Source organism: Paenibacillus sp. KS-LC4 (assembly GCF_036894955.1).
GTDB lineage: Bacteria > Bacillota > Bacilli > Paenibacillales > Paenibacillaceae > Pristimantibacillus.
Map to the genome: position 1 here is coordinate 182,672 of NZ_CP145905.1, position 115,343 is coordinate 298,014.

The following is a 115,343-nucleotide window of genomic DNA, read 5'->3' on the forward strand; positions in this document are numbered from 1 at the left end:
TACTCCAAGAGGTGCATTTCACACAAGCAGTTGGCTAGCTAGATTAGTCTTCTAGTCCTTGTGTTGTATTTTTGTTCGTTTCTTCTCTAGCTGCTCTTCAACCTCAGCCCAAACCAAATAAATAATACCTAAGATTAGTGCATATTTACTCCATTTTAAAGGCTCAGGACCAATATAGCTGAGCATATTGTGAAAGAGTTCTTCATTCCAAGAATTTACATTTGATCCAAATATCGAAGCGCTAATATAGCGCGTCCCATATAGAAATGCTGAGATGGACATTAAGATGACGGCGGTTTTCCTTTTATTCACTGTTATCCCCTGTTCTTTAGTTGTAGTATTATCAAACAAAAGTGTAATCTATTTACTTTTTAAGTATATCTTTTATTACAGGTGAATGCCAGCAGATACATAGCTTAGTAACCATAAATTAAATTTTAGTTGTAAATGAGAATAGACAAGCTTTGTACAGTTGGTAACAGCTATTAGTAGAGCTGGTGAAATCTTTTCTAAAATGCCTGGTATTTATTCCAGAATTAAAACTATTGAATCCATACTACGAAATCCATGTCGTTGCTAGTCGATCTCCACGAAGAGCCTGAACCAACTTTTGTAGTCGAAAACAGACCTTTATCCCAAACTTCGAATCCAGTAATCTCGATTCTTGGGTAAGCATCTAAAATTAAAAATTTACCTTTTGCTACTGCTCTGTACTCTGATCCGCTGATGCTCACTGATTTTGAAACACCGATGGTGTAACCTACACCTGCGCCTACAATATCATTACCAACTGAAACGTTCGCGCTAAACTCGGAATATACGGAGTCAGTTGTATTAATTTCAACTTTCAAATTAGAGCATCCACCATCAATACTGCATAATATTCTACCCCTCGCAATACGGTTGGGGGAAGTGCCAGTACTGACTGTGGTCTTCTTCACGAAGAGACCAAGACCAAAAGCTCTGCTTGATGTATCACTAGGTATATTAATATCGGAGTTGTTCTCACCATCGGTTACGGAAACACGTTTAATGCTTACCAACTGCGCATTTGGGCTAGGTTTTTCAAGACCTGCTTGTTGAATGTAAGATTCCGGGTCAAAAGGTATAATCTCTAAACTACCATCTTCGTTTTCAATGACCGTTGCAGCATCTTCTAAATTTTGAATCGGTGCTGGGAGCTGCGGTGTACTTACATCTGTGGCAAAAGCTGAGGCAATGACAGAGAGTGATAACACAGCAATTAATATGGTTCGTAAAGCAAGTTTAAACAAATAAGAACCTCCTAATTTTTTATAGACTTAAAATATCATATATTTACCAATAAATCAATTATTTATATAAAACAGAAAAAGGGAGTAAGCTTTAGGTGAGCGGAAATAAGGGGAACCAAAACAAGATTTCTCCCTATTTATGATAAGGCTCTCTGCTCCTCAAACTCTTCGTGACTGCCTTCGCGATATTTCCTCATCCAAACCTCCATCCGATCCGTCCTTCTTCGGTATACAGACGGATAGCTTCTTCTTTCGATGACTTCGGGTAGTGTTTAAACTTCTGTCCTTTTGTGATGGCATAAAAATACACCCCCTAGAATTTCATTGAATAGACCAGAGGTTTATTCGTTAAAATTCTAGGGGGTGCACTTCACTACATCGTATACGGATGATCTCTTAATTTAGGCCAATAGCTACAGAACCTCTTCGATACCTGCACGCATGCTCTCCATGGAAGACACGGGCTCGAAGCGCTTGACGACACGACCTTCAGCATCAATCAGGAATTTAGTGAAATTCCATTTGATCGCATTGCCATGCAGCCACTCTGGCGCCTTGTCGGTCACCATCAGCTTCAGCAGCTTTGCATTGATGTCATCTTCATCGAAGCCCTCAAAGGCAATGGCTTTGCGCAAATAATCGTACAACGGATGGGCATCCTCCCCATTCACATCAATCTTGGAGAACATCGGGAATTTAACGCCATAGTTAATCTGGCAAAAAGCTTCTGCATCTTGGCTGCTGCCAGGCTCCTGCTCGGCAAACTGATTGCATGGAAAGCCAATCACCTGTAAGCCACGATCCCGGTATTCATCGAAAAGCTTCTGCATATCGTCAAATTGTGGTGTATATTTACACTTACTCGCCGTATTCACAATAAGCACAGGTCTGCCCTCATATTGGTACAGCGGAAAGCGCTCACCATTCGTTTTTGTTACATTAAAATCATAAATAGTCGCCATTGTAGTCCACTACTCCTCGCTCAGGGCGTTTTTCGACAAAGTATCCGCACTTGAATCCTGCAGGATTGATCCTATTATACCTGATTTCATTGCTTAGTGGACCAGTTCGCGCAGCGACTCTATAGCGGTTGCAAATTGAAAGCTTATTCGGGAAAGAAAGACCGTGAGATCTAACAAATGTATGTAGGTAATAGAGAGGTTGTAGCCCTGCTCTGGAGTAGATCATCCATTGTGTTCTTTGAAATATGTAAGAAATTCCTAAAATACTAACTGCGGAGAGCTTAATCGTAACCTTTGCTTAATATATGCTGGAACTGGATTCATACTCTAAGTATCGTGTTAGATTGAAAATATTACGCTCACTTCAATTAAAGCTTGAATGTATTATTTTTCCAATTCATTAAAATCTATTGCGATTTATGATAATCTATTGTTACAAAAAAGAAAATACTGCTTGCTAAGTGAGGAGATAACAGATGAAGACGTGGAAGGGTTTAGCTTTAGGTGTACTCATGCTCTTGCTTCTTTTTAGCGAAAATACCATTTCCGCACAACAATTGGGGTTTACTGCGGAGCAGAAGGACGCTATGGCGCAAACATTGGCTGATGCTAACGAAAATAATTTGATTGGAGTTTCAGAAACTGGATGGATTTATTACAGTGATGCAGATGGGACATCGCGCAAACGTTATTTAGACGGATCGCAGGATCAATTGGCTTCTTCAGAGAGGCTGCTATTTTTTGCTCCTCCGACAGGATACTTTACTCGTGCCAATCGAAATATGAACGTCTTATCTATTCGTGAAAATCAACCCTTTTTAAACAAGCTGTATGATAAACCAGAGTATTACTTCTTCTTTAAATCGGGTAACTCTATTGTTTATTGGGAGGGAACGGAGAAAAAAAAGGTTAAATGGGCTGATGAATGGATTTTTGAGTATACGAAAGGAAATGTGAAAATTGCGGGTCTTGACGGCAGCGGAGCGAAAACGCTCTTCAAAGATAATGGTAATCTCGATTATTACTCAATGTATATTAATAATGGATATTTATATTATGTACTTCTTAACGAGGATCGCTACGGAGGTGAATTGTTCCGAATCGGTCTTGACGGGCAAGGACGAGATGAAAATACTGATGACTATCTTTCGGGTATTGCGTCGAATGCCGGGAACGTTCCTGGAGGTCTGCGTTTCGATGCGAAGCTTGGAAAGAGTTATGACCCTGGTCTTGTCATTAATAACACGGTTTTCTATCAATCTACCGACCACAAATTCTATCGTATAAATATGGATGGCTCTAAAAAGATCAAGCTTTCCGATAATACGTTTGGAAATATAATTGATGGTGACTCGATGTATTACGTAACACCGATAGTAAATAATACAGGGAAAATAAGCTTCAATGGTCCGATCTATAAAATAAAGCTCGGGGGCGGGAAGCCCATCCAGCTAACCGAGAGAAGGACTATTTTTTTAACCGCTAAAGATGGTTGGATTTATTACACGTATGAAAACAATAATGGAAAAACTATACTGGAGCGGAAGAAGGCGGATGGCTCAGGGATTAAGCAGCACGTCATGTCGGAACAGTTAGACGACTATTATATTTTTAAACTTGTCGATAACTGGTTGGTTTACTCTGGCGAGAACGGTCTTGCTCGGGTGAATCTTGATGGAGGTCATAAAGCTGTAGTTAAGCTTTATCCAGAGAAAGAATGGTGGTAACTAGGTTTTTAGGGCTCTCAGAAAAATAATAAATCATTCATATTCGGACATTTCAGAAAACTCGTCACTGAGTCAATTTGAAAATGAGGGCCACGTATACAAACGACAAGAATGACTTTGCTAGCTTGTCATAACGTATAGCCACTCGGCAGAAATGTTTAATTTTATTGAATAAACTGAACTAAGTGGCGTTCATTATATAAACACCCCTTAAAGCATCATCGGTTTCCATAAGGGTTTTCCGATATCTACTCTAAGGGGCACATTTCACTCAGGCAGCCAGTTGCTTTCGCTGGTTCCTGTCTTTCCTATCCTTCCTCACACCAGCTTCTTACGCACATAGCCGGAGATCAGATCAATAACGGTAATCATTACAACGATGCCGAGCAAAATAATGCCGACCCGCGGCCAGCTGCGGGTACTCAGCGCGAAGATCAGCGGCGTGCCGATGCCGCCAGCGCCAATGACGCCGAGTATCGTAGCCGAGCGGACGTTGATTTCAAAGCGATACAGCGTATAGTTCAGAAAGCCCGGCAGCACTTGAGGCAGCACGGCGAACCAAAGCTGCTGCATACGCGTTGCCCCGGAGGCGAGCAGCGCCTCGGAAGGGCCGAAATCAATATTTTCGATATCATCCGCAAATAGCTTGCCTAGCATTCCTATCGAATGCAGCCCGAGCGCAAGAACACCGGCGAAGGAGCCTGGGCCAACGGCTTTAATGAACAAAATCGCCATAATAATTTCCGGAAATGTCCGGATAAAGCTGAGCATGATTTTGCCCGAACCGGAAATCGTCCGATATTTGCTCATATTGCGCGCGGACCAGAAAGCGAATGGAATGCACAGCACAGCCGAGATCACCGTACCGAGTATGGAGATAGCCAGCGTGTCCATTAGTCCCCGCAGCAGATCCTCGCCCTCCGGCAAATAGACATAATCCCAATCGGGAGAAAAAATGCCCGCCATAATCGACTTCATGATCTGGCCTGCCGTCTCTTTCAAGCCGGTAAACGGAACGCCAGAGAACGCCCAAATGTAAACGAGTGCCAAAGCCATGATTATTGGCCAGCGCAGCGGATTTTTCCGCGGTTTTTGGAAGGGATAGCTCCCATTTTTCGTCGTCATAATAGTTTCTCCCGCAGCTTCGTGCTTGCAAAATCAATAAGTAAAACAATGACCAGCGTGAATAAAATAATAACGGCGGTTTTGTCATATTCGAGAAAGCCGAGCGTCGCTTCATAAAATAAACCGATGCCGCCAGCCCCAACAAGGCCAAGAATGGCCGCTGCCCGTACATTAATTTCGAAGGTATACAGTACATACGACATAAAGGCGGCTGATATTTGCGGAACGACGCCAAATACGATGCGTTGAATCGCGTTTGCGCCAACCGCTGTCATCGCTTCAAGCGGTCCCTGATCAATGGTCTCCAGCGTTTCATAGGTCAGCTTGGCGATTAAGCCGACCGAAAATACAGCCAGCGCGAGAATGCCCGGCACTGGCCCAAGTCCGAAAACTGCGACGAACAGGGCAGCGAGCAGCAGATCGGGCAGCGTCCGCACCAAATTAAGCATAAAGCGTGCCGGGTAATACACCCAGCGATGCGGCATTAAATTACCTGCGCACAGCAGGGCAACCGGAATAGCAATAATTGCGCCAATCGTTGTGCCGACGAGCGCCATACGTATCGTCTCCAGCATGCCGCCCACGATATTATCAAAGTAGGTCCAGCGGGGAGGAAACATTTCGCGCAGCAGATCGAGCATGTTCGGGAAGCCCTCAATTAGCTCCTTAAAGCTCACCTCTGTCTGCACGGCACTGCCCCAAAGCAGCAGCAAAATAAGCAGCGTAGTCAGCACATGCTTCGTACGTGTTGGCGGCAGGGGACGGACAGTCTGCCTCGTGCCAGGCTCAAGCGGGTTGTTCATGCCGATACCTCTCCCAGCAGCTCGCCTTCAAGCAGCGGCCTGCCATAAATTTCGGCAAAACGCTCATCCGTTGCTTCAGCAACAGGACCGTCAAATACGACCTCGCCTGCACGCAGCCCGACAATTCGCGTCGCATATTGCCTAGCCAAATCGACAAAATGAAGATTAACGATCGTCGTAATGCCCAGCTCCTGATTAATCCGCTTCAAATCATCCATGACTTGCTTCGTCGTGAGCGGGTCTAGGGAAGCGACAGGCTCGTCCGCCAAAATGATTTTAGCCTCCTGCGCAAGCACGCGAGCAATGGCGACACGCTGCTGCTGGCCGCCGGAGAGCTGGTCGGCACGGGAATAAGCCTTTTCCAAAATATTAACCCGCTCCAGCGCCTGAAACGCCAAATCCACATCCTCCTTGGGGAAACGGCCGAGTATCGTACGGAGCGTGGAGTGGTAGCCGACGCGTCCCGCCAGCACATTACGCAGCACAGTGGAACGCTTGACGAGATTGAAGCTTTGAAAAATCATGCCAATGTCGCGGCGAATCATCCGCAGCTCATGTCCCTCGGCACTCGTAATCGAGTTGCCGTTAACGAGGATATCTCCCTCGCTAATGTCATGCAGCCGATTGATCGAGCGCAAAAGCGTAGATTTGCCGGCGCCAGATAATCCGACAACCGCCACAAACTCGCCTTGCTCGAAGGTGAGATTAATATTATTTAGACCCTTGGTTTGATTGGGATACACTTTGGTTACTTGACGAAGCTCAATCATGCCGTCATTCCTTTCGGTTCAAGTTTGGTTCATTTACCATTCAATTGCGATTCAATTGCGATTCAAGTTCGATTTAAGCTTGGTTCGAGCATATCGGGCAGTAATGCAACAAGCCAGCACAGCGCACGCTTGCGCTGAACTGGCTTGCCTAGTCCTGTGCCACACGGTGCAGGACGACAAATCGTACTACTCGGTTTTTACTTTTTCATTGTATTGGCGGACGATATCGAACTTGCTGTCATCGGATTTTACATAGCCCTCATGGGAATAAATTTCTTTAATGATGGCGTGTCCTTCTGTATCTTTACCGATATCAATGAACGCTTGCGAAATTTTAGCGGACCATTCTGCACTCATGTCGGAACGAACCGAAATCGTATCGTTAGGAATCGCTTCTGTAAACGAAAGCACGCGCGTGTCTTCAAATACGGTAGGGTAATCCTTCTTTACTGTGTTGCGGGCATCCTGGAAAATCGCCGCAGCATCCACATCGCCGTTAAGCACGGCGATAACGCCTTGGTCATGGCCTTTAACCGTTACAGGCTGTACATCGCTAAGCGGGTTCAGGCCCTTGTCCATCAGGAGCGCAGCCGGCCATACAAAACCAGCAGAGGACGTCACGTTCTGGTAAGCGATTTTTTTACCTTTAAGCTCTTCAACCGATTGAATCGGCGAGTCTTTTTTGACAACAATCATGGACTTGTAGAAGTCAACGAGCTGGTCGGTAGGAGCGCCAGTCTCATCATTTACACCAAAGCGCTGTGCCTGCAAAATAACTTCAGCTGCGCCTTTTTCTTTAGCCAGCACATAAGCCGTTGGAGGCAGGAAGCCTACATCTACCTTTTTGGAGGCCATCGCTTCAATAATCGTGTTGTAGTCGGTCGAGACACTTACTTTTACTGGAATACCGAGCTTGTCGCCCAGAAGCTTCTCAAGCGGCTTGGCTTTTGCTTCAAGGGTGTCTGCATTTTGTGAAGGAACGAATTGGACAGTCAATGTTGTAGGCACATAGCCTGTGTCGGCACTTGTTGTTGGTGCTGGCTCAGTTGAGGCTGCTGCGGATGGGCTGGAACTTGGACTAGCAGACTCGCTGCCAGCCGAACCCGCTGTATTGTTCGTTCCGCAAGCTCCAAGCAAGAGCGAGGTCAGTAACAGTGGAAGCATAAAGGCATACATCTTTTTCAATCAAAAACCCTCCAAGAGATTGTATTTTTTGACACTTGCTTACTATAGTTAAATTATATTTGCGGAGTATCAACGATAAATAAATGATTTGTAAAATAGGCTTTTGCACTGCTAAGTTGAAAACGATTTTGCTAGAATAATGACATTGGCAAAATTGATGCTGCAACGAAGGAGAGGCTCATAATGACGCAAGCAAGCCACTATACCTGCGATATTATAATGACGAGTGATCTGCACGGAGCGATCCGTCCCATTCATTATCCGAGCAATGCCTACAGCCATAACGGACTGGCTTTATTGGCGGCACGAATAAAGCGGGAGCGTGAACGGGCTCCTGAGCTGCTGCTGGTGGACAATGGCGATTTGCTGCAAGGCTCGCCGCTGGCTGCCTATGCTGCGGCCTTCCAAGAAAGCTATGAGACGCATCCCTTTATCGAGGTGCTCAGCGAGCTTGGCTATGATGCTGCCGTTATGGGCAATCATGAGTTTAATTACGGCTTGGATACGCTGAACCGTGCGGTAGAGGCTTCAAGGTTTCCATGGCTGTCGGCTAATATTGTCGATGCTCAGAGCGGGGAGCCAGCTTTTGGCCCGCCGTACATCATCAAGCAAATGGCCTCGGGCGTAAAGGTCGCCCTGCTGGGGGCTACGACCCACTATATTCCCAACTGGGAGCAGCCTCAGTATATACAAGGGCTGCGCTTTCTTGATGCGTTAGAGACCATTCGGACATGGGTGCAGCACATACGCGACAAGGAGCAGCCGGATCTCGTTGTTGTCAGCTATCATGGGGGCTTCGAAAATGATCTGGCAACAGGTCAACCAGCCGAACCGCATACGGGTGAAAATCAAGCCTATGCCATTTGCCGTGACGTGGAGGGCATTGATGTGTTGCTCACCGGTCATCAGCACCGGTCATTGGCAGAGGAGCTGCACGGCGTTACGATTGTGCAGACGGGCTATCACGGATCGTCAGCGGCTCATGTTGAGGTACAGTTAGAGCGGCAGCCCGAAGGACGCTGGGAAGTTAAGAGCAAGCGAGCTGAGCTGCTGTATCCAGAGGAGTCTGCCTTGCCGGATGCCGCTGTGCTAGCGCTAACCGATGAGCTGGAGAAGCGTACGCAAGCTTGGCTGGATCAGCCGATTGGCGAAATCATCGGCGATTTGTCCATTCAAAATGCGGCTGAGCTGAGGCTGGCTGCCCATCCGTTTCTTGCTTTTGTCCATCAGGTTCAAATGGAGGCTACGGGCGCGCAGCTGTCTAACGCGGCTTTGCTAAGCGAGGAGGCGCGCGGCTTTGGAAGCAAGGTGACGATGCGGGATGTATTGTCGAATTTCATCTATCCTAATACGCTGACGGTATTGGAGTTGAGCGGGCAGGATATATGGGCTGCGTTGGAGCAGACCGCGTGTTATTTTTCACTGGACGATCAGGGGGGGATTATAGTTAATCCCTTGTATATGGAGCCGAAGGCGCAGCATTATAACTATGACATGTGGGCAGGCATTGACTATGAGCTGGATATATCGCGGGCAGAGGGTAGCAGGGTCATTAAGCTTGAGCGCGATGGAGAGCCTTTAAAGATGGATGCTTCGTATTCGGTTGTCATGAACAGCTATCGTGCGGCTGGCGGTGGAAATTATGCGATGTATGCAGGCAAGCCGGTACTCTTTGCCGGTGATACGGATATGGCGATGCTCGCTGAACATTATATTCGCAAGCATCAGCCGCTGGCTGCGCCTCGTGCGGGGAATTGGAGGGTTACGGCAGGGCAACGGATTATGCCGAGCATATAACGCTGTTGAATAAAAAAAGCTCTCGTGCTTCCTTGAAAGAAGGCGCGAGAGCTAAATTTTTGAGCAAATACGGCTGACTGTTGGTATTGCTGATGACCGATACTGCTGACCGCCGATACGGGCGACTGGCCGCCAGCTTGGGCGAAGCTATTTTGTTACTTGAACCGTAATCGTTTCACTCGTGGTCACTCCCGCTGCATTCACAAGCTCAGCCCGATATTCGTAAACACCAGGCTGCCGGCCGGTCAGCGCTGTTACAGCACTTTGAGCGGCAGGTGAAGCGGCCTTCAGGGCTTGCGTGTCGATGAGCTCATTATTTTCATATAGACGGTATTCCGTCGCGTTCGTTCCCCACCATAGATTCATTGTAAGGCTGTATTGACCATCGCCATCCCAATTGTTTTGCGACAGGACGGGCTTTCCTGGAGCTGCATCTATAACGCGTACCGTTAAGACGTCGCTGCGAGTAGTACCCTTCGCATTAGTAAGCTCAGCGGTGTACGTGTACGTTCCGTTAGCCCTACCACTTACATGCGTCTGCGCCATTTGGGCGGAGGGAGAGGCATCGGTTAGCGTCTGAGTATCAATGAGCTCACCGTTCTCATACAGCCTATAGCTGGTGCCATTGTGGCCCCACCACATATTCAGCGATATTGTAAAATCGCCGTCCTGCAAGCCCGTGTCATAGCCGTTGTTGCTCGAAAGCACAGGCTTGCCGGGAGCGCCAGCTGCAAGCGGCTTGTTAGCAATGCTGAAAGTAGCTTGCTGGAAGGCTTCATTTCCGGCAAAATCCTTTACAGAATAAGCAATTGTATGAGTGCCCAAGCCAAGCTCAGCGCCTGTTGTAGAATAAGTGCTGTTAATAAGGCGGTCATCGAGCAGCAACTGCTCGCTAGCGATGCCGGACAAGGAATCTGAGCTGTTTAGTTCAAAAATAAGCGTATCCGTGTCGAAAGCATCCGCTATTGCGCCTCCAGACTGCGTCAAAATAACGCTGGGTACCGATTTATCGAGCTTGAGCGTTAGCGACTGAACGGCCTCAGTATGACCAGCTGCGTCTGTCGAGAAGAAGGAAAGCGTTGTGCTTCCTTCTTCACTGATCAAAATGGGCGCTTCATAGGCTTGATTGGCGTTCCCGTTAATCGCGTATTCTGTACGCACAGGAGCGGAGCCGCCTGCATCATCGGTTGCCGTCAAGGTAACCGTAACGTCTTCGTTCAGCCACCCTGCTTCATTCGGCGAAGCGGAAAGGGAAGCCGTTGTCTGTGGAGCGGTCGTATCGCCTTGCAGGGCGAAATCGCTAAGCCCGCGTGGCTTTAATTGAAAGACATCTCTGAAAATAGCAGCAACACCCGTAATACTAATCTGCTGGCCCTCGGTATAAGGGAATGAAGACAGCGACAGGCCTGTGCGCGTGTCTACGCGGACATGATTGCTAATTCCAGCAGCATCAACGGCATCAAATTCGAAAGAACCAGCAGGCGTTGCGCTTGCCAAATTTTGAATCGTCACATCGGATAGCTGTACAAGCTGCCCTTGGTTAACAGCCGAGATGCGGTCTGTTGCAAGGGGGGCTGGCAGCGGCGCTGTGCCGGTTTTTTCGATGGCAATCATATCGGTCAATTCAAGCTCTGTATTGTACAGAGCTGTAGCGGCAGTCACGTTAATACGGTCGCCTTGATGGAAGCCGCTTGCGCTTTGGAACACATAGATACCGCCTGAAGCATCCTGCAAATAAAAGGCTTGTCCGCCAAAAGCGCCCGGCTCCGTCGTTACGATGCCTTCAACCGTTACGGTTGAGCCGACCGACTTCGTGCGAGCTTCGGCAATAGGGATCAGAGCGGGAATCGGGCCTTCCTCTTCAGGCAGCGGCTCTGCTGGTACATTGCCTACACTCACTGCATTCGTCAGCAGATTGCTTCCGTTCAAGCGCAGACGCAGATTGGCTGCACCAGACGTTCCGGGTTTAATTCGGACGGTCAAATCCTTAAAGGCATGTCCCTTGCTGTCGGATGTGACGCTGAAGGTCGAGCTGTAGCCGTAGGCTGTCGGCCAGGTGCCGTTTTCATTTTGCACCATGGCGACCTGCGTGCCTCCGCTCAAATAAATGCCGGCGCTAAAGCCCGATACGGTCGTATTGGCAGGCAAATTGTCAGCGACAACACGAATTTGAAAATCCTGTGCATTCGGCAGCGTCGCTTGCTTGACGAAGCTGTAAGCGGCGTTGGCACTCGTTGTCGGGCCGCCGTATGAGCCAGGCTTGAACGTAGAGCGGTCATACCATTTGTAGCCTGCGCTTGGCGCGGACCATGGCTCCGGCTGCGGCTCAGTCGAAGCAGCAGGGTCCTCGAAAGGATGCAATGCCGTAACGCTGTCCAATTGCAGTCCGTCAACCTCGGTTAGACTCGTGTAGCTTTCTTGCTCAGCGAGCCAATTGACCAAATTGACAAGCAACACACCGTCATCCTGCTCTTTAAAGCCGTCGTAGGTCGTTTTGCGTGCTCCGGTTTCCTCGCGCAAATATTTTGGTGTAGCGTCCTCAACTGGAGAAGAGTCCCCGATAAAAGCAGCCTTGCCCGCTCCCAGCTTGGACACGGCAACGTAAGGACCCTCGGCGATTCCGCCGCCGTTGTATACGCCTTGATCGACAGCACTGCCCCAAGCCTGATTCGTTTGCGGCAAGTATACGATGCCTTTAGCTTTAGTCGGATCGGTAATCGCAAGCGTGGAGCCTGCGTGCATCGCAACCGTGGATACGCCAGCGGTGATGCCAAAGGCTTGCTCCTGAGGTACAATCTGATTAGCGGTTAAATCGCCAAGCGCATTGTAGCGGAAGCGAACGCCGAAATGGTCGGATAGCCAGTCTGAGCTGGTTACGCCCTGCATGGCCTCCGAGCTGCGCTCATCAGCGCTCATGCCTTGCGTGGGGTCTGTCCAGGCGCCCCGGCGGTAGCCGTTCATCGCTTCGGAGCCGTCCCAGCGGTTTTTGTTGCGATCGGCATTGTAGTGGTCGCCAACGAAGAAAATGCTGCCGCCGCCCTCTACATACTGCGTCATAGCGGCTTGTTCGGTTGCTTTAAATGGAATGTTAGGCTCTGCGATGACGAACACGCTATAATCTTTCAGATCATTGTAGGTAAACGGGGTTGTTTTGCGAAGCTCTTGAACATAATAGCCATCATTAGCGAGTGCGTCGCCGAAATCAGAAAAGCCGCCGTCAATGACCCAATCTGCGGCTCCAGCTGTCTGAGCGTGAGTATTGTCGAACAAAATCTTCTTCCCAGCGTTTTCATTGACGACTTTAGGCTGGATGAAAGGGGCCGGGTCGGTTGGGCCTTCAGCGTGAACGGCTGTCGCGGAGCCCCATAAACCAGCTTGCAGCGGAATAGCGACAGATAGAGCGATAAGCGATTTGATCCATTTGTGTGACAAGGATGACTTTCGTTGTGTGAGCTTCATCAATTCCATACCTCCCATGAATCATTAATCTTGGCATTCGTCCATATTCTAGCATGTGAACATCTGTTATAGTGATATGAATTTGTAAAAAATAGTGAAATATTACTATTTGGGATGTGAATTGGGGACAATGAACTAGCCGTTTAAGAAGAGCGTACATATGTTGCATTCGTGCCCTACTCTAAAGCGGCATAATTTGAGATAATTGAGATGAAGAGCTTGTATACGATGAAACGAGTGATATAACGTACAAGCTTATCGGGCTAATTAGAATTTTTAGATTTAGGCATGGTGACCTATAGGAGGAATTAAGATGAGTAATCAAATGCTAAATAGGCTGCAAACGGACAAGGGACAGGAGCTGCTTGCCCAAATGTATGGAAAGCAGCAGCTCATAGAGCAAACAGGCCGCTATCAATCGCTTGTTGAGCAATTTCAAGCGCATTTTGGAGAGCAGGAGGTGGGACTGTTTAGCTCCCCAGGGAGATGCGAGGTTGGAGGCAATCATACCGATCACAATCATGGAAAAGTTCTGGCGGGAAGCATTACGCTCGATACGATTGGGGCGGCAGTGAAGGTAGACGAGCCTGTTATTACCTTTTTCTCTGAAGGCTATGCAACGAAATATGTGATTAATCTTGAAGATATACAGCCCCAATCTGGAGATGATGGCACGACGTCGCTAGTTCGCGGCATTGCAGCCGGATTCAGGGATGCGGGCTTTCAAGTAGGAGGCTTCAATGCTTACATATCGAGCAATGTGTTTGCTGCATCGGGGTTAAGCTCGTCGGCGTCTTTCGAAATGCTGATCGGCACGATTTTAAATCATTATTATAATGATGGAAAGCTTGATGCTGTATCGCTCTCTAAAATCGGGCAATTTGCTGAAAATCACTATTGGAATAAGCCGTCCGGCCTGCTGGACCAAATGGCCTGCGCTTATGGCGGTTTGATTGCGATTGATTTTGAGACGCCTAAGGAGCCTGTGATCAAGCCTGTGCAATGGGATTTTCAGAAAAATGGCTATTCGCTGGTCATTGTAAATACAGGCGGGAATCATGCAGATTTAACAGAGGATTACGCGGCGGTGCCTAATGAGATGTATGCGGTAGCCAAATCGTTAGGAGCTTCGGTTTGTCGTGATTTAACGCCAGAGGACATTTACGCTAATTTAAAGGCGGTTAGAGCAGCGGCGGGAGATAGGGCTGTGCTGCGCGCCTTGCATTTTTTTGAGGAAAATGGGCGCGTCGATGATCAGGTGCTTGCACTTGAAGAGGGAAGGTTCAATGACTTCTTGCAGCTCATTACGGCTTCGGGGAATTCCTCGTGGAAATGGCTTCAGAACGTTTATCAAAGCGGTGCTACTCAAAATCAAGAAATTGCAATTGCGCTGTCCCTCACCGAAAATTATTTGAAGAAAATCGGCGATGGCGCCTGCCGTATTCATGGTGGAGGCTTCGCAGGAGTCATTTTGACCATTATTCCTAACGAGCACGCGGAAGCCTACATGTCATGGATTGGCGGCATGCTGGACACTCCGGTGCTGGTGGTGAATGTGAGGGAGCATGGGGCTGTCTATATTAATAAACTGCTGGATAACGAAGTTTAAAGTAAGCTTGAAAATTGACTAAGAGGTTATGCAGGATATGCAAGATATGCAGGACATGGAGTAGCACAGCCCATTTTTAGTAGTAAGACAGCGGAGAATGTTATGTTATCACGGGCCTAACGCTAGAAATTAGCGTTAGGCTTATTCTGTTTTCAAGCTCCTTTTAGCAAGAGCATGGAGATAGATACACGCAAGTTCACTGATCAGATTCCTTGCACGATAAAATTGACCAGAAATAACGCTGAGATTAAATACAGCGGGAGTGAAATCTTTTTTCTGTTACTAGTGGCAGCGTTAAGAACAATGTAAATGATGAACCCGAACGCCATGCCGTCTACAATACTGTAGGTTAGTGGAATCAGCGCGATGATAAGAAAGGATGGAAAGCCTTCAGTAAATTCCTTGAAATTGATATGTTGAACACTTGAAATCATCAAGCCTCCAACAATGATCAGGATCGGAGAAACAGCGCTGTCCGGAATGAGTATAATTAAAGGAATAAAGAACAAGGAAATCAAAAACAATAGGCCGGTTACGATGGATGTTCGTCCAGTTCTGCCTCCTACCGTAATCCCTGCGGCGCTCTCCACCGTTGCTACGGTCGGGCTGGTGCCGAAAAAGCCAGCCAAAACAGCCGAAACCGCGTTCGCCTGTAAAGAACGTTCAAATTTTTCTGATTTTCCAATTATACGCAAATGTCCGTGTACCAAGCCGATATTCTCGAATACAATCACAAGTGTTAGCGTAAAAGTTGCGATCCAAAACGTTATTGAACCGATCTTATTAAACGACATACCACCTATTACACTAAGGTAGGGCTGCAGGGAAAATGTGCCGGCTTCATCAAAATTCACATCAACCTGACGAAATACGATGGCGAGCAAAGTACCAGCAGCGATGGTGAAGAGAAAGCTGCCGGGTACTTTTCGAATAAACAGAAGCAGCGCTATAATCAATGTTGCTAGCGTAAGAAGTACATGCGGATTGCTGAAATCGCCAAGCTCAACGAATGTTTTTGAGCTGGCTACGACAATGCCGCCTTTCTGCAGACCGATAAAGGTAAGAAGCAGGCCAATCCCGACCGTTGTAGCTTCCTTCAATGAATCGGGAATGGAGACGGTTAGCCATCTTGCCAGCGGAGTAAACGCAACAAGAGCGAATAACAGACCAGAGACGAAGACGGCACCCAGCGCCTCCTGCCAAGAAAGCCCCATTGTATGAACGATTGTATAAGTAAAAAGAGCATTAATCCCCATACCTGGCACAAGTATAATTGGAGTTTTTGCCCATAACCCCATAATCAGGCAGCCGGTAAATGAAGTGAGTACGGTGGCGATAATCCCTGCTTCCAAAGGGATTCCGGCGTCCTGCAATATCGAGGCATTGACGGCAATGATGTATACAATGGTGAAAAACGATACGCACCCGGCGAGTATTTCCTTCCTTAGCGATACCACTTCTTTTTTTTGCTTAGTGTGGTTCTCAAACATTTAACATTACCCTTCTTTTTTGTATAGCTCCCGCTAATCAATAGGATGAGACTGAATCTTTGATGTTGAAGCGTCCTTCAATAGCAGGTTTGATGTGGCCCATCTTGCGAATATGATCAATGACGAGATCACGCATAATCATCGAAGTATCACGTACGTTGGAGCCCTTGAGAAAAGCTGTAAACCCGTCTCCGCCTTTGCATGTAAAATCGTCGGAAGCAATTTTGTAGACATGGTCTTCTTGAAGCGCTTCGCCTTTAATAGTAGCTTCCAGCACCTGATGTCCGGGATCGGCGGTAAGGTCGACAAGCATCTGGATTCCTGAGTGCTCCAGTACGCCGGCAGTCCTCCTTGCGCTCTGCTCCAGCACCTCTTTAAGCTCGCGGCCGGTCATCTCCATCACAAGGATGTTATTATTGAATGGTACCGCATTAATGACATGTCCTACTGTAATCTCTCCCTGCTCGATATCCGCACGCAATCCCCCCGGAGCCGTGAATACAGCGTCAGCCCCTGTATATAGACGAACAGCATCCGTAACAAGGTTTCCGAGTAGCGATTCGCCAAAATAATTGCGAGACAAATGCTGTTCGGTATACCCGATTTTTTCATCAATCAGTTCCTTCAGGCGATTGTCCCAATACTGCACTCGTTTCGAAACGGCAGGGTCTGGCTCGATTTGGTCGGTATAAATCGGTTCTAAGTGGCCTTCATAGGACATGATTTTTTTATGTGTTCGATCCACCTGAAGCTTCAAATAGCCTACAAAGGTGCCTAAACCGCGTGTGGAGCAAAGAAGTGTTCCCGTCTCGGAAGCAACATAAGGCTTGAGTATGGCTTTGTGCGCGTGTCCCGTTATCATCAGGTCGATGCCTGTGACATTGTTGCACATATGCACATCTTCTTCAAAATCCTTTTCTACATCAACCTCGCGATCCGTTGTCGATTGCTCAGCTGGAACTCCTTCGTGAGCAAGCACGATAACCAAATCGACGTGCGGTCTGAGAAGATGGACGTACTCTTGTAGAAGTGACTCTTGTTCACGAAATTCAAGGTCCTTCACAAGATCCACTTGAATGGTTTCATAGCCTGCTTTTTTGCCATGAATGCCGATGATTCCTATCTTCAATCCGCCTTTTTCAATGATTTCATATGGCTTGGCAAACAGAATGTTCGTTCCTTTGTAGAAGATGCTCCCCGACAAAAAAGGAAATTGCGCTTGAGAGATCAATTTTCTTGCATTCGGCACACCGTGATCGAACTCATGGTTGCCTATGCATGATGCATCAAAGCCGATGGCGTTATATAAATCGACAGGTGCTTCGCCATTGGTTAAAAAACTAATTGGTGGTCCGGTAATAATATCGCCTGCATCCAGTACTAGAACGTTAGGCTCCGAATTGCGGATTTTGTTGATATAGGCTGCCATATAAGCGGCCCCGCCCATCATCGGGCTCCCCTCGATCCACGTCGCCCGCACAGGCTTGTCCTGCGCATGGAAGTCATTGGTATATACAATTGTCAATGTGTTTATATCTGTCATATGGATTTTCCTCCATCCAATAAAAGTTTTATCGCAAACTATTATAAAAAGAAGTTCCGTGGCCTGTCGTCGGAGTCCCGAAGTTTTCGGCAAGCGTTGCGGCCAGATCGGAGAATGTCTCTCGGACACCGACAGTACACGTCTTGTTTAAGCCAGGACTATACAAGAGCAAAGGGACATATTCGCGTGTATGGTCAGTCCCCGGATACGTCGGATCATTGCCGTGATCGGCTGTAATAATCAGTAGATCATCCGTATAAATATTTTCCATAATGGACGGCAGATGAGCGTCGAATTCTTCGAGTGCACGTGCGTAGCCTTCGGGATCGCGCCGATGCCCGAAAAGGGAATCGAAATCAACTAAATTTGTAAACACGAGGCCTTTAAATTCTTTTTTTAGCGTTGCGATCGTTTTCTGGATACCATCAAGATTACTTTTTGTTGGTAATGCTTCCGTTACGCCTTCTCCTGAAAAAATATCATTAATTTTGCCGATAGCGATGACATCAAGCCCAGTATCCTGTATGGCATTCAACAAGGTAGGAGCCGGAGGGGACACGGCGTAATCGTGACGGTTTGGGGTACGCACGAAAGCTCCAGGCACTCCGGTATAGGGACGGGCAATGATACGGCCTACGCCGAACTCGCTATGCAACGTCAACTCGCGGGCAGCTTCACACGCTTCATACAGCTCTTTCAGTGGAATTGTCTCCTCATGGGCTGCGATCTGAAACACGCTGTCTGCCGACGTATAGACAATCCATGCTCCTGTCTGCATTTGTTCCTCGCCCAACTGGTCTAAAATTTCCGTGCCAGAAGCAGCCTTATTACCGATTACTTTACGTCCTGTCCGTTGCTCAAAGCGTTCAATTAACTCCTTCGGAAATCCGTTTGGGTAGACATTGAACGGTGTCGTCACCTTCAGGCCCATAAGCTCCCAATGTCCAGTCATTGTATCCTTTCCAACCGAAACCTCGGCCATTTTACCATAGCAGGCGCCAGGATTTTCGACCGGTTCAACCCCTCTTATATTTACGATATTGCCAAGACCCATCTTCTGCAAATTCGGCAGCGAGAAGCCCGGTACACTCTCGGCGATATGTCCTAACGTATGAGAGCCTCCATCCCCGAAGCTTCCTGCATCCGGCAGTTCTCCTACCCCAACGCTATCCAGCACAATTAAACAAATGCGTTTGAATTTCATGAGAGCCTCCTGCGGTTAGATTAAAGTTCCTCAATGATTCCGAGCACAAGCTTCAGGAATTTCGGCTTGACTTGCTCAGCGGCTTCCATCACTTCCTCGTGAGAGAGCGCTTGCTCTAATATTCCTGCTGCTTTATTTGTAATACATGAAATGCCGAGCACTTCCATGCCCGCATGTCTGGCAACGATGACTTCCGGAATCGTGGACATCCCTACGGCATCCGCCCCTAGGATACGCGCCATTCGTACCTCCGCGGGAGTTTCATATGTCGGTCCCAGATTCCCCATGTAAATGCCTTCTCTAAAGGTAAAATGCTGCCTGTCCGCTACACGGTAAGCTACTTGAATGAGGCGTTTGCTATATGCTTCACTCATATCCGGGAATCGGACGCCCAATTCCTTATCGTTCGGTCCGATAAGCGGGTTTTTCCCCATATTGTTAATGTGGTCGGAAATGAGCATCAGATCTCCAACCTCAAAGGCTGTATTGACCCCTCCCGCAGCATTGGTCACGATTAATTGATTCACGCCAATTGCTTTCAAAACGCGGACTGGAAACGTTACCGCTTGCGCTTCATATCCTTCATATAAATGAAAGCGCCCTTTCATCATGACGACTCGTTTGCCGTTAATCAGTCCCGAGACCAGCTCCCCTGCATGACCTTCTACAGTGGACACCGGGAAGTGCGGAATCGTTTCATAAGGAATGACTGTTGCATCCTCAATTAAATCCGCTAATATCCCCAGACCAGAGCCAAGAATCAAACCGATTTCTGGATAACAGCCAATCTCCTTCTGAATAAATAATGCCGCTTCTTGAATTTGTTGCTTGATATCTTTCATCTCACAGCACCCTCTTAATGTTTGAATTGTAAGGCTTAAAGCTAAGGTTTATACAGTCATCATAAACCATATCCTTAACTTTGTAAACGCTATTAAAATCAAAATGATAAAAATTAAAGGGAATATCGCTCTATTATTAAATTTAAAACAGATGAAAAGGGTGTTTAATAAGATCATATTGTTTTTTTGAGCTTATTATTTCTCATTTTTGATTTTATATTGTGTTTCGGATAGGCTTCGTATTCTGAACTTTTTAATCGACTGATTTCGGTCTGGGAGCGATACTAACAATAGTGTAGAATAGATTTGTAAAAAAGAATCGATTAATGGAGGACTTTCATGTTACAGGAATTTATAGGTTTAATGTCTCCTAAGACGAAAAGTTTAAAAGTTCTTTATTCTTTGGTTCGCAAGCATGGAGGTATCCGCATAAATGAATTAGTAGATCTAAGCGGCTATAAACATTCCACATGCTCGCGGCTTGTGGAAGAACTGGTACAGACAGGCCTCATTTATGATAGCGGTTTAGGAGAGACCAAAGTCGGCCGGAGGCCCGCATTGTATATGATTAAGCCTGATTCCCATTATCTAATAGGCGTTGAAATTTCAAGCTTATTTATAGTGGTTCTGCTCCTTGATTTGAATTTACAGGTTTTGGATGAAGTCAAATTTAAGGTTAACTCGAACTCCACGCCTGAAATGACTCTAAGCATGGTTAGCGATATTATTGAGCAGATGCTGCTTCGGCATCACGTGCCGCAAGGAAAGCTGCTGGGCATTGGTGTAGGCGCTATAAGTCCGTTAGATTGGGAACAAGGCGTCATTTTATTGAATGATTTCCTTTCAGAAGGTTTGAATAAATTGAATATTATTGAAGCGTTAGAGCAACGATTTCATACGGTCGTCCTCCTGGATAATGGAGCGAATCTGGCTGCCCTTGGGGAATATCGAAGCAAATACTGGAGAGAAACAGATAATCTTGTGTATACATCCTCCGGAATTGGAGTTCGAAGCGGCATCATTTTGCAGGGACAGGTCGTCGGCAGCAGACTTGATATGGACGAATCTTTCGGACACATAACTGTAGATGTTCATGGAAGGAAATGCTCTTGTGGAGCTTACGGTTGCCTTGAAGCCTACAGCAGCTTTCCTGCTGTACGGGAAGAATTGATTCGAAGGATTAAGCGAGGTAAAAGCTCCGCTCTTCAAACGATGTCCCTGCAAGCAGACGACATTCAATTCCATCATATATTAGATGCCTTGACGCTGGGAGATCCTTTGTGTACTGATGTTGTAAGGGACGCCGCCTATTATTACGGAATCGGCCTTGCTAATTTGATTCACCTGATTCGTCCGGATATTGTCATTGTTGGAGGAGGATTAGGGGGGAATATCACCTTCTATGAAATGGCTTCGGAAACAGTGCAAGAGCGCATTAAACATTATAAGAACTATCAGGTTCAAATCATCAGAGCATCCTCAGGATATAATGCGGTCGCTGTAGGCGCAGGCTGCATGGTATTTGACTATTTTCTGGAAGAAAGAACCATTCATGCGACTTTAGAGACGAATGACCATACTGAGGATATAAAGCAGTAAATCCTCCCGAATCGGGAGGATTTACATGGAGCTCATCAAATGCACTCTTGTCGTTCAGACCGAACATTTACAAAATCTTGCTATTCGGGACTGCTTGTCTGTTCGATGCGGTTGAGTTTTTTGTCAAATACCCTGGTGAAAATGAAGGTTGCAGCAGCAATCATAACCATAAGCACTAAGGCTACATTGCTATACATCGCAGTTTTCGGATTGGATGAGAAATCCAGGATTTTGTTCATCATGTACGGCTGACCGTAAAGCATGGCAATAAACGCTCCGCCAAGCGAGCTGCCAACGTTGAGTACAAGCCTCTCGATGCCTACTCCTGAACCGCGCTGGTGCTCAGGAAGCAACTGTGTATAATTTGTAAGATATCCTGAGAAAAATAAAGCATAGCCGATATTGAATAAGCCCATGCCAACGAATACAAAAGCTACTGAATACCCGACCAAAAAAGCAACCATGGTCAAACCAGAAAATATAAACAAGCCGCCAAGCAGTGCAATATTGCGGTAGCCAACCGCTTTAATAATACGGCCGGAATACATTCCGGCAATGAAAGCGGCAATGTTTGTTAACGAATAAAACACACCGATGGTGCTGACCGGCAGCCCGTAAGCATTACTAACAATAAAGGGAAAAATAAAGCCGAACCCTACCTGTGTTCCATAAAACAAACCACAGACTATAAGAGACCATATAATTCCTTTGACTTTAAATAATTCTGGCTTAATGAACGGATTTTTGCTCTTAATTGTATATAATGCGAAAATTGCAATAAATACAATGGCGGAAATTAACAGCATAGGATACTGCATCTTAAATGTCATAAATGTGATCAGCAATGTTGAAATAAAGGTCACTAAAATCATGCCAATGAAATCGAAAGAACCTTTTTTGCTTTCATCTTTAGGTAAATTTTTGATAAGGGTTGGTACGCCAATCAGAGTGAGAAGCGGGAAAAGAAATATATAATTCCAGTGCAAATTCTCTGTTATATAGCCTCCAAAAAAATGGCCGGCCGCAGAGGCGAGCTGGAAAATGGCTGCATTATAGCCGAAATATTTTGCAGCTGTTAATCTGTCAAAATATTTAAGGGCAATAACGACTTGCAGTGCAAGAGGAATCGCAATCGTTAGCGCAAATAGTACCCTCGCAGTAATCAATAATGTGAAGCTATGTGGCGAAAAGAAGCCGATCATAGTCACAACAGGGAGAACAAAGCATGAAGCTAACATTAATTTTCGGGTACTGACGATATCTGATAAAGCCGAGAATACAATTGAAGCGATACCCAAAAATAATTTACCCAGCGTAACGATTAAGCTGACAGTTGATGGGGTTATCCCAAACTCCTGAGACAGGTTGGGTGTAATTAAATTGAATACGTTTTCATTAAAAACCTGAAAAAATTCGTAGAGCAAAATCCATGGCATACACTTGATGACTCTTCTCTTTACATCTTCGCTCTGCAAGTTAATCATTTTTTAACCTCCTAGTGCTACGAAACTTGACTCCATTTTATGAAAAGTTCTGTATTTGGACTTTCAATGCCTCTACCAATCCTCCTTAGTGCTGTATGGATATCATCTTGATGATTGTTATCTTAACGAAATAGTTCCTCTTTGTAAATCTATTTATTTTCGTTTTGAGAAAAAAGGCCTCCGTAATAGCGATTATCAAGCTAAAATTAAAATTTTCTTTCTAAAATAGCTAAAAATCAGTTATTTCTTTATATTTATTCTCAATTTGAAAATATAAACCGAAGCAATTGCCTTCATACCTAGGGGACGAAAAGGTTCAAGATATATAATCTTAACGAAAACACCATCTGGCGTGCACAGCCACAAAATAAAAAAAGAACCGCACTATTGTGCGGTTCTTGATCATTTAAGTATGGCGCGCCCGATACGATTCGAACGTACGACCTGCAGTTTAGGAAACTGTCGCTCTATCCTGCTGAGCTACGGGCGCGCAGCATTGATTATTTTACCATGGAAGGCGAGATCAAGCAACAATGCTTGCCAGTTTAACTGCTTGATTAGTCTATCCAACTAAGGGAATCGTCAGTCTGCTCCACCTTTTTGCTTTACTAACACATTGTTGCACGATTTGCACCATGCTCTTTAAATCCTCATCTTATTGCGTACAGTTAGCGCTGCGCCAGTTACGACAGCATCCTCTTTAAGCTGGCCTGTGGAAAACCTCGGTTCGTAGGCGGGAGAATAGTAGGTGTTTTTCTTTGCAGTATCTGTAGCGGTCTGAAAGTACATCGGCTTGGAATTGATTAAAGCGCCGCCCAGAATCACAAGCTCCGGGTGGAAAATATTAATCAAATTCGCCAGGCCAACGCCGAAATAGACGGCGGACTGCTGGAACAGCTCCTGCACATACGGATCATCTGCCGACAGGGCTTGCAGCAGCACTTCATAATTCAGCTGCTCGGGAGTGACGGAATAGGCTTTGAGCAGCGAGTCCTGCCCCATCTTCGCATGGGAGCGTGCCTGATGCTCCAGTGCCTGAATCGAAGCATACGCCTCCAGCGCGCCGTAATTACCTGCCAGAGACAGACGTGGCCCATCCGTGTGAATAATCATTTGTCCAATTGAGCCTTCCATATCCATCGTGCCATGGACGATACGGCCATAGGACATCATCGCGGAGCGCAGGCTGACACCAGCATGCACGTACAGCGCATGCTTAATATCTTCATGGCGCAACGCCCAACGCTCGCCGAGCAGCGCGGTGTTGGCGCCATTTTCAAGAAAAGCGGTAAATCCGGTTGCTTCCTCAAACATTTGGCAAATCGGCACCTGCGTCCAGCCGCGGGCGGCAAAATACAGCGGGTCCAAAATCATTCCGCTGCTCCGATCAAGCGGTCCAACGGCTCCAATGCCAATACCGAGCACTTGCTCCCGCTCAATCCGGTGATCCCGAAGCAACGTACGCATAAGCTGTGACGCATAGTCGACCAGCGTCTGTGGCGTCATCGCCTCATCCATCCGCCAGCGCACGAGTGATTTCTGATTCAGCTGCATATCAAATAAGCCTAGCGTCGAGGAAAAACGCGAAATTTCCAGTCCGAAAATGTACCGGTAACCCGCATGAATTTGGTATAAAATCGGCCGTCGGCCGCCGCTGGAGGGACCAAGGCCCGTTTCCTGAATCAGCCCCTCCGTCACCAGTTCCTCCAGCACACGCGTGAGCGTACTGCTCGTCAGCTTGTGTCGATCCAGGAGCTCCGCCTTCGATACGGTGCCTTGCTCAGCGATTTGTGTATAAATAAGCTCTTTATGAGAGGGAACGTCCCGTTCCGCTTTGTACATAGCTAATCCCTGCTTACTATAGATAGGATGAAAAAACGAAAGTACCACTCCTCATTATATCGTAATTCATGGACAGTCGCTATGCTCAAGGGCACCCCAAACATTATTCCAAAAAGAAATTAATTCGATTGAAATCACTCGTTAATTAAGCGTTGAACAACGTTAAAATGAAATTTTGAGTCTTTTTTTAATAAGTTAATACCAAAATGGAATAAAGGTGGTATAATAGAGAGAAAGCATCACCCCATCAATGGAGGGAACCTCATGGCAAATGGACAAAATAAAAAGCTGGGCATGCTGCTGCAGCTGTTTTGGATATTTTTTCGAATTGGGCCTACAACGTTTGGCGGCGGCTATGCAATGATGCCGATGATCGAGCGGGAGACGGTACAGAGGCGGCAGTGGATGGATGAAAAGGAATGGACGCAGCTCATTTCACTCGCAGGGTCCGCACCCGGCGGAGTGGGCGTCAATGCGGCAGCGATGGTTGGCTATCGACAGGCTGGCGCAGCAGGGGCGATTATTGCTATTGTTGGCATTACGCTTCCTACGCTTCTGCTCGTTTTGCTGCTTGGTTTATTTATGCGTGTCGTTGGCGATCATCCGAAGCTGGTTGCGGCGCTTAAAGGGATACATGGAGCGGTCATTGCCTTAATGGTGATGGCAGCATATCGCATGGCGCGTGCGGCGCTGTTTGATATGACTACGATATTCGTAGCGATTGTGACGCTGGCCGTGCTGCTGTTTACTGCAATTAATCCGATATTCGTTGTTCTGGCGGGGCTGCTTGGAGGCATCGTATTCACGAAAGGAAAGGAGCTGCTGGGGATGAAGGTGCTGACGGAGAAAGCTTCTGTCCGCAGAACTAGCAGCGAAATTGAATATTACATTTAAAATTGGAGAGGGGGCACGGAGTATGCTCGGAGAGCTGTTCATTGTTTTTTTGAAAATAGGTTGTGTCTCGTTTGGAGGGGGCTATGCGGTTATTCCGATTATTCAATATGAGGCTTTATCCCGAGGGTGGATGACGCAGGGGGAATTTCAGCAGGCCGTCTCCCTTGCCGGGATGGCGCCAGGCTCAATTGCAACAAATGCGGCGACGCTGCTCGGTTATCAGTCCGCCGGCATCACAGGCGCGATCATAGCGACTGCCGGCATGGTGCTGCCGTCGCTTGTGCTCATGATTGTAGTGTCAGCATTCATCCTCCGCCTTCAAAATAATAAATGGCTGTCGGCCTCCTTTTACGGATTAAAGCCGATGATTACTGGCTTAATGGTCTATGCGGCCATTCATTTCGGATATCCGAATGATGGTATGCTGCTGAGCTGGCCGTTCGCGGGAATGCTGCTTATCGTTGCAGGCAGCTTGTATTTACTGATGCGCTACAAATTGCCTCCGTTTATCATCATTGCCGGAGCAGGAGTGGTTGGCATTATTTTATTTTAAAATATAATCATTTATAAATATCATCCTTATAAGGGGCTCATATTTCACCCATGAAACAGCAGCTTTTCCGCCAGAGGACGGCACCAGCCGTTTCACCTTGAAATATAGGAAAGGCCGTAACGTTATCCATTCACTATATTTCTCGGAATGAAACGCGCTGCGCCGCCAATGGACAGCACCAGCCGTTTCACCTTGGCGCGCACTGTCGAAGGCTGCGCAACGAAAAGGCCGTTCATTTACTTGCCAAAAGAACATTATATGCTAGCTTAAAGCTGTATGAAGTCGATTAAAACCGCTTGTTTCGGGTGCTTGCTGTAAGCAGCAATTTTCCGAAACAAGCGGCTTTTGGTTTTCTTTGGAATCGTCGATTCAACAGCATTCGAGAAAGGATAATGTTCCATGTGGAACATATTGTCGAACTTCTATAAAAATTTCACTGAAAAATGAAAAAATATTAATTCGAAAGACCTACAAATTCACCTGTTTTTTACCGAAATATAACTAAACAACTTGAATAGACGGTGAGGGATACAAATATGAATACAGTTCAAGCTATGCTTCATGTGATGCCTTACATCCAGAAAATGATGCGGGAGAGTGCAAGTCTGACTCTATATGACCGTACTCATATGCTTTATTATTTACCTATGCCGGATGTGGATATGGGGTTCAAATCAGGCGATCTGTTAGTGGATGGTTTTAAAGACTTCGTTGCGCTTAAGAACGGCAGGGAGGAGAGCATTACCCATATACCCGAGGAAGCGTTTGGAACGGCTATGGATGCAGTAAACATTCCGATTAAAAATGAAAAGGGCGAGGTAGAGGCTGTTTTTTGCGTAGCTTATAATTTAACGAACCAAAATCAACTGGAGCATCTTGTACGGGAAAGCAATGCTGTAGCGGAGCATCTGGTGCAGATGGTTCAGCAAATGGCAGCCCATTCCGAGGAGCTGCATGCGGCGAGCGAGCAGATTGCGGAAAATTCAAAAACCACAACGGAAAACTCAAAGCAAATCACCAAGGTAGCAGGCTTTATTAAAGAGGTATCCGAGCAGACAAATATGCTAGGGCTTAATGCGGCAATTGAGGCAGCGCGTGCAGGAGAAGCGGGAGCAGGCTTTGGTGTAGTGGCGACCGAGGTGCGTAAGCTGTCCGTTGACTCCAAAAAAGCGACAGTAGAAATTGAGAAGGCGCTTGGCGACATCCAAACGTCGATCAAAGGCATGGAGCGCGAAATTTCGCAAATCATGGCGTCATCCAAGGAGCAGGCTTCCATGGTTGATGCTTTTACGAAAGTTATTGAGCGCCTGCAGAGCTCAAGTCAAGCAATGAAAGACATTGCAGATCAGATGGTTTCCTACAATCTTACGAAATCCTGAGCTAAACGCCAGACATAGATGTGAGATAACTGCGCACAGCATCTTGAAAGCGTGAGAAGCCTTGCCCCATGACGATAATCGTCAAGGGGTAAGGCTTTTTTTAGAAAAATATACGTGTTGGACATAGGATTCACCTATAGGCTAGCCTCTATACTATGCGAATCGCATAAAAAAGCCATACCGATAGCCGCGGTCCTCCTACTAATGTCAGGTTTCATTTACAAAAAAAGATGTAATGCGACAAAATCGCGGTGGATAAATCGACATCGCTTGTCGGAAAAATAAAAGGGTCTTTCCCAAATGAAGAAATGAACAGCAGCAACCCTTTATGAATATCGCCATACCAATATGTTACCGATTTTGTTAATCATTAAAATCCTTAAAAATAGGAATTTAGAACTACTATTTTGGAAGGTGATCCTGATTTTGTCGAAAGTTGCCTGAAAATTATAGGTGATTGTCGACACGTTTTTACAAACAGCCCACTAGAATAAGCGTATAATAAAATAAAAATGCCACACAAGCGCTGTATTTAAGGAGTGGGCCACGAAGCGAGCTATGGACAAAATAATTCTACTCGATCAATTGCAATCGCTAAGGCTAAAGCTCCATGAGATAGCCGAAGCACGAGGTAGTCTGACAGACCCTGACGTTCTTGCGATTAGCGAGGAGGCAGATCAATTAATCGTTGCACTTCAACAGATGCAGCGTGATGAGATGATTGGTTCTCCCATGCGTCGTAAACACGACTAGTCAATTATATATTTTTCCGTCGCAGCTTCCTGAAGAATTGGGTAAGCATTGTGGCGCATTCTTGTTGCAATATGCCGCTAGTCAGTTCCGTTTCGTGGTTGAAACGCGGCTCCTGCAGCAAATTCATTAGTGTGCCTGCGCATCCTGCTTTGGGATCGCCGGTTCCATATACGACGCGCTTTACTCTTGCTTGCACGATAGCCCCAGCACACATTGGACAAGGCTCCAATGTTACATATAAGGTACAGTCGAGCAGCCGCCAAGCGTCCAGCTCCTTGCAGGCATCGCGAATGGCGACCATTTCAGCGTGGGCAGTAGGGTCGTGCTGAGTTTCCCGCAGATTGTAGCCTCTCCCAATAATTTCACGATCCTTAACAACAATAGCTCCTATGGGAACCTCACCAATTCGCTCGGCTTTTCTGGCTTCCTCAATAGCCTGTTGCATCCAATACTCATCTTCCTTTTCTCTCAGCATGATGAAAACCCTCCTATATCTGTAAAATCAATAGCGTTTATTCAGCGAACAAATATTCTGTTGTTAACATGTAGTGGATAACAATGGGGATAACTTTTTAGTTATACACCTTTTTATGCACAAAATATTCGACCTGTATGTGCATAAGTAGGCCTTAATGTTTATAAAATGTGGATAAGTCGTTCGAATTTACGACGATAAAGGTGGTCTTCATAGTGCCATTCAAACTCAAGCTCTGCTTACTTATTGCGATAGCATTCTTCTCCATGTTTGTCACCCTACTCATTGTGGACCAATATTCAATGTTTCGCAATATGCACAATAATCTTAGCAGCATGCTGGGCAAAGCATCCTTACAGCTCGCCGAAAGGCTGGCTCTATCAGATAGCCAGTTAGCCGAGGGGGCAGCTCTTGATGCGGAGACAGAGGAGCAATTTAACAGCATGATTGAAAACTGGAAGCAGTGGGACTCGCGCATTTTGGATATTACGATATTACGGCCGAAGGTTCATGATGAGCAGGTTTTGAGCGTAGCTAGCTATGATCTTATTTATGGCGAGCAGGGCTTATATGAGGCCGAGCTTGAGCAGGAGCTGATTAATCAGACAGCCAGGGATCACCTTTTTCGGGTCAATGAGTTTGAAATGGACGGGGTAGCTTATCTCAAGAGCTACTACACCAATGAAAATATGCAGCCTGCCGTTATTCGCATCGTCTATAGCTACGAATACTTTCATGATCGGGCTGCGAGCAAGGTGAGGGATTGGCTGAAGTATGCCGGCATTTTTATGTTATTTATTCTTTTGGGCAGCTATTTGCTGTCTGGCATACTGCTCCGTCCGCTTAAATCCATTTTATGGAAGGTTAATGAAGTATCTCACGGCCGTTTTGAATCATTCATTAAAGTGAGAAGCAGGGATGAATTTGGTCTGCTTGCAGTGAAAATAAACGCAATGTCGCAAAACCTCAGCATTTATATGGATAAGCTTCGCAAGGCGTTTGAGGAAAACCGACGGATGAAGCATTATTTGCAATCCTTCATTAATCATACGAGTGATGCGATCCATGTGGTTGATTTGCAGGGAAACATTATTCAGGTAAATCAGGCCTTCGAGCAGCTGTATGGGTATACAGCGGAAGAGGCGCTTGGTCGCTCGCTCGTGCTCACGCCGGAAAGCCAGCGGGGAGAAATGAAGCTGATCATCGCCTCGCTCCTTGCAGGCAAGGTGCTTCCTGCTCAGGAGACGAAGCGTTTAACGAAACAGGGTGAAGTCATTCCTGTAAGCGTTACGATATCTCCGATTCGGGACAGCGCAGGCGATGTGAAGGCCTTCGCGAGCATTACCCGCGACATGAGGAGTCGCAACAAGATGGAGGAGCTGCTGCGCCGCTCCGAGAAGCTGACGACGGTCGGGCAGCTTGCGGCTGGCGTTGCCCATGAAATTCGTAATCCGCTGACGACGCTACGGGGCTTTCTCCAGCTTCAGCTGAAAAATCAAACGGGAAATGCTCAGCATACAAGCCTGATGCTGTCGGAGCTGGACCGCATTAACCTGATTGTCAGCGAATTTTTGATTTTGGCAAAGCCTCAGGCAACACAGTTCACCATAAAGGATGTGAAGCAGGTGCTGCGCGATGTGCTGCTGTTTCTGGACAGCGAGGCACATCTGCATAATGCGGAGTTTCTGACCGTTTTCACCGAAGAGTCCTGCGAGATTTCCTGTGAGGAAAATCAGCTCAAGCAAGTATTCATTAATGTGCTGAAAAATGCGATCGAAGCGATGCCAAGCGGCGGTCCGATATACATACGCTTGAAGCGCAATATAAGCCACATTACCATAGAGATAGCTGATGAAGGCATCGGTATTCCGGAGGAAATGATTCCGCGAATCGGAAGTCCATTCCTCACAGGCAAGGAAAGCGGCACCGGGCTTGGCATGATGGTCAGCCAGCGCATTATCCAGAGCCATCAAGGCATGATTGATATTCAAAGCCAAGTGAATGCCGGAACAACGGTGACCATTACGCTTCCCACTTTGAAAGAAGGGGGCGACGGAGGTATACTAGTAGAAAAAGCAGGCTCTGCAAGTTTATATGGATAGCAGATTGAGCGGCATACTTGGATGAGGTGAGTGCAGTTGAGGATTAATAAATTTATTAGTGAAACCGGTTATTGCTCGCGTCGGGAAGCAGACAAGCTGGTTGAAGGCGGACGGGTGACGATTAATGGCAGCCTAGCGCTTCTGGGCAGCCAAGCGGAGCATGGCGATGATGTGCGTATTGACGGGAACCGAATTGGAGAGCATAAGGGCCATGTGTATATTGCCCTAAACAAGCCTGCGGGCATTACTTGTACGACAGAGCTGCATATTGAGGGCAACATTGTTGATTATGTGCGCCATCAGGAGCGGATTTTTCCTATTGGCAGACTCGATAAAGATTCTGAAGGGCTTATTCTCATGACGAATGACGGAGATGTTGTGAATCCGATTTTGCGTTCGGAGGGCAAGCATGAGAAGGAATATATTGTGACGGTGGATCGTCCGATTAGTGAATCGTTTGTCATTGGCATGTCCGAGGGTGTCAAAATTTTGGGCAGTATGACGCTGCCCTGTAAAGTGACGCGCAGTGCGGAGCGCGTGTTCCGCATCGTATTAACGGAGGGGCGCAACCGTCAAATTCGCAGAATGTGCGAAGCCTTCGGCTACCATGTGCGGAAGCTTCAGCGCGTCCGAATTATGAACATTCAACTGGGGGAGCTTCCTATTGGCGAATGGAGAGACTTGACGGAGCTGGAGAAAGCGCAGCTGTTTGACCTGCTGGATTATACGCCATCAGCACCGACAAGCTGAGCAGTCACTGAAAGAAGCGGAGGGGCTTAAGCTCGCAGCTCTCATGCTCTATAGAATATTGATAGGCGAATGACTGTATTTTATAGAAAAGCCGTCACTTCCATGCGAATGCATCGGAAGTGACGGCTTTTTCATCTTGCCCACTCGTTTATTTTTTTGAGTTGACCTTGAGCTCCTGCGCTTTCTCCAAATCTACATAGTTGCGGATAATGGATACTTCAACGCGGCGATTTTGCGCTCGGCCTTCCTCGGTGTCATTGCTGGCAAGCGGGCGATATTCGCCGTAGCCGCTGGCAGTGAACCTAGCTGGCGAGAGCTCCTTATTTTCAAGCAAAATATCCATAAATCGTACAGCGCGGGAGGAGCTTAAATCCCAGTTCGATTTGAAGAGATACGTATTGATCGGTTTGTTGTCCGTATGTCCCGAAACGATAATTTCATAGTCCGGATACTGCTGGAGCATCTTGCCGATGGAGATGGCCAGCTCGCGTGAGTCTTCCTTCACTTCGGAGCTGCCGGATGCGAACAGCGCCTCATCGCTAATCGTAATCATGAGCTGAGACTGGTTGAGCTTCGTCTCCAGGTCGGAGGTGAGACCATTTTTCTTAATGTAGTCATCAATCTGCTTCTTAAGCTTCTCCAGATCCTCTTGCTCCTGTTTCATCAGCTCTTCGCGGCGTTTCTGCGCATCGTCCTCCTCGTCATCGCCAGAAGCTGGCTTTTGCGACGAATCTTCAGGAGACGGCTCTTGTACCTCTCTTTGATCGCCCGTAGTAATCGCAGCCGGATCAGTAAGCAGACCCGTACCGCCCGTGAAGGCGATATTGAAGGCATTGCTCATTTCCTGGAATTTTTTTACGTCGACCGAGTTCATGGAATACAATACGATAAACAGTGCCAGCAGCAGAGTGAGCAGGTCGGCATAAGGAATGAGCCAGGATTCGTCGACATGCTCCTCATGTTCTTCGTGCCTATGCTTTTTGCTCACTTGCCCCTTCCTCCTTCTCCCTCATCTTCTCACGCTCGGTCGGAGTCAGGAATACCGACAGCTTTTGGTTGATTGCAATGGTGGATACGCCGGATTGGATAGAGAGCAAGCCTTCTACCATCATTAAACGGATTTGAACCTCTGCCTTCGACAGTCGTTTCAGCTTATTGGCGAATGGATGCCATAATACATAACCAGTGAAAATACCTAGCAGCGTTGCGATAAACGCACCAGCGATGGCGTGGGACAGCTTCTCAATGTCACTCATATCCGACAAGGCGGCAATTAGACCAACCACGGCACCGAGTACGCCGAGTGTAGGCGCATAGGTACCCGCTTGGGTGAATATAAGCGCACCGACTTTATGGCGGTCTTCCGTAGCGGCAATGTCCTCAAGCAGAACGTCGCGAACGAATTCCTGATCGTTGCCGTCAATAATCATCCGCATGCCGTTTCGCAGGAAGCTATCTTCGATTTCATCTACCTTTGCTTCAAGAGCGAGCAGGCCTTCGCGGCGGGTAATGCTGGCCCATTCCATAAATTGAGTAATAAGTTGTTCACGTGAAGTTAGATTCTGAGTGCCGAATACCATTTTAAACAGCTTGCCGGTTTTTGTTAGCTCTGACATGGGGAAAGCGATCATAACAGCTGCGACGGTACCCAAGATGATAATCATGTAGGCAGCAGGATTCAAGAGACTGGAGATTGGAGCTCCCTTTACCACCATCCCGCCAAAGATACCTATAATAGCTAGAATAATACCGATAATAGTTGAATTTTTCATTATACACCCCGTCCAATACAAATTCGAAAGTTCTCTATCTTTATTATCGACAGAAGGGGGCAAGGAGATTAGACCTGAAAAGGATTTAAACAGAAAGGCATTAAAAATTGCGGAAATGCGGTAAAATGAATAATACAAATCAATGAAAAGGTGGAACCTTATTATGGGCGTAAAGCATGCAAGGGAATATGCGGATATATTGAAGGAGCTTACAACGGCGGTCAGTGCGATTGAGGGCAGCTATTCCTTTTTTGAAATGGAGAAGGAGGAGTGGGAGGCGCTGGGAGAAGACGAGAAGCAAGAGGTGATGGAGGCATTGGCCGACGATGTGTTTTTCGGGCTAGGCGAGCAAACGATGATCGAGGTGGGCGCAGGCAAAGTTTCCTACCACGCGAAGCATCATGTCATTGAGGTGGCACAGGGCGATAATATCACGCACATGGTACGTTTGATTTAGAGCATAGGTCAAGCAAGGCATTCAAGGTATTCAAGACCCGGTCTTCTGGAGGAAAATCGGACTTTGCGAACGCTGTCGCTTCTTTACAACGAATGTCGATTCCGCTACAATAGGGTCTAACTTTAACAATGGAAGAATATATGACATCGTTTTTATGTAGAGGAGCACGCGATGAAGGACCGACAAACGATGCGAAAGATACCGGAATCGCTAGGCCTTAAGGGTGAGCGGCTGGCTGCCTTCTATCAGCCTATCTTGGCCATGGACACCAGAACAATAATAGGATATGAGGTGCTGGGCAGGGCCTGTGAAGGCGAGCGCGTACGCAGCTTGGGTAAGTTTTTTGGAGACGTCTCCATTTCGGTAGAGGATCATATTGCGGTCGATCGGATTTTGCGAGAGCAGGCGATGCGCAAGCTGGGTGCAGAAAATATAGAGTCGCTGCTGTTTATTAATTTAAAGCCGAACTGGATTCATCGTTATGGGCAATCTGGCGAGCTGTTTACGCTACAGTTGATTGATAAATACGGGATTGATCCACGCCGCATCGTCATCGAAATTACCGAGGAAAGCTTTAATGGCCCGATGGATGAGCTGCGCTCCATTGTGGATCTATACCGTTCGAGAGGCTGCCTCATTGCGATTGATGATGTGGGAAGCGGCTTCAGCAGTACGGATCGCATTGCCCATATTCAGCCTAATATATTGAAGATCGACATTCATATGATCAAAAAGAGCGCGACGCACAATGGTTATTTAGGTGCCCTTCGCTCCTTCTCGGCGCTAGCCGAGCAGATCGGAGCGTCACTGCTGGCTGAAGGTGTAGAGACGCGCCAGGATTTGGTGCGTGCGATTGAAGCGGGAGCCCGCTATGTGCAGGGCTTCTTCTTCTCCAAGGCGGAGCCGGAATTTCAGCAGGCGGATCGTTTCGCCGGAGCACTGGAAGCTGAGCTTGCCGAATACGTTCAGCAGCGCTTGCGCTCCGAGACGACTTGGCAGAAGGAAGCGGCCCAGCTTGCAGCCCTCATTGATAAAGGTTGTATTTGCAGACAGGAGAGCGAGCTAGGCAGAGCAGAGGAATTTAATGGATGGATTACCGGTTTGCTGGAGCAGCTGCCGCTGGGCTGCGTTCGTATCTATTTGTGCCGGGAAGATGGCATTCAGCTATCTGCCAATTATTGCAGGGTGGAGGCTGGCGAATGGGAGCGGCAGGAGGAATATTACGGGGCGAACTGGAGCTGGCGTCCTTACTTCATTCCTACCATTGCGCAGCTGAGCGAGATGCAGCGTACTCTTGTATCGCGTGCTTACGTCGATTTGGATACATGTGAATGGATTCGGACGATATCTATTCTTGCTGGTCCCGGACTTATTTTATTTGCAGATATGAAGGATTATGAACAGCAGACGGATCGGGAGCGGGAGGACGCTGCTTGCAGAACCACGACAGGATGATAAATCCGTAGTCGTGGTTCTTTTGTTCATTTAGAGGAAAGGATATGATGATTTCATCCCTTTTCTCTATTTTTTCGCGAAACGTACAGCTTGGCTGGGTGCATACGCCAAGATAAAGGAGAGGTAATGAGAAGTGTATCATGATTTCAAGCTCATAGAAGGCCGTCCAGTATCCATTCAAGTGAAAGATTATATGAAGCGTTTGATGATAAAAGGCGCGCTGCAGCCGCATCAGAAGCTGCCGTCGACACGAGAGCTGGGCATATTGCTCGGTGTTAGCCGCAATACGGTCATCGCCGCTTATTCGGAGCTGGCTGATGAGGGCCGTGTATATGTCCTGAAAGGCAAAGGCAACTATGTGTCAGAGGATTCGGCGGGCAGCATTGCCCCGCCATCCTTGTTCTGGAAATTGCCGTGGAAGGAGCGGCTGAGCAGGCAGGCTTTGCTTGCTGAGGAGCTGGATCTCATGAAGCGCGGCATTCGCGCTGGGAAGAATACGATTTCTTTTACGAGTATTGCCCCGGATGAGAAGCTGTTTGATCTGGATCATGTGAAGCAGGCGTTTCTGGGCCGTATGTCAGTGGAAGGCCATGTACTGCTGAACTACGGCTACGCCAAAGGCTATAAGCCACTGATCGCGTATCTGATGACGTATATGGAAAATAAGGGCGTGGATGTGCAAGGCAAGGATATGCTCATTACGGCCGGCTTTACAGAAGGCTTTGATCTTGTGCTGGCAGCGCTCCGGCCCGAGCACGGCGCAGTGATCTGCGAAAATCCTACCCATCATACGGCGATTAAAAACCTCAAGCTGCATGGCTTTGACATTAAGGGCGTTACAATGGAGCCTGATGGCATTCATTTGGGAGAGCTTGAACAGGCTTTGGAGGAGCGAGCGTTCGACTGTGCTTATTTCGTACCCTCCTACCATAATCCGACAGGCATTGTGATGTCGATGGAGAAGCGACTGGCGCTGATGCAGCTCATGAGCCGATACAAAATTCCCGTCATTGAGGACGGATTTAATGAGGAGCTGCGTTACTCCGGAGCGCATATGCCGCCGCTCATCGCTTCGGCGGGCAGCGGCAACAGCGTTATTTATATTGGAAGCTTCTCGAAGGTGCTGTTTCCCGGCCTGCGGGTCGGGTGGGTGCTTGCGGACCGTGAGCTGATTGATTATTTGGAAAGCATGAAGCGGGCCCGCAACATTCATACCTCAACGCTTGACCAATCGCTGCTCTATCAATATTTGCATAATGGAAATTTGCATAAATATTTGAAGCGTGCGCGAGCGGAATACAAGCGGAAATACGAGCTGACGCTGCAAACGTGCAAAGCTTTTGTACCCTATCAGACGCTTTCGGGGGATGGCGGGCTGCATTTGTTTGTGACATTTCCAGAAGCCTGCAGCGTGCGTGAGCTGCTGGAGGCGTGCGCGCGGCAAGGCGTAATTTTTACCCTAGGCCATTCTTTTTTTACGGATGGACGGGGCAGCAATACGCTGCGACTAGGATTTTCCCGCGTGACGGATGAGGATATTGTGCGCGGTATTCGGATTATTGGCGATACGGCAAAGCAGCTATGGGGCTTTGCATAAGCAGTAAAAGAGTTAGAGCAGAGCGAAGCAGGTACATTTTATTATTTTGAAAAGGGGATGCAGGCATTATGGTGCAGTATAACGTTTCACCGCTTGTAAAGAGCTTGCCCGCTTCGGGCATTCGCAAGTTTTTCGATATGGCCGGGCAGGATGAAAATATGATTTCGCTGGGCGTAGGCGAACCGGATTTTGCAACACCGGAGCGTGTTCGCGCTGCGTGCATACGAGCGCTGGAAAGCGGTCAGACGATGTACACGCCAAATGCCGGTCTGATGGATCTGCGCGAGGAAATCGCCGCCTATTTGGAGAGCAGCTTTCGATTAAATTACGAGCCGAACGATGAGATTCTGGTGACGGTGGGCAGCAGCGAGGCGCTTGATCTAGCCATACGCACACTGATCTGCCCGGGCGACGAGGTGCTGATTCCCGTTCCCAGCTATATCGCCTATTCACCTATTGTAGCGCTGCAAGGCGGCAGTATCGTAAACGTCGAGACGCATGAGCATGAGCAATTCAAGCTAACGGCACAATCGCTGCGGGAAAAAATTACCCCGCGCTCCAAAGTGCTGCTGATTAACTATCCGAACAACCCGACGGGTGCGGTCATGTCCTATGAGGATTGGCTCCCCATTGCCGAGCTGGTGAAGGCGCATAATCTGATCGTCGTTTCCGATGAGGTTTATGCGGAGCTGACTTACGAGAGCCAGCATGTAAGCATCGCATCGCTGCCTGGCATGCAGGAGCGGACGATCGTCATCAGCGGCTTCTCGAAAGCTTTTGCCATGACAGGCTGGCGCATGGGCTATGCCTGCGGCCCTGTAGAAATCATTTCGCAAATGCTGAAAATCCATCAATACACAGCGATGTGCGCACCTATAATGGGACAGATAGCTGCTCTGGAATCACTGCGCAGTGGATTGGCCGACAAGGATCTAATGAAGGAGGCCTATAAGCAGCGCAGGGCGATGTTCGTGGGCGGCTTGCAGAGGCTGGGGCTTTCCTGTCATATGCCGCAAGGGGCGTTTTATGCCTTTCCCTCCATTGCCCATACGGGGCTGAGCTCAGAGCAGTTCGCCTTCCGGCTTATGCAGGAAGCAGGAGTTGCTGTTGTGCCAGGGCATGTATTCGGCCCGGGCGGCGAAGGACGCATTCGCTGCTCCTATTCGGTATCGCCAGCGAAGCTGTCTGAAGCTTTGGAGCGAATAGGCAGTTATATGAGCCGACTGGGGCAGGATGAACCCCTGCAACAGATGCAGCAGTTGGAGCGGATTGGCGGTTAATTGGAGTAGTGGGGCAGGGGTTAGGCAGCAAGAGGAGGGGAAGAGGCACTACGTCTCTGCCTCTCCTCCGTAGACCATGCAATGGAATTCCGCCGCGCCTTGCGGTGTTGGGCGGATATACGTATCGGTAATGCGGAAGCCTGCCTTCTCGTATACGCGAATAGCGCGTGCATTCCAGGTCAGTACCTCCAAATCCAGCTCGCTGTGTGGAGCACGTCGGCGTGCTTCCTCTATCAGCAGTTCAACAAAGGCGGTGCCCGAGCCTCTGCTGCAAAGCTGTGGATGCCGGCCGAGGCCAAGCCGCAGCACGTCATCCCCGAGCGGGAAAAACTGTGCAAAACCAACGAGCTCCCCTTGGTCATCTAAAATAGCAGCGTATTGCTTCTGGCGAAGCTCGGGATCAGCGAACTCCATTTCTGCCTTCTCCATGGCATCCCATGCTGGCCATTGATAGATGCCATAAGGCGGCTCGTATTGCCAATCGCACAGCTGGCGGGCATGGGAGGCATCCATTGCGCCAACCCTCCAGCCGAATGACCGCTTCGCTCTGCCAGAAGCTGCACTCGCTTTTGTCATAATTACACAATCTCCTTATAGACCTCAATCGCGCGAGCGCGTGAAGCCTTCAAATCTACAATGGCATGCGGCTGCGGCAGGTGGACTTGCTTATCGGACAGATGGGCAAGCTCAGGCAGCCAGCGTCTAATGTAAGTACCGCTCGGATCATGAGCTTTGGACTGTGTGGCCGGATTCATAATACGAAAGTACGGCGCGGCATCGTAGCCGAGGGACGAGCTCCACAGCCAGCCGCCCCGGTTGAGCGTATGATCATAATCAGCCAGCTGGCGACGGAAATGCTGCTCGCCCAGCGTAAACGGGCACAGCAGGTTTTTCGTCAAAAACATGGCGGTCACCATCCGCAGCCGATTCGGCATTTCGCCGGTTTCATTAAGCTGCTTCATAGCGGCATCTATGATAGGAATGCCCGTTTTTCCTCGGCTCCAGGCCTCGAAATGCTGATCGTTCAGCGCGGATAAATCAAACTTCTGCTCATAGCGGTAAAAGTCCTCATTATATTTTCCCTGATAGAGAAAAAAATCCCGCCATGCCAGCTGCCTAATCCAAGGCTCGGCTCCAAACTGCTGCTGTGCTGCTTCATAGGCTTGCCTTGCCGATAGTGCTCCCGTATTCAAATAACGCGCCAGCTGGCTTGTTTGGTTTTCCGCAAACTGGTCGCGGCTGCCTTCATAGCCCGCCAAGCGGAGGCTTAGAAATTGCTCCAGCGCATCGGCTGCGCTCAGCGTTCCCGAGTCAGTCGGCGCGATTGAAGCATCCGTGGTATCGAACACAGCAAAGGAATCAGCCGATGTGCGGTCCGCCGCTTCTGTCGCGTCCGCTGCTCCCGCTGCCCGCAAAAAGGCTGACGCAGCCGGATGCTCCCGAGGAAGACGGAAGCGCTCTGCTATGCTGGCATCTATATTTTTCAGCGTTTTCAGCTGCTTCAGTGTTGTTTCGCCCGCAGGGGAATAATGGCTTTGCATAAAGGACTGCCACATGCGGTAAAAGGGCGTAAATACCTTGTAAGGCTCACTGCGTCTGGAAAACGAATGAAGCTCCTCCAAATCGGCGAGCGGTGCATCGTCGAGCGGCAGCCAGCGACGCCCCGCTGCGTGCACAACCTGCTGGATCGCTTGGTCTCGCATCCGGGCATACGGTGTATAGTCCATGTGGACGAGAACCTCTTCAATGGGATGGGCTTGCAGCAGCGCTTCGGTAATGGCGGCGGGATCGCCGTAAAGCACATGCAGCTGCTCGCCTGCCGCCTTGTATTGCTCTACTAGGGAGGCGGCCTGCGACAAGAAGGTTCTGCCGCTGTGGCACAAGAGCCGGTCACCATCCGCCAGTGACGGGTCTATGATAAGCAGATGAATGCCGTGCTGCCCAGAGCGGCGCACGTAATCAAAGCAGCGTAAATCGTTTGAACGCAGGTCTTTGCGGTGAATATATAAATACATGGAAACGAGCCCCCTTGTGTCCGTGCTAGAAAACAGAAAAGCCGCAGGCTATTTGTCCAAGGACAAACAACTGCGGCTTTACTGATTGAGACAGCAGCTTTTCGTTATGTAAGCGAAAAAAGCATGGTCTGGCTCTATTGCTCGCTTGCGTACTTGTCGTAAGCGTCTTGGCTCATAATGCGTGTAGCTGTCACGTAACGATCAGCGTAATAAGACTCGCTAAGTTTGCTAATAATAACGCCTCTACTTGAGGAGGAATGTGCAAACTTTCCATCCCCTACATAAATACCAACGTGGGAGATGCCTTTGCCATTCGTGTTGAAGAATACAAGATCGCCAGCGATCAGGTCACTCTTCTTCACTTCGCTGCCATCATTCGATTGCGCTTGGGAAGTACGGGAAAGATCGATGCCCATTTTATCGAAAACATATTTCGTAAAACCGGAGCAGTCGAAGCCTTTCGTAGTTGTTCCGCCGCTTTGGTACGGTGTGCCGATCAGATCAGCGATAACACCGTCCATCTTCGAATCCGCGAACACGCTGCCTGCTTGGAAAGCAAGCATTAATACAAGACCAACGAGTAGTGCAGTAACCTTCTTCAAAATTTGAAACTCCTTCCGGTGCCGACGAGGTTAGCTGTGGGGTTCGGTTGTGAAGGTTCCCTATGATTTCCAAGACACTTGAATCAAGCCGTCCAAGCATCGAAATCAATTCACCCAAAGTGGTTCCCCCGTATTTCTATACCTTTGCGGTATAAAAAATTAGGCTGGTTTAATTTTGCTCTGCGCTAATAATTCGTTTTTTTCACGTGATTTCCTCCTATATGAATGAATTTCTAATAATTCTCATGTAACCTTTTGGCTCAATTTTGCGTTAAAACAAGTTTCTTGCCTAATAAATGCTCGTTCTAACACCGTTCGCAAGCAAAAAATCATTTTGTCAGTTTATATGAGAAATAGGCGGCCAATATGCTAAGAATCGTACATTTAGGCTAGAATTATAGCGTAAAATGAAGAATTAGAGAGTTTAGTCAGCATCAGTCTAGGGGGTTGGTAAATAAATAGAAGCGTGGCCTACAGATGTTAAATAACTGAAAAACCCCGATTGCGGTCTCTTGTCCGCAATCGGGGTTTTTATGAAAAGGACTTTAGAAAAATGAGAATACTAAATGAGAATTAGGGAGGACTACCCTCATTTTTCTAAGTGTAATTTCCTATTTATGGGTGAAAAAGGTCTCATAAAAGGGCCAAAAAGGAGCCTGAAACGATCTTAAAATGATCTTAAAACACGCTCAGCGCTGCTTCGATTGCAGGCAATCGTATTGGGCAGCGAGCGTCCATACCTTCAACAAGGTACGGAGGAAATGGTAGGCTTGATGCATGATGAGTGCCAGCATTCCCGCCCAAGCATAGGAAAGGCCGGATACCAAAAGCGAGGCGGCGACAGCCAGCAGCCACATCATAAGAGAGAGGCCGGCATAAGGAAAAAGATTTCGGAGCGCCATACTGAGCGAGCGCATGGCGCCCGTGCCGGAGGCGGCGCCGAGCTGCATGGCGAGCAGCAGCAGGTGAACGAGAAAGCTCCACAGCAGCCAACCGCCAAAGCCTGGCAGCGTGCTTTGCAGTAGCTCGCCCAGCGAATGGCCCTCCAAAAGCAGCTTGAAGGCGCGAGGCAGAAGGAACCAGCCAGGTGCGAAAATAAGCAGCGCGCGCAGCCAATAGAGCAGCGTCACAGGCTTCCAAGCCTTGCGAATGCCTTGAAGAAACTGCGTTCCGCCTTTTTCGTCCATATGATGCAGCGAGTAGAGCAGCCCCGCATGGAACAGCGGGCTCAGCAGCATGCGGGCGGCGAATAGGCCGCCCAGCAGCCATAGATAGGGGGTAATCATATCTGTTTTTGTCAATTGAAACTGGGCCTCGCTGAGGAACAGCGAAACGGCCGAATCCGACGGATGCTGGTGAGGAAAGCGCCGCAGCAGCGGCAGTACAGTCATATCAATAAAGCGGTAAAGGAAAAGTCCCCATAATAGCTGGTACAGGAACAACGCAATGACGATATTGAAATGGCGGATGGCGAGCCGCCAGCCTTGCTTCATATGCTGCTTCATTTGTTAACCTCCTCTCTACCAGCCTACGGATGCGAGCAGGCCTTCAATAAGCTTCGTCAGGCCGAGGCTCCACCGAATGCGCGATTGCTCTGGCACTTCTGCACGCATAAAATTGTTAATATGCCGATTGTCCAGCACATTGCTGTTTTTCGGATCGACTGCTACCCATGCGAGCGGAGCGGCATGCATCACCTTGTACTCCATATGAGACTCGGCTGCGTCCCATATTTTAGAAATGGTTTCGCCGTCGGTAAAGGAGAAAACGAGCGGTATGGGTCCGTTTTGTCCGCCATTGCGCTTGATCAGCACGGTAGACTCATAAGCCGTTTGGCCATCCTTCTGCACTTCATTCACTCGAATAGCCTCCACTGAAAAATCCGCCATCAGGCTGCCATACACATACTGGTGAAAATAATCCTGCCATTTTTCCTTCGTAACCTGCTCGACGACTCGCTGGAAATCGGACGTCGTTGGATGCTTGAATTTGTATTTTTGAAAATATGTGCGCATAATTTTTTGCATCGTCTTTGCTCCGACCTGCTTCTCAATGCCGACCAGCACAAGCTTGGCGCGCATGTATACATTTTCCGCATACTCATCGCTGTTGTGATAGGCCCATGAAGGCTGCTTAAGCGGGGCAGGAGCTGTAATATAGCTGGCCTCCATAGCTAAATTGGGTTCAACGCCATAGGCGTTCTCCATCACTTTATCCTCTGCATACGATGTAAAGCCTTCGTCGAGCCAAGCTTCTTCGAACTCGTTCGATGCGACCATTCCGTACCAATACTGATGACCAATCTCATGTACAACGGTTCGCTCCAAGCTGTAGCCAGGGTTGTCGGAGTCAGCAGCTAAAGCGGTTACGAGCGTTGGATATTCCATGCCGCCGGCGCCATTCGCCCCTTTTGGCGGAACGACGATGGACAGCGTTGAATACGGATATTCACCGTACCACTCCGCGTATTTGGACAGCGACGATTTTGCTGCATGCATATAGCGGTCCTTTAGTCCCTCGTGGGCAGGGTCCATATAAAGCTTAATGCGTACGCCCGGAATGCCCGTTCCGGATAAGGTGTCCTCCGCGTATATGAAGTCGGGCGAGGCGGACCAAGCAAAGTCATGCACATCCTCGGCATAAAACGGATAGACGCTTTTGCCATTTTGCGTCACAGCCTCCTTCGTCTGAATGCCGGTTGAGGCTACCTTAAAGTTTTCTGGTACAGTAATCTGGGCGCTGTATAAGCCGAAATCACTATAAAACTCCGAATCGCCATGATACTGATGGACGTTCCAGCCTTCATTCGTTCGGCCGCGCGTGCCAGCCGTCTCATAAACGGCAAGCTTCGGAAACCACTGACCCGCCATGACGAAGCTGCCGGAATAGCCCATGCGCGCGAATACTTCAGGCAGTTTAACCTCGTAGGTCATGGAGAGCGTTACCGATTTGCCCGGTGCGACTGGAACGGGAAGTTTAAGCTTCGTCAGTGTGTAATCGTCTGTATTTCCGTCATCGGGCTGGACATAATGCAGGCGGGGAAGCAGGCTCTCGCCCTCCAACGTCTGCAAGGTGAGCAGCTTCATATAGCCTTGGCCGTCAACCGTAGCCTTGTCGCCTCTGAGCTGGCCGCCAGACTCGCGCATGAACGTCGATTTTTCGGATTGAAAGGCATTGGGATACAGATGAAAATACAGCTCGGACACCGTTTTTTTACCTGGATTCGTCCAAGTTACGGTCTGGGAGCCGTCCAAATACCTAATATCCTCTCGAAGTGCAACATGCATATTGTATTGGACGACTCTTTTGCTGAGCGTCTGCTCAGCATCAGGCTGGACAGAGTCGGGCTGCACCGGTGCTGCCGGGGCAGGCGGCTTGGCTGTTTGCGGTGCAGCCTGGATGCCTGCTGGTATACCGGCCGCACCGCTTGGCGGGGCAGTAGTTGTGTGGGCTGCGGCGCTATTTGCCAAACCAGCAAGTGGCGGGTCTGAGGTGCCGGAGGCGTACGTATACTGGGATAGCCAAGCGTTGCCGAAGCCATGATGCAGCGACAGTCCGAGCAGGACAGCCGATAGCAAAATGAGCGCGATTCGTTTGAAAGGTCCTGGAGTCATTGAACGTTTCCCTCCCGTTGACAAGCATCTACAGCATATATATGTCGGCTTGTACAGGAATAGTCTTATGGATTTGGTAAGAGAGGGGGAAGAGGCTGAAAATTACTTTTCTGAGGCCCAAAGATTTTATGCAACGATAGTGGTCCTAACTAAAAAAGATCTAAAATATTCAAACTAAAAGCTATACTTTATACACTACCAATTTCAAAAAGATGAACATACACTTAAGTTTGGGAGGAGTTGGACGAATAGGTCTATTACTCTAGAACCTGACTCGATTTCAGCTTGGATTAAAGGCAGGAGATTTTGCTCGTTCATAAATGTTAGCGCTTTCGTTTTTTCTAAAGGCGATAAATGCTGAATTTCCGGCTTGAAGCAGCCCCAAGCCCATTTTAAGACAGCGCAGCACATAGCATTCCAAATTTCAAAAATATTGAGGGTCGATAGAGCGTGGAAAACCAATTTTGAAGAGCGAGGTATTGCTATGGCACTATATATTGAATTTTTCAAGAAGGCCTTTCAAGAACGTTATGCGTTTCGTTTCAACTTTTACATCACAATTCTTGCAAGCATTCTGCTGCTTGTGATTCAAATTAATGTGTGGACGGCACTTTACAACAATAAAGAGAATATTGACAATATCCATCTTAATGAAATGGTTTGCTACATAATAATCTCAGCAATCGTCGTGACATTAACGCGATCGAATGCAGGAAGGAAAATTGCAGAGAGAGTTGAGAATGGAAGTATCATATTGGATTTAATGAAACCCGTTAATTTTAAGAGATATTTATTATCCGAGGACTTAGGAACGAATGTATTCCAAACCTTATTTGTCACGATTCCTGCTATAGCGGCTACCTTTTTGTTTTTCGACATCTCCCTATCGGTGGATATGAGGAATACATTACTGTTCCTACCGAGTCTTGTGTTAGGGATAATTATGGCTTTCCATATTCATTATATTTTTGGCCTTTTCTCGTTTTGGCTTGAAACCTCATGGTATATTCCGTTCTTTATAGGTGCCTTATTCGAACTCTTCTCAGGTTCTGTTGTTCCATTATGGTTTTACCCGCAATGGTTGTTCAATATCTGTCAGGCATTACCGTTCCGCTTCATTTTTTTTGAACCGATTGCTATTTTTTTAGGGAAGTACGGAATGCAACAATCGGTAACCGTTCTTCTCATGCAATCTGGATGGTTGGCGGTTATTATACTCGTTGAAAAATATGTATGGTCTAGAGTGCAAACCAAATTAGTAATACACGGGGGATGACGTATGCATTACGCTCAACTGTATTTGGAATTTATCAAATTAAGGATCATGGGGGTGGCCGAATACCGTAAAGCCTTTTTTATGGGAGGGTTAGCTCAGTTTGCTTCTTACGGGGCTGAATTTCTGATTTTATGGATTTTGGTAGATAAGTTTCAATCCATCAATGGTTGGGGAGCATATGAGGTGTTATTTTTGTTCTCTTTAAATCTATGTTCTTACGCACTAGCGGGATTTTTCGTTTTCACACCTACGACTCAACTAAGCAATATGGTGAAAAATGGTTCTTTCGACGAAGTGTTAACAAAGCCTCTTAATAGCTTCTTTTACCTGGTTTGCCGGGAATTCAATAGCGCGTACATAAGCCATTTTTGCCTCTCCATCGGGGTGATTGTCATCTGCCTAACTGGTATGGAAATGACCTTTACGTTTAAGGATATCGTTTTCCTGATCGTAGTGATAATTAGTGGGGCATTAATTCAAGGGGCAGGGTTAATTTTCACTTCAGTACCTTCATTTTGGATCATCGAAACGCAAGGTTTGCGAGAAGTTCTTTTCTTTCAAATTAAAAATTTTATTCGTTACCCAATCACCATTTACAACAAGGCGGTTCAAGTGATTCTGACCTTTATTCTGCCTTATGCGTTTATTAATTTTTATCCCGCGCAATATTTTATGACGAAAGATGATTTTGTTTTTTTTAATCATAACGTTCAATATTTCTCTCCGGTGGTTGGAGTTGTATGTTTTGTACTCGCTTATAGGTTTTGGTTATTTGGCGTCAATCATTACAAAAGTACGGGATCATAGGGGGGAACTATCGTGATAGAGGTCAGTAATGTAACAAGGGAGTTCAGAGTATTTAGACGCGAAAAAGGGTTTGCTTCGTCTATAAAGTCAATTCTGAACAGGAACTACGAAGTGAAGAAGGCTGTTAACAATATTAATTTTCATATCCAAGAAGGAGAACTTGTCGGATATATTGGGTCGAACGGAGCTGGTAAATCTACGACGATAAAAATGCTTGCCGGTATTCTTGTACCTACATCTGGGATTGTCCGGGTGAACGGTAAAGAACCGCACCGAAATAGGAAGGAAAACGCAATGAATATCGGGGTCGTCTTTGGTCAGAGGTCTCAATTATATTGGAATCTCCCGATGGAGGAAACCTTTGATCTATTCGCAAAAATATATAAAATTAACCCAACGGTTTTCCGTAACAATGTTGATTATTACGTAGATTTGCTCGAAATGGAAGAATTCATAAGGGTTCCGGTGCGTCAGCTGAGTCTTGGTCAAAGAATGCGTGCAGAGTTAGCGGTGGCCTTGCTCCATGAGCCAAAAGTACTTTATTTGGACGAGCCTACGATCGGTTTAGATGTAGCCGTAAAGGCCAAGATTAGAACCTTTATACGACAAATAAACAAATCAAAGAAAACAACCGTAATTCTAACTACTCACGATATGAAGGACATCGAGGAAGTATGCGACCGAATTATTACAATTAACAAAGGCGAAGTATTATTTGACGGTACTGTAGCCGGATTCAAGGACAATTTCAATCCGGGTCATGTGCTTACAGTCGATTTGGATGATCAGCGCAATAAAATAACAGATGGCAGGCTCAAGCTTCTTGTCGACGAAGGATTGAGGAAAAGCTTCTTAATTGACAAGAATGAACTCTCGGTCGCCCATGCGATATCCATCATTTCGAATAGCTACGAAATAAAGGACATGCAGTTGAAAGAGCCGGATATTGAGGAAGCGGTGAAGTTTTTATATGCTGCGGCAGCGAGAGAAAAATAGAGTATGTCGACTAGGGAGAAAGGCACACCGCATTTCCGGTAAAATTCTGAAGCAAATAATGGAAGGGTAAGCAGCCTTCAAACTGGAAATGGAGCGCTTCGGCATTCAGATGATATTAGCGGGCGGGGGAGGCGCTGCTGTCACCAACACGAACTTACCTGCCAATCGTTAAAGAATTGCTTGAGCAGCTTTCTTCTCAGATCACTGGTATTATCCATTGTACGGGTGGTGGGCAAGGGAAGTGCAAAGGTTTTGGTACAGGTGTTCATTATGTAAAAGACAATATGTTCCCAATACCACCTATATTCCAGGTCATTCAAGAGCAGGGCTCCGTTCCGCTCAAGGAAATGTATCAAATTTTCAATATGGGCCATCGAATGGAAATTTATTGCAAGCCAGAGGCTGCAAATGAGCTTATTGCCACTTCACAAAAATATGGGGTAGAAGCAAGAGTGATTGGGAAAGTCGAAGCAAGCGACAGCGATGTTAATCAAGTAACTATTTTCACCGAAGGCACGACGCTGGAGCTGTAAAGGATTTATTTAAAGCAAGAAATAAACATTTTACCGGATGGCGAGCTTTTTTTGGTATGATACCAAGAGAGGCCCGCCTGCTTTTATGAAATGAACTTTTGATTATAAAAGGCGTGTGCTTGTTTTATTGAAGCAAAACATTCAAAATGGAGTTATAGATGTGTTTCTGTAGGCTTAACAAATATGAGGGCAGGAAATGTGACGAGAGGACGTGTACGAACGAATGGAACAGCAAGGACAACCGGAGAAAAAAGAAAAGAAATCACTCGCGCTTAACGTCGTGAGCAATAAACAGCATAAAGGCTTTGGTGCAGGCACCATTGATCTAAGCCAAGTATCCTGCGTTATTATTGATGCGGGCGTCGCTTATATCGACGACGGCGCGATGCATGCGAAGAGCAAAGTGGAGCGCGGCATCAAGTTTTCCCCTAATAAAGAGGATACGCCGAATGGCCGCCAATGCTGGATTGTATGGGTTGCGGTAGAACGCGGAGAGAATGGCACGAACTACGCTGGCGCAACAGCTTGCGAAATGTGGATTGACACGGAAGCCCGCCGCGGGTGGAAAATCCTCCCTGATCATGTCAACAAGCTTGATCATGCGATAAAGCGCCGCTTCAACTTGGGCGAGCTGGGCGCAGAAGAAAAGGCTGCGTTCCGCAAGCTGTTAATTGAGCATAATGAAGAATGGTGGACCAATTCTTCCGATGAGCTGAAGCAGGCTTTGGAGGCGTAGGCTTACGTCTGCTTAACTAACTGAACGGTTACTGAAGTAATGTTATAAGTCATTAGGGCAGAGGCGTTCGTAACTTGAACGTCTTCTTTGTCATGGTTGTACGTAAATACAAAACATATTTATCGTATATTTTAATAAGGACGCTGATTTACTTGTTCTTAATTATAGATGCTTATTAAGGAGATACAACTTAGGAAGTTATCTTGACTAATCTAATTTATATGTGTATAATGAGGTGTATACACCTCATTATAATAATATAATACATATTTAAATACCCTGTGGATATTGATTTTTTCTTTCGCTTATGGTATCATCTAGTGTATACACTAGATGATATTTAATGAGTGAAGAAATGAGGTCTAAAATGGCACGCCCTAATCGGTATCAGATTATGGATCTCTACAAGTCAGAAATTGAATTTGTACTTCAAGAATTGAACAAAAATATTTTTAGCGTTGCTGATATAAATTCTGTTCTTTTTTCCAATCAATACAAATGGAAATTGCCTGCTTCAACAACAACTGAAGAGTTTTTAGAGTTTCTTGTTGAGCGAAGAAAAATCTTACGACAAGTCGCAATTATTTTAGGTGGTAGAGAAATAATTAGATATGTATTTAATAACAGCCAACTGGATCACGCCGAGTTTGCTGTTTCTTTATTTTCCAATCTGTATTTAAGCCATTATTCCGCAGTTACTTTACATGATTTGACTGATGAAATTGTAAAATCTATTTATGTAAACCGGGAACAGTCAGAAAAAAAAGGGGCGCCTTCCGTGGTGCTGCTACAGCAGAATATTGATCAGGCATTTTTAAAGCCTATGCGACAAACAAATAATTTTTTTGATTTTGAAAATCGCCGTATATATGTCCTGAATGGTCGCTACACAAATCAGTTAGGAATTATAAAGAAAAATGGACTGCAAGTGACAGATTTAGAGAGAACTTTGATTGACATTGCAGTACGACCAGATTATGCAGGTGGCGTTAATGAAGTATTGAATATTTATAGGCGTGCTAAGGGCTTAATTTCTGTAAACAAAATGCGGATGTACATTCAGAAATTAAAATATATTTACCCATATCATCAGGCAATTGGGTTTTATTTAGAGTTAGCAGGATACAATGATACTGCGCTTAAATTAATGTCAAATATACCAGTGGAACATGATTTTTATTTAACCTATAATATTATTGAAAAAGCGTATTCTAGTCGTTGGAGGCTATACTACCCTCAAAATTTATCATGATCATTTTGAAGAACCGCTTGAATTTTTCAAGCGGTTCTTCATTTATGCAGCAAGTATATGCAAATTGTTTCTAAGCAACAGATCTACTACATAGTTGAAGTAAAAATCAAAGCCTTTGAATTCTGAGCCTACAACACTATCCCTTAGTTTGATTTCATCTTGCTTATGAAACTCAAGTGTATCTGGAATTTTGGCTATTAGTTCAATGGGGACATTTTTAGCTTGGAAGCATGCTTTTAAATGGCGTATAGTATCCGGATGGTTAAAATCGATATGTACTAATGAACTTTCCAATACCGTGTAGATATCAAAAAAATCTCTAGGTCGTGCCTTTCCGAAATTCGCTTCTTTTCCAATACTAACATTATATTCGGCCATCTGTTGGCACACTGCTCTTAATTTTTCTAAAACAATAAGGGTGGGTGTATAAATGGGGACGATATATCCATCAAGTTCGGCCGTTGTTATATCCCCAAGATACTCATGCATTCCAAAATCTATTGATATATTTTTCTTTGTATCACTCACTGCAATTGATTTATTTGTCAACCAAACAGGCTCATTCTTATGCGCTTCGAATTTATCATTTTCAATGACTTTGAAATTGGCTCCATATCCTGCCCAGAAATAGGGTGTTTTTGGAGTTCTCGTTTTTGGCTTGGAAATCATTTTAACGTCGAATACTTTGAAACCATTATCAAAAAAAGTCCTGGAAAGTACAAATTCAAGGCGTTGGCGTACTTCTTCTAGGTTTGTAAGGCCAATGTTTTCAAAATCCTGAGACATGGAGAAATCTAAATCAATTGAAGCGCGGGAGTTCATGCCATATCCAATATCTAAGGCATTTCCACCCTTTAAGACTAGAGTATCAAGGAGATCATCATCTGAGAAAAGAGCGATAATAGTCAAAGTCCTAAAACGTCGTAATTCTTCCAAAGATAAGGCCACTAGCAAATCCCTCAACTTTCTGATATTCGACATATATCTACATTTTCTCACATATAATAGTACTTTGTGAAGTCTCTTCTAGTGTTTTTTCTAATGAACATTCCAGTGATAATTGCACCAGTAGCACAATAATCTTTTTTTAGTAAGGTGCAGGGGATAGCTAAGGCTCCAGCGTCTATTATAACGGGAAGGGGGAGAGCAAGATTCAAGATGAAGCATGGTTAATAGCGCTCCGCGAAGGCGGGCCTGCGGAATTCCAGTTATTCGTGCAGGAATATGGCGCTCATATTTATAGAACGGTTTATGCTGTGCTGCATTCGCCGCATGATGCGGAGGATGTTACCCAGGAAGTGCTGCTGCAAATTCACCGCTCTCTCCCCGAGTGCAGGCTGGAAGGCTTTAAAACCTGGGTGACCCGCATTGCTGTAAACCGTGCGATTGATTGGAAGAGGAGCAAGGCACGCAAGCCGGAAGAGCTGAGCGAATATGTGGACAATCTGGGACCGGACACTGATGGGCAAGGAACCGCGATGCCCGCGGAGCGCGCTGCGATCGAGCGGGAGGAACAACGCTACATACGAGAACAGGTTGAGCAGCTCCCGGAAAATTATCGCGAAGTCGTAAACGCCTATTATATAGAACAGAAATCATATGAGGAAATTTCGTCCTCAACCGGACTGGAGCGTAAAAGTGTAGAATCGCGCCTGTACCGGGCAAGAAACTGGATCAAGCGGCACTGGAGAAGGGAGGACTTTGAATGAGTCAACATGAGGAGCACAAGCATGGCGAGAGTTCGAGGACGAAACAGCAGGGCAAGCATGTGAATCATGTGGAGGCCTCCCTCCTGGAGCAATATGTGGCGAACTTGCTATCCGAGCCGGAGCGCGAGCAGATCGAGCGGCAGCTTGCTGGCTGTGACGAATGCTTAGAGCGATTTATGTATGTATTGGAGGCGGACATGGCTGGGGCGGAATTTACATCGAAGCTTCATGCAGAAGGAGCTAGCCCGCTCAATCTGGCGATTGAGCTCCCGGATTTTGAACAGATGGGCAGCAAGCTCAGCAGGCAGCTGTTTGGACCATCTGAATCTGAAAAACAGCAGCTGTCCATGCCGGGTCCGTTCCTTCAGGAGAAATCATTCCGCCGCAGGTCATGGCTTCAGCATCCAGCCACTCATTATACCGCTGCGGCGGTCATTACTCTGCTGCTGCTCGGTACAGGCGTACTGAACAACATTTCACAGGAGCTGGAAAAAATAGACCACAGCAGACTGCAGCATAAAGAGGAGCAGTTCATTCGAGACAAGGAGCAGCGCGAGTCCTCCTGGTCGCAGCAAATGATGAATCGCACTTCCCTCTGGCTGGATGGCATCGCCTCCAAACGGTTTAAATAATGAAGGATGAAGGAGAGATTAAGGAATGAATAGGGAGAAAAAGTCCATTGTTGCGCTGCTGCTGTCCATGTTTCCGGGATTCGGCCATGCCTACCTAGGGCGTCCGATCAGATTTATTATATACGCAGCAGGAGGATTTGGCCCGCTCGCGATTCTGCTTTTAATAGCAATCGTCAACTATATTGAAGATGACACAGCTTTTATTTTGTGCTTCATTTCATTTCTATTTTGGGGCGTTAATATGCTTGATATGATTGTAACGCTCATTGGAAGAAACAATGTAAATCATCGTCAGAATGGATATGCAGTCACAGGAGCAGGCGCTGGTGCAGGAGTACCGCCAAGTCCAGATCAGATATACAACGGCATGCCGCCGGGAGCGATGCACGCACAAGAAGACCTCTTAACCTACAGCGAGCAGAAAGAGCGCACGAATACGCTGCTGCTGTCCATCATTCCTGGCTTGGGTCATATGGCGCTTGGGCTTATGCAGCGGGGCATTGCGTTCCTCATTGCATCCATCGGCTTGTTCGCAGTTGTTATTTTTATATCGTTGGTGACGGGGACGGAAGAGTTTCTTATTTTCCTGCTAGGTGTGCCGGTCATTTGGATTTACAGTATGTTTGATGCGTCACAGCAGCTGCATCGCAAGAAACGGGGCGAGCCCTTGGAGGATCGGCCGTTTTTTGAAGAGATGGAGGAGTACATGAACAAGGGGCGCAAAAATAAAGCACTCGCTGCAACGCTGTCGCTCTTTCCCGGCGCAGGGCATCTCTATCTCGGGCTTCAAACACGCGGCCTGCAAATTATGGCTGGCTTTCTCGCCTCCGTGTACTTAATGGATGCGCTGAGGCTATCGATGTTTTTGTTTTTGCTCCCGCTGTTTTGGTTTTTTGCTTTTTTCGATGTCATGCGGCAGCTGTCTACCGAACCACAGGAAGGCTTAAAGGATCAAGCGATCATTACGCAGTTTGCTCCTTATCAGCGCTGGATTGGCATTGGTCTGCTGCTGATCGGGCTGTATTTTATGGGTGATCGTGTTCTGGCCGATTACGCTGCGCATTATTTTCCAAGATGGTATACCCAGTATCAAAATATAAAATATAATTTGCCGACCGCGCTGGTAGCCTTTGTTATGATTGCTGCTGGTCTGCGTATGGCATTTGGCAGAGGGTTTCAACGAAACAAAGGGCTTCCCCCTAGAGATTGGGAACAGGCGGAACCGCTGCGGAAGGGGAAAAACGAATGAAGCAGTGGCGTGTAGGCACGCTTTCGATGGGCGTTACGTTATTATTGATGGGGGTCGCTGTAGCGGTCTCCATCTGGAGCGGGACAGGGGCATACAATATGCTGCTATGGGTGGCGCCGCTTGTTTTTATTTTGCTCGGTGCGGAAATATTATTGTACATTTGGTTTGCGGGAAGCGAGCGGACGATGCTGCGTTACGATTGGATCAGCCTATTTATCGTTGGAATGATTGGATGCTTCAGCATTGCGATGGCGGGTCTGATTTCAACAGGGATTTTGGATGAGTTCCGCGGGGCGGTGCGTCAAATGGAACGGACGGCACTTATTGAGACGGCGCCCATCTCCGTGCCGGAGAAGGTCGATAAAATCGTCGTACAAGCGCTCCGTCCGGTAAGTTTAGATCAAGTGGATGGCGGAAAGGTGCAACTGCTGGGACAGGTGCAATATTGGGCTGCAGAGCCGATTGACACTTCAGAGCAGCTCGTTAGCACAAGCGTAGTGGGAACGGTCATGTATGTCATGGTTGGTGAATTTGAGCGGCATAACGGCCCGCTTCAGTCGAATATGTATAACGCACAAATGACGTTAGTGTTGCCGAAGTCTATTGAAATCGAGCAGCGCGGGTTTTAGGCACTTATCGAATATATAAAAAAAGAACCTTAAAGCGCTTGCTCCGATTGTTATCGGGAGCAGGCGCTTTTAAGGTTCTAACGGGAAAGCGGCAGCCAGTCAAGGACGCGCTGGATATTGCGATCCCAGAAGCCCCATTCATGCATACCCGGTTCCTCATCATAGGTTAGAGTCAGCCCAGAGTCCTCCATTGCTGCCTTAAAGCGAAGATTATCCTCATACAGAAAATCTTCTGTCCCGCAGCATTGATAAAACTTTGGCTGTTGTTCAGGGGCAAGCGCAGCTGTAGAGGCCAAAAGATTAAATAGATGGCTAGGCCCCGCTTCGAGCTTCTCTATACTTCCGTACAATCGTCCAAACTCGCCTTCATCCGTATAAGAGAAGTCCGGATGCTGGAGACGACTCACAACATCAAGCGCGCCAGAAAGACTTGCCGCAGCGGCAAAGCGCTCAGGATGATGCAGTCCCAGCTTGAATGCGCCGTAGCCGCCCATCGAGAGACCAGCGACAAAGTTGTCTTCCCTGCGGGCTGACAGCGGGAAGAAGGAGCGGGCCACTAGCGGTAGCTCCTCGCTCACAAAGCTCCAGTAACGCCCGCCCTGCTCCATATCGGCATAGAAGCTGCGATGCACGCCAGGCATGACGACAGCGATTCCTTTGCTGGACGCATAACGTTCAATGGACGTATAGCGTGTCCAAGCGGTATGGTCATCGGACAGCCCATGCAGTAAATACAGCACCGGATATTTGTAATCCGCGCCTTCCTTGCGGGAAGACAGGTCAGCTAAGGACGGCTGGGGCAAAATAACCGACATGCCAGTCGAGAAGCCGAGCTTTTCCGAGAAAAAATCACATTGAAACAAGGCCATTACTAGGGAGCCTCCTTGTAACATTCTTTTGGATGAATGATCGTGCGAAACTGTGCTTATTTAATGCCGGAAATCGAATAATTCTCAATAATTTGTTTTTGGAAGAAAATAAAGACGATGACGACCGGCAGCACCATGAACGTGGAGCCTGCCATTTGCAATGCATAGTTGCCGCCATGCTCGCCTTTGAGCAAGGCCAAGCCGACAGACAAGCTGTACAGCTTCTCGTCATTGGCGATAATGAGCGGCCACAGGAAGCTGTTCCAGCCGCCAATAAAGGTCAGAATGCCTTGAATCGCCAAAATAGCTTTAGAGATCGGAAGCACAATTTGAAAGAAGGTGCGAATTTCACTTGCTCCATCCAAGCGAGTTGCTTCCAGCAGCTCGTCGGGAATCGTGGACATAAATTGGCGGAATAGAAAAATACCAAAAGCGCCGACAAAGCCTGGAAGCACAATACCAACCATCGTATTGGTTAAATGCATTTCATTAAGCAGCAGGTAAACAGGAATCATGGTCACCTGGCCGGGAATCATCATCGTTGCGAGCACGAGATAGAACAGCTTATCCTTGCCTTTGAACTTGAACTTGGCGAAAGCATAACCAGCCATCGCATTCAGGAACAAGCCAATAAAGGAGAAGAAGACGATCAGCAGCGTATTGCCCAAATACGTGCCAAAATGCATATTGACGAACAAGTCGCTGAAGTTTTCGAACGTAATATTTTTTGGCCATAAAGTTGGAGGCAGCTGCTTGACCTCGCTCTCTGTTTTGAACGCCGACATAATCATCCATGCGAACGGAAGCATCATGACTACTCCGCCGCCAGTCAGCAGGATGCCGAGCAGCCATTGCAGCGCTGTACCTTTTTTTGTTTTCAGTGCCATCTGAATTCCCCTCTCCTTCCCTTAAACATCTGTTTCCTTGTTCTGGAACTTGAATTGAACGAGCGTAATAATAATGATCGAAATAAATAGTATAAAGGATCCTGCCGCAGCATATCCGAATTTGCTGTATTGGAAGCCGTTGTTGTAAATGAACAAGGCTACGGACATCGTGCCGTTAAGCGGTCCGCCTTTCGTCATAATGAGCGGCTCTTCGAAAAATTGAATCCAGCCAATCATCGTGGTAATGGATACGAAGAAAATAGCATAACGCAACAGCGGAAGCGTTATTGTACGCATTTGCTGCCAGCTGCTGGCTCCGTCGATTTGTGCAGCCTCGTAATAAGAGCGTGGTATGCCCTTGATAGCTGCAATAAAAATAAGCATATTTAGACCGATTGCCCGCCATAAGGCAAGGATGATCAGCGAGATTTTAGCAATAATCGGGTGCTGGAGCCACTGGACATCGGGAAGATGTACAAGGTTCAGCAAATAGTTGAACAAGCCAAGCGATGGGTTGTACAAATAAGTCCATACGACCGCAACGGCAACGACGTTGGTCACGGATGGTAAATAATAAATGACGCGGAAAGTCGTAAAAACTTTTGATTTGCCGAAGTTAATCAGCAGGGCAATCGCGAGCGACAGGGCGATAACCGAAGGAACGCCAATAATAACATAATAAAGCGTGTTGGTAATCGCTTGAACGAATAACGGATCCGTTAATACGTCCAAGTAGTTGTGCATGCCTACGAATGATATGTTGGAAAAATCGGCAAGGCCGGCGAGATCCATATCGGTGAAGCTGATGACGAGTGCAATAACAATAGGCAGCAGGGAGAACATAGAGAGCAAAATCAACGTTGGCGCTATAAAGAAATAAGGTGTTTTATTATTCAGTATGCCTTTCATCGGCTCAGTCACATCCTTTAAATTTACGCTCTAGCGCAAATGGACAATAATAGGGATAACCGACAGCCCTATTCAAAGCGGCTGCCGGTTAAAAGATTATTTAATTAATTTCTCAGCTTCAACGTTCAAAGCGTCCATTTCTTTCTGTACATCAGCGTTAGCGCGATAAATTTGCTCGAAGTGGGCTACATATTTTTGCGAAATTTGGTCATAAGCCGTGAGAGCTGGCGTTGCTTCAGCATGCTTTAGCTGCTCTCCAATGACTTGAAGGTTAGGATCAGAGGTCATAGAAGCATCTTGCCACACGCTTTGTACAGCTGGAAGCGCGTCGGATAGCTCTTTCCATTTCAACTGAACCTCAGGCTTGCTCATGTAGGCGATAAACTTCACTGCCGCTTCTTGATTTTTGCTGTATTTGAATACGGTCAGATCCGAGCCGCCAAGAATCGAATTGTTGTTCGCCGAACCGGATGGAAGAACAGCGGTTGCCCATTTGCCCTCGATATCCGGTGCTTGCTCTTTAATTGGCTTGATCATCCACGGTCCGCTGATGAACATTGGGATAACACCGTCGCCAGCAAAGCCTTGAACGGCATCAATGCCGAGGTCTACAGGAGAAAGCTTCTCTTGATAGAAGCTGCCTACATATTTTACAGCGTCAACAAATTCCGGCTGATTGAACAAAGGCTTGTTTTGCTCATCAAAAATTTTGGAACCGTTCTGGCGACCAAACATAATGCCCAGAGTCGGCTCGCCTGGGACGAGGTCAATGCCGTATTTGCCTTCGCCGCGTGCTGTCAGCTTCGTTGCTGCATCCTTCAGCTCATCCCAAGTAGCAGGCGCTTTGTCATAGCCTACTTCCTTCAGCAGGTCGGTGCGATAGAACAGGACGCGGGTTTCAGCATACCAAGGAATGCCGAACGTTTTACCGTCAAATTGCGTTGTATTTACGCTGCCCTCGAAAAAGTTCTCCGGCTTAAATTCAGGATACTGGTCAACATAAGGCGTCAAATCAAGCAAAGCGCCCGCATTCGCAAATTCAGGCATCCAGGAAGTACCCATTTGCAGCACGTCAGGACCGGATTTAGAAGCAACTGCTGTAAGCAGCTTGTCATGAGCCGAGCCCCAAGGGATAACCTGTACATCGACTTTAATGTTCGGGTTGTCCGATTCGAATTGCTCGGAAATGGTTTTGAGCGTCTGCTCTTGGTCGCCCATGCCCCAAACTTTAATGGTAACGGGCTGATCGCCAGTAGCGGCTTCGCCTGCTTTATTTGTATCATTGGATGTTGAGCACGCTGTCAAAATACCTGAAAGCAGCATCGTGCTAATAAGTGCAGTTTTAACGGATTTATTAAACATTCCAATCTTCCTCTCTTTAAGAAGCTGTGATTTTTTAGGTGCAGTAGCTTAAGTAAATGATGACTCTATTGTTGCCGGTTTATGCAATGGCGCTGGCAGTTAAGCAGCTGGCTTCCCTCTGAACATATGCCTTAAGCGTCATGCCTCCTCTCCCATATTCCTGAAAAGCTCCCCTTAGTATATAAGCCTGATGAATCATAGAAACGTTTCGATTTTAGATTATACGCGAATGCATCAAAAGATGCCAGTGATCGTTGAAACGTTTCGATGTCATTATAAAACAGAATGTAATCGTATTCAACACATTTTTTTCGGCTATTGAAATTTGCTCCTAAAGCGTTAAAATAATAATAGAAACGTTTCGCTTGCCTGTAATTCGGGTAGTAGAGGCAATTGACGGAAAGATGAAAACGTTCTATAATCCTTTTAGTTGTAAAATAGAAACGTTTCGATTTTTGGCAAATGCCGTCAATCTGTATCAACTTCGCGGGTATCAGCGGTTTATTATGCGTTTATTGATGAAAGCCCATGTATACAAATAAGCAAGCAAAAACGATTTCATTGTCCTTCTAGGACATAGGAAAGTGAGTGATGACCATGACAGCAGCAAGCAGAAGCAGCTTTCAAGTAGAGGCCGGACAACTATCGTTCACCTTTCTAAGCAGCGGCGATCTTTACCAAATTACCCATAACGACACGATGATTAATCAACTTTTATCGAATGCGGTGGATGGTTCACTAAATAATATATATTTGCGTTTGCACCGTGAATCTGGCATTGTAGCCGTTCCTTTGCTTGGCGTTCGCTCAAATAGCCGCGTCTACTATAGCAAGCAGCAGGTTGTATGGGAAGGGGAAGCAGAGGGCGTTCGTTATCAGGTGCGTTTTCTACTGTCTGAGGCAGGCGTATGGTTCTGGGATGTGCATGTGCTCGGCAATGGTGAGGAGATTGATGTGATCTATGGACAGGACATTGGACTTGCTGACCAAGCTGCTGTTCGCAGCAACGAAGCTTATCAATCGCAATATATTGACCATTCCGTATTCGAGGATGAGCAGCGCGGTTATGTCGTCTGTTCTCGCCAAAATATGCCGCAGCGCGGAGGCTTCCCTTATTTACAGCAAGGGGCATGGACAGGGGCGGCTGGCTATTCGACAGACGGCTTTCAGTTCTACGGCCTAAGCTATAAGGAAACGGATAGGGCTGAGGCGTTAATGAAGCCATCGCTAGCCAATGAGGTTTACCAATATGAATTTGCCTACACGGCTCTACAAACACCACTAACTAAGCTGGACTACGAGCTGAATGTTGTTTTTTACGGCTTATTTAAGGAAAATCATGCGGAGGCAGTAACCTCGCTAGCCTTTACGGCTGAAGTGCAGAAAGCGTGGGAGCAGATATGTGCAGCGCCTACTTTACAATTGCAAGAGGCGAATCCGGTGCGCAAAGCGGCGGCCATTGGCTCTCCTTTACAAACCGTAGCAATGACGGTGGAAGAGATTAATGGGTTGTTCCCTGAGCGCTTGCAGGAGGAGTATGCGGGAGATTCTCTGCTTTCTTTTTTCACTGCGACCCACGAGCATGTTGTATTAAAGGACAAAGAGCTGCTGGTCGAGCGTCCGCATGGCCATATTTTGATGACGGGCGGCAATGACCGCTTAAACACGCATGTTCTGACGACAACCTCTTATATGTACGGATTGTTCAACTCCCAGCTGGTTGTAGGCAACACAACGTTCCACAAATGGGTGACGAATGCCCGCAATGCGCTGAATGTGCCGAAAACGTCGGGACAACGCATTTATGTAGAGCTGGATGGCGTATATCGTCTGCTTACGATGCCGTCGATGTTTGAAATGGGCTTTAACTATGCAAAATGGTATTACAAAACGTCCGATGATCTCATCATCATTACGAATTATACAACTGTAGATACGCCGGAAGCTCGGATGCATGTCCGTTCGACAAGCGGAAGGAAGCACCGTTATCTGGTCACGAATCAAGTGTCCATGAATGATAATGAATATATTTTGCCGTATCATATGAACGAGCATCAGGAAGGTTTAGAATTTACGGCCGATTCGGCGGCGCTAAGCTCCGGTGTATATTCGAAGCTTCGTTACCGGCTGCGTGTGGATGGAGCGGAAATGACCGTTGCGGATGAGCAAAGGCTCGTAACGGGAATGGAGCCTGGCGGCGCATCGCTGGTCGTTTTGGAGCTTGGGGCTAGCAGCGAGTGGTCATTGACCGTGCAAGGCTTGCTGCTGGGGGAAGAGCTTCCAGCGAAAACTGCTAGCGTAGAGGATGCGGAAGTACAGGTGCAGGCCTATCGTGCTTTTTACAAGCAGGTTATGAATGGGTTCCAGCTTACGCAGAAAGGCGGCAATACCGCTGAGGTGGACAAGTTTAATACGCTGGCATGGTGGTACACACATAATATGCTCGTCCATTATTCGGTGCCGCACGGCTTGGAGCAATACGGCGGTGCTGCTTGGGGAACGCGGGATGTTTGCCAAGGGCCGACTGAATATTTTATGGCGATGCAAAATTACGGCGCGGTTCGTGAAATATTGCTGACGGTTTTTTCCCATCAATATGAGGAAGACGGCAATTGGCCGCAATGGTTTATGTTCGACAAATATGTGAATGTGCAGCAGGAAGAAAGCCATGGCGATATTATTGTATGGCCGCTCAAGGTGCTGAGCGACTATTTGACAGCTACGCAGGATTATGCCGTGCTGGAGGAGCAGATCCCTTATACGACGAAAGAAGGCTTTGCCTTCACGTCGTACACGGCATCGTTGCTTGAACATGCACAGAAGGAAATCGCCTATATTAAAGGACATTTCCTGCATAATACCCACTTGTCCTCCTACGGCGATGGCGATTGGGATGACACACTGCAGCCTGCCAATGCCCAGCTTAAGCAATATATGGTGAGCAGCTGGACAGTTGCGCTTACGTATCAGGTGTTTACGCAGCTGTCTGCGGCGATGCAAGCGCACAATAGCGCTTGGGCGGCAGAGCTTGGCACACTGAGCGAGGGCATTAAAGCAGACTTCAATCGTTATATGCTGCAAACCGACGTCATCCCTGGGTTCCTGTACATGGAGCAGCCAGAGCGAGCGGAGCTGATGCTGCATCCATCGGATGCGGTGACCGGCATCCAATACCGCCTGCTTCCTATGACCCGCAGCATGATTGCGGAGCTGCTTACGGCTGAGCAGGCCGAGGCGCATTATGATCTCATTAAACGAGAGCTATATTGCCCAGATGGCGTGCGGCTGATGAACCGTCCAGCGAAATATACCGGCGGTGTAAGCACGCATTTCAAGCGTGCTGAGCAGGCGGCGAACTTTGGGCGCGAGGTGGGGCTGCAATATGTACATGCCCATATCCGCTACGTAGAAGCAATGGCTAAGCTTGGCAAGGTGGATGAAGCATGGAACGGACTTGCAATCATTAACCCGGTCGGCTTGAAGGACGCTGTTCCTAATGCGGAGCTTCGCCAAAGTAATTCTTATTTCAGCAGCTCGGACGGCAAGTTTAATACGCGTTACGAGGCGCAGGAGCGTTTTGCCCAGCTGCGTGACGGCTCTGCTCCGGTTAAAGGCGGCTGGAGAATTTATTCCAGCGGGCCGGGAATTTATATGAACCAGCTTGTAGCCAATGTGCTTGGTATTCGCCAGGTGCAAGGCAAGCTGATTATTGACCCCGTGCTGCCGCAATCGCTCAATGGACTGCAATTCGACTTTGAATATCAAGGCATTCCGCTTACCTTCGTCTACCATTTGAAGGGCAATGGCAATGCGACCGTGAAACGCGTGAAAATAAATGGCGATGAAATGGAAGCTGAATTCGGCTCCAATCGTTATCGTACAGGCGGATTAGAAATTTCTCCGCAGCTGCTGAAGCAGAACCCATCTGGCGAAAGGGCGATTATCGACATTTTTATGTAAGACAGGGTGCACGGCGATTCGTTTCGAATCGCTGTATGCACATAAGGCAATCCAACTTTAGTCTGTTATGATATAGTTAATTAATCAGGAATAATTTAAAATATAAGTGTTTATCAGTTTATATGCCTAAAATAGGCTTTTATATGAGTGGGGCGTACATTTCTACGCGAAACGAGCTTTGCTACCAAAGGTAGCTAAAGCCGTTTACGCTTGAAATTTAAGAATAATAAGGTGTAACACTTATTATCAGGCTTATATTTCTACGCGAAACGAGCTTTTTCCATTTTAATGGAAAAGCCGTTTACGCTTGAAGTAACAGATTGGAGAGAGTGCAGTGGTCAGTATTAAAGATATCGCTAAGAAGGCTGGTGTCTCGATATCGACGGTTTCCTACGCGCTGAATGGCAGCCCAAAGGTTACATCGGAGACATGCGCCAAAATTTTAGCTATAGCCAAAGAGTTGAACTACGTGCCGAACGCAGCTGCCCGAACGCTTAAGACGCGTGAGACAAAAATTATTGGCGTATATTTGACCGACTTCAGTGGAGCCTTTTATGGGGATTTGCTGCAAGGGGTGAATGAAATGCTGCATCGTAAAGGCTATGATATGATCGTATGCAGCGGCAAACGTTCGCATCGCATGCTTCCGGAACGGATGATTGATGGGGCAATTGTGCTCGATGCCACGTTCGATAGCGATGAGCTGCTGCGCTATGCGGCGCTTGGGCATAAAGTAGTCGTGCTCGACCGCGAGCTGAGCCACCCGAACATCAATCAGGTGCTGCTTGATAACAAGGCAGGAGCTACGCTTGCGATGGAGCATTTGCTGGATCGGGGCTTTCGCAAAATCTATGCCATTATGGGTCCAGTTGAGTCCTATGACGCGGGCCAGCGGCTGCAGGCGGTCAAGCAGGCGGTGGAGCGCTGCGAAGACTTGACATTTGAAGCGATTGAAGGTAACTTCCGCAAGGAATCGGGCGAGGAAGCAGCTAAAAAAATATTGGCTGAATATACGGAGCCGGCTGCTGTTTTTTGCATGAATGATGAAATGGCGATTGGCGTACACAACTATGTAACTCAGACAGACTATGTTGTTGGCGAGCATATTCATATAATTGGTTTTGATAATGTGGAGCTGGCCTCGTATATGCAGCCAAAGCTGGCTACCATTGATTATTCCAAACATAAATGGGGAGCGCTTGCATCTGAGCAGCTGCTGAAAATTATAGCCGGAGAGCCAGTCGAGAACGAGCGAATTTATGTGACGCTGGTTGAAGGCGATTCTGTTGGCAACAAATAAAGAGGCGAGCGCCCAGCGCTAGCCTCTTTATTTGTTGCCGTGCATATAAAAGATATCTATCAAAAACTACTTCGTTTTCTCCGGCTCCTCGAACGTCATCCCTTTCAAGTCCACAGTCACTTTTGTCATCGAAAGCGGCTCATTTGGACGATCCTGGCTGTTGGTCGGCTGGTTGACGATTTGATCAACCGCATCCATGCCCTCGATAACTGCGCCGAAGGAAGCGTATTCGTTATCAAGCGTTGGCGCATCCGCTACCATAATGAAAAACTGCGAGCCTGCGGAGTTGGGATCACCCGTTCTGGCCATGGAGATTACGCCGCGTGTATGCAGCAAGTCGTTTTGAAAGCCATTTGATGTGAATTCTCCTGGAATGGAGTAGCCGGGGCCGCCAGCGCCTGTCCCGTCTGGGTCGCCGCCTTGAATCATGAACCCTTGAATTACACGGTGAAAAATCAACCCGTCATAATAGCCTTTTTGGACGAGGGATATAAAATTGTTAACCGTATTCGGGGCAATCTCCGGGTATAGCTCAACTTTAATGACGGTGTCATTGCTCATTTGAATCGTTACGAGCGGATGCTTGTCCGAATCAAGAAGTTTGGTCGCTTGGTCTGGTGACGGCTCGGCGGATGCAACTGGTGCAGAAGACTCGCTGGATGCGTTTGCCGCCGTTCCAGCGGCTCCTGAGCTGGAATTGCTGCCCGCATTGCTTCCTGCACCACAAGCGGATATAACAAGCATCATAGCTGCCAGAAGCAGCAGCGAAACCGTTTTTTTGGTGCTTTTCATTTTCAACATGTCAATGGTTCCTCCTAAAAATATGATTGAGACACAAATATGCTGCATTCTGCAATCGGATCGGGTTAAAAGCTAATCCAAGTGTACTATAGCTTAATTGGAAAATAAAGCGAAACAACAAGCACCTCCGCCAGCGTCCAAGGAACGCCATCGGAGGTGCTTGTTGTTAGTCATAAATTAACCTACTACGTTATAGGCCATAATCCAAATGGAGCCTGCAACGATGGTGAGCAAGATGACGAGACCGAATATGAGTGCCATCGTATTGTAACGCGGCTTTTCCTCGTCTCTTAAATGCATGAAGAATAACAATTGAACGACGAACTGCAAAGCGGCCATAATTAAAATGACGATTACCGTGAGCTGCTTGCTTAGCATACCGTTCATCACAATGACAATCGGGATAATGGTCAAAATAATCGACAATACAAACCCGATGACATAGGATTTCATGGAGCCATGTGATTCGTGAGACGGGGAATGCGAGTTGTGGTTATCCATGCTACATCACCCCCATCAGATAGACGACCGTAAGGACGAAAATCCATACGACGTCCAAAAAGTGCCAGTACAAGCTAATGATATTAACCTTGCGCTGTGTAACTGGCGTAATGCCGCGACGGTAAAGCTGAATCATCAGCGCCGTCATCCATACAATACCGACCGATACGTGAAGTCCGTGTGTACCGACGAGTGTGAAGAAGGCTGACCAGTAAGCGCTCGTGCCAATTGTTACGCCTTCGTGTACCAGCTCGATAAACTCGCTAACCTCCAAATAGATGAAGGCAAGACCGAGAACCGCAGTAACAGCGAGCCAGCCAATGAGGCCCTTCTTATTGCCCTTGTGCATTTGAAGCACAGCGATACCGCTTGTAAAGCTACTTGTGAGCAAGATGAATGTCTCGGCGATGACGCCAGGCATCTTGAACATCTCGGCGGCCGTAGGGCCGCCATCCGTGCTGAATCGAAGAACGACAAACGTTGCAAATAGCGTACCGAACAAAATAACGTCGGTAATCAGAAACATCCAGAAGCCGAATGTTTTGAGTGATTCATGTTCATGCTCATGGTGCTCGTCATGATGACCGTGGCCCCCATGGCCGTGCTTGTCATGACCGGTTACTGCTTGTGCCATTATTTTGTCCCTCCTAATGCGGCTTCCGTCCGCTCGATCTCATCTACAGGAATGTAGTAGTCGGTATCGTAGCTGAAGGAACGTGCCAGCATGCAGATGGCAACGCCGATTGCGCCAGGTATAATCATCCATTTCCAATCCCAGACGAACCCGAAGCCCATAACGAAGAAGGAAACGGATATCAAAAATGGAATGGCAGAGTTTTTCGGCATATGAATCGGTTCAAGAGGTGCAAGCGGCTTAGGCTTTCCGCCATTTGCCAGACGCTGCTTCTCTTCCCACCAAGCATCCTCGACTTCTACAACCGGAACTCTTGCAAAGTTATAAAGCGGTGCAGGAGATGGAATCGACCATTCCAGCGTACGGCCATCCCATGAATCGCCGGTTGGCTCTTTTTTGTAAAACTTAATGCTGTGTGCGATTTGCCATACTTGGAACAGGAACGCCAGACCCATAATGAACGCGCCGACAGTAGACACGACGTTAAGCGGCTGCCAGCCCATATCAAAGTTGTATTCATTGAAACGACGGGTCATACCCATCAGGCCAAGCGCGTACTGCGGCATGAAACAAACGTAGAAGCCGATGTTCCAAAGCCAGAATGCCCATTTTCCAAGGCCTTCATGCAGCTTGAAGCCAAACATCTTCGGCCACCAGTAGTAAAGTCCAGCGAAGTAACCGAATACCACGCCGCCAATCAGCACTTGGTGGAAGTGAGCAATCAAGAAATAACTGTTGTGGAACTGGAAGTCGGCAGGGGCAACGGAAAGCATAACCCCAGTCATACCGCCGACGACAAAGCAAGGAATAAACGCGATCGTCCAAAGCATTGGCGTTGGGAACGTCAGCTTGCCTCGGAACATCGTAAACAGCCAGTTAAATACTTTAACACCTGTAGGAATAGCAATCAGCATCGTCGTTACAGCGAAAAACGCATTGACGTTGGCGCCAGAGCCCATGGTGAAGAAGTGATGCGCCCATGTGAAAAACGAGAAGAAGCTGATCGACATGAGGGCGAATACCATGGATTTGTAGCCAAACAGCTTTTTCTTCGAGAAAGCCGAAACGACCTCAGAGAAAATACCGAATGCTGGCAAAATAACGATATAAACCTCGGGATGTCCCCACATCCAGATGAGGTTAATGTACATCATCGGATTACCGCCGCCATCGAGCGTAAAGAAGTGAGCGCCGAAGTAACGGTCAATAAACAGCAGGAACAGGGTAACGGTCAAGATTGGGAAAGCGAACATAATCGTAATACACGATGAAAGAACGGACCAGACAAACATCGGCATTTTCATCAGCTTCATGCCTGGTGCGCGCATTTTCAAAATCGTTACAACAAAGTTAATACCGGTGGCCAAGGAGCCGATACCGGAAATTTGAATGCCCCAAATATAGAAATCCTGTCCGAGACCTGGGCTTCCTGACAGCTCGGAGAGCGGTGGATAGGCCAGCCAGCCAGCATCTGGCGAACCGCCGATAACGAAGGAAACGTTAAACAGCATGGCGCCAAAGAAAAACATCCAGAAGCTGAGTGAGTTCAGGAACGGATAGGCGACGTCGCGCGCGCCAATTTGCAGCGGCACAACGATATTGAATAAGCCGAACATAAGCGGCATCGCCATAAACAAAATCATAATAACGCCGTGCGTTGTAAAGATCGCATTATAGTGGTCGGCGTGGAGGAACTCTACCTGCGGCACAGCGAGCTGAACCCGCATTAGCAGGGCATCGACGCCACCACGGAAAAGCATGAGAATCGACGCGATAATATACATAATCCCGATTCGTTTATGATCGACGGTGGTCAGCCATTCTGTCCATAGCCAGCGCCATTTTTTGAAATACGACAAGGTGAATACGACGGCAACGATGGACAAGCCGATGGAGACCTGTGCTCCAAGTATGAGCGGGTCGCCAGTGATGAAAAAGTCATTGAGCAAGAAATCAATTAAATTCTGAAACATGCGGCGTCTCCTTTCGTCTTGTGTTTAATGGGAATGCTCATTCGTTGAAGATTTTTGGTCATGATTCATATCCATGCCTTCCATATCCTTCATGTCCATATCACTCATATCCATACCTTCGTGATCCTTGCTTGAGTCTTCTGTTGTAGCTGCAGAGCCGCCGTGATGATGGGCAGAGCCGCCCTCGCCAATATATTGCATAACTACCTTCTGGAACAGTCCTTCAGGGAAGGAGGAGAATGATTGTACCGTCTCAACGCTTGGCTCAGTAAGCTTCTCGAAGCCTTCTTGCGTCAGAGCAGGAGCAGTTGTTTTCACCTCTTGAACCCATGCCTTATAGTCATCCTCGGAAGTTGCCTTCACATTAAAGGTCATTTGTGCAAAATGCTCTCCAGTGAAGTTGGCGCCCGAGCCATAATAATTGCCGATTTCATCTGCCTGCAAATAAAGCGTCATAGCCATGCCGGACATCGTATAAATTTGGCCGCCCAGCTGTGGAATCCAGAACGAATTCATCGCCGTATCAGAAGTTAGTCTGAACTGAATCGGTGTACCCTCTGGTATTTGAAGGTAGTTGACTGTAGATATGCCCTCTTCGGGATAAGTGAACAGCCATTTCCAATCCAGCGAGGTTACTTCAATCGTTATCGGTGCTTTAGCGGAAACAATAGGTTTAGATGGTTCCAGTTCATAAGAATACTTCACCGTCACGATCGCCAGAATAGCGATAATTACGATTGGAATGCTCCACCAAATAATTTCCAGCTTCGTGCTGTGATTCCAGTTTGGCTGGTAGGGAGCGTTGTTGCCCTTTTTGTCGCGATAGCGCCATACAATGAACCCGGTCAAGATCAGAACGGGCACGACAATAACTAGACAGAGGATCGTGGAAAAATAAATCAAATCCTTCTGGCTTTCGCCGATCGGCCCTTTTGGATCGAGCACCAGATACTGCTCGCCGCAGCCAGAGAGAAGAACGGCCATCAGCATGATGAGCAGGGGTGTCAATACACGAATATAACGTCTCAAATGGTTCAACTCCTTGGATATACTCTTAGCCTTAACATTAGCAGAAGTCGAGAAGAATAACTGCTGACTTAACAATTACGTCAACAATTCGTCTTTTTTTCGTAATAGAAAGTTCACTAGTTCGACAATTGTCATTCACTGGCTCTCAAAAAACGTTAATTTATCTAAAGTGAAGCGCTTGTCACCGTTCTTTGGCGGCATGTGCGGACTGAACTACATTAAAGTAGGTTGAAACAAATAAAAAGCCCCACTGTCAATTCGACGGTGAGACTTTAAATTTTACCTTCTCCAATTTGTGCTGCTTCAATACAGTTACTTGTGTTCTTCAGCCTGCGCCCGTCTTGCATGAACAAGGCCAATTGCAGTACCGATTGTGTAAATAAATACACTGCCGACCATAAATCCGAGCCCTACCATAAGCCATACGTTCTTATCACTGAAGTGGCTGAGATTTATTAAGCAAAGGACTACGCCTACAGAGAGAACGGTCCAAGCGATGATGGTCATTGCGGTTACCAAACGTTTCACACTAGCTGCGGTTGCTGATTTAACGTCGCTGATTGTTGCTGTTTTCGTTGTCATTATAAACACCCCGTTTACTTGTAAGTGCTTTCTTGAACTCATTATAACACACTTTATGCAATTTGTTCAAAGAAAATTCACGATTTGATCAAATTATCGACAAAATTAGGTGAAGTGACTTTACTTTTAGGTTTTTGTCTTACTCATGCTGCCACCAGCGCTTCAAGTCATGCCACCATGATTTTCGTTCTTCGGCAGCTTTGCTCTCTACTGTTCCCTGAACGGAGGGGTCGCCGGGATCGCCAGAGGCTTCGCCGCATACTTCATTAGGCTCAGTTCCTTTGACGAAATATTCGAGCTGTTTCCCCGAACAGGTGGCTTCGGCTACCCTGCCGCTGGCTGGATCAACGTAGACGCTGACGACATCTGCCGGTATCGGGAAAATTTTTGGCGGAACCGCTGATAGCGCCTGCTCGGTATAGGCTGCGAAAATCGGCGCTGCATGGTGCGCTTCGGCTACGGTCAGTTTGCGGCCTTTGTCAAAGCCTGTCCACACCGCCGTGGCCAGCTCTGGCGTATAGCCAACCAGCCAAGCATCATTAGCAGTCGTGCCCGTTTTGCCAGCCACGGGCCGCTTGATCATGGCTGCCACGCGATTTCCGGTGCCTCCGCTTTCGAAGACGCTTTCCATCAGGCTGGTCAGTACGAACGCATTTGCGGGATCAACAAGCTGCTCGGCCTGCTGCTTCGCTTCATATAAAGTATGTCCACTGCGATCCTCGATTCGAATGATGGCAATCGGCTCTACCCGCTTGCCTCCGTTCGCCAGTACAGCGAAAGCGGAAGCCATCTGGTAAGGGCTGACTGGGAAGGTGCCCAGAGCGAGTGAAGGCAGCGGGCTCATGGGGCTCGTAATACCCAGCTTGCGAGCCGTCTCAATGACTTTGTCTGCGCCAACCGTCATAAGGGTATCTACAGCGTAAATGTTGTCGGAGCTGGCAATCGCTTGCCGCATCGTAATAAAGTCGTTGGTGTACTTGTCATTGTAATTGCTAGGCTTATAAACTTTGCGTCCCTCATCATAAATGAAGGAAGTGGGCTCGCTCTTGAAGCGTGAAGCAGGCGTCAGCAGGCCGCTTTGAAGCGCAGTCAAGTAAACAATCGGCTTGAACGAAGAGCCGGGCTGGCGTGTATCGGCAAAAACACGATTAAATTGATTATTTTTGTAATCGCGTCCGCCAACCATGGCTTTAATATAGCCATTGCGCGGATCGAGCGAGATGAGCGCCGCCTGCTGCCCTTCGCTGCCCGACAATTCCTTGTCGATGGCGGTTTCGGCAGCATTTTGCGCCACAGGATCAAGGGTTGTATATATGGTAATGCCGCCCTCGTTCAGCAGTTGTTCGTTAATGCCAAGCTTGTCCACGGCCAAATACTTCACATAGTCGCGAAAATATGGCGCGAATCCACTTTGATTGCCGGCTCCAAGAGGCTGAAATTGCAGCAGCTCTTTATAGGCTTTATCCGCCTCCGCCTTGGAAATCATGCCATCCTCCGCCATAATGGACAAAATGGTAAGCTGCCTGTCCTTGGCGTTTTTCATATCCATGTATGGGGAATAGTATTTGGGACCCTTCGGAATGCCTGCCAGCATGGCGCTTTCGGCGAGCGTCAAATCCGATGCCTTCTTATTAAAATAGAGCGAAGCTGCCGCCTCGATGCCGTAAGCGCCGTGACCGTAATAAATTTGGTTCAAATAAAGGCTCAAAATTTCATCCTTGGAATAGTGCATCTCTAGCTGCATGGTGTAGATCGCTTCCTTGAATTTACGCTGCCACGTTTTCTCATGCGTCAAATACAAATTGCGGGCGAGCTGTTGTGTCAGCGTGCTAGCTCCTTGCTTGGCTGATAGCGAAACGGTATTTGCTACAATGGCGCGCCCCAATCCTTTAATGTCGAAGCCAGGGTGGCTGTAGAAGCGCCTGTCTTCAATAGCGATGGTCGCCTTCACCAGGTTGGGAGCAATTTGATCGAGCGGAACCGAGCGGCGATTTTCGCCAGTGTGGAAGGTATCAATAACCTGACCGTGCAGGTCGAGCATTTGAGAGGTTTGGCTAATGGATGCTGCGGGCAGCGACTGCATGCTTAAATACAGCAGAGCGCCGACGAGGCTGGCGGTCAGCAGCAGAAACAGTGCGGCAATTCGCCCCGCCCATTTTTTAAATCGACGAAAGGCCGTAGGCTGCTGAACCATGCCAGGCGTTTGCTGCCGAGATGCTTGCTGTGCGGGTGCTTGGGTTGGTTGTGGGCGCCTATGCCCGTTCAGGCTTGGCCGCTTGTGGAGTCTAGGGAAAAACCGCTCAGAAAACGCGGAAAGCTTGCGGCTTAAGGACGGCTTGGCGGGCTTGATTTTGTGCTTGTTCATGGAGCGTGCTCCCTTCGGATGAACGATCATTCCTCTTTAGTATGGAAAAAGCAGGGAGGCTATATTCATCCTATGTTAGCGGAGTGTTAATTTTTTGGACGGATATGGTGTAAAAGGTTGCTTTTTGACCTCGTTCTACTATAATACAGATTGAACCATTGACGGAAAGAAGGGATATCACGCTATGGAATTGTGGTACACGGAGAAACAAACGGACAGCTTCGGCATTACGGCGAAGATTACAGAAACTTATGTGACGGAACAAACGGACTTTCAAAAGCTCGATATGATTGAGACGGAAGAATTCGGAACGATGCTCGTATTGGATGGCATGGTTATGACAACAGTTAAGGATGAGTTCGTTTACCACGAGATGGTAGCGCACCCGATCCTGTTCACGCACCCGAACCCTGAGCAAGTGCTCGTTGTGGGCGGCGGCGACGGCGGCGTTATTCGCGAAATCATGAAGCACCCTAAGGTGAAAAAGGCAGTTCTCGTTGATATCGACGGTAAAGTTATCGAATATTCGAAAAAATATTTGCCGACCATTGCTGGTGAGCTGGACAACCCGCGCGTAGAAGTTATCGTGAATGATGGCTTCATGCATATCCACGATCACAAAAACACGTATGATGTCATTATGGTTGACTCCACAGAGCCAGTTGGCCCTGCAGCCAACCTGTTCACACGCGGCTTCTATCAAGGCATTTACGAAGCGCTGAAGGAAGATGGCATTTTCGTTGCACAAACAGACAACCCTTGGTTTAAGGCTGACCTGATCCAAAGCGTCAACAAGGATGTGAAAGAAGTGTTCCCAATCGTGCGCGTGTACGGTGCGAACATTCCTACGTATCCGAGCGGCCTATGGACATTTACGTTGGGCAGCAAAAAGTACGATCCGCTTGAGGTTGAAGAAGCCTCGATCGCTGAGATCGATACGAAATATTATTCTCCGCGCCTTCACAAAGCGGCATTCGTGCTGCCTAAATTTGTGGAAGACCTGATTAAATAAGCAAACGCACAGAAAGCGAGGACAAGCCCTCATGAAACTCGATCAAAAATATTCCGGCAACGTCTTCATCCTGAGCTCTGAGGATTATGCGGCTTCCAAAGCGGTAATCTACGGCATGCCGATGGATTTCACCGTCAGCTTCCGCCCAGGCTCTCGCTTCGGCCCTCCGCGCATTCGCGAGGTGTCGATTGGTCTGGAAGAATACAGCCCGTATCTCGACCGCAGCCTGGAGGAGATTGAATACTTCGACGCAGGCGATCTGCTGCTGCCATTCGGCAACGCGGCACGCAGCCTTGAAATTATCGGCGAATTTGTTCGCGGCGTTCTGAACGATGGCAAAATGCCAGTTGGAATGGGCGGCGAGCATCTCGTGTCGTGGCCGATTTTCCAAGAGGTGTATGCGAAATATCCGGATCTTGCGATCATTCATTTTGATGCGCATGCGGATCTGCGTGAAAGCTATGAAGGCGAGCCTTTGTCGCACTCCACGCCGCTGCGCAAAGCAGCAGGTCTGCTTGGCGGCAAAAACATTTACCAATTCGGTATTCGTTCGGGCTCCCGCGAGGAGTTCCAATATGCCCGCGAGAACATCAATTTCCACCCGTTCGAGGTGCTGGAGCCTTTGAAAAAAGTGCTTCCGGAGCTGGCAGGACGTCCGGTTTACTTGACGATCGACATTGATGTGCTTGACCCTTCGGCAGCGCCGGGCACGGGCACAGCAGAGGCTGGCGGCATTACATCGAAGGAGCTGATTGAAGCGGTTCACGCTATCGCAGCTTCCGGTGTAAACGTTGTTGGCTGCGACCTTGTTGAGGTAGCGCCTGCTTATGACCCGACGGAGCAAACGCAAATCGTTGCGGCGAAGGTCATTCGCGAAATGCTGCTTGGTTTTATTAAGTAGCACTTCAATATAAGCAGCATTTGAAATCAGAAAGAAGCTTGCTCTGGCATAGATGGCCGAGGCAAGCTTCTTTTTCATGTGAGCTCAGGTTGTCTACTTCTGAAAATAAGGATTTTTGCGATTTTACCGCTTCGCTGTCAGCTTCTCCCCGCTCGGTAGTTCATTGTTGGCGATCATTTCGCCGAACGGGCTGATGAAGGAAGGGTGGCTTTCGCCATTCCTATGGTTTAAGGGCAGCCTCGGAAAGAGCAGCTCGGCTGTTCGGTAAGCTTCCTCCAGATGCGGATAGCCTGACAAAATAAACGTTTCAATGCCCAGCTCCGCGTATTCCTTCATACGTGCAGCAACGCTGTCCGGGCTTCCGACCAGCGCCGTACCTGCACCGCCGCGAACAAGTCCGATGCCGGCCCACAGATTAGGGCTGATTTCCAGCTTGGAGCGGTCGCCAGCGTGAAGCTGAGCCATTCTTTTCTGGCCCTCGGAATCCATTCTGGCGAAAATTTGCTGGGCAGAAGCAATCGTCTCTTCATCTAAATGCTGAATGAGCTCATTAGCTGCTTGCCAGGCTTCCTCTTCAGTAGGACGGACAATGACATGTAGACGAATGCCGAACCGCAGTGTTCGGCCCTGTGCGTCTGCGAGCTTCTTCATCCGGTTGATCTTTTCCTCAACCTGCTGAGGCGGCTCACCCCATGTTAAATACACATCGACATGCTCGGCAGCGACCTCCATGGCTGCTTCCGAGGAGCCGCCGAAATAGAGCGGAGGATAGGGCTTTTGAATGGGTGGATAAAGCGCTTTGCCGCCTTCGATACGAATATGCTCGCCTGTAAAATCCACCGATTCCCCTTGAAGCTCCTTGCGCCACACCTCGAGAAACTCTTCAGTCAGCGCATAACGGTCATCATGGCTGAGAAAAAGGCCGTCTCCGGCAAGCTCGATTGGGTCGCCGCCCGCTACGACATTAATCAGCAAGCGTCCGTTAGAGAAGCGATCCAGCGTTGCGGACATGCGGGCGGCAAGGGTGGGCGATACGAGCCCCGGCCTGACCGCCACTAGAAATTTCAATCGTTCGGTAACCGGGATGAGGCTGGAGGCGACGACCCAGGCGTCCTCACAGGACTTGCCCGTCGGCAGCAAAACGCCGCTGTAACCCAGCTCATCGGCCGCTTGGGCAATTTGCTTGCAATAGGAGTAGCTGACAGCCCGCGCTCCCTCGCGTGTTCCTAAATATCGCCCGTCACCATGTGTGGGAATAAACCAGAATATTTCCATGCCGTAGTGGCCTCCTTTTTTAAAATGATTGCTTTATCGCAACCTTGTCAATCAGCGTTTGCTGCTCTCCATAAGCAGCCGCCAGACGGGGTCTGTCAGGCTTTCCTTATCAAAGCCGAGATATTGGTTGGCATAAGCCCGAACGGGATCACCGGCGTAGAAACGCTCATACAGCTCATGCCGTGATCCGAGCGGACTTCCGACCAAATCCCAAGCCAGCTTGAACAGCTGGACCTTCTTCTCGGCGCTGACAGAGGCACCCTCAAAATAAAGATGCATCAGCTTTGAGATAGGGCCATAGAAGTCCTCGACGCCTGCGGGTGCCTGCACAAACCCGCCGCCGCCGACCTGCTGGACAATCTCGATAGCTCGCGGATAAAACTTTGTTCCAATATTGCGAGCTGCATCAATGTAGGAAATTTCCGGAACGAGCACGCCGGCAGCATCGGGCCGGGCCTGTGTCTCTGAGGCGATGACGAGCGCCTTCATGACTGAAATTTGGGTAAGCAGCTCCCCGAGCTTTTCCTGCACATGCAGAAAGCCATTGGCGCCAATCGCCTCCGCAATCGCGAATGCAATGCCAGTTACAAATTCGAGCTTGGCGACATAGCGCACAACATTTTGATGGAAAGCCAGCGCATTGGCTGTTTTGTTCGCTCTGAGCGCGAGCACCTTCTCGGAATCGCCGTGCAGCAGCACCCTTTCCCAAGGAATGAGCACATCATCGAAAAATAGCACGGCATCCATCTCGTCATAACGAGAGCTCAATATATGATTCTGCTCTCTGCCGTCTGCGAAGGATTCCCGGCACACAATATGCAGCCCCGGCGAGTTAGCCGGTACGATCAGCACATGAGCGTGCTTGTGCTCCTCAGACTTGAATTTAAGAAAGGAGAAAATGAGGAAATCATGGGTGTAGGGCGCACCTGTCGCAATCATTTTGGCCCCGCGTACGACGATGCCTTCGCTCGTCTCCTTCACCACATGCAGAAAACGTTCGGAGATGCGGCTGTCTTCGAGACTGCTTGAACGGTCAATCTGCGGGTCGATAATGGCGGTAGTCAAAAATAAATCCTGATCCCGCGCTTTCTCATAATAGGCGGTGATTTTGGATTCGAAATGGGGATCTAGCTGCCCCAGCTCGGATTTTGCCGCATACCAGCCGGTTACCAAGGATCGTGCATAGTCGGACAGCCTGCTCATCATGCCGTGCGTCTCCTGAGACCAGAAAGCAAACGACTCGCTGCGTTTCGCAAGCTGCTCAGAAGTATAGGGTACAAGAAAGGAACTATGGGCATAGCGGTCGGTTCCTGAAACTTGAAAGCCGATTTTATCTCTCACTTCTGGGTCGTCGAGTTGATTAAACAAGGTTTTGATCGTCTCAAGCGTGCCTTTGAAGGCTGGATGGGAAGGCAAATCACTTAGCTTTTCTCCTCCCAGCCATACGCTTCTTCCATCATTCAAGCTTTGAAGAAAATGTCCTCCCCGCACTGAAGCTGGTCTCCTTTCATGGGTAATCCCCTGTTTTTTAATCTCGCAAAAACCAATTGATTTAGTTTGATTTATTTATTATTATAGCTAGTAACCTGAAGGCGGCAACAAACAATCTGCCGGGTTTTATTGCTAAACCAACATAAAGAGGCCGTATGTTGCCGTGCTTTACCTATAGCCTATTTTTCCAACATATTCAATTCATGTGTCGGACTAAGCGGAGGAGGAGTGAAGTTCATCAGATGGAACATTCAAACGCTCATTCTGTTGATCGCCGTATTCAACGTACGCGCCAGACGATTATAGATGCCTTTGTGAAGCTCATGATGGAGAAGGAGTTCTCAAGCATCATCATTAAGGACATTACGGAGAAAGCCAATGTGAATCGCTCAACGTTCTATGCCCACTATTTGGATAAGTATGATTTGCTGGATAAAATCGTGGAACAAAAGTTTTCTGCCCTTCGCATTCTTATGGAGCATGAGCTTGCGAAGCCGGAGCGCGAGCAGCCGGGTTTTGAAGCGCCTGATCCTTATTTTCTCGCCTTATTCGAGCATATTGCGGACAATGAAAGCTTCTACAGCGCGATGTTTGCTAAAAGGCCAAGCGAAGCTTTCGGAGTGAAGATAGCGGAGGTCATCCGGGAAAGCTGCTATGCCCAAATATCAGCGATGAGCCTGGAGAAGAAGATGATGGTTCCAATGGACTTGCTGCTTGATTATATGAGCGCATCCATTATGGGCATTATTCAAAGCTGGCTTGACCAGCGGATGATTTATTCCCCGCGTTACATTGCCCTCCAGCTTACACGCCTCTCTCTTTCGGGAACGTATGCGGCAATGGGGCTGCAAAAATAAGCTCACTACAGATTCGGCTGCAAAGTGGATTATCGTTTTGATCCTTGCTATTCCATAAACCAAATGTAGGATATCCAACAAAATTGCTCTAAATGGCGGTTGCATTGCTAGCGTGATTAGCTATTATTAATATCAAATTCGATTAAGCTTATCGGAATTAAATGTTTTCTTTTGTGAAGATACCATCATCAAAAAACTGCCGATTAGACCACTAAAGGCACCTGATTTTGTAAAGCTTCAGGTGTCTTTTTCGTGCGCAAAATCGGGCCGCAAGGAGGGAAGGTGTTAGGCTGTTCCCTTAACTAAAAAATCTGTAGAGGTGAGTAACATGACTTTGAAATTTGCTTATTGGGTGCCAAATGTAAGCGGAGGCTTGGTTATCTCCAAAATTCCGCAAAAAACCGGATGGTCGTTCGATGATAATGCGAGATACGCGCAGCTTGCAGAAGAAGCGGGCTTCGAATTTGCGCTGCTCCAGACCCGTTTCATAGCGAGCTATGGAGCAGACAATCAGTTGGAGGCGATTAGTCTGGCCTCTGCGCTGGCGGCAGTGACCTCGAAGATTAAACTGATAGCAGCTGTGTTGCCGGGTTTATGGCATCCGGGAACCGTCGCCAAAATGATTTCAACCATTGATCATATCAGCCATGGAAGGGCTGCTGTTAATATCGTCAGCGGTTGGTTTAAGGGAGAGTTTCATGGCTATGGCGAGCCGTGGCTGGATCACGATGAGCGCTACCGCAGGTCGGAGGAATTTATCCGCGTACTGCAAGAGCTATGGTCGCAGGATGAAGCTTCCTTCCGCGGCGATTTCTATCGCCTTAACGCCGCACCCCTGAAGCCGAAGCCAAGCGTCATTCCGCCAGTATTTCAGGGTGGAAATTCCTCGGCAGCACGAACGATGGCCTCGCGAGTATCGGATTGGTATTTTATGAATGGCAATACGATCGAAGGCTTTAAGGCGCAAATTGATGAGGTTAAGGCGGCTGCGGCGGCTAATAATCGCGAGGTGCGGGTAGGGGCAAATGCATTTGTTATCGTACGGGATACGGAGGAAGAGGCTAGACAAGTGCTTAGGGATATTATCGCGTATTCGGACCCCGAGGCTGTGGAAGGCTTCCGAAGTCAAGTGCAGTTTGCCGGGAAAGCCTCGCCTGAGCGGGAGGGAATGTGGGCGAACTCAGATTACAACGATCTAGTGCAGTACAACGATGGCTTTAAAACGGGCCTCATTGGCACGGCTGAGCAGGTGGCTGACAAGATCATCGCTCTAAAGGCCATTGGGGTAGACCTCATTCTAACTGCCTTTCTGCATTATGACGAGGAAATTAAAGCGTTCGGCGAAAAAGTTATTCCACTGGTTCGAGAGAAGGAAGCGGCATTGCTAAGTATAGCTGCCCAATAATACGAAATTTAAGGAGAGATGAAGATGAGTGTACAAATTGTATCGTCTGCAGACCGTGTTAAGCCTGACTATGAGCAGCTAAGAGGAGAAATTCGCAGCTTGGTGGAGGCGGAGATTAAGCCAAGAGCGGAGACGACGGATAGAGAAGGCCGCTTTCCTAAAGAAAATCTGCAAGCACTGGCTGAAGCTGGCTGGAATGGCGTACTGATCCCTGAGCAATGGAAGGGGCGCGGATTGGATCATGTCGCCTTCGCTATTGCGGCTGAGGAAATCGGTAAGGGCTGTCCTTCTACTTCACTGGTTTATGTGATGCATGTGGGTGCCGTTCAGACGATTGCGCTTTACGGCAACGACGATCAGAAGGAGCGCTGGCTCGTGCCAGTAAGCGAAGGGCTTGTAGGTACGTATTCGACTAGTGAGAAGGCATCAGGGGGTCATTGGTGGTTCAACTTCAGCGAGGCTTCTCGTGATGGCGCAGACTATATACTGAATGCCGAGAAATCCTTCACGACCAGCTCGGGCCAGGCGGATTTTTATGTGTTCCAGACGAGGACACCTGGTGCGCAGACCCCTACCGATGTTAGCTTTTTCCTAGTAGATAGCAAGCTTCCGGGCATTACGCCTGGCGTATGGGATGCATTAGGCGTGCGGGGCAATCATAGCGGCCCAATTACTTATGAGGGCGTACGCGTTGAGGAGAAGGACAAATTAGGAATTGAAGGACAAGGGCGCGAAATTTTGGAGAGCGGCGTATCTCCGGTATATCTGATTGGGCTTGGATCAACTTGGCTGGGCGTTGCGGAGGCTGCGTTGGAGGCGGCAACCGCTTATGTGAAAGGCATGGTTCATCGGGATTTCAATAAACGACTGGCCGATTATCAAATTATTCGCCAGCAGCTGGCTGAAGTGAAAATCTTGATCGAGAGCCTTAAGCCATGGCAGCTATCGCTTGCGAAGCAACTGGATGAGCTGCAAGCACAGGGAAGGCCGCAGGTCGAGCTGCTGCTGCCGCTTGTGGAATTTAAGGTTCATGCAGCAGAGGTGGCGAACAAAGCGACAAAAGCGGCATTGGATGTAACGGGAGGCTATGGCTACAAAAAAGGCGTATTCGAGCGTTTGTTCCGAGATGCCAGAGCGGGTATTGCCATGGGGCCTTCCAACAATATCGCCAGAGAGTGGATTGGCAAAGCGTTAGTCGGTCTTCCGCTGGAGCTGTGGCATGAGGGAGGAGACTAATCTAGTAAAGAGGAAGCTTCTGCTAAAATAAATAGGGGCTGTCCTAAAAGTAAGTTCGCTCACTTGAGGAAACAGCTCGCTTCATGAAAAATAGGCAAAAATAAAGAAATGGCGGTGCTAGGGAGGTCATCCCTGCACCGCTATTTCTGACTTTTGGTCTATTGTCGCTTTCGTGAGCAAATTGTGGGCGAGCGAAAGCCGTCCGAACTCAAGGCTTACCTTCGGCAGGCCACGAAGCAGAAAGCGCCGGAATCCCCAATTGTTCTTCATTTGTCCAAATACACTCTCGGGCTTGATCATTCGTCGAACCGACAGGGCGTATCCCTCGTCGCTCCTAAGTTTCTCGCGTACTTGGTCATTTATGACTTTTGGGACAGCCCCTCTTTTTATATTGACTGAGATCCAATGGCTAATAGATTCTTGCAAATGGCAATGCAATATCATTTTAAATAGGTGACAATCTTATATAAATTCTCTATTTTTTTTCGATCAGGAAGTTATATAAAAAGGGATTTGAAATTTATAAAACCAAATTTTAATAAATTAAAATAGTTGAAATCTGACATGAAATATATTACATTGTATAATTATGGAGTTATAAAGTTACTGTCTCATTTAAGTGTTTTCTTTTCTAGTTAAAGGGGATTATTTTTATATAAGGGAATAATATAATTAATTAGGTCGATTCTGTAATGTGAGTTCGGATAACCATCTATTTTCTAATTTATTAAACAATTATATAAAAAGGCTCAAGTAAATTTGCTTAAAAATATCTTTCTTAAGAGGAGAAATGTTTAAGTATCAAGATAGTAACTCTTAATTTTTATGAAATGCTGGCCAGCTTTCATTTATAAAAACTAGAGGTGATATTTATGAAACAGAATAAAAGCTTCATGATTTTTCTAACTATGATTTGTTTGGTTTTTGTTGCTACACCTGTTTATGCTGAGAAAGCTGAGATTCAAGTTGTCAACGAGGGTCTGGTTACTATTTCTTATGAAGATGCAACTAATATAGATCCGTTTATAGAGGTTACTAAACTTGATACCATACTAAAAGAACAATATTTCAAAACAACCAGTTATAACTTAGAACAAGCTGTTTCGGAATATAACACAGAAAATAAAATCACACTCAAATCTGCTAGTTATTGTATGTCCCAGTGCGAAGAATCTTATCGAACAGGTATTCTATCACAACGACAAGGAGATGCCTTGGCTGTTAGTACTTTTTATGGTTATCATTGGAATAATCTTCTTGGTGCTGTTCATTGGACGGGCGTTGGCGGTTCAACAGCTGGATTTTGGGAAGGAGGAGGTACAGCTCAAATGATGAGAATTGATCATACCCTGTCTTTCTCAAGTGCATCAATTAATTTATCTACTTCTCCTGGGTTCTCTGGGAGTGGTTCAACAAGCACGCTGACAGGTGTGGCTGTGATTAATAAAAATTATCATCAATCAAGTTTTGCAGGTACAAGTGCATCGAGCTTATTGTATTTAGGGCCAGCTACACATGAGGGATCTGTATTCGTAAGAACTCCATGGGGTTCTGATTTAAGGCCAATGGCCTCTGTTACAATAGATTAATAATAAGAGAGCTAGCAGATTTACTGTTAGCTCTCTTTCATTACAATTTTAAAGCCAAATAGGAGATATGATGAGAACTATATTGAAGAAAATATTAATCTTGTTTTTTTCTTTTAGTATTGTTGTTGGATGTGTTATTCATGATGATACTAAGGGAATCAATGATCAAAACACCAGCATTAAAATAAGCAAACTGAACAATATAGCAGGGAAAATGAACTTATATAGTGGTGGTTATTCAGCGCAACCAATTCAAAACCAATTTGGATCACTTTACTCAACATACTTTATTGTGGATGCACTAATGAGAATAAACTATAATTTTTCTGAACATGAAATAGAGTCGATAAAACGGTTTTTGGAAAAAGAGTATGACAATTTATTGAATGAAAATAATACTAATCTTATCTTTGATTTATATTATTATGTTGCTTTGAACTCAATGTTTAATATGAAAATCAATAATCACAAAAATGAAATTTCGAACTTGTTGAAGAATTTGAAATCTATAAGCGGTAGTTATTATTATGAATATTCAGATCTTAGGGTCGATGATTTTTCAGAGATCAATAAAATTTCCTCTACATATTACGCAGTGAAGATAGAAAAATATTTAAATATGAACCCAGACATACAAACAATTAAATGGAGTGAAAATATTTTAAATGAATCGCTGAAGAATAAAGTGGATGTTAGGTTCATTTCAGTTTTGCTTAAATTAGGGGATGAACTAGAAATTGATTATGATAAGAAATTGATTCAGGATTTATATAAAGATGACATTTCTCAAATACTTATAGAGAGCAATCAGTTACTTGAAATTGATGTGGTTATTGAATTAGCAGGGCATTTAGACAGAGATTATGAGCCGGATGAGTTATTTTGGGGTAAAATAAATCGAAATCAAAATGGAGATGGTGGTTGGGGTTATGATCTCAGTGAATTTTCCGATGAGCAGGCAACAAATATAGTGATTAAAATTCATGATCATTACAACAAAGAGGTAAAAAACATTGAAGGAATTAAGGACTTTCTTTTAGAACAAAAAAGTTTCTTTGGTGGATTCTCTCCAATGTTTAAAAGTGCTTTTGATATTAATAGTACTTTTTATATTTTATATCTAAATAACAAGTATGGTTTGGAAAACAGAAATATAGAAAAAATAAGGGGTTTAGTGAATAGCAGTCTGGATAATTTTCAAGAATTATCTTCGATAAATAAAAATAGAGTATTATTAATTAATGATATTTTAAAATTTAATATTCCTTACACCGAATATATCAACAGTCAAAAATGGGGGTTATACGAGGGTGTTTCTGATGAAACGTTAATATCTGCTTTCTATTATTCAGAAGTTCTATCAGAATACGAGGAGAATGACCTTCATTTCGAAAAAAATATCGAAGAATATATCGAAAGAAAAGCAATCAAAGATGAGTTTAATTTAAATATTTATTTGATTGTTGAAAATATAAAACTATCTTTTCAAACTATAAAGTCAGAAGAAGTTATGAAGGTTTTATACGTAAATAATTTAGATGTTGAAAGATTTATGGAAGGTACAGAAGGGATGTTTCTTATTAGTAATTTGCTTTTAAATATAAAAAGGGAGGAAGTTTCTAACAAAGAGCTTTATGACTCATTATTAAAAGATTTAAAACAAAAGACAATTGACTTAGAAAAAATGATTGTTTCTTTGGATGCTCCTTTGAATCTGGCGGACTTATATTATTTGGAGAAATTAAAGCAGAACTATTTAATTAGCCGTTAATAGTAGTAGCCAATTATAAGCGGAAGGGGAGTTAATTGATGAGGAAGAAAATGGTATTGTTCTTTGCAATCTTATGCTTAATGGTTGTTGTTGTGATTTATAGTGGGAGTACGATAAACCAGCCTGCTAAAATTGATTCTGCAGCTGTATCTATTTTTGTTCAAGAAAAATACAATTCGGAAAAATTTGATTATCTTTCTAATTATTTAACGCCAGATAAGCTATATTATTATACATTTATGTTGAATAAAGAAAATAATGAGAAGGTTTTAGCGTTGGTTACTCGTAATGGAGATGGATATAATGTGTCGCTTGAAAGTGTGTACCAAAATAATAATTCAACAATTGATGTTCTAAAACTAGGTGAAAGCTTTTATACAAGCGTGATTGATATAAATAATAAGAAGATTAAACATCTAGAAATTACCGATTCCAGCGAAACGACTTGGGAGGTAAAGAGTGCTGATCGAGGATCCTTATATTTCAACGGAGAGATACTAATTATTCGGGGATACGATGAGGGAAAGAACAATATATTTTATTATTGCTATGAAGAGAATTATTGCAAAAATAAAGGATTATTAAAATATGGTTAACCTAAGGGGTGTAAAGTGAGAGTGTCTATCTGTTGCTAATTGATAAGAGGCTCATTTCGAAGTAAATAACGGGTGCTGCTCTGATAGTAGAGCAGTACCCGTTTTGCGATTATAAATGCGATTGAATCGCTTCGCGAATTTTCATCATCGTGCGATTCAGATCGAGATTTTCCAGCACATGCTCGCATTGCTTGCGGTAGACGACCTCTTCGGTGTAAATCGACATGTAGCTGTTGATGACATCCGAAGGAAGTCCCTTCGCCTCCAGCCGCTCAATGACCGTACGTTTTTCTACATACAGGAAGATGCGGACGACTTGCTCGCCGTACAGCTTCTTGATTAGCGAAGCGCCATCGCTGTTGAGAATCATGTACAAATGCTTGCCCTCGCTCAGTAAATCGGTGAGCTCACGAGTGCGGATACCATAATGATGCTTATGGATGACGGCGGTTTCAATAAAATCGCCGCTTGCGTTCATACGGTCAAAGCGTTCTTGATCAATATAATGATAGTCGCGGTCAGGCGGCTCAGAATCTCTTGGGGGGCGTGTTGTGTAAGAGCTGACATGCTTGATGCCAAGTTCCTTGCCGATCCGGTGAGCCATCGTTTTTCTTCCAGATCCGCTAGTACCGGTGAAAATGAAGATATAAGGTCCAGCCATAGCCTGTCGCCTCCTTCTCCGAATGAAAAATACAAGGCTTCTATAAGCTTATCGCCTATAAAGTCTTACACCTTATGAAGGATAACATTCGACAAAAATCGTGCGAATCCTTCTTTATAGAAGGAGAGGTCATGTTAATATTCAATAAATTGGTAAAAAAATTACGATTCCGAAGGCTCTAGAATTTGGCCGATGAGATAAGCAATGCGGAAGCGCAAATTGTCGTTGTCATTTCGCAGCTTGCGGCCTGTAAGCTGCTCACATTTTTCCAAGCGGTAAATGACGGTATTGCGGTGTACGAACAGCTGCTTGGCCGTTTCAGCGATCTGGCAGTTGTTGCTGTGGTAAACGATGAGTGTGCGCATCAGCTCGCTGCGCTCTTTGTCCTCCAGCCGGTTCAGCTCCTTGAACATGTCGTTGTGAAATTTTCTCAGCTCCTGAGCCGGCAGCAAACGAAGCAAATCCGTTAGCTCCTTAGCATGGTAAAACTGTACGAACCGGCGCTTGCGACTGGTGAAGGCTGTCTCCCAGGCGTCAACCGCCTCCTTGTAGGTTGCTGGAATGTCGGTCAGCTTCTTGACCGGGTTGCCAATGCCGAAGGAGACGGCGATGCCCGTGCTTTCGAATACCTGATCACTGATGCGAGCCAGCAGCTCTGGTGCCACCGTCTGCGCTTCCTCAGGCTGGAAGGTGAGCAGGAGCACAAGCCAGCTTTTCTTGCTGAAAATGATAAAGGACTGCCCCTGTGCCTTGAAAGCGGACTTCAGGCTGTCATACAGCTCCTCATAGTCGGCTAGCTGCTGTTCTTCAAACGGCTTTGCTCGGAAGGCTGCTTTGGATGCTGTTGAGGTGGCGGGTTCGTCAGCGCTGCTGTCCGGCCTTGCCACAATGCACAAGGAGGAAGTGGCTCCTGCGTTCAGACCGTACCGATTGCCGCGGCGCAGCATCTCCTGCTCGGAGGTGACGAGGCCATCTACAAAATCTGAAAACAGATCATTTTTGTAGCGCCGCGACCGCTCCTTGACCGCCTGCGTCTTCAACAGCTCAAAGCTAATGACGTTGGCAGCCTGTTCCATAGCGAGCGCGGGAAGCTGCTGGAGCTGGTACGAATGCTGAAGTGAGACGAGAAAGCCTTGCGGCTGATACGTCTTGATCGGATGCACGGCAACATGATTGAGGACGCCGGGCTCAGGAGCGGTCAGACAGAACACGGCTTCCTTGTCCTGTGCGCTCAGCGAGCCTACGGCCAAGGAGATTTGAGGGAGCATGCGGGAATACGGCTCTTTCTGAAAATGGGACGAAGCCGCAGCTAGCGTAAGCTTCGAATCAAACAGCAGCGTAGGGCTGCCCAGCAGCGCCGCGAGCTCCTGAACGATTTCGCGAATCCCCTGTCCCTTGAGTACAATGTTGGAAAAGTGGCGGTGGCTCTCCAGCGCATATCGCAGCTCATCGGTCTGCTTCTCCAAAATAAAGCCCAGTGATTGATTGAGAATATCGCCAAGCGACACATCAAGCGACAATTCAATAAGCGGGAATTGCAGCTCATTCGCTCGGGCGATAGCGGCTTCCGGCATTTCGGCAAGGAAACGCTTTGTCTTGATGCCGAGGCCTGCGCAGCCGACTGCGGCCATTGAAGTAATTAGCGCGACGAGATCCTGCGGCGTATCCTTAAGCGCATAAGCAGTCGTAACGAGCAGCTCATGCGGCTTAATATAATGAATGATATCCGGGGCGTCCATTAAATTGACGGTGCTGACCTTGCGGTTAAGTCCGGCGTGCCCGGCAGCCACCGTCGAGCCGGAGAGGGAAGGTATTTTTAATAGATCGGCTAAAATCATCGGTTCCGCTTCCTCGCTCTCTTCATGTTAGAATAGATAACGCGAATATATCATTTTTATAGCTGAAAAACAATGAAAATAAGTTAATGTAACCAATTAGCCGTCATATCATTAGTTAAGTTGAACAATGACTTGCTCGTGTGCCGATGATTATAATGAAGGTATGTTAGATAAACTGTGCGATTAGAAGAGGATAGGAAGCGGACTAGCGTCAGAAGGAGGTGGCACCATGAGTGGCAGCGCACTGGGAACGGTAAAAGAGCGAGAGGCGCTTATTTCGTCGCTTGCTGAAGATTTGGAACAGCTGCTGGTATGGTTGTCCGGCTATGGAAGGCAGGAAGGCGGCGGGGTGACTCGGCTGTTGTATTCTGAAGCGTGGAAGGAGGCGCAGCTGGCGCTTGCTGAGCGAATGCGCATGAGTGGGCTTGTGCCTTCCTTCGATCGGGTGGGGAATTTGTATGGCAAGCTGGAGGGGGTGGAAGGTGATCTTCCTTCTATTCTGACGGGCTCTCATGTCGATACAGTCAAAAACGGCGGTCTTTACGATGGCGCGTTTGGCATAGCGGCAGGAATTATAGCGCTGGATTATTTGAAAAAGCATTATGGAGCACCGAGGCGCAGCCTGGAGGTTGTATCCTTTTGTGAAGAGGAAGGCAGCCGTTTCCCCATCGCTTATTGGGGCTCTGGCAGTGTGACGGGCCGATTTAAGCTGGAGGATGCGGCGGGCATAGCCGATACGGATGGTGTACGGCTGGAGGATGCCATGCAGCAGACGGGCTTCGGAGCAGCGGAGGCTGCTGCGGGCAGAGGAGTAGATGAGCCGAGTGAAGCTGAGCGGCACGACATCGCGGCTTTCGTGGAAATTCACGTGGAGCAGGGAATTGTGTTGGAACGCGAGCGGCTGCAAATCGGAGTGGTTGAGGCGATTGTAGGTCAGCAGCGCTATACGGTAACGGTGACGGGCGAAGCCAATCATGCGGGAACGACGCCAATGGTTTGGCGCAGGGATGCCATGCGCGGAGCTAGCAAAATGATTGATTGGCTGCTGGATGCCGCTGCTCAGCAAGGTGCTCCGCTTGTGGCGACGACAGGCTATATGGAGGTTCGGCCAAACGTAACGAATGTCATACCGCAGGAAGTGTCCTTTACCGTTGATGTGCGGCATACGGATGAACGGGCTTTGGCGTTATTTTGCTGCCAATTTCATGAGCGCTTTGGCGAAATCGCCGCCTCCTTGGGACTTGAGCTGCATATTAAGCATTGGATGAACACGGCTCCTGTCGGTATGGATGAACAGCTGACTAGACAGGTGGAGCAAATTTGCGAGCGAAATGGCATTGCTCACCGCCGAATGGTCAGCGGAGCGGGGCATGATGTGCAGGAGCTGCAAAGCATTTGCCCATCTGCAATGATTTTTGTTCCAAGTCGTGGTGGAGTTAGCCATTCGCCGCTTGAGCATACCGATTCGCTGCAGCTTGCAGAAGGGACGGCTGTGCTGATCGAGCTTTTATACCAACTTGCCTATGGAGAGGGTTCCCTATGAAAAAATATAAAGATTTATCCCCTACGCCGCGTACGATTATGACTCCGGGTCCTGTAGAGGTTGACCCGCGTGTGCTTCGCGCGATGTCTTATCCGATTTTGGGGCAGTTTGACCCCGAATTTACAGGTCTGATGAATGAAACGATGGGTATGCTTCGCGAGCTGTTCCAGACGGAAAATGAGTGGGCGTTCCCGATTGATGGCACGTCGCGCTCCGGGCTGGAAGCGGTGCTGACGAGCGTCATTGAGCCGGGCATGAAGGTGCTGATTCCGATTTATGGCCGCTTCGGTCATCTGCTTGCGGAAATTTCCGAGCGCTGCGGGGCAACTCTAGTGACCCTGGAGCAGGAGTGGGGTCAGGTGTTTGAGCCTGATGAGGTCATCAGAGCGATTAAACGCGAGCAGCCTGCTGTCGTGGCGATGGTGCATGGCGAAACGTCGACGGGGCGCATACAGCCGCTGGCAGAAATCGGCCGAGCGTGCCGTGAGCTGGATGTGCTGTTCATTGTAGATGCGGTCGCGACGATTGGCGGTGTTCCGATCGAGACGGACAATTGGTGTATCGACGCTGTCATTGGCGGCACGCAGAAATGCCTGTCCGTCCCTTCGGGCATGGCGCCAATTACGTATAATAGCCGAATCGAGCGGCATATTATGCAGCGCAAGCGTATTGAACGGGGGCTGCGTGATCCGGGCGAACCGCTGCCCGAGCTGGGCCGGACAATTCGGAGCAACTATTTTGACCTCAGCCAGCTTCAGGATTATTGGAGTGCAGCGCGGCTGAATCATCACACGGAAGCGACGTCGATGCTGTATGCGCTGCGCGAAGGACTGCGGATTTTGCTGGAGGAGGGGCTGGAGGCGCGTTTTGCCCGCCATCTGCTGCATGAGCGTGCTTTGGTCGCAGGCATCAAAGGTATGGGACTGGAGCTTTATGGTGACCCGGCGTGCAAGCTGCCTGTTGTCACCTGCGTCGTAATTCCAGGCGGTGTGGATGGTGAGGCGGTCAGAGCGATGCTGCTGGAGCAGTTCGGCATTGAAATTGCCAGCTCGTTTGGCGTGCTGAAGGGAAAAATATGGCGCATTGGCACAATGGGCTACAGCTGCCGCAAGCAAAATGTGCTGCAGGTTCTCGGCGCGCTTGAAGCTGTCTTGACCTATTTTGGTGTGGAGGTTGCAAAAGGTTCTGCTGTGCAGGAGGCGCTCGCTATGTATCGGGAAGCGGAGGCTGACAGCAGCTTGCAGTAAGTTTTCTGGTGGGTGCCTGCTGAGCTGGGGGAGTGCTCGTTCCATTGGGTGTTTGAGCGCTTGCCCGTGTATTAGCGATCTCTTGGCATAGCGAATGCTGTGTAATGAATAGTGAGTAGAGTAGGAGTCCGCCCCTTGTGGCGGGCTTTTTTTCTATTTCATTGTGAGCGTGAGTTTTTACTGAGGCTAACAGGCGAGTCGGGCAGGTTGTTGAAGAATTAGTATTAAATGCGCTGTTATCTAACATGACTAAAAAAGAGGCAGTCTTTTTGGTTACTATAGACAATGTAAAAAAGCTGCATCCCCCTTATAATGATGTTAGTAAATAGAACTCGTTGAGTCATGAAATATAACATATTAGGGGGATTGAAGGATGGAACAAACTAAAAAAATGCGTCAGCCCTTTTACAAAGGACTATTTTTTCAAATTATGCTGTCAATTGTGGCGGGTATTGTGGTTGGGTACTTGTGGCCTACGTTTGGCGTAGCTCTGAAGCCTGTTGGAGACGGCTTTATCCGCCTGATTAAAATGGTGATTGCGCCGCTCGTTTTCGTTGTTGTTGTGCTGGGCATTGCCAAGGTGGGCAACATAAAGACGGTAGGGCGGATCGGCGGGAAGACGCTGCTTTATTTTGAAGTTATTACGACGCTTGCACTCATTATTGGAATGGTCATTGCGAATCTCATGAATCCCGGCGCTGGCATGAATATTGATCCGGCCACGCTATCGACAGACGGTGTTCAGCAAGCGACGAAAAACGGTCATCTGCCTAGCGGCTCTGAGTTTTTCCTTAACATTATCCCGGAAAGTGCTGTGGCGGCATTTTCAACCAATACGATGCTCCAGGTATTGCTGGTTTCCTGCTTCGTAGGATTTGCCATTGTGCATATCGGCGGCCGCACGTCTGAGGTTCTAGTTGATTTTCTAGACCATGTAAGCAAAGTTATCTTTCAAATTATGGGCTATATTATGAAGCTTACTGCGCTAGCTACATTTGGCGCGATGGCCTTTATGGTCAGCCAATATGGCGTTCAGACGCTGATGGCATTCGGCAAGCTTTTCCTTGCCATGACGGTCGCGTGTGTGCTGTTCCTGCTTCTGCTGGCCGTTGTCATGCGAGTGTTCGTCGGCATTAGTCTATGGAGGCTGATCATGCTGGTGCGGGAGGAAATTGTATTTGCCTTTGCCACTGGCTCGACGGAGGCGGTTATGCCGCAGCTCATGAACAAATTTGAAAAAGCGGGCTGTGACCGCGCTGTCGTTGGACTCGTTGTACCGACAGGTTATTCGTTCAATTTGGACGGTGCCTCCATCTATCTATCACTTGCTGTAGTGTTTTTGGCGCAGGCGACAGGCGTAGACCTCGGCTTGAAGGAACAACTGGTGCTGCTTGGTGTGCTGCTGCTCACGTCCAAGGGGATGGCGGGCATTCCGGGCTCGGCTTTTGTTGCCTTATCCGCTACTGCGGCAAGCACAGGCTCTATTTCAATGGCTGCTGTTGCGCTTATGCTGGCGCCTGACCGCATTATGGGCAACTTCCGAACGACGGTCAACATTATTGGCTATTCGGTTGCGACGTTTGTAATTGCCCGCTGGGAGGGGCTGCTCGATAAGGGGCTTGCGCAGCAGGCTATGCAGCGCAAGGTGACGGCTGAGGCTCCGGTCTTGGTGAAGGAAGCGCCGGTTGTCAGCAAATAATACTCTGAAAGCTAAGATGACATTTTTCTATTGTGGAAGTACTACCTTCGTGTAGTGCTTCTTATTTGCGTGTCTTTAGTTGCGCGCGAGATATTTCCCTTCAAAAATGCCATAATAGAAAAAAAACTAGCAGGGGGTGACAAAACGATGACAGAGCGCGTATATTCTTTTCCGCCCGTCATTGATGAACGGGCCCGCGTGCTGGTGCTGGGGACGGCGCCGAGCGTGAAATCGCTGGAGCATCGGCAATTCTACGGTCATCCGCGCAACTATTTTTGGGGGATGGTGTACGGGCTCTTTGACGCTGGGGCGCCGGACGAGGATTATGCGAAGCGGCTCGCTTTTTTGCAGCAGCATCGACTGGCGGTATTCGACGTCATTGAATCCTGCGAGCGCGAGGGCAGCCTGGATGTGAACATAAAAGATGAGAAGCCGAATGATCTGCCGGCGCTGCTGGCGCAATATCCGGGGCTGCGCTGCTTTGCATTTAATGGGACGAAGGCGTATGATACGTTTCGAAAATATTTTCGCGAGCATCCGGCATTTGACTCGCTCGCTCTGCTTAAAATGCCGTCTACGAGCCCGATTCCGACGCAGAAAATGCGCAACCTCGAGGACCGAATCGAAGCCTGGCGCGGTATTATTCCTTTTTTGGAGGAACAGTAATCGTCCTTAATCGTTGAAATTGCAGGGATACGTGTATATAGTAGAAGCATACGTTAAGACTGAAAATACAGGAGCACGAGCATGTCAGAAAGAATGAACGTCAGCATTAGGCTGGAAAGCAGGCAGGATGGCGCTGTTCAGGTGAGTGAGCATCGCGGAGAGCTGTTTCGCAAGGATCGCTCAATCTATATCCGGTACGAGGAGTCAATTGAGGGTGAAGCGAAGGCTGAGCCAATCAGGTCGCTTATTCGCTATCGTCAGGGCGAGCTGCTTATTACGCGGCGTGGTGCGGTGGATTCGGAGCAGCTTTTCGCCGTAGGCGGCAGACGGGCTGGGCGCTACCGCTCGCCGTTTACGTCTTTTCCGATGGAGACGGAGACGAAGCGGCTCGCGTTTCATGCGGAGGACGCTGCTGCGGGAGAGTCGGCGGAGCCTCCTTTTACAATAGAATGGAACTATGATTTATGGATTGAAGAGCATTTATCCGGCCAGTTTCATATCAGGCTGCATATTCAGGGGGAACAGTAACGATGAGTGGAAATGTATTAGAGCAATTGTATGAGCAAGTTAAAGCGGCCATTGCCGACGCAGCGGTAGCAGGCGGGCTTGCAGCGCGTGAGGAGCTGCCGGCATTCGTGCTGGAGGTGCCGAAGGATAAAGAGCATGGCGATTTGGCGACCAATGCGGCGATGCAGCTGACGAAGCTGGCGAAGAAAAATCCGAGGATGATCGCCGAAACGATTATCGCGAATCTCGACTATGTGAAAGCGTCGATTCAATCAGCTGAGATCGCAGGACCAGGCTTCATTAACTTCCGTATGGACAAAAGCTACTTGTATGACGTTGTTGGCGAGGTCGTCTCAGGCGGCGACAGCTACGGACGTACGCATATCGGTGCAGGCAAGCGCGTGGAAATGGAGTTCGTCAGCGCGAACCCGACAGGCAGCCTTCATCTTGGACATGCACGCGGTGCGGCAGTAGGCGATGCGCTGTGCAATGTGCTTGAATATGCAGGCTATGAGGTAACGCGTGAATATTATATTAATGATGCCGGCAATCAGGTGAACAATCTGGCGAAGTCGATCGAAGCGCGCTATCAGCAGGCGCTGGGCAAGGAAGCGGAAATGCCGGAGGATGGCTACCATGGCGCGGATATTGTCGGCTTTGGAAAGCTGCTTGCTGAGCAGGAGGGAGATCGTCTGCTTGGCCTGAGCGACGAGGAGCGCTTGGAATTTTTCCGCAGCTTTGGCCTAGAGCGCGAGCTGGATAAAATCAAGCATGATCTTAATCGCTTCCGCGTCGGCTTTGACATCTGGTATAGCGAAACGTCGCTTTACAAAAATGGCAAGGTTGAGCAGGCGCTTGAGGCGCTTAAGGAAAAGGGGCATGTATACGAGGAGGAGGGTGCGACGTGGCTTGACACGATGCCTTTCGGTGACGATAAAAACCGCGTGCTCGTCAAAAATGATGGCTCCTATACGTATTTGACTCCAGACATCGCATACCATATGGACAAGTACAGCCGCGGCTACGACCGGATGATCAATATATGGGGAGCAGACCACCATGGCTACATTCCGCGTGTTAAAGCGGCGATGGAGGCGCTAGGCAACGATCCAAGCAAACTGGTCGTCTTGATTGCCCAGATGGTCAGCCTGTTCCAGGATGGGGAAAAGGTGAAGATGTCCAAGCGTACCGGCAAAGCGGTAACGATGCAGGACTTGATGGATGAAGTAGGCGTGGACGCCATCCGTTATTTCTTCACGATGCGCAGCATGGACTCGCATCTGGATTTTGATATGGATCTCGCGATTTCAACCTCCAACGAGAATCCCGTGTTTTATGTGCAATATGCGCATGCGCGCATTTGCAGCATTTTCCGTCAGGCGCAGGAGCAGAGCCTCGCGCTGCTGCCGCTTGAGCAGATCGACCTCAGCAAGCTGACGTCGGAAGCCGAATACGACCTGCTGCGCAAGCTCGGCGAGCTGCCGCAGGAGGTGGCGGAGGCGGCGGAGCAATATGCGCCGCATCGCATCATTCGCTATGTGTATGAGCTGGCCTCCCAGTTCCACAGCTATTATAGAGCGGAGCGCGTCATTACCGAGGATGCAGCGCAGACTCAAGCGCGTCTCGCGCTGCTTGGCGCTATTCGCACCGTTATTGCGAACGCGCTTCGCCTCGTAGGCGTATCGGCCCCTCAACAAATGTAAAATTACCCATTCAGATAAAGGTCAGCCCTTGCGGCAGCGGTGGCAGAAAGCTACTCGCGTCGCAGGGGCTTTTTTTCAAAGAAATGGAGCATAATACGGTTTAAAGGCGTATTGGGCCAGTTGCTTTAACTAGTGTATGCGATTATACTAATTTTCGAAAATGGACAACATCATAGAGAGCGAGGGAAAAGTCATGAGAGGCAATGAGTCCGATTTGCCTGTTGTATCAATTGTCATGCCTTGCTATAACGAGGAGGAAGCACTGCCGGAAACGGTAAGGCAGATGTCCTTGTTGCTGGAACGGCTGGTGAAGGAGGGAAAGGTGTCAGAGCAGAGCAAAATGCTGCTTGTAGATGATGGCAGCCGCGATAAAACGTGGTCGCTGATTGATTCCTTCCACCGGAGCAACCGTTTCGTGAGCGGGCTGAAGCTTTCTCGTAACGTTGGGCATCAGCGGGCACTGCTGGCGGGCTTGTTGACGGCGAAGGAGTATGCGGATTGCATTATTTCCATTGATGCTGATTTGCAGGACGATATTACGGTGATCGACGCGTTTATTGAGAAGTACAAGCAGGGCTTCGAGGTCGTGTACGGCGTACGCAACAAGCGGACGACTGATACGATGTTCAAAAAGCTCAGCGCGCAATTTTTCTACAAATTAATGATTAAGCTTGGCGTAAATGTCGTTTATAATCATGCGGATTACCGGATGATGAGCAGGAAGGTCGTTGATAAGCTGGAGGAATACCAGGAGGTCAATCTGTTCCTGCGCGGCATTATTCCTACCATTGGCTTCAAATCCGACAGCGTGTATTATGATCGTCTGGAGCGGACCGCCGGCGAATCGAAATATCCGCTGAAAAAAATGCTCATTTTCGCTTGGGAAGGCATTACCTCCTTCAGCGTTTCTCCTATCCGGGCAGTATCGGTTGTTGGCTTCTTCATGTCAGTCATGAGTCTTTTGTTCGCTCTTTATGTGTTCATACGGCACTTGCAGGGCAACACGGTATCTGGCTGGAGCTCGATGATTCTTTCGATTTGGTTTATTGGCGGTATTCAGCTGTTATGCATTGGACTAATCGGTGAATATATCGGCAAAATTTACATTGAAACGAAGAAAAGGCCGAAATACTTCGTTGAAACAGAGCTGCATAACGTTGTATTGGCGGAGCCGAAAGCGAAAACGCAGCAATTACAAGAGACGAGGTGACGAATGGAATCGCTGCTGCTTAAAGCAAAATCGAACACGCAAGTTTTGATCTTCCTGCTCTCTTTGTTTGTCATCACGAGAATATTGCTTTACTTTGCAGGCTTTCTCGGCATGAATTTGTTTCCAAACTATCAAGTGCCGCCGGACTATGCGGTCGTACAGGGGCATGATTTCACATCGAGCCAGCTCTCGATCCAGACGGATGTTTCACAGCTGAAGAAGCCAAGCTTTGAGGATTTAAGGAAATTTGACAGCGTATGGTATTTGGGTATTGCCGAAAATGGCTACGATACGTATAACATCAATGAACCGCATCCCAGTGCGAATTGGGTGTTTTTTCCTTTATACCCTTTGTTAGTCTTCTTGGTGGAGTCTATTTCTAAATATGATGCGACGGTCGTGGGATCGGTTTTATCGAATTTGTTTTTACTCGTATCGCTTTTGTATTTTTATGGAATTTGCTTGAAAAGAGGGCTGAAACAGGAGCATGCCCAAGTTGCGGTGCTGCTGCTGCTTATTTTTCCGACCGCCATCTTCTATGCTGTACCTTATACCGAAAGCCTGTTCCTCATGCTGTCGCTTATGACCGTATATTATGCGATGCAAAAGCGATATTTTCTCGCGTTTCTGTTCGGGGGCTTGTCCGCTGTGACGCGCAATCTGGGCTTCGTCAACTTGTTTTTCGTTGTGGGGACGCTGCTGATTGAACACAGGCTGTATCGTTTTAAGTGGAAGGACGCGAAATATTTAGGTTATGGTATTATTTCAGCACTGCCGCTGACAGGTTATCTATTATATATGAAATGGCTCACGGGCGATTTACTGGCTCCAATCACAGAGCAGAGCATCAACTGGTATCGCAAGACGGTTGCTCCATTTTCAAACTACATTCATTTTATCCAAAAGCCTTATTTCTCAGGAAACGGCGGCTGGGAAAATGGCCTGCTTGCCTTTATTATTGCTAATGCCGTCCTCGTCATTTTTGTTGCCTTTCTTATTATGCGCTGGAAAGATATTCGCCGTAATGCACATGAATGGCTGTTTTTTGCATATGGTCTGCTGCTGATGCTCATCCCGTTCGCCAGCGCCGAATTTTTGCAAAGCATTCCACGCTATGTCATGGTGGCGTTCCCCTTCTATATTTATTTTGCGGATGTGCTGAAAAATAATAAGCCGCTCCAAATGTTTTATTTCATGATGTTTTTCCTGCTCCATATTGTGTACGCGGTCTGCTACTTTAATGGATATTTTTTCGTTGTATAATTTATGAAAAAATAATTTGACGAAATTTGCGCTCAAGGTGTACAATAACACCATATAACATTAGTTCATACTTTATACCTATTATGTTTAACGAAAAGGCAAACTCAGGGAAACCTGATGTGCGCAAAGCTACAGGGGCTTCATTCCTAACGGAATATGCTCGCCAGCTGCCGAATTCAACATCGCTTCTTCCTTTATTAATCAAGGTAGACTTTGTTCTTTCGGGAGCAGGGACTATCTTTTTTTATTGCTTCAAACACGAAAAAGGCAAACTCAGGGAAACCTGATGTGCGCAAAGCTATAGGGGCTTCATTCCTAACGGAATATGCTCGCCAGCTGCCGAAGCCCAACATAGCCTCCTTTGCTTGATGAAGGTGTGGCGTGTTCTTCGGACCACGTACCATCATTCGCTCGGGGGAGGAACTAACTATGAAATCGACAAAATTTGCTCTTACACTCCTTATGCTCGCTTCGACATTACTTTGGGCACTCCCTGTTAGCGCACAAACAAACTTTTACAATGGAGCATGGATCGGCACTTGGCCGAACCAAAGCTTGGACAACATTGCTGCCTACGAGCAACTGATCGGTGGCCACCAAGATGTTGTACATACCTTCGTCAATTCGAATCAAGGGATCAATGAGTGGAAGGGCTTTATGGACTATGTAAATAGTAATGGTTCGATTAACCTGCTTACCCTTGAATTTAAAAATAAAAATTACAAAGAATATTCGACTGCTGATATCAATAGAGGCGTAGTGGACGCTTACCTGAAGCAAACAGCTAAACAATTAATGAACTGGCAAGCGGCTAATAAAAACCCTGAAATCTGGCTTCGCCTGTTCCACGAAGGCAACGGCAACTGGTACGGCTGGGGTGTTGGCGACAGCACAGTGAACACGAACGAAACCTACAAAGCGGCATTCCAACGTGTCGTTACTATTTTCAAGGAGCAAGGCGCAACAAACATCAAATTCATGTACAATGTAAACGCTGAAAATGTTGGCAAAAACGCTTCGTTTACAGCGATGTACCCAGGCGATGCTTACGTGGACATGCTCTCGATTGATGGCTACAATTTTGGAACGAAACAATCGTGGAGCTCGTGGAGAACATTTGACGAGGTATTCCATGCTTCTTACCAAGCATTGACAAGCATTTCGAGCAAGCCAATTATTATCGCTGAAACAGGCACAACCGAAAGCGGCGGCAGCAAAAAAGAATGGGTTATTGATGCGATGAACCAAGTGCAATCGCCAGCGTACAGCCAAATTAAAGGCTTGATCTGGTTCAATGAAAACAAAGAGCTCGACTGGCATATTGATTCGTCGGCTGACAGCCTGAGCGCTTACCAAACGCTGCAACAAACACTTTAAGAGATTAGTTTGGTAGTAGAGAACTAGTCCCTAGCCTCCTCTTCTATAAAAAACTAGCTGTTATAGTACCAAATAGGTATTCTGAAAAAACTCTAATTTCGCGTACGTCGCGTAAAATTAGAGTTTTTTCGTTTTTTTTCTACACTTTTGCATAGAAGATTAAGAGGTTTAGAATAAAAATTAACTTTTAAAGGGGCAAGGATTGTGATAAGATAACTTTGAATTTGAGCCTTAGCCGCCAAAAATATCATATTTCCGGCCGATTTAACAAATATCGACAGCAAGAATAGGCAATATCGTCAGTCTATGTTGTAGATAAGTCAGAAAAGGAATGGAATTATGGCGAATAAATAGAGCGCAAAGGATTGGGGTTATTTGAAAACAAAAGCTAGGTACATATTAACAACTGTATCCATTGCTATCATGATCGTGTATCTAGTATGGAGACTTGTACAAACACTACCATCTGGATGGTCATTTATTTTTGGATCTTTGTTACTATTTTTTGAAATTATTTCTATTTTTCAATCCGTTTTATTCCACATTCTTCTGCTAAAACCCACTGAAAGAAAGCCTGCGCCATTACCTGACAACCTTTATTCTGTGGATGTTACAATCGCTACCTACAATGAACCGCCATCCTTGGTTAGAAAAACCATCCTTGCTTGTAAAAATTTAAATTATCCGGAGCATTTATTAAATATTTGGGTATGTGATGACGGAAAACGAGCGGAAATGAGAGAAGTAGCCGAAGGCTTAGGCGTCCATTATCTCGATCGTCCCGGAAATGAGCATGCTAAAGCGGGTAATTTGAATCATGCGCTGACGAAAATGAAGGGCGATTTGCTCCTCACATTGGACGCAGACATGATGCCAAAGCCGGATTTTTTGCAGCGGACGGTAGGTTTTTTTGCAGAGAATGAGAAGCTTGCTTACGTACAAACGCCGCAAGTTTTTTACAACGAAGATATTTTTCAATACAACTACTACCAAGGGCGTAATATTCCGAACGAGCAGGATATGTTTATGCGGCTTGTTCAGTCGGGAAGAGACCGTTTTAATGCTGTTATTTATGTAGGCAGCAACTGTATTTTCCGGCGCAGCGCCATTGATCATATCGGCGGCTTCGTTATTGGCACGATTACCGAGGATTTGGCCACAGGGATGAAGCTTCAATCCAATGGGTTTGATTCTTATTGCTTGAATGAGGTGCTGGCACTTGGACTTACGTCTGAGTCCATATCCGATCAAATTAAACAGCGGGCCCGCTGGGCTAGGGGCACCATACAAACGACGAGGATGTCCAATCCGCTTGAGGCAAAGGGCCTATCGTTAATGCAGCGGCTGCTGTATTTCTCCAACCTGCTGTACTGGTACTTTGGTGTTACACGCTTTATGTACATACTTTCTCCCATGCTCTTCTTGACCTTCGGCGTGGCTATTATTGAAACAAGCTTGCAACAGCTGCTTATCTTCTGGCTGCCCTATTTCTTGTTCTCGGTCACCGTAGTGCCTTATTTAACAAATAAGAAGCTCAATGTGTTCTGGAACAACGTTTACGAGACGGCCATGACGCCAACGCTATTCCTCGCAGCCCTTCAGGAAACCATCTTCCGCAAGGCTATTCCCTTTGAGGTGACGCCGAAAGGCATTTATCAGAACAAAACGTCCATTAATTATCGCTATATGATGCCGTTGCTTGTTCTGCTTGTGCTATCTGTCGTGCTGATGGCGGTCAATGTGGGGCGTATTGCGGGTGCGGGCGAAAATGAATTGCAGTCCATGCTCATTAATTTGTTTTGGCTTGGTTATAACGGAGTGTTTCTTATGCTCGCGCTGCTGCTCGGCTTTGAACGTCCGCGCATGCGGGAGGCGGAGCGCTTCGCCAAGGAGCTGCCGCTCACGCTTCGTTATACGGAGGATGAAGAGCTGAAGATGGAAAACGTCAAGACGCTGGATATTAGCGAGACAGGCTGCCGCATTTACACGGATACGATTTTGCCGCTTCCGGATCGCATAGAGCTGGATATTCCATTATCACAGGATGCTTTACGCGTGACGGCTGAGAAAATATTTTATGACAAGCATGGCTCCGGATACCAGATAGGCTTCAAGCTTCATTGGAGCAGCATTGAAGAGGAGCGCAAATGGCTTGCTGAAGTATATGGCAATGCGGATGAGTTCGTTAAGGGTATTTTTCAGGCGGGCATATGGACTTCCGTAATTCGTTATATTTCTAATTTCAAGTACACCTATAAATCTATAAATCGCAAGTCACCGCGAGTTAGGCTGAAGCGCCGCGCTTCAATCTTGGTCGATCAAGAGGACCGTTATCGGACGCAACTGCTTGATATTAGCTACACGGGCTGCCGAATTGAGCTGCCTCAGAAGGCGGCGATGCATGAAGGCAAGAAGGTCAGGCTGCAAATTATCGGCTCAGCGTTTGAGGCAAACGGGCGTCTTATCCGCGTGGGATGGGCCGGGCGCAATAAGATGACAGCGGCTATTGTCTTCGATGAGGCTTTTGATTTAAGCCTGCTGCTGGGGGAGTCCCGCAGCATACCGCCAAGTAATAAGGAGCTTCGTTCAGGCATTGTGCCAGCAGAGGCGAACTCCAAGTCATAGCAGGCGAGCACGTATGAAAGTCGAGTTATGACGGCGAATGATTGTTTTGCAAGGGGATGAGAGATTTGGAAATACACAGAATAGTTAAGCTGATCATCCGCAGATTGCCGTTTGTCATAATTCCGGCACTGCTGCTGTCAGTCGCAGTAGGCTATGTGAAGATGCAAAGCCCTCCTTCCTATAAGGCAACGGCTGAAGTTTTAATAACCTCACAAGAGACGAGCGATAACTTCACTTCAATTCAAGGCAGTCTCAAGCTGATGGATACGTATAATGTTATTTTGAAAAACCCACTGATTTTGGAGCAGGTAATTGCGGCGCTTGACCTGCCTTACAGCACAGACCAACTGGCTGCCAAAGTTAGCGCGAAAAGCGTCGAGCTATCGCAGGTTATCCGTATTACCGTAACGGATGGTGACCGCAAGCAGGCAGCCTCCATTGCCAACACCGTCGTCAGCGTGTTCCGCTCGCAAAGCTTGGAGCTGTTCAAAATCAACAACATTGTCCTGTTGCATAAGGCAAGCGCGGAAAAGGCGGATTATGTGAGCGCTAATCCATTATTTTATATGCTGCTCTCGTTTGTTGGCGGACTCATTGTGATTTTATGCTTGTGGCTTCTGCTGCATATGATGTCGCGCAAGCTGCAGACAGCAGCCGAGGTGCAAGCGATATTCGCCGAAGTTCCAATGGAAACAACGAAGCTCGCCAGCCGGTTGGAAATAGCTATCCCGTTTTATGGAGGATGGTTGAAGCGCCGTATGGCAGAGGAAGCGAAATCGCGTGCGCTGCGTTACCGCCATGTGATGGAGAAAAGCGGGCAGCGCACATGGGCCTTCGGAACGCTTGACCGTAAAAGTGCATGCGGAAATATCAGCAAGCAGCTGGCGATGAAGCTGTCGGGAGAAAACAAGGTCGCCTGGGTGAGATTTAATCCGAACGGCAAGCTGTCAAGCTCGTCATCGGGCAAAAAGGGCTATGCGGAATGGCCCATTAGCCAAGGCTTTTATGGGAAAATCAAAACCGCTGGAAAGCAGTTGGATTTCATCGAGGTATGTGTAGTAGGCGGCAGTCTTTCCATGAAATCTTCAGCTGAGGAGCTGATGGCAAAGCTTAGGGAGAGCTACGAGGTTGTGATCTGGGATTTGCCTTCTTATGTTCATTGCTCGGAAGCGCAGACGATTGCGGGGCTGGCCGATTGGCATACGCTCGTAATCAAGGAGAACCGGGTACTTGCTCCGGTTGCACAGGAATGGAAAAGCCGTCTCGCGGCAATGGATGTTCAGATAAATAGTATCGTGTTTATTGAAGTGTAATCACGTTTTATCTAACTTGGGGGGGAATTACGATGAAAGTAACTAAAGCGATTATTCCGGCAGCTGGACTTGGAACAAGGTTTTTGCCAGCTACAAAGGCGATGCCGAAAGAGATGCTTCCCGTATTGGACAAACCAACGATTCAATATATTGTAGAAGAGGCCGTAAAATCCGGCATTGAAGAAATTATTATCGTAACAGGCAAAGGCAAACGTTCGATTGAGGATCATTTTGACAATGCGTTTGAGCTGGAAGCGAATTTGCTGAAAAACGAAAAACTGCATTTGCTTGAGAAGGTACAGGAAATTTCCAAAGTCGACATTCACTATATCCGTCAAAAAGAACCAAAAGGTCTCGGCCACGCGATTTGGTGCGCGCGTAAATTTATTGGCAACGAGCCATTTGCCGTATTGCTTGGTGATGATATCGTTAAAGGCGATACGCCATGCACAAAGCAATTAATTGATGCTTTTGAGCAAACGGGTAAATCGGTGATCGGCGTACAGCATGTGCCGGATAAAGAGACGACGCGTTACGGCATTATTGATCCATCCGAGGTAAATGACCGTTTTATTAAAGTGAACAATTTGGTAGAGAAGCCGAAGCTGGGTACAGCCCCTTCCAACTTTGCGATCATGGGACGTTATGTACTGACGCCGGAAGTGTTTAACTTGATTGAGCAGCAAGAGGCTGGAGCAGGTCAGGAAATTCAATTGACCGATGCGTTGCAAAAGCTTAATCAGGCCCAAGATGTGCTCGCTTACCTATTCGAAGGCAGACGTTATGATGTCGGCGAAATTCCAGGCTTTATTTTAACAAATGTAGAGTTTGCACTCGAACGTCAGGAGTTTTCTGCTGATTTAATTAAATCGCTTGAACAGATTTTAAGCCGTGCGAAAAGTGGAGTGAATGCATAATGAAAGTTACGATAATTGGTACAGGCTACGTTGGCCTGGTGAACGGTGCTTGCTTCGCTGAGAAAGGTCATCATGTCATTTGTGCCGACATTAACCAAAATAAAATCGACCAGCTCAACGACGGTCAAATTCCGATCTATGAGCCGGGCCTTGCTGAATTGGTACATGCTAATCGTCAAGCGGGAAGACTTGCTTTCTCCAGCGATGTGGAAGCGGCCGTTAAGGCTTCGGATATTATTTATATTGCAGTAGGCACGCCAATGTCCCCAACCGGCGAAGCGGATTTGACGTACGTTGACGGCGTAGCGGAGACGATTGGGAAGTCGCTGAACGGCTATAAAGTTGTCGTGAACAAAAGCACGGTGCCTGTTGGAACGGGCAAGCGAGTAGAAGCGATCATTCGCCAGCATGTGGGTGCGAGCGGAGCGAGCTTCGATGTCGTTTCTAATCCAGAGTTTTTGCGCGAAGGAACAGCTATTAAGGATTGCATGAATATGGAGCGTGCCGTCATTGGCGCCGAAAGCAAGCAGGCGATGCAGTTGATTCGCGAGCTGCATGAACCATTCAACACCATCATCGTCGAGACGAACATTGAAACGGCTGAAATGATTAAATATGCCAGCAATGCCTTCCTCGCGATGAAAATTTCCTTCATTAATGATATTTCTAATATTTGCGAGCGTGTCGGTGCGAATGTCGTCGATTTGTCTTATGGGCTAGGGCTGGATAGCCGCATTGGAAATAAATTTTTAGATGCCGGAATTGGCTTTGGGGGCTCCTGCTTTCCGAAAGATACGGAGGCACTCATTTCCATTTCCAAAAATGTCGGTTACGAATTTAAGCTGATTGAATCGGTTATTACAACGAATAAAAATCAGCCGATCCATTTTGTGCAAAAAATTGATACGATTGTTGGCTCTGTTGCAGGCAAAAAAATCGCCGTGCTTGGTCTGGCATTTAAGCCGGAAACAGACGATATGCGCTCCGCGCCTTCGATTCCAATCATTCGTGAGCTTATTAACCGCGGTGCTGAGGTGCATGCGTATGATCCGGTAGCGGTTGAACAGGCGAAGCTGGTCATTGGCGCAGATGTTGCTTATTCCGATGATCTGCTGCAAACGGTCGACGGCTGCGATGCATGCGTGATTTTGACCGAATGGCCGCAGGTCGTGAAGATGGATTTGGATGAAGTGAAGAAGCGGCTTAAGCAGCCGATACTGATTGACGGACGCAACATATTTGATTTGGCAGAGATGGAGAAGCGGCAGTTCGTCTATGCTTCCATCGGACGCCCGGATATTAACGCTTATGCCAGCCAACTCGGATAATCATGTGTCGGAGGCCGGCTTGACCCGCAGAACCCGCAAGGGCTTTCTGTGGGCATTCACGGGAACCGGATTGCAAAATGTCATTCAGATGGTCGTCCTGATGGTCCTTGCCCGCTTCGTCGGTGCCGAGGAGTTTGGACTCATTAATTTGGCGCTCGTCATCGTCAGCTTCTCGACCTTGTTTGCCAGTATTGGCGTAGGTCCGGCTATTGTTCAGCGTAAGGAAATTCAGACGGTGGACTTGCAGGTTTCCTTCTTTATTTCTTCCATACTTGGCACCCTGGTGGCAGCCGCACTGTGGCTGTCCTCTGAGCTGCTGGCGGATTTTTTCAAAATGCCGCAGCTTGCAGCCGTGCTGGGCATATTGGCACTCGTGTTTCCGCTCAATGGCGTTGCCATTGTTTCTGAAGCTTTGCTGCAACGGGAGCTGAAGTTCCGTCAGCTATCGCTGTCGCAAATCGTATCTTATACGGCGGGCTATGGCATCGTCGGCATTACGCTCGGCGTGTATGGCTATGGCATATGGGCGCTGTTAACCGCTCATTTGGTGCAGACGGCTATTCGTTTTACGATGCTCATTGCCGCGCAGCCGCCTCGGTTTCTGCGGGAAAAGGCGAGTGGACATGTACAAGCTGCGAAATCGCTGCTGCGGTTCGGCGGTGGCGCAACCATCGACAGCTTAAGCAATTATTTAGCGGTCCAGAGCGACAATTTAATCATTGGCCGCGGGCTCGGAGCAGCCGCGCTGGGCATGTACGGCAGAGCCTATCAGCTGGCGGTGCTTCCTGCTACGCTGCTTGGACAAGTGCTTGATAAAGTGTTGTTTTCTTCAATGTCCAAGCTCCAGGATGATCTTCAGCAGCTAAAAGCTTCTTATATAAGAAGTATTTCTTATACATCCTTGCTTGTTGCTCCTATTAGCGTCATCTGTTACCTGCTGGCTTCCGAGATTGTTGCTGTGGTTCTGGGAAGCGGGTGGACAGAGGTCGTTTTGCCATTCCAAATTTTATGTATGGGCATGTTATTCCGTACGACTTACAAGATCAGTAATTCTCTTGTACTGGCAAGAGGATATGTGTACAAACGGGCTTCGCGCCAGGTGCTCTATGTTCTGTTCGTTATTGCGGGCGCATTGATTGGTATGCACTGGGGCTTGTCTGGGGCCGCTTTCGGCGTTTTGATTGCCATAAGCTTGCACTACTTCAATATGCTTTACTTGTGTAAAACGATTTTGTCGTGTACGTGGCGTGAGCTGGGCAAAGCGCATTTGCCGGCGCTGCTCGGCAGTGTGTGGATGCTGATTGGCTTATATACCGTGACGGAACTGTTCAGGCCGCTTGGCTGGATCAGCTTCGTAAACCTTGTGGGATTCGGCAGCTTCGCGATTGTCTGGTTTACAATCGTCGTGCTGTTGTTCCCTGGTGTGATGGTACATACGAGCAGAACGGCACTCCGCGGTAAAATGCAGCAGGTGCTGCGCAAGGTGCGTAGAAAACGGCAAGCTTAAATTTTCAGGCAAAAGGTGGTTTTACGATGGTTCAACATAAGGTGGTTCATATGACAACGGTGCACCATCCGATGGATACCCGCATTTTCCATAAAGAATGTGCCTCGCTCGCGAATGCGGCCTATGATGTGACGCTGATTGCGACGGACCATCCGGATCTGGACCGAGTAAAGCCAGCTTTCAAGCTGATCAAGCTTAAGAAAGCAGCGAACCGCTGGGTTCGTATGACGAAAAATAGCTGGCAGGCTTACCGGCTCGCGAAGCAGCTTGAGGCGGATGTGTATCATTTTCATGATCCCGAGCTGATTTGGGTAGGCTGGCTGCTCAAAAATAAATCCAATCATGTCATTTATGACATCCACGAGGATTACGAAACAGGCATTCGCCAAAAAAAATATTTGCCGGTGTGGGCTAGAAATACACTTGCGGGCATTTATCGCCTTGTAGAGAAGCTCTGCATCAACCAGTTCGAAATTGTGCTGGCAGAAAAATATTATCGGGATAAGTATTTGCGCGGCGTAGATGTGCTGAACTATCCGATTTTACAGCCGATGGAGGATAAGCCTGCTGCAAGTGAGGAAGCAAGCGCAGCGCAGCACAATGATGCCATTCATCTGCTCTACACGGGCAACGTCACGCTGGATCGCGGCTCTGAGCTTCATGCTCAGATAGCGAAGCTGGACAAGCGTATTCACGTGCATTATGTTGGCAAATGCGCGCAGTCGATAGCGGACCGGGTTGCAGAAGCTGCCGGGGAAGCAGCGGCTCGCGTAACGATTGACGGCGTGGAGAAGTTTATTGCACGCGATGCGATTGATGCCTATTATGCCGAGAGCCGCTGGCTCGCTGGTCTCGCGCTCTTCCCGCCGACTGAGCATTATGCGAAGAAGGAGCTGACGAAGTTTTTTGAGTATATGAATGCGGGGCTTCCGATTATTTGCTCGAATTTCCCAAGCTGGGAAGCGTTCGTCAAGCTTCATGAGTGCGGTATTGCAGTTGATCCTCACGATGGACAGGCGGTGCTGCGGGCGATTAATGAACTTAAGAAAGATCCGGAAAAAGCGGCGAGAATGGGGCGCAACGGAAGGCGAGCCGTACGCGAGGAACTGAACTGGGTGCATGAAGAGAACAAGCTGCTTGGTTTCTACTCGCGGCTGCTGACCAAATAGAGTCTACAATTATAGTGAGTTGGTATAGGAGGAGAGAAGAGAGATGTGGAAAAAAAGAATTCCACTCTTATTATTCGTTGATATTATTACGTGTACGCTCATTACGTTTATCGGATTCGCTTTGATTTATGAAGGCGAAGGAGCGAGCTACTGGCATGCGGTGCTTATTTTCGCACCTGTCCTGTCAGCATCAACGATTTTATTCATGCTTCGTTACAATTTGTACCAGCGCATATGGAAGTATTCGAGCGTCGGCGAGCTTGTGTCTATTTTCAAAGCGGTTTCGTTAGGCGTTATCGTCAGCGGATTGTTGTTTAGCGTTCTGAAGTGGGAGTGGGTGGATCTCGCGCTGCTGCTGTTCATTTTCCAGTCCTCGCTAATCGTCAAGGGCAGCACGCGCTTTGCGCTGCGTCTTAAGAGCGACACCTACAACAAAAAAGGCACCGGCGACCTCAAAGTATTGATTATCGGCGCAGGCGATTGCGGCTCGATGGTGGCCAAGGAAATCAAGCAAAACAAATACATCAACAACAGCTATCCGGTCGGTTTCATTGATGATGATGAGCAGAAGCGGGGCAACCGCGTAGGCGGACTCCGTGTACTGGGCAATCGTAATGATATCTCCAGCGTTGTGGAGAAGCATGAGATCAACCACATCATTATTGCGCTTCCCGCAGCAAGCAAAAAGGATATTTCCGAGATTATCAATCTCTGCAAGGAAACAGGCTGCGAGCTTAAGATTGTGCCGCGGCTGGATGACATTATTCTCGGCAAGGTGACGGCATCCTCGATTCGCAACGTCGAAGTAGAAGATTTACTTGGCAGAAGCCCGGTAGCTATCGACCTTGAGGGCATTGCGAATTATGTGGAGGGCAAGGTTGTATTGGTGACGGGAGCGGGCGGCTCCATTGGCTCCGAGCTATGCCGCCAAATTGCTCCGTTTAAGCCAGGCAAGCTGCTGCTGCTCGGTCATGGGGAAAACAGCATCTATCAAATTGATATGGAGCTGAGCAAGACCTTTAAGGAATTAAAGACGGAGGCGATTATCGCCGATGTGCAAGACCGTGAAACGCTGTTCGCGCTGTTTGGCGAATACAGTCCCCAAGTGGTGTTCCATGCTGCTGCCCACAAGCACGTTCCTTTAATGGAGCGCAACCCAAGACAGGCGGTTATGAACAATATTATCGGTACGAAAAATGTGGCCGAAGCCTGCGACCAGCATGGCGTAGAACGCTTTGTGCTCATCTCGACGGACAAGGCGGTTAATCCGACAAGTGTGATGGGGGCGACGAAGCGCGTAGCGGAAATTATCGTGCAGTCGATCAGCTTTTATAGCAATACGAAATTTGCAGCTGTGCGCTTTGGCAACGTGTTGGGAAGTCGGGGCAGCGTTATTCCGCTGTTCAAGGCACAGATTGCCGAGGGCGGCCCGGTTACCGTAACCGACCCGGAGATGATCCGTTATTTTATGACGATACCGGAAGCTTCCCAACTTGTCGTGCAAGCAGGCGCCTTCGCCAAGGGCGGCGAGGTGTTCATACTCGATATGGACAAGCCTGTCAAAATTTACGAGCTGGCCAAGGACTTGATTCGGTTATCCGGCTTCGAGCCGTATCGCGATATTGACATTAAATTCACCGGCCTGCGTCCGGGCGAGAAAATGTATGAAGAGCTGCTGACCGATGCTGAAGGCGTGTCGGCTACGCTGAACAACCGCATTTTCATCGGCAAGCCGATGGCGCAGGATGTTGAGCCGGTCATGCTGGAGCTTCAGCATTTGGAGGGCATTATACGTTCTGATTTGTCGGAGGTTAAAGCCTTCGTGAAGCGGACGATCACATCCCGCAGCCGCAATGCCGTATAGCTTTATTGCATACGATTATTTAAGAAAAGAGAGGGTGGTCGCTGATGTTAAAAGCAAATGCATTTGGGGCCACGCTCTTTCCTGGCGCTGGGCGGAAGTGGGGCGCGCTTGCTGCCCCGTTTGCGATTCTCGCGTCAGGGGAATTTCTGCTAGGCGTATTTTTATTATCCGGCTATATTAAATCGGGCATATCGTTTCCTGTGGACTTAACCTTTTTTCTAATGGCTGTCACGCTGTTTCTTTATTTTATCCGCCTTATGCAATCCCAAGAGCTGCCGAAGCCGGCGCTAATCCCGCTGCTGCTATTCGTGCTGCTGCTTGGCTACATGCTGTTCAGCTTTTCTTATTCAACAAGCTATTCATTTGCAATTCAGAAAACATCCCGCTTCATGCTGCTGACCGCCTGGTCCTTCATCGGGCCTTTTTTGCTTATTCGTGATAAAAAAGGGCTGGAGCGATTTTTCGTCGGCATTATTGCCGTCTCCTCGCTGATGACCTTCTATTGCTTGCAGACGTTTTTGGAGAAGCTGCAAGCTGGTCAATTCATCGGGCAGATTGAGGTGCTGGGCTCGGATTATCTCTCGCTGGGACGAACGAATGGCATCGCGGTTATCGCCTTGATCGGTTTATATTTATACAATCCGCTGCTGCGGACACCAGCCAAAATTGTCGCCAGCCTATTTCTGGCGTTGACCTTTCTATCGGTTGCTGTCAGCGGCGCCCGGACGCCGCTTATTACATTGGTCGGAACGATCGTGCTGATCATGCTCCTGTCCGTGAAAGTGAACCGGGGCAAAATCACCTTCTCCAAAGGAGTAGGCTCGCTTTTTTTTATTATTTTTCTGCTCGCGTTGCTCGCAGTGCCACTCGTGGCTTCTGGCGTGATGGATACGTTTATTTACCGAATCTCGGTGCTGTTTAATCAGCCGGGGGGCGGAGAGTCGGCGGAGGGACGAGTCGAGCGCTATGCGGTGGCATGGCAAATGATTCAGGATCATTTTTTCTTCGGCGGCGGCATTGGCAGCTTTACGATAGCGTTCGCCCATGAGGATGTTTCGAACTATCCGCATAATATTTTTCTGGAGCTGTGGAGCGAGCTGGGACTTGCGGGCGTATTGCTGTTTCTGGCGATACTTTGGGGAGCGATTCGAGCAGCTGCCCAATTTATTTCCGGAAAAATGACAGACCGCTTCACTTTGGTTACTGTTTTCTCGGTCATCTTCCTATTCCTAAACGCTAATGTTTCTGGCGATTTGAATGAAAATCGCTTGTTGTTCTGCTATGTGGCGATAGCCTGGCTGCTGCCCTATGCAACGCTGCAAGAGCGCAAGCCGCTGAGCTTTCTCAAAAAGTAGGCGGCCGCCTGGCCTGCGCCTGCGCTGCAAGTTCTCTATTGATAAGCTGGAGGGATATTCGTGTCTAATCTGATGGACCCGGTCGTTACGATTGTAACGCCGTCCTACAACTGCTCGCGTTTTATAAAGGAAACGATTGCTTCGGTGAAAGCCCAGACGTTTGAGGATTGGGAAATGATTATTGTGGATGATTGCTCCACGGACAATTCCTGCGAAATTATTGAAGCGGAAGCTGCGCTCGACAGCCGGATTAAGCTGCATCGCTTGCAGAAGAACAGTGGAGCGGCGGTTGCCCGCAATACCGCGATCAATATGTCGCGTGGCCGTTACCTCGCCTTTCTGGACAGCGATGATTTGTGGCTCCCGACGAAGCTAACGCTACAGCTTGATTTTATGCGAACGCAGGATATCGGCTTCTCCTTCACGAGCTATCGTGTCATGTCAGAGGAAGGGGAACTTACAGAGCGAGTAATCGGAGTGGTTCCTTCTATTAATTACGATACGCTATTGAAAAATACGATTATCGGCTGCCTTACCGTCATGCTCGATCGACATAAGCTTGGTCAGGTGCAAATGCCGAACATTCGGGCGAAGCAGGACACGGGCATGTGGCTGTCGATTTTGAAAAAAGGGCATTTGGCCTACGGCTTGCCCGTCGAGCTGAGCTATTATCGTCTCGTGAAAGGCTCGATATCGAACAATAAAATAAAAGCCGTATACAAGATGTGGCGCTTGTACCGTGATGTTGAGAAGCTTAATCCGTTTACAGCTTTTTGGTGCCTGATAAATTACGTTAAGAACGCCGTGTTTAAGAGATTGTAGAGATAGAGGCTATATAGTGTGGGGAGGAGCGAGAACGCATGTACAATCAATTTGGGAAAAGAGCCTTCGATTTTATTTCTGCTGGCATCGCGCTAATCGCCTTCAGCCCGGTCATGCTGGTGGTGGCGATTTTAATCAAGCTGGAATCACGGGGTCCCGTGTTTTTCGTCCAGCAGCGGATGGGGCAAAATAACCAGCTGTTCGCGATTTACAAGTTCCGCAGCATGCGGACGGATACGCCGAACGTAGCAACGGATTTGCTGCAAGACCCAGCATCCTACATAACGAAGACGGGAAGATTTTTGCGAAAATCAAGCCTCGACGAGCTGCCTCAGCTTATTAATGTCGTGAAGGGGGAAATGTCAGTCGTTGGCCCAAGGCCTGCGCTGTACAATCAATATTCTCTGATTGAGATGCGAAATAACCGTAAAATCAATGATATTAAGCCAGGCTTGACGGGCTATGCCCAAGTATCGGGCCGGGATTCGATCTCCGATGACGAGAAGGTCCGTCTGGACGAGCATTATTTGCAGCAGATGTCCTTCGGCTTTGACATTAAAATTATTTTTATCACGATTTTCAAAGTTTTTAAAGCAAGTGATATTAAAGCTTAAGGCAGGAGGCAAAAGCAATGATTCTGGTAACGGGCATAACAGGACTGACGGGGCGATTTCTATATGAGCAGCTTCAACGGGATTTCAATCGCGATCAAATATGCTACATGATCAGGGAATCAAGCGACGTATCCTGGATGAAGGATGGCGAGCATTACGTCTACGGCAATTTGCGCGATGCAGACGATGTGTTGAAGGCTCTTGGCCGTGAGGGTATAACGGAGGTGCTGCATCTGGCGCCGCGAAATCAACTGAAAAATGTGCTCGATGCCTGCCTTCAGCATGGGATTCAACGCCTTTATTACGTGAACAGCACAGGCATATACAGCAAGTTCAAGAGCTCATCGCATATTGATTTACAAAATGAACAGCTTCTGCGTGCCAGCGGTCTGACCTATACGATTATTCGTCCGTCGATGATTTGCGGCAATCATCAGGATGGCAACATCCATATGCTCGTTAAAATCATGAATCGTTTTCCCGTTTATCCGATTTTGGGAGCGGGAGATGGCCTGATGCATCCGATTTATGCCAATGATCTGGCGAAGGTGCTCGTTTCCATGCTGAACCGCGAGGAGCTGACGCGAGGTCAGGAATATGATGTGGCGGGCAAAGCGCCGCTGAAATACAAGGAGCTGCTTAGTCTGATCGCTGGGGCGATGGGCAAAAAAATGGTATTTCTGCACATCCCTTATAAGCTTGCTTTGCTCGCAGGCCGAATCGGAGAAAAAATACCTAATCGAATCATTAATTATGAGAAGGTTCTCCGCCTGAATGAGGATAAAAACTTTGACTACTCCAAGGCGGCGAAGGAGCTGGATTTCAAGCCGATTGGCTTCGATGAAACCATCAAGCTGGAAGTTGCAGCGCTGCGCAAGCATGGGACGATATAATGAGCCGATTCACAAGAGAGGGAAACAACAACACGATGAGACGCAGCTTGATTTGGGGAATTAGTTTATTGGTTGTTATGCTTGCCGCGCTGGCTTTGCCATCGCTGAAATCAGATAAGGAGCAAACCTTCTCTGATGGCGGTAGCACAGGCTTTCACCTGGAGGTGGAGGGCAATCCAGTTGCGAGCGCAGCCGCAGCGACAAGCAGTGCGGATGCCTCTTTTATTAATGTAGTAGATTACGGTGCAGCAGGGGACGGCAAAAAGGATGATTGGAGCGCGATTTCCAAAGCAATTGCCAAGGCAAAGGCGCTGCGGGACAAGGGCCGGCAAGTAACACTGCTTTTCCCGGAGCTAACGGAATACCGCTCCTCCAAAGCGATTGTGATTCCAGCGAATATTTCGGTGGATCAGCGTGCTCCGCTCATCTATACCGGAACGGCCTATGAGCCTTTTCTGACGCTTGGCGAGGAAGGTACTGTGACGGGAGCTGAATACAGCGGCCTTAACGTACGGCGAGGCAAGCTGGCGGATTGGTCCAAGGACAAGACGCACAAGTCGATCGGTATCATGATTATCAATGCCAACAATTCAGGCGTTCATATTCAGCGTGCCGAAAACTTCACCGTAGGCGTAGAGACGATTGGGATCGGTACAGGCTTTGCCTACAATGACATTCGGCTTGGCAAGCTTACCTCCAATCAAATCGGCCTAAAGGTAACCAATAAGCGAAACAAAGCAAAAGTATCTGGCTGGAACAATGAAAATTTGTATACGGGCGGCAACTTCGCGGTGTGGAGCGGCAACAATACGTCGCAGAGCCGATACGGCATTGTCATTACGACGGAGGACGGCTCCTATACGAATAATAACAACAACGTATTCGTAAAGCCTAGCTTTGAGCTAAACCAGCGCAATACGACAGGCTCTGCCGAGAGCGTGCCGATTGTTATTGAGCATGGTCTGAACAACACCTTTGATTATGTTCGCAATGAGACAAATGGCGTTTATATGGCTCGATTGAAAAATAAAAGCAACAATAACACCTTTAACGTCAGCTACGGCGACGCTAAGCTGGATGACCAATCGGAGTTCGGCAATCAAATTGTATCGACGCAGGAATCGAGCTTTTTTGACCAATTCATGTTGCGTGAATCATTCAATTTGTCCGAGCGCTGGAGCAAGTCGAATGCAACTGCCTCGCTTGAGGGGATGTCCTTCTTGAGCAATAAGGGCGGCGAGCCTGCGGCGACGAATAATTTTACCTGCATCAGCAGCAGTAAAGGCTTTGTTACTTTTGCAAATGGCTGTGTCGCGATAGGGGTAATGGTCGATGTCTCGGTCGTTAAGCAGTTCGTTATTAAACGTGCGGCGCAGGATGAGCTGGGCGGACGGGTTATCGTTCGCGGCTATGATAAAAATGGCAAGCTGCTAAGCAGCTCGGGCAATTGGCTGCGCGGTATGAGTAACAATAGCTTTTATTTTGCAGATACGTACGGCGGTGTCTATATGTCGGCCCGCGATATGGCAGATCCAATCTATTTCGACGTGCTCGATAACGTGAAGAAGATTTGGGTCGGCGTTACAGCTGGCAGCGGCAAGGCGGTTATTAATTCGTTCGGCATCTTTACGAAATCCGTCCATTACCCTGCGGTTTATAGCGGGGCATCGTAGACAATGGAAGTTAATAATGGGGTGTGGAAATCATGAGGTACAAACTTGCGGGTAAAGCGCTGCTGGCCTTGCTTGTGGCGCTGGTTGCCTGGGAAGGCATTTTAGAGGTTACAACGATACGCACGACAGGCTTCCAGCAGCATCCTGAACTGGGGCGCATCCTGAACCCGGGGCTTTATGTGAACGGGCAGGAAGGCTACGGCATCACTAAAATTTATGCGGAAGGCGCCATCGCGCAGCCTTTTCCCGATCCGAATGAAACGGCCGCTGCCCGCAAGGCAGAGTACCGAATCTTATTTTTGGGCGATTCCTACACGGAAGCGCTTCAAGTTGGCGATCAAGTGAAGTTTTTTCGCCAAGTCCAGACACGAATGCCTGAGCTGGATTCACGCAAGGTCATGACCTATGATGCTGGCCGCAGCTCCGCCTCACCCGCACATTATGCCTATTTGGCTGACTTCTACAAGAAGCGCGTCGATCCCGATGCCGTTGTCATCCAGATTAATGAGAATGATCTCAAGGATCTGTACGGTGAAAATGCCAGCTACTATGCCACGAAAGACGGAGACTCGTATAAGCTTGTTTTTAATGAAGACTTTGTTAGCCGCAATGCGGTTGCAGCAAAGCTTCAAGCCTTCTATGGCCTATTGCGGCTGTCCGTTGTTCGTGTTGGCTCTGATCATTTGCAAAAGCTGCTGGAGAAGGATGAAGCTGCGCCAGACGATACCAAAAGCCCAGATTTTACACCTCAAGCGGGGGACGAACAGCTGGTCAGCTGGATATTCGGTATTTTGAAGGAAAAATATCCGAAGCTTGTTTTTGTCTTTTTACCCCAAATCGACTTTCAGTCGCTAGATGGCGAGCAGCAGCCTGGATATTTTGAAGAAATGGCCGAGCGCACAGCCAAGGAGCAGGGTATTCCAATGCTGAATATGAGACGGGATTTTGTGAAGGCCTATCAGGATACGGGGCTGCCAGCCTATGGCTTCTCCAACACTACATATGGAACTGGGCATATGAACAGCTCAGGACATGATTTAGTGAGCAAAGCAGTAGCGAATTATTTCGAAGGAAGATGAGAAAATGATATTTTCAAGCTGGGAGTATCTGCTGTTTTTTGCCGTAATGCTTATCCTGTTATCTACTATTAAAATACATGCGCTAAAAAAAGCGGTTTTGCTAGTCGGCAGCTACTATTTTTACAGCGTATGGGATTACCGCTTCGTCCTGCTCGTGCTGGTGATGACGCTTATCAACCATGTGAGTGCCGTGTCGATTGACCGGGCTACAGAGGCTGCGGTGCGCAAGCGCTGGCTTATTTTCAGCGTCATTGCCAATCTCGCCATTCTGGGCTTCTTCAAATATTTTAATTTTTTCATAGATTCGGCAAATGGCCTGCTGGATCAGTTTGGCATGACGTTTCCACTGCTGTCCATCGTGCTTCCTGTGGGGATCTCGTTTATTACGTTCGAGGTGATGAGCTATACGATTGATGTGTACAAGCGCGACATCAAGCCATCGTCCATTTGGGACTTTTCGCTGTTAATCGTGTTTTTTCCGCATTTGATCGCAGGGCCGATTCTCAAGCCGCGGCATTTTCTGCCACAAATGGCCCGTGACATCGTCATTAAGCGCAGCAATCTAATTGAAGGCGGACAAATATTCATCTTTGGTCTGGTCAAAAAGATTATTATCGCCGATCATATGGCGATGTTTGTCGATCCGGTATTTGCAAGTCCCGGCGAATATTCGCCACTCACCGTATGGCTCGCAGTCATTGCGTATGCGGTGCAAATTTATTGCGATTTTTCCGGCTACTCCGATATGGCAATCGGCTCGGCAAAATGTATGGGCATCGACATTCCGCATAACTTTAATATGCCTTACCTGTCCCGCAGCGTCACAGAGTTTTGGCGGCGCTGGCATATTTCGCTGTCTTCATGGCTCAGAGAATATTTGTATTTCTCGCTTGGCGGCAATCGCAAAGGGCCGATTCGTGCCAATATCAATCT

Annotated in this window: 96 protein-coding genes, 1 tRNA gene and 3 riboswitches (1 of these 100 cut by a window edge); of the genes, 57 read left to right on the forward strand and 40 right to left on the reverse strand. The window is 47.7% G+C overall.

The genetic code is table 11. The features are described from left to right. Positions 1–51: 51 nt before the first annotated feature. The 3 genes from V5J77_RS00825 to V5J77_RS00835 all read right to left on the reverse strand — a co-directional run bounded on the left by V5J77_RS00825 (position 52) and on the right by V5J77_RS00835 (position 2,236). Positions 52–312 carry a hypothetical protein gene (locus tag V5J77_RS00825; RefSeq protein WP_338553912.1) on the reverse strand — a complete coding sequence of 87 codons (261 nt, stop codon included), beginning with the start codon at positions 310–312 and terminating at the stop codon, positions 52–54. Positions 313–542: 230 nt separating this feature from the next. Further along, on the reverse strand, positions 543–1,274 hold the full coding sequence (locus tag V5J77_RS00830) for a hypothetical protein (RefSeq protein ID WP_338553913.1): 732 nt from the start codon (positions 1,272–1,274) through the stop codon (positions 543–545). A gap of 413 nt (positions 1,275–1,687) precedes the next feature. Continuing rightward, the gene (locus V5J77_RS00835) at positions 1,688–2,236 is read right to left on the reverse strand and encodes a glutathione peroxidase (RefSeq protein ID WP_338553914.1); all 549 of its coding nucleotides are present in this window, start codon (positions 2,234–2,236) and stop codon (positions 1,688–1,690) included. Positions 2,237–2,712: 476 nt separating this feature from the next. On the opposite strand from V5J77_RS00835, the gene V5J77_RS00840 reads away from it, so the two are divergent. Beyond that, entirely contained in the window at positions 2,713–3,963 is a 1,251-nt protein-coding gene (locus V5J77_RS00840; protein ID WP_338553915.1) for a DUF5050 domain-containing protein, read from the forward strand. A 318-nt stretch (positions 3,964–4,281) separates the two neighbouring features. Here the strand turns inward: V5J77_RS00840 and phnE (V5J77_RS00845) are convergent, their stop codons facing one another. The 4 genes from phnE (V5J77_RS00845) to V5J77_RS00860 form a co-directional block, all read right to left on the reverse strand. Beyond that, positions 4,282–5,088, reverse strand: coding sequence for a phosphonate ABC transporter, permease protein PhnE (gene phnE / locus V5J77_RS00845; RefSeq protein ID WP_338553916.1), 807 nt, complete (start codon positions 5,086–5,088; stop codon positions 4,282–4,284). Further along, a complete protein-coding gene (gene phnE, locus V5J77_RS00850; protein WP_338553917.1) occupies positions 5,085–5,891 on the reverse strand; it encodes a phosphonate ABC transporter, permease protein PhnE in 807 nt (268 codons plus the stop codon). Before phnE (V5J77_RS00850) ends, phnE (V5J77_RS00845) begins: the two co-directional genes overlap by 4 nt. Next, on the reverse strand, positions 5,888–6,661 hold the full coding sequence (gene phnC, locus V5J77_RS00855) for a phosphonate ABC transporter ATP-binding protein (RefSeq protein ID WP_338553918.1): 774 nt from the start codon (positions 6,659–6,661) through the stop codon (positions 5,888–5,890). The genes phnE (V5J77_RS00850) and phnC overlap by 4 nt, the downstream gene beginning before the upstream one ends. Before the next feature lie 186 nt (positions 6,662–6,847). Then, entirely contained in the window at positions 6,848–7,846 is a 999-nt protein-coding gene (locus V5J77_RS00860; protein ID WP_338553919.1) for a phosphate/phosphite/phosphonate ABC transporter substrate-binding protein, read from the reverse strand. 183 nt (positions 7,847–8,029) lie between these two features. Here V5J77_RS00860 and V5J77_RS00865 point away from each other — a divergent pair, with 183 nt between their 5' ends. Then, entirely contained in the window at positions 8,030–9,643 is a 1,614-nt protein-coding gene (locus tag V5J77_RS00865) for a bifunctional UDP-sugar hydrolase/5'-nucleotidase (protein WP_338553920.1), read from the forward strand. Between the two features lie 147 nt (positions 9,644–9,790). Here V5J77_RS00865 and V5J77_RS00870 read toward each other — a convergent pair whose 3' ends face one another. Next, a complete protein-coding gene (locus V5J77_RS00870) occupies positions 9,791–13,102 on the reverse strand; it encodes a chitinase N-terminal domain-containing protein (RefSeq protein ID WP_338553921.1) in 3,312 nt (1,103 codons plus the stop codon). 313 nt (positions 13,103–13,415) lie between these two features. On the opposite strand from V5J77_RS00870, the gene V5J77_RS00875 reads away from it, so the two are divergent. Continuing rightward, on the forward strand, positions 13,416–14,711 hold the full coding sequence (locus V5J77_RS00875) for a galactokinase family protein (RefSeq protein ID WP_338553922.1): 1,296 nt from the start codon (positions 13,416–13,418) through the stop codon (positions 14,709–14,711). Between the two features lie 203 nt (positions 14,712–14,914). Here the strand turns inward: V5J77_RS00875 and V5J77_RS00880 are convergent, their stop codons facing one another. Genes V5J77_RS00880 through V5J77_RS00895 form a run of 4 tightly spaced genes read right to left on the reverse strand, consistent with a single transcriptional unit; the run spans position 14,915 to position 19,790 of the window. Beyond that, positions 14,915–16,201, reverse strand: a complete 1,287-nt coding sequence (locus V5J77_RS00880; protein ID WP_338553923.1) for an NCS2 family permease — start codon at positions 16,199–16,201, stop codon at positions 14,915–14,917. A gap of 37 nt (positions 16,202–16,238) precedes the next feature. Then, on the reverse strand, positions 16,239–17,744 hold the full coding sequence (locus V5J77_RS00885; RefSeq protein WP_338553924.1) for a bifunctional UDP-sugar hydrolase/5'-nucleotidase: 1,506 nt from the start codon (positions 17,742–17,744) through the stop codon (positions 16,239–16,241). 28 nt (positions 17,745–17,772) lie between these two features. Continuing rightward, positions 17,773–18,948 carry a phosphopentomutase gene (gene deoB, locus V5J77_RS00890; RefSeq protein ID WP_338553925.1) on the reverse strand — a complete coding sequence of 392 codons (1,176 nt, stop codon included), beginning with the start codon at positions 18,946–18,948 and terminating at the stop codon, positions 17,773–17,775. Positions 18,949–18,968: 20 nt separating this feature from the next. Continuing rightward, complete coding sequence (locus V5J77_RS00895) at positions 18,969–19,790, reverse strand: purine-nucleoside phosphorylase (RefSeq protein ID WP_338553926.1); 822 nt, start codon at positions 19,788–19,790, stop codon at positions 18,969–18,971. Between the two features lie 339 nt (positions 19,791–20,129). On the opposite strand from V5J77_RS00895, the gene V5J77_RS00900 reads away from it, so the two are divergent. Beyond that, positions 20,130–21,389 carry an ROK family transcriptional regulator gene (locus tag V5J77_RS00900; protein ID WP_338553927.1) on the forward strand — a complete coding sequence of 420 codons (1,260 nt, stop codon included), beginning with the start codon at positions 20,130–20,132 and terminating at the stop codon, positions 21,387–21,389. A gap of 80 nt (positions 21,390–21,469) precedes the next feature. Here the strand turns inward: V5J77_RS00900 and V5J77_RS00905 are convergent, their stop codons facing one another. The 3 genes from V5J77_RS00905 to V5J77_RS00915 form a co-directional block, all read right to left on the reverse strand. Beyond that, on the reverse strand, positions 21,470–22,873 hold the full coding sequence (locus tag V5J77_RS00905; RefSeq protein WP_338553928.1) for an MFS transporter: 1,404 nt from the start codon (positions 22,871–22,873) through the stop codon (positions 21,470–21,472). 413 nt (positions 22,874–23,286) lie between these two features. Further along, positions 23,287–23,363 (reverse strand) — tRNA-Arg (locus tag V5J77_RS00910). A gap of 152 nt (positions 23,364–23,515) precedes the next feature. Continuing rightward, a complete protein-coding gene (locus V5J77_RS00915) occupies positions 23,516–24,715 on the reverse strand; it encodes an ROK family transcriptional regulator (RefSeq protein ID WP_338553929.1) in 1,200 nt (399 codons plus the stop codon). A gap of 264 nt (positions 24,716–24,979) precedes the next feature. Here V5J77_RS00915 and V5J77_RS00920 point away from each other — a divergent pair, with 264 nt between their 5' ends. The 4 genes from V5J77_RS00920 (at position 24,980) to V5J77_RS00935 (ending at position 28,294) form a co-directional block, all read left to right on the forward strand. Then, a complete protein-coding gene (locus V5J77_RS00920) occupies positions 24,980–25,609 on the forward strand; it encodes a chromate transporter (protein WP_338553930.1) in 630 nt (209 codons plus the stop codon). Positions 25,610–25,631: 22 nt separating this feature from the next. Continuing rightward, on the forward strand, positions 25,632–26,162 hold the full coding sequence (locus V5J77_RS00925) for a chromate transporter (RefSeq protein ID WP_338553931.1): 531 nt from the start codon (positions 25,632–25,634) through the stop codon (positions 26,160–26,162). A 536-nt stretch (positions 26,163–26,698) separates the two neighbouring features. After that, positions 26,699–27,541: a methyl-accepting chemotaxis protein gene (locus V5J77_RS00930; RefSeq protein ID WP_338553932.1), complete on the forward strand. Its 843-nt coding sequence runs from the start codon at positions 26,699–26,701 to the stop codon at positions 27,539–27,541. Positions 27,542–28,099: 558 nt separating this feature from the next. Then, complete coding sequence (locus V5J77_RS00935) at positions 28,100–28,294, forward strand: aspartyl-phosphate phosphatase Spo0E family protein (RefSeq protein ID WP_338553933.1); 195 nt, start codon at positions 28,100–28,102, stop codon at positions 28,292–28,294. A gap of 4 nt (positions 28,295–28,298) precedes the next feature. Here the strand turns inward: V5J77_RS00935 and tadA are convergent, their stop codons facing one another. Beyond that, a complete protein-coding gene (gene tadA / locus V5J77_RS00940; protein WP_338553934.1) occupies positions 28,299–28,769 on the reverse strand; it encodes a tRNA adenosine(34) deaminase TadA in 471 nt (156 codons plus the stop codon). Positions 28,770–28,984: 215 nt separating this feature from the next. On the opposite strand from tadA, the gene V5J77_RS00945 reads away from it, so the two are divergent. Then, positions 28,985–30,871, forward strand: a complete 1,887-nt coding sequence (locus V5J77_RS00945; protein ID WP_338553935.1) for an ATP-binding protein — start codon at positions 28,985–28,987, stop codon at positions 30,869–30,871. A 36-nt stretch (positions 30,872–30,907) separates the two neighbouring features. Then, a complete protein-coding gene (gene rluF, locus V5J77_RS00950) occupies positions 30,908–31,621 on the forward strand; it encodes a 23S rRNA pseudouridine(2604) synthase RluF (RefSeq protein WP_338553936.1) in 714 nt (237 codons plus the stop codon). Between the two features lie 148 nt (positions 31,622–31,769). Here rluF and motB read toward each other — a convergent pair whose 3' ends face one another. Further along, positions 31,770–32,609: a flagellar motor protein MotB gene (motB, locus tag V5J77_RS00955; protein ID WP_338553937.1), complete on the reverse strand. Its 840-nt coding sequence runs from the start codon at positions 32,607–32,609 to the stop codon at positions 31,770–31,772. Then, a complete protein-coding gene (gene motA, locus V5J77_RS00960) occupies positions 32,593–33,393 on the reverse strand; it encodes a flagellar motor stator protein MotA (protein ID WP_338553938.1) in 801 nt (266 codons plus the stop codon). The genes motB and motA overlap by 17 nt, the downstream gene beginning before the upstream one ends. Positions 33,394–33,556: 163 nt before the next feature. Between motA and V5J77_RS00965 the strand changes: the two genes are divergently transcribed. From V5J77_RS00965 to V5J77_RS00980, 4 genes are all read left to right on the forward strand, one after another. Beyond that, positions 33,557–33,850: a hypothetical protein gene (locus tag V5J77_RS00965; RefSeq protein WP_338553939.1), complete on the forward strand. Its 294-nt coding sequence runs from the start codon at positions 33,557–33,559 to the stop codon at positions 33,848–33,850. A gap of 171 nt (positions 33,851–34,021) precedes the next feature. Continuing rightward, complete coding sequence (locus V5J77_RS00970; protein WP_338553940.1) at positions 34,022–35,305, forward strand: EAL domain-containing protein; 1,284 nt, start codon at positions 34,022–34,024, stop codon at positions 35,303–35,305. A 133-nt stretch (positions 35,306–35,438) separates the two neighbouring features. Then, positions 35,439–36,902 (forward strand): PLP-dependent aminotransferase family protein, encoded by a 1,464-nt coding sequence (locus V5J77_RS00975; protein ID WP_338553941.1) that lies wholly within the window; start codon positions 35,439–35,441, stop codon positions 36,900–36,902. Positions 36,903–36,970: 68 nt separating this feature from the next. Beyond that, positions 36,971–38,182: an aminotransferase class I/II-fold pyridoxal phosphate-dependent enzyme gene (locus tag V5J77_RS00980; protein ID WP_338553942.1), complete on the forward strand. Its 1,212-nt coding sequence runs from the start codon at positions 36,971–36,973 to the stop codon at positions 38,180–38,182. Between the two features lie 48 nt (positions 38,183–38,230). Here V5J77_RS00980 and V5J77_RS00985 read toward each other — a convergent pair whose 3' ends face one another. The 5 genes from V5J77_RS00985 to V5J77_RS01005 all read right to left on the reverse strand — a co-directional run bounded on the left by V5J77_RS00985 (position 38,231) and on the right by V5J77_RS01005 (position 44,413). Continuing rightward, positions 38,231–38,695 (reverse strand): GNAT family N-acetyltransferase, encoded by a 465-nt coding sequence (locus tag V5J77_RS00985; protein ID WP_338556491.1) that lies wholly within the window; start codon positions 38,693–38,695, stop codon positions 38,231–38,233. Positions 38,696–38,760: 65 nt separating this feature from the next. After that, positions 38,761–40,197 (reverse strand): deoxyribodipyrimidine photo-lyase, encoded by a 1,437-nt coding sequence (locus V5J77_RS00990; protein WP_338553944.1) that lies wholly within the window; start codon positions 40,195–40,197, stop codon positions 38,761–38,763. Positions 40,198–40,331: 134 nt separating this feature from the next. Beyond that, complete coding sequence (locus tag V5J77_RS00995; RefSeq protein ID WP_338556493.1) at positions 40,332–40,802, reverse strand: C40 family peptidase; 471 nt, start codon at positions 40,800–40,802, stop codon at positions 40,332–40,334. A gap of 1 nt (position 40,803) precedes the next feature. After that, a riboswitch (cyclic di-AMP (ydaO/yuaA leader) is annotated at positions 40,804–40,975 on the reverse strand. Positions 40,976–41,488: 513 nt separating this feature from the next. After that, a complete protein-coding gene (locus V5J77_RS01000) occupies positions 41,489–42,304 on the reverse strand; it encodes a hypothetical protein (RefSeq protein WP_338553946.1) in 816 nt (271 codons plus the stop codon). Positions 42,305–42,319: 15 nt separating this feature from the next. Then, complete coding sequence (locus V5J77_RS01005) at positions 42,320–44,413, reverse strand: M1 family metallopeptidase (protein WP_338553948.1); 2,094 nt, start codon at positions 44,411–44,413, stop codon at positions 42,320–42,322. Positions 44,414–44,783: 370 nt separating this feature from the next. On the opposite strand from V5J77_RS01005, the gene V5J77_RS01010 reads away from it, so the two are divergent. The 6 genes from V5J77_RS01010 (at position 44,784) to V5J77_RS01035 (ending at position 50,013) form a co-directional block, all read left to right on the forward strand. Then, entirely contained in the window at positions 44,784–45,689 is a 906-nt protein-coding gene (locus tag V5J77_RS01010; RefSeq protein WP_338553949.1) for an ABC-2 family transporter protein, read from the forward strand. A 3-nt stretch (positions 45,690–45,692) separates the two neighbouring features. After that, positions 45,693–46,496: an ABC-2 family transporter protein gene (locus V5J77_RS01015; protein ID WP_338553950.1), complete on the forward strand. Its 804-nt coding sequence runs from the start codon at positions 45,693–45,695 to the stop codon at positions 46,494–46,496. Between the two features lie 12 nt (positions 46,497–46,508). Further along, positions 46,509–47,492, forward strand: a complete 984-nt coding sequence (locus tag V5J77_RS01020; protein ID WP_338553951.1) for an ATP-binding cassette domain-containing protein — start codon at positions 46,509–46,511, stop codon at positions 47,490–47,492. A gap of 176 nt (positions 47,493–47,668) precedes the next feature. Continuing rightward, entirely contained in the window at positions 47,669–48,025 is a 357-nt protein-coding gene (locus V5J77_RS01025) for an AIR synthase-related protein (RefSeq protein ID WP_338553952.1), read from the forward strand. A gap of 223 nt (positions 48,026–48,248) precedes the next feature. Beyond that, entirely contained in the window at positions 48,249–48,761 is a 513-nt protein-coding gene (locus tag V5J77_RS01030; RefSeq protein ID WP_338553953.1) for a YwhD family protein, read from the forward strand. A gap of 343 nt (positions 48,762–49,104) precedes the next feature. Beyond that, positions 49,105–50,013, forward strand: coding sequence for a hypothetical protein (locus tag V5J77_RS01035; RefSeq protein WP_338553954.1), 909 nt, complete (start codon positions 49,105–49,107; stop codon positions 50,011–50,013). Positions 50,014–50,055: 42 nt separating this feature from the next. Here the strand turns inward: V5J77_RS01035 and V5J77_RS01040 are convergent, their stop codons facing one another. After that, positions 50,056–50,961, reverse strand: a complete 906-nt coding sequence (locus V5J77_RS01040; RefSeq protein ID WP_338553955.1) for a nucleotidyl transferase AbiEii/AbiGii toxin family protein — start codon at positions 50,959–50,961, stop codon at positions 50,056–50,058. A 266-nt stretch (positions 50,962–51,227) separates the two neighbouring features. Here V5J77_RS01040 and V5J77_RS01045 point away from each other — a divergent pair, with 266 nt between their 5' ends. Genes V5J77_RS01045 through V5J77_RS01060 form a run of 4 tightly spaced genes read left to right on the forward strand, consistent with a single transcriptional unit; the run spans position 51,228 to position 54,232 of the window. Then, positions 51,228–51,722 (forward strand): sigma-70 family RNA polymerase sigma factor, encoded by a 495-nt coding sequence (locus V5J77_RS01045; RefSeq protein WP_338553956.1) that lies wholly within the window; start codon positions 51,228–51,230, stop codon positions 51,720–51,722. Further along, positions 51,719–52,354, forward strand: a complete 636-nt coding sequence (locus V5J77_RS01050; protein WP_338553957.1) for a zf-HC2 domain-containing protein — start codon at positions 51,719–51,721, stop codon at positions 52,352–52,354. The genes V5J77_RS01045 and V5J77_RS01050 overlap by 4 nt, the downstream gene beginning before the upstream one ends. Positions 52,355–52,379: 25 nt before the next feature. Further along, positions 52,380–53,603, forward strand: coding sequence for a hypothetical protein (locus V5J77_RS01055; RefSeq protein ID WP_338553958.1), 1,224 nt, complete (start codon positions 52,380–52,382; stop codon positions 53,601–53,603). Continuing rightward, positions 53,600–54,232, forward strand: coding sequence for a hypothetical protein (locus V5J77_RS01060; RefSeq protein WP_338553959.1), 633 nt, complete (start codon positions 53,600–53,602; stop codon positions 54,230–54,232). The genes V5J77_RS01055 and V5J77_RS01060 overlap by 4 nt, the downstream gene beginning before the upstream one ends. A gap of 77 nt (positions 54,233–54,309) precedes the next feature. Here the strand turns inward: V5J77_RS01060 and V5J77_RS01065 are convergent, their stop codons facing one another. The 4 genes from V5J77_RS01065 to V5J77_RS01080 form a co-directional block, all read right to left on the reverse strand. Beyond that, on the reverse strand, positions 54,310–55,101 hold the full coding sequence (locus V5J77_RS01065; protein ID WP_338553960.1) for an alpha/beta hydrolase family protein: 792 nt from the start codon (positions 55,099–55,101) through the stop codon (positions 54,310–54,312). A gap of 56 nt (positions 55,102–55,157) precedes the next feature. Next, entirely contained in the window at positions 55,158–55,988 is an 831-nt protein-coding gene (locus V5J77_RS01070; protein WP_338553961.1) for a carbohydrate ABC transporter permease, read from the reverse strand. Positions 55,989–56,009: 21 nt separating this feature from the next. After that, positions 56,010–56,897: a sugar ABC transporter permease gene (locus V5J77_RS01075; protein WP_338553962.1), complete on the reverse strand. Its 888-nt coding sequence runs from the start codon at positions 56,895–56,897 to the stop codon at positions 56,010–56,012. A gap of 96 nt (positions 56,898–56,993) precedes the next feature. Beyond that, positions 56,994–58,259 (reverse strand): sugar ABC transporter substrate-binding protein, encoded by a 1,266-nt coding sequence (locus V5J77_RS01080; protein WP_338553964.1) that lies wholly within the window; start codon positions 58,257–58,259, stop codon positions 56,994–56,996. A 597-nt stretch (positions 58,260–58,856) separates the two neighbouring features. On the opposite strand from V5J77_RS01080, the gene V5J77_RS01085 reads away from it, so the two are divergent. Together V5J77_RS01085 and V5J77_RS01090 are read left to right on the forward strand one after the other, a co-directional pair. After that, a complete protein-coding gene (locus tag V5J77_RS01085; RefSeq protein ID WP_338556494.1) occupies positions 58,857–62,219 on the forward strand; it encodes a cellobiose phosphorylase in 3,363 nt (1,120 codons plus the stop codon). A 334-nt stretch (positions 62,220–62,553) separates the two neighbouring features. After that, on the forward strand, positions 62,554–63,519 hold the full coding sequence (locus V5J77_RS01090) for a LacI family DNA-binding transcriptional regulator (RefSeq protein WP_338553965.1): 966 nt from the start codon (positions 62,554–62,556) through the stop codon (positions 63,517–63,519). 66 nt (positions 63,520–63,585) lie between these two features. On the opposite strand, the gene V5J77_RS01095 is transcribed toward V5J77_RS01090, so the two are convergent. The 7 genes from V5J77_RS01095 to V5J77_RS01125 form a co-directional block, all read right to left on the reverse strand. Further along, a complete protein-coding gene (locus tag V5J77_RS01095; protein WP_338553966.1) occupies positions 63,586–64,320 on the reverse strand; it encodes a peptidylprolyl isomerase in 735 nt (244 codons plus the stop codon). A 177-nt stretch (positions 64,321–64,497) separates the two neighbouring features. Continuing rightward, entirely contained in the window at positions 64,498–64,821 is a 324-nt protein-coding gene (cyoD, locus tag V5J77_RS01100; protein WP_338553967.1) for a cytochrome o ubiquinol oxidase subunit IV, read from the reverse strand. A gap of 1 nt (position 64,822) precedes the next feature. Beyond that, positions 64,823–65,455, reverse strand: coding sequence for a cytochrome o ubiquinol oxidase subunit III (cyoC, locus tag V5J77_RS01105; RefSeq protein WP_338553968.1), 633 nt, complete (start codon positions 65,453–65,455; stop codon positions 64,823–64,825). Next, positions 65,455–67,428 carry a cbb3-type cytochrome c oxidase subunit I gene (locus tag V5J77_RS01110; RefSeq protein WP_338553969.1) on the reverse strand — a complete coding sequence of 658 codons (1,974 nt, stop codon included), beginning with the start codon at positions 67,426–67,428 and terminating at the stop codon, positions 65,455–65,457. Before V5J77_RS01110 ends, cyoC begins: the two co-directional genes overlap by 1 nt. 24 nt (positions 67,429–67,452) lie before the next feature. Further along, the gene (cyoA, locus tag V5J77_RS01115; RefSeq protein WP_338556496.1) at positions 67,453–68,418 is read right to left on the reverse strand and encodes a ubiquinol oxidase subunit II; all 966 of its coding nucleotides are present in this window, start codon (positions 68,416–68,418) and stop codon (positions 67,453–67,455) included. A 351-nt stretch (positions 68,419–68,769) separates the two neighbouring features. Continuing rightward, positions 68,770–69,039, reverse strand: a complete 270-nt coding sequence (locus V5J77_RS01120) for a hypothetical protein (RefSeq protein ID WP_338553970.1) — start codon at positions 69,037–69,039, stop codon at positions 68,770–68,772. A 139-nt stretch (positions 69,040–69,178) separates the two neighbouring features. Beyond that, positions 69,179–71,404 carry a PBP1A family penicillin-binding protein gene (locus tag V5J77_RS01125; protein WP_338553971.1) on the reverse strand — a complete coding sequence of 742 codons (2,226 nt, stop codon included), beginning with the start codon at positions 71,402–71,404 and terminating at the stop codon, positions 69,179–69,181. A gap of 184 nt (positions 71,405–71,588) precedes the next feature. Here V5J77_RS01125 and speE point away from each other — a divergent pair, with 184 nt between their 5' ends. Beyond that, positions 71,589–72,416, forward strand: a complete 828-nt coding sequence (gene speE / locus V5J77_RS01130) for a polyamine aminopropyltransferase (RefSeq protein WP_338553972.1) — start codon at positions 71,589–71,591, stop codon at positions 72,414–72,416. A gap of 31 nt (positions 72,417–72,447) precedes the next feature. Further along, positions 72,448–73,317 carry an agmatinase gene (gene speB / locus V5J77_RS01135; protein WP_046229589.1) on the forward strand — a complete coding sequence of 290 codons (870 nt, stop codon included), beginning with the start codon at positions 72,448–72,450 and terminating at the stop codon, positions 73,315–73,317. 123 nt (positions 73,318–73,440) lie between these two features. Here speB and ssuD read toward each other — a convergent pair whose 3' ends face one another. Next, entirely contained in the window at positions 73,441–74,592 is a 1,152-nt protein-coding gene (gene ssuD / locus V5J77_RS01140) for an FMNH2-dependent alkanesulfonate monooxygenase (protein WP_338553973.1), read from the reverse strand. A 51-nt stretch (positions 74,593–74,643) separates the two neighbouring features. Next, a complete protein-coding gene (locus V5J77_RS01145; RefSeq protein ID WP_338553974.1) occupies positions 74,644–76,083 on the reverse strand; it encodes a 4-hydroxyphenylacetate 3-hydroxylase N-terminal domain-containing protein in 1,440 nt (479 codons plus the stop codon). A gap of 242 nt (positions 76,084–76,325) precedes the next feature. On the opposite strand from V5J77_RS01145, the gene V5J77_RS01150 reads away from it, so the two are divergent. From V5J77_RS01150 to V5J77_RS01160, 3 genes are all read left to right on the forward strand, one after another. After that, on the forward strand, positions 76,326–76,940 hold the full coding sequence (locus V5J77_RS01150) for a TetR/AcrR family transcriptional regulator C-terminal domain-containing protein (RefSeq protein WP_338553975.1): 615 nt from the start codon (positions 76,326–76,328) through the stop codon (positions 76,938–76,940). A gap of 328 nt (positions 76,941–77,268) precedes the next feature. Beyond that, complete coding sequence (gene sfnG / locus V5J77_RS01155) at positions 77,269–78,345, forward strand: dimethylsulfone monooxygenase SfnG (RefSeq protein ID WP_338553976.1); 1,077 nt, start codon at positions 77,269–77,271, stop codon at positions 78,343–78,345. A gap of 24 nt (positions 78,346–78,369) precedes the next feature. After that, positions 78,370–79,581 carry an acyl-CoA dehydrogenase family protein gene (locus V5J77_RS01160; RefSeq protein WP_338553977.1) on the forward strand — a complete coding sequence of 404 codons (1,212 nt, stop codon included), beginning with the start codon at positions 78,370–78,372 and terminating at the stop codon, positions 79,579–79,581. A gap of 126 nt (positions 79,582–79,707) precedes the next feature. Here V5J77_RS01160 and V5J77_RS01165 read toward each other — a convergent pair whose 3' ends face one another. Then, positions 79,708–80,025, reverse strand: a complete 318-nt coding sequence (locus tag V5J77_RS01165; RefSeq protein WP_338553978.1) for a transposase — start codon at positions 80,023–80,025, stop codon at positions 79,708–79,710. Between the two features lie 428 nt (positions 80,026–80,453). Here V5J77_RS01165 and V5J77_RS01170 point away from each other — a divergent pair, with 428 nt between their 5' ends. From V5J77_RS01170 to V5J77_RS01180, 3 genes are all read left to right on the forward strand, one after another. After that, positions 80,454–81,170, forward strand: coding sequence for a hypothetical protein (locus V5J77_RS01170; protein ID WP_338553979.1), 717 nt, complete (start codon positions 80,454–80,456; stop codon positions 81,168–81,170). 82 nt (positions 81,171–81,252) lie between these two features. Further along, on the forward strand, positions 81,253–82,941 hold the full coding sequence (locus tag V5J77_RS01175; RefSeq protein ID WP_338553980.1) for a hypothetical protein: 1,689 nt from the start codon (positions 81,253–81,255) through the stop codon (positions 82,939–82,941). Positions 82,942–82,979: 38 nt separating this feature from the next. Continuing rightward, the gene (locus tag V5J77_RS01180) at positions 82,980–83,537 is read left to right on the forward strand and encodes a hypothetical protein (protein ID WP_338553981.1); all 558 of its coding nucleotides are present in this window, start codon (positions 82,980–82,982) and stop codon (positions 83,535–83,537) included. 109 nt (positions 83,538–83,646) lie between these two features. Here V5J77_RS01180 and V5J77_RS01185 read toward each other — a convergent pair whose 3' ends face one another. After that, positions 83,647–84,198 (reverse strand): guanylate kinase, encoded by a 552-nt coding sequence (locus tag V5J77_RS01185; RefSeq protein ID WP_338553982.1) that lies wholly within the window; start codon positions 84,196–84,198, stop codon positions 83,647–83,649. Between the two features lie 161 nt (positions 84,199–84,359). Beyond that, positions 84,360–86,036, reverse strand: a complete 1,677-nt coding sequence (locus V5J77_RS01190; protein ID WP_338553983.1) for a PucR family transcriptional regulator ligand-binding domain-containing protein — start codon at positions 86,034–86,036, stop codon at positions 84,360–84,362. A gap of 229 nt (positions 86,037–86,265) precedes the next feature. Between V5J77_RS01190 and allC the strand changes: the two genes are divergently transcribed. The 23 genes from allC to V5J77_RS01305 all read left to right on the forward strand — a co-directional run. Continuing rightward, positions 86,266–87,579 (forward strand): allantoate deiminase, encoded by a 1,314-nt coding sequence (allC, locus tag V5J77_RS01195; RefSeq protein ID WP_338553984.1) that lies wholly within the window; start codon positions 86,266–86,268, stop codon positions 87,577–87,579. Beyond that, positions 87,576–88,826 carry an alanine--glyoxylate aminotransferase family protein gene (locus V5J77_RS01200; RefSeq protein ID WP_338553985.1) on the forward strand — a complete coding sequence of 417 codons (1,251 nt, stop codon included), beginning with the start codon at positions 87,576–87,578 and terminating at the stop codon, positions 88,824–88,826. The genes allC and V5J77_RS01200 overlap by 4 nt, the downstream gene beginning before the upstream one ends. A 373-nt stretch (positions 88,827–89,199) precedes the next feature. Beyond that, entirely contained in the window at positions 89,200–90,525 is a 1,326-nt protein-coding gene (locus V5J77_RS01205) for a cation:dicarboxylase symporter family transporter (protein WP_338553986.1), read from the forward strand. 147 nt (positions 90,526–90,672) lie between these two features. Then, complete coding sequence (locus V5J77_RS01210; protein ID WP_338553987.1) at positions 90,673–91,191, forward strand: DNA-deoxyinosine glycosylase; 519 nt, start codon at positions 90,673–90,675, stop codon at positions 91,189–91,191. A gap of 81 nt (positions 91,192–91,272) precedes the next feature. After that, complete coding sequence (locus tag V5J77_RS01215; protein ID WP_338553988.1) at positions 91,273–91,719, forward strand: DUF1934 domain-containing protein; 447 nt, start codon at positions 91,273–91,275, stop codon at positions 91,717–91,719. 2 nt (positions 91,720–91,721) lie between these two features. Continuing rightward, on the forward strand, positions 91,722–93,401 hold the full coding sequence (gene argS / locus V5J77_RS01220) for an arginine--tRNA ligase (RefSeq protein WP_338553989.1): 1,680 nt from the start codon (positions 91,722–91,724) through the stop codon (positions 93,399–93,401). Positions 93,402–93,594: 193 nt separating this feature from the next. Then, the gene (locus V5J77_RS01225; protein ID WP_338553990.1) at positions 93,595–94,611 is read left to right on the forward strand and encodes a glycosyltransferase family 2 protein; all 1,017 of its coding nucleotides are present in this window, start codon (positions 93,595–93,597) and stop codon (positions 94,609–94,611) included. Between the two features lie 3 nt (positions 94,612–94,614). Continuing rightward, positions 94,615–95,874 (forward strand): mannosyltransferase family protein, encoded by a 1,260-nt coding sequence (locus V5J77_RS01230; protein ID WP_338553991.1) that lies wholly within the window; start codon positions 94,615–94,617, stop codon positions 95,872–95,874. Positions 95,875–95,961: 87 nt separating this feature from the next. Further along, positions 95,962–96,049, forward strand: a riboswitch (cyclic di-GMP riboswitch). Between the two features lie 81 nt (positions 96,050–96,130). Then, positions 96,131–96,218: riboswitch (cyclic di-GMP riboswitch) on the forward strand. A gap of 85 nt (positions 96,219–96,303) precedes the next feature. Beyond that, positions 96,304–97,251 carry a glycosyl hydrolase gene (locus tag V5J77_RS01235; protein ID WP_338553992.1) on the forward strand — a complete coding sequence of 316 codons (948 nt, stop codon included), beginning with the start codon at positions 96,304–96,306 and terminating at the stop codon, positions 97,249–97,251. Between the two features lie 423 nt (positions 97,252–97,674). Next, positions 97,675–99,876 carry a glycosyltransferase gene (locus V5J77_RS01240; RefSeq protein ID WP_338556497.1) on the forward strand — a complete coding sequence of 734 codons (2,202 nt, stop codon included), beginning with the start codon at positions 97,675–97,677 and terminating at the stop codon, positions 99,874–99,876. A 65-nt stretch (positions 99,877–99,941) separates the two neighbouring features. Beyond that, complete coding sequence (locus V5J77_RS01245) at positions 99,942–101,189, forward strand: Wzz/FepE/Etk N-terminal domain-containing protein (protein WP_338553993.1); 1,248 nt, start codon at positions 99,942–99,944, stop codon at positions 101,187–101,189. Between the two features lie 32 nt (positions 101,190–101,221). Next, a complete protein-coding gene (gene galU / locus V5J77_RS01250; protein WP_338553995.1) occupies positions 101,222–102,106 on the forward strand; it encodes a UTP--glucose-1-phosphate uridylyltransferase GalU in 885 nt (294 codons plus the stop codon). Next, a complete protein-coding gene (locus V5J77_RS01255; protein WP_338553997.1) occupies positions 102,106–103,434 on the forward strand; it encodes a UDP-glucose/GDP-mannose dehydrogenase family protein in 1,329 nt (442 codons plus the stop codon). Before galU ends, V5J77_RS01255 begins: the two co-directional genes overlap by 1 nt. Beyond that, positions 103,382–104,941, forward strand: coding sequence for a lipopolysaccharide biosynthesis protein (locus V5J77_RS01260; RefSeq protein WP_338553998.1), 1,560 nt, complete (start codon positions 103,382–103,384; stop codon positions 104,939–104,941). Before V5J77_RS01255 ends, V5J77_RS01260 begins: the two co-directional genes overlap by 53 nt. A gap of 26 nt (positions 104,942–104,967) precedes the next feature. Continuing rightward, a complete protein-coding gene (locus V5J77_RS01265; RefSeq protein WP_338553999.1) occupies positions 104,968–106,110 on the forward strand; it encodes a glycosyltransferase in 1,143 nt (380 codons plus the stop codon). A 43-nt stretch (positions 106,111–106,153) separates the two neighbouring features. Continuing rightward, complete coding sequence (locus V5J77_RS01270; RefSeq protein ID WP_338554000.1) at positions 106,154–107,974, forward strand: nucleoside-diphosphate sugar epimerase/dehydratase; 1,821 nt, start codon at positions 106,154–106,156, stop codon at positions 107,972–107,974. Positions 107,975–108,018: 44 nt separating this feature from the next. After that, a complete protein-coding gene (locus tag V5J77_RS01275) occupies positions 108,019–109,329 on the forward strand; it encodes an O-antigen ligase family protein (protein WP_338554001.1) in 1,311 nt (436 codons plus the stop codon). A gap of 72 nt (positions 109,330–109,401) precedes the next feature. Next, complete coding sequence (locus V5J77_RS01280; protein ID WP_338556499.1) at positions 109,402–110,151, forward strand: glycosyltransferase family 2 protein; 750 nt, start codon at positions 109,402–109,404, stop codon at positions 110,149–110,151. Between the two features lie 38 nt (positions 110,152–110,189). After that, positions 110,190–110,765, forward strand: a complete 576-nt coding sequence (locus V5J77_RS01285) for a sugar transferase (protein WP_338554002.1) — start codon at positions 110,190–110,192, stop codon at positions 110,763–110,765. Positions 110,766–110,782: 17 nt separating this feature from the next. Further along, a complete protein-coding gene (locus V5J77_RS01290; protein WP_338554003.1) occupies positions 110,783–111,658 on the forward strand; it encodes an NAD-dependent epimerase/dehydratase family protein in 876 nt (291 codons plus the stop codon). Between the two features lie 35 nt (positions 111,659–111,693). Then, the gene (locus V5J77_RS01295) at positions 111,694–113,331 is read left to right on the forward strand and encodes a glycosyl hydrolase family 28-related protein (protein ID WP_338554004.1); all 1,638 of its coding nucleotides are present in this window, start codon (positions 111,694–111,696) and stop codon (positions 113,329–113,331) included. A gap of 32 nt (positions 113,332–113,363) precedes the next feature. Continuing rightward, positions 113,364–114,410 carry a hypothetical protein gene (locus V5J77_RS01300; protein ID WP_338554005.1) on the forward strand — a complete coding sequence of 349 codons (1,047 nt, stop codon included), beginning with the start codon at positions 113,364–113,366 and terminating at the stop codon, positions 114,408–114,410. A gap of 4 nt (positions 114,411–114,414) precedes the next feature. Next, a protein-coding gene (locus tag V5J77_RS01305; RefSeq protein ID WP_338554006.1) for an MBOAT family O-acyltransferase crosses the window boundary here: on the forward strand, positions 114,415–115,343 show its 5' portion. 469 nt of this gene lie beyond the right edge of the window; only the first 929 of its 1,398 coding nucleotides appear in the window; it begins with the start codon at positions 114,415–114,417; its stop codon lies off the right edge, out of view.

What these genes read in the sequence shown, in the direction of transcription:
- V5J77_RS00835 (WP_338553914.1), bottom strand. Translation starts at nt 2,236, where the DNA reads ATGGCGACTATTTATGATTTTAATGTAACAAAAACGAATGGTGAGCGC.
- V5J77_RS00840 (WP_338553915.1), top strand. Translation starts at nt 2,713, where the DNA reads ATGAAGACGTGGAAGGGTTTAGCTTTAGGTGTACTCATGCTCTTGCTT.
- phnE (WP_338553916.1), bottom strand. Translation starts at nt 5,088, where the DNA reads ATGACGACGAAAAATGGGAGCTATCCCTTCCAAAAACCGCGGAAAAAT.
- phnE (WP_338553917.1), bottom strand. Translation starts at nt 5,891, where the DNA reads ATGAACAACCCGCTTGAGCCTGGCACGAGGCAGACTGTCCGTCCCCTG.
- phnC (WP_338553918.1), bottom strand. Translation starts at nt 6,661, where the DNA reads ATGATTGAGCTTCGTCAAGTAACCAAAGTGTATCCCAATCAAACCAAG.
- V5J77_RS00865 (WP_338553920.1), top strand. Translation starts at nt 8,030, where the DNA reads ATGACGCAAGCAAGCCACTATACCTGCGATATTATAATGACGAGTGAT.
- V5J77_RS00870 (WP_338553921.1), bottom strand. Translation starts at nt 13,102, where the DNA reads ATGAAGCTCACACAACGAAAGTCATCCTTGTCACACAAATGGATCAAA.
- V5J77_RS00875 (WP_338553922.1), top strand. Translation starts at nt 13,416, where the DNA reads ATGAGTAATCAAATGCTAAATAGGCTGCAAACGGACAAGGGACAGGAG.
- V5J77_RS00880 (WP_338553923.1), bottom strand. Translation starts at nt 16,201, where the DNA reads ATGTTTGAGAACCACACTAAGCAAAAAAAAGAAGTGGTATCGCTAAGG.
- V5J77_RS00885 (WP_338553924.1), bottom strand. Translation starts at nt 17,744, where the DNA reads ATGACAGATATAAACACATTGACAATTGTATATACCAATGACTTCCAT.
- deoB (WP_338553925.1), bottom strand. Translation starts at nt 18,948, where the DNA reads ATGAAATTCAAACGCATTTGTTTAATTGTGCTGGATAGCGTTGGGGTA.
- V5J77_RS00895 (WP_338553926.1), bottom strand. Translation starts at nt 19,790, where the DNA reads ATGAAAGATATCAAGCAACAAATTCAAGAAGCGGCATTATTTATTCAG.
- V5J77_RS00900 (WP_338553927.1), top strand. Translation starts at nt 20,130, where the DNA reads ATGTTACAGGAATTTATAGGTTTAATGTCTCCTAAGACGAAAAGTTTA.
- V5J77_RS00905 (WP_338553928.1), bottom strand. Translation starts at nt 22,873, where the DNA reads ATGATTAACTTGCAGAGCGAAGATGTAAAGAGAAGAGTCATCAAGTGT.
- V5J77_RS00915 (WP_338553929.1), bottom strand. Translation starts at nt 24,715, where the DNA reads ATGTACAAAGCGGAACGGGACGTTCCCTCTCATAAAGAGCTTATTTAT.
- V5J77_RS00920 (WP_338553930.1), top strand. Translation starts at nt 24,980, where the DNA reads ATGGCAAATGGACAAAATAAAAAGCTGGGCATGCTGCTGCAGCTGTTT.
- V5J77_RS00925 (WP_338553931.1), top strand. Translation starts at nt 25,632, where the DNA reads ATGCTCGGAGAGCTGTTCATTGTTTTTTTGAAAATAGGTTGTGTCTCG.
- V5J77_RS00930 (WP_338553932.1), top strand. Translation starts at nt 26,699, where the DNA reads ATGAATACAGTTCAAGCTATGCTTCATGTGATGCCTTACATCCAGAAA.
- V5J77_RS00935 (WP_338553933.1), top strand. Translation starts at nt 28,100, where the DNA reads ATGGACAAAATAATTCTACTCGATCAATTGCAATCGCTAAGGCTAAAG.
- tadA (WP_338553934.1), bottom strand. Translation starts at nt 28,769, where the DNA reads ATGCTGAGAGAAAAGGAAGATGAGTATTGGATGCAACAGGCTATTGAG.
- motA (WP_338553938.1), bottom strand. Translation starts at nt 33,393, where the DNA reads ATGAAAAATTCAACTATTATCGGTATTATTCTAGCTATTATAGGTATC.
- V5J77_RS00965 (WP_338553939.1), top strand. Translation starts at nt 33,557, where the DNA reads ATGGGCGTAAAGCATGCAAGGGAATATGCGGATATATTGAAGGAGCTT.
- V5J77_RS00970 (WP_338553940.1), top strand. Translation starts at nt 34,022, where the DNA reads ATGAAGGACCGACAAACGATGCGAAAGATACCGGAATCGCTAGGCCTT.
- V5J77_RS00980 (WP_338553942.1), top strand. Translation starts at nt 36,971, where the DNA reads ATGGTGCAGTATAACGTTTCACCGCTTGTAAAGAGCTTGCCCGCTTCG.
- V5J77_RS00985 (WP_338556491.1), bottom strand. Translation starts at nt 38,695, where the DNA reads ATGGATGCCTCCCATGCCCGCCAGCTGTGCGATTGGCAATACGAGCCG.
- V5J77_RS00990 (WP_338553944.1), bottom strand. Translation starts at nt 40,197, where the DNA reads ATGTATTTATATATTCACCGCAAAGACCTGCGTTCAAACGATTTACGC.
- V5J77_RS01000 (WP_338553946.1), bottom strand. Translation starts at nt 42,304, where the DNA reads ATGAAGCAGCATATGAAGCAAGGCTGGCGGCTCGCCATCCGCCATTTC.
- V5J77_RS01005 (WP_338553948.1), bottom strand. Translation starts at nt 44,413, where the DNA reads ATGACTCCAGGACCTTTCAAACGAATCGCGCTCATTTTGCTATCGGCT.
- V5J77_RS01015 (WP_338553950.1), top strand. Translation starts at nt 45,693, where the DNA reads ATGCATTACGCTCAACTGTATTTGGAATTTATCAAATTAAGGATCATG.
- V5J77_RS01030 (WP_338553953.1), top strand. Translation starts at nt 48,249, where the DNA reads ATGGAACAGCAAGGACAACCGGAGAAAAAAGAAAAGAAATCACTCGCG.
- V5J77_RS01035 (WP_338553954.1), top strand. Translation starts at nt 49,105, where the DNA reads ATGAGTGAAGAAATGAGGTCTAAAATGGCACGCCCTAATCGGTATCAG.
- V5J77_RS01050 (WP_338553957.1), top strand. Translation starts at nt 51,719, where the DNA reads ATGAGTCAACATGAGGAGCACAAGCATGGCGAGAGTTCGAGGACGAAA.
- V5J77_RS01055 (WP_338553958.1), top strand. Translation starts at nt 52,380, where the DNA reads ATGAATAGGGAGAAAAAGTCCATTGTTGCGCTGCTGCTGTCCATGTTT.
- V5J77_RS01060 (WP_338553959.1), top strand. Translation starts at nt 53,600, where the DNA reads ATGAAGCAGTGGCGTGTAGGCACGCTTTCGATGGGCGTTACGTTATTA.
- V5J77_RS01065 (WP_338553960.1), bottom strand. Translation starts at nt 55,101, where the DNA reads ATGGCCTTGTTTCAATGTGATTTTTTCTCGGAAAAGCTCGGCTTCTCG.
- V5J77_RS01070 (WP_338553961.1), bottom strand. Translation starts at nt 55,988, where the DNA reads ATGGCACTGAAAACAAAAAAAGGTACAGCGCTGCAATGGCTGCTCGGC.
- V5J77_RS01075 (WP_338553962.1), bottom strand. Translation starts at nt 56,897, where the DNA reads ATGAAAGGCATACTGAATAATAAAACACCTTATTTCTTTATAGCGCCA.
- V5J77_RS01080 (WP_338553964.1), bottom strand. Translation starts at nt 58,259, where the DNA reads ATGTTTAATAAATCCGTTAAAACTGCACTTATTAGCACGATGCTGCTT.
- V5J77_RS01085 (WP_338556494.1), top strand. Translation starts at nt 58,857, where the DNA reads ATGACAGCAGCAAGCAGAAGCAGCTTTCAAGTAGAGGCCGGACAACTA.
- V5J77_RS01095 (WP_338553966.1), bottom strand. Translation starts at nt 64,320, where the DNA reads ATGTTGAAAATGAAAAGCACCAAAAAAACGGTTTCGCTGCTGCTTCTG.
- cyoD (WP_338553967.1), bottom strand. Translation starts at nt 64,821, where the DNA reads ATGGATAACCACAACTCGCATTCCCCGTCTCACGAATCACATGGCTCC.
- cyoC (WP_338553968.1), bottom strand. Translation starts at nt 65,455, where the DNA reads ATGGCACAAGCAGTAACCGGTCATGACAAGCACGGCCATGGGGGCCAC.
- V5J77_RS01110 (WP_338553969.1), bottom strand. Translation starts at nt 67,428, where the DNA reads ATGTTTCAGAATTTAATTGATTTCTTGCTCAATGACTTTTTCATCACT.
- cyoA (WP_338556496.1), bottom strand. Translation starts at nt 68,418, where the DNA reads ATGCTGATGGCCGTTCTTCTCTCTGGCTGCGGCGAGCAGTATCTGGTG.
- V5J77_RS01120 (WP_338553970.1), bottom strand. Translation starts at nt 69,039, where the DNA reads ATGACAACGAAAACAGCAACAATCAGCGACGTTAAATCAGCAACCGCA.
- V5J77_RS01125 (WP_338553971.1), bottom strand. Translation starts at nt 71,404, where the DNA reads ATGAACAAGCACAAAATCAAGCCCGCCAAGCCGTCCTTAAGCCGCAAG.
- speE (WP_338553972.1), top strand. Translation starts at nt 71,589, where the DNA reads ATGGAATTGTGGTACACGGAGAAACAAACGGACAGCTTCGGCATTACG.
- speB (WP_046229589.1), top strand. Translation starts at nt 72,448, where the DNA reads ATGAAACTCGATCAAAAATATTCCGGCAACGTCTTCATCCTGAGCTCT.
- ssuD (WP_338553973.1), bottom strand. Translation starts at nt 74,592, where the DNA reads ATGGAAATATTCTGGTTTATTCCCACACATGGTGACGGGCGATATTTA.
- V5J77_RS01150 (WP_338553975.1), top strand. Translation starts at nt 76,326, where the DNA reads ATGGAACATTCAAACGCTCATTCTGTTGATCGCCGTATTCAACGTACG.
- sfnG (WP_338553976.1), top strand. Translation starts at nt 77,269, where the DNA reads ATGACTTTGAAATTTGCTTATTGGGTGCCAAATGTAAGCGGAGGCTTG.
- V5J77_RS01160 (WP_338553977.1), top strand. Translation starts at nt 78,370, where the DNA reads ATGAGTGTACAAATTGTATCGTCTGCAGACCGTGTTAAGCCTGACTAT.
- V5J77_RS01165 (WP_338553978.1), bottom strand. Translation starts at nt 80,025, where the DNA reads ATGATATTGCATTGCCATTTGCAAGAATCTATTAGCCATTGGATCTCA.
- V5J77_RS01170 (WP_338553979.1), top strand. Translation starts at nt 80,454, where the DNA reads ATGAAACAGAATAAAAGCTTCATGATTTTTCTAACTATGATTTGTTTG.
- V5J77_RS01180 (WP_338553981.1), top strand. Translation starts at nt 82,980, where the DNA reads ATGAGGAAGAAAATGGTATTGTTCTTTGCAATCTTATGCTTAATGGTT.
- V5J77_RS01185 (WP_338553982.1), bottom strand. Translation starts at nt 84,198, where the DNA reads ATGGCTGGACCTTATATCTTCATTTTCACCGGTACTAGCGGATCTGGA.
- V5J77_RS01190 (WP_338553983.1), bottom strand. Translation starts at nt 86,036, where the DNA reads ATGATTTTAGCCGATCTATTAAAAATACCTTCCCTCTCCGGCTCGACG.
- allC (WP_338553984.1), top strand. Translation starts at nt 86,266, where the DNA reads ATGAGTGGCAGCGCACTGGGAACGGTAAAAGAGCGAGAGGCGCTTATT.
- V5J77_RS01200 (WP_338553985.1), top strand. Translation starts at nt 87,576, where the DNA reads ATGAAAAAATATAAAGATTTATCCCCTACGCCGCGTACGATTATGACT.
- V5J77_RS01205 (WP_338553986.1), top strand. Translation starts at nt 89,200, where the DNA reads ATGGAACAAACTAAAAAAATGCGTCAGCCCTTTTACAAAGGACTATTT.
- V5J77_RS01210 (WP_338553987.1), top strand. Translation starts at nt 90,673, where the DNA reads ATGACAGAGCGCGTATATTCTTTTCCGCCCGTCATTGATGAACGGGCC.
- V5J77_RS01215 (WP_338553988.1), top strand. Translation starts at nt 91,273, where the DNA reads ATGTCAGAAAGAATGAACGTCAGCATTAGGCTGGAAAGCAGGCAGGAT.
- argS (WP_338553989.1), top strand. Translation starts at nt 91,722, where the DNA reads ATGAGTGGAAATGTATTAGAGCAATTGTATGAGCAAGTTAAAGCGGCC.
- V5J77_RS01225 (WP_338553990.1), top strand. Translation starts at nt 93,595, where the DNA reads ATGAGAGGCAATGAGTCCGATTTGCCTGTTGTATCAATTGTCATGCCT.
- V5J77_RS01230 (WP_338553991.1), top strand. Translation starts at nt 94,615, where the DNA reads ATGGAATCGCTGCTGCTTAAAGCAAAATCGAACACGCAAGTTTTGATC.
- V5J77_RS01235 (WP_338553992.1), top strand. Translation starts at nt 96,304, where the DNA reads ATGAAATCGACAAAATTTGCTCTTACACTCCTTATGCTCGCTTCGACA.
- V5J77_RS01240 (WP_338556497.1), top strand. Translation starts at nt 97,675, where the DNA reads ATGATCGTGTATCTAGTATGGAGACTTGTACAAACACTACCATCTGGA.
- galU (WP_338553995.1), top strand. Translation starts at nt 101,222, where the DNA reads ATGAAAGTAACTAAAGCGATTATTCCGGCAGCTGGACTTGGAACAAGG.
- V5J77_RS01255 (WP_338553997.1), top strand. Translation starts at nt 102,106, where the DNA reads ATGAAAGTTACGATAATTGGTACAGGCTACGTTGGCCTGGTGAACGGT.
- V5J77_RS01260 (WP_338553998.1), top strand. Translation starts at nt 103,382, where the DNA reads ATGCTTCCATCGGACGCCCGGATATTAACGCTTATGCCAGCCAACTCG.
- V5J77_RS01265 (WP_338553999.1), top strand. Translation starts at nt 104,968, where the DNA reads ATGGTTCAACATAAGGTGGTTCATATGACAACGGTGCACCATCCGATG.
- V5J77_RS01270 (WP_338554000.1), top strand. Translation starts at nt 106,154, where the DNA reads ATGTGGAAAAAAAGAATTCCACTCTTATTATTCGTTGATATTATTACG.
- V5J77_RS01275 (WP_338554001.1), top strand. Translation starts at nt 108,019, where the DNA reads ATGTTAAAAGCAAATGCATTTGGGGCCACGCTCTTTCCTGGCGCTGGG.
- V5J77_RS01280 (WP_338556499.1), top strand. Translation starts at nt 109,402, where the DNA reads ATGGACCCGGTCGTTACGATTGTAACGCCGTCCTACAACTGCTCGCGT.
- V5J77_RS01285 (WP_338554002.1), top strand. Translation starts at nt 110,190, where the DNA reads ATGTACAATCAATTTGGGAAAAGAGCCTTCGATTTTATTTCTGCTGGC.
- V5J77_RS01290 (WP_338554003.1), top strand. Translation starts at nt 110,783, where the DNA reads ATGATTCTGGTAACGGGCATAACAGGACTGACGGGGCGATTTCTATAT.
- V5J77_RS01295 (WP_338554004.1), top strand. Translation starts at nt 111,694, where the DNA reads ATGAGACGCAGCTTGATTTGGGGAATTAGTTTATTGGTTGTTATGCTT.
- V5J77_RS01300 (WP_338554005.1), top strand. Translation starts at nt 113,364, where the DNA reads ATGAGGTACAAACTTGCGGGTAAAGCGCTGCTGGCCTTGCTTGTGGCG.